This window comes from Acutalibacter sp. LFL-21 (assembly GCF_025630755.1).
GTDB lineage: Bacteria > Bacillota > Clostridia > Oscillospirales > Acutalibacteraceae > Acutalibacter > Acutalibacter stercoravium.
The window spans coordinates 1-111,797 of record NZ_JAOTNT010000007.1 but is presented as its reverse complement, the minus strand read 5'-3'; the positions used below and the strand labels follow the sequence as shown (position 1 = coordinate 111,797).

Below are 111,797 nucleotides of genomic sequence, written 5' to 3'. Positions count from 1 at the left end.
CTGTTCCTGCGTTTTCCGCTGGTTTCTGCGGGAAAGGAGGGAGAAGCCCCGTCAATGCAGGGGCCGCCAGCTGAAGAGGAGCCCCCTCCTTCGGGGTCCGGCCTGGGCCGCAAGCTGCGGGCTATGCTGCGGCGTCAGGGCTTGCGTGGGTTTCTGAGGTCCCTGCAAGAGCTGGCTCTGGCTGCGGAACATACAGCCAAGAGCCTGCTGCGGAAAATCCGCTTAAAGCGGTTTGACCTGTACATCTGCCTGGGGGGAGAGGAGGACGCTGCGGCTGCGGCCGTCCTTTATGGGCAGGTGTGCGGGGCGGCCTATTCAGCCTGCGGCATATTGTGGGAGTTGTTCCCCTGCCGCAGGCGTTCCGTGAGTGTGGATCTGGATTACCGCAGCCGGGACCACCGGGTGGAATTTTTTGCTGAAGCAACTATCCCTTTGTTGTTTTTATTGAGGGAAGGGCTTATACTATTGTATAAGGCGCTTCCTTTTTTCAAAAAGCTGCAAATCTCCGAAAACCAAGCAGAAAGGATTTCGCAGACGCGAAAGCAGGGTGACACAAAATGAGTGAAAATCAAGTGAACAATTTGCTGGGCGTTACCATGGATAAGATCAAGCAGATGGTGGACGTGAATACTGTCATTGGAAGCCCCGTCACTACGCCCGACGGCACCACGGTGATCCCCGTTTCCAGGGTCAGCTACGGTTTTGCCTCCGGAGGCTCGGACCTTCCCTCGAAAACCCAGCCTGCCGCGGGGCTGTTTGCGGGGGGCAGCGGTGCCGGCATCACCATCAGCCCCATCGCCTTTTTGACCATTCACGAAGGGCACGTCCGTGTGCTTCAGATCGAGCCCTATCTCAGTTCAGTGGACCGCGCCTTGGAAAAAGTGCCGGATGTGGTGGATAAGCTGTCTGCCCTGTTCCAGAAAGAAGAGAAAGAGAAAGCGCCCGAGAATGCCGGCCAGCCGGGGAAGGCTTCTCCGGATACCCCGTGAAAGCATAGCTTTTTGCCCGCCCGCATATTTTTTTGCGAGGCGGGTGATTTGTGTTGAAGCAGAAGCGTAAGAAAAAGAACGCAGGGGCTTTTGCGGGCGTCCTCCTGCTGTTGGGAATCTTTTTCAGCCCAATGGCTGCGGCCTCCGGCCCGGAGGTCTCTGCTCAAAGCGCGGTGATGCTCACAGCGGATACGGGAGCTGTTTTGTTTGAAAAAGACGCTCACACACAACAGCCCATGGCAAGCACCACTAAAATGATGACGGCCCTGTTAACCCTGGAAGACTCTCAGGCCCTGGGGGACCCGGTGGTGGAGATCACTCAGGAAATGGTGGCGGTAGAGGGCTCCTCCATGGGCCTGCAAGAGGGGAACCGCATCTCTTTGAAGAATTTGGCGGCCGGGATGCTGCTTGCTTCTGGAAACGACGCGGCCAACGCGGCGGCCCTGTATTTGGAGGGCTCCATAGAAGCGTTCGCGGACCGCATGAATTCCCGGGCAGCGGAGCTGGGGATGGAAAACACCCATTTTGTCACCCCCTCTGGCTTAGATGGGGTGGATGCCCACGGCGAAGGGCATTTTTCCACTGCCTATGATATGGCCCTGCTGGCTCGAGAGGCACTGAAGAACGAAACCTTTCGGGAGCTTTGTTCCAGTGCCAGCTACCCGGTGGAGTTTGCAGAGCCTGTAAAACAGGTGACCTATACAAACCACAACAAGCTGCTGGGTTGGTATGAGGGCTGTGTGGGGGTGAAGACCGGATTTACCGAGCAGGCAGGCCGCTGCCTTGTTTCCGCGGCAGAGCGCAACGGGGTCCTGTTGATCGCAGCGACCTTGAATGCCCCAGATGATTGGGAGGATCACATGGCTCTGCTGGATTATGGGTTTTCCCAGGTAGAGCCCTACCTGCTGCCGGGCGGGGATGTGAAGCTGGCAGTGCCTGTGGTGGGTTCTGAGTGCCAGAGCCTGTTTGTGCAGGGGGTCAACGGTGGGACCGTGTCCCTGCCCTCGGAGGATATTTCTCGGGTGGAGCGGAGAGTGTATGCCCCTGCGTTTTTATATGCCCCCGTGCGGGCCGGGGATACAGTGGGGGAGATCCGGTGGTATCTAGAGGGAGATCTTTTGGGAAGCGCGCCCCTTACCGCTGGGGAAAGCGCCCCATTGCAGGAAGAAGAACCAGGGCTTTGGGCCCGCTTTTTTGGAACATAAAGCAAAGGAAGTGAAGTTGTGGCTGAGAAAACCAGGCTGCAGAAAATATTGGCGGAATGTGGCATAGCCTCCCGCAGGAAGGCGGAGGAGCTCATTGCCGCTGGTAGGGTAACTGTCAATGGATATGTGGCCCATTTGGGAGACAGCGCCCTGCCAGGAAAGGATCGGATCGCTGTGGATGGCCAGACTATAGAGGGCGGCGGGAAAAAGGTCTATCTGGCGCTGCACAAGCCACGCGGTTTTGTTACCACCCTTCACGATGAACGGGGCCGGAAGTGCGTGGCCCAGCTGGTGGAGGATGTGGGTGTCCGCGTCTACCCGGTAGGGCGCTTGGACAAGGATTCCGAAGGCCTTCTCCTTCTCACCAACGATGGAGATTTCGCCAACCAGGTGGCCCATCCCAAGCGCCATGTGGCCAAGACCTACCGGGTCACTGTGCGGCCCGCTGTCACTGAGGAGCAGCTCAATCAAATGAGCACCGGCATCGTCATTGAAGGCCGCCGTACAGCCCCTGCCAAGGTGCGTGTGCTGCAGCAAGAGCTGGGCCGGGTGGTACTGGAGATCGTCCTGTACGAAGGCCGCAACCGGGAGATCCGCAAGATGTGCGAGGCCCTTGGCTTGGAGGTTGCCCGTCTCAAGCGCATTGCCGTGGGACCGGTGCGGCTTGGAATGCTCCCGCAGGGAAAATACCGGGAGCTGACAAAAGAAGAACTGCGGGCACTGGCCGCGGAAGCGAAGAAAGGAAGCGCAAACCATGATCCAAGTGAAGCCAATGGAGGACAGACAAGAAGAGAAAAAGCGGCTAAGGGACGCCGGGCTCCCCGCCGGTGAGAACAGAGTGTTGTTGATGAAGGACCGGGGTGAACCTGTGGGCTGTGCCATAGTGGGATTAGAGGGGGAAACCCTTCACCTACGAAAGCTGTCTGTAAAGGGGTATAACTTTCAGGAGAAGCCCCAAGGGGACACCGCGTTCTATTTGGACACATTGATGCGTTCCGCCGCCTCTTGGGGAGAGGACCACGGGGCCGTCCAAATTGTCACGGACTTCCCGGATTTTTACGGTTTCCTGAAGGCCCGGGGCTTTGAGACGGATGAAGCGCGGGCATTTACGCCGATGAGCACCATTGTCCGCTATGAATGGGGCGGCCAGCCCTTGAAATAGGCCGGAAGTGGCGGCGGTTTCTTACGGATTTGTGAAATCGGGCGAAACTGGTTGCAAAGGGTCCTGGGGAATGGTAGAATAATAGGATGGAATTAGGTCGCTGCTTTTAAGGCTTTTGATAGAACAGGAGGACTGAAATGCTCCGTAGCATGACAGGCTTTGGCCGGGGAGAAGACACCATTGGCGGACGCCATATCGTGTTTGAAATCAAATCGGTCAATCACAAATACTTTGAGTTTAACTCCCGGATTCCCCGGGGCTATCTGTTTTTAGAGGACAAGCTGAAGGCTTACATCCAGGGGAAGATTTCCCGGGGAAAGGTGGATGTGTTCCTGCAGATTGAAACGCTGGAGGAGACGGATGTGCAGGTTTTGGTAAACCACTCCCTGGCCTCTGCTTATGTAACTGCCCTGCAGGAATTGAAAGAGCGCTATCAGCTGCCCGATGAACCCAGCTTAGCGCTCCTTTCCAAGTACTCTGATATCTTTTCCGTCCACAAGGCTCCCGAGGACGAGGACGCGGTGTGGGAGGCCGTCCGCCAGGTGGCTGATCAGGCCATTGCCTCCTTCCTGAAAATGCGTGAGGCTGAAGGAGCCCGCCTTAAGGCGGATATTTTGGAGAAGGCCGGAGAGATTGTGGCCCTGGTGGATCAGGTGGAGCGCCACACCCCTGAAACAGTGGAGCACTATCGGGAGCGCCTGAAGGCCAAGATCGAGGAACTTCTGCAGGATAACCGGTTTGACGAACAGCGCGTGCTCACCGAGGTGGCTATCTTCGCCGACAAGGTGGCCGTGGACGAGGAGACCGTGCGCCTGCGCTCCCACTTCCAGCAGCTGCAAAGGCTGGTGGATTCGGACGGCCCCGTGGGAAGAAAGATCGACTTCCTGGTGCAGGAGATGAACCGGGAAGCCAACACCATTGGCTCTAAATCCGTCAACTCCCAGATCGCCTATTTGGTGGTGGATATCAAAGCCCTCATTGAGAAGATCCGGGAGCAGGTGCAGAATGTGGAATAAAGGAGGCCTGGTATGAAGCTGGTAAATATTGGGTTTGGCAACCTGGTCTCTGCGGACAAGGTGGTGGCCGTGGTCAGCCCTGAGTCCGCCCCCATCAAGCGGATGGTCCAGGAGGCCAAGGAACGGGGAGTGCTCATCGACGCTACCTTTGGCCGCCGCACTAAGGCTGTCATTATCATGGACAGCGACAACGTGGTGCTCTCGGCCATTCTGCCGGAAACGGTTGCAGGGCGTTTTAATGGCAAGGAGGAGCCCGTGCCGGAAGAGGAGGAAAAACATGAATAAGGGATTGTTACTGGTGATTTCCGCCCCCTCGGGAGGGGGAAAAGGCACGATTTTGAAAGAACTGTTCGCCCAAGATGAAAACCTGCGGCTTTCTGTCTCCGCTACTACCCGAAGCCCACGGCCCGGGGAGGAACATGGCAAGCAGTATTATTTCCTCAGCCGGGAGGAGTTCGAGGGCCTCATCCAAGAGGGGAAAATGCTGGAGCACGCCGAATATGTGGGAAACTACTACGGAACCCCCCGCCAGCCCGTGGAGGACTGGATGGAACAGGGCCACGATGTGGTGCTGGAGATCGAGGTCAAGGGGGGCGCCCAGGTGAAGCAGCTGATGCCCGAGTGCGTCTCTATCTTTATTCTGCCCCCCTCTATGAAGGTGCTGGAAAAGCGTTTGCGGGGCCGGGGCACGGAGGAGGAAGAGACCATTCAAAAGCGGCTGGCAAAGGCCCGTGAGGAAATCCCCCACGCCAAGGACTATGACTATATTGTGTACAACGATGCCCTAGAGGATGCTGTCAGCGACCTGCGGGCCATCATCCAAGCGGAGAAGCTCAGGTTCTGCCGCAATACAAATTCTATTGAAAGGGTGCTGGAAGATGCTGAAACCGTCTGCTAACATTATCACTGTTCCCCACAAAAGCACATATTCTCTGGTGATCGCCGTGGCCAAGCGGGCCCGGCAGATCGCTCAAAAGGCGGAGGAAGAGGGGACTATTCTCATGGACAAGCCTGTTGACATGGCAGTGCAGGATTTCGTGGAGGGCAAATATTTGATTATTGAGCCCGACGAGGAATCGGAAGAGGCTGCCGTAGAAGAGGATGAATGAGGCCGCTTTTGCCCAGGTTGCCGTGGAAAACACGGTGTATCATTTTGACAAGCTTTTCACCTATCGCGTGCCCCTGTCCCTGCGGGAGCAACTGAAGCCCGGTGTTCGGGTCAGCGTGCCCTTCGGCTCAGGAAACCGCAAGCGGGTGGGGCTGGTGTTTTCTCTTTCCTCCCAAGGGGAGGGTGAGAAGACCAAGGATGTAGAGGCTGTCTTGGACCGGGAGCCGGCCCTTTCTCCCAGCATGCTGGATCTGGTCCGCTGGATGAAGGAGCGGTATTACTGCACTTTTTTTGAGGCGGCAAAGCAAATGATCCCCACTGGATACCATTTGCGCCTGCAAAACAGCTATGTGCTCCGCGAAGGATTCAAGAACTTTGACCGGGAGGACTATACCGACGGGCAATGGCTGCTGCTGCAAACGCTTCAGGCCGCGGGAAAGGCCGTGCCGGGGGAGAAGCTCTCTCAGGAGACGGGCTTGGAGGAAAACAGCCCGGCCCTGCTCTCCCTGCTGGAGCAGGGGGCTGTTTGCAAAGTGAACACAGCCTTGAGCCGGATCGGGGACGCCACCGCGAAAATGGTGCGGCCCATCCTGGGATTTGCCGGCAAGCTGACGCCCCGGCAGCAGGATGTGTACCAAACCCTGTTGGATGCGGGAGAAGCTTCAGAAAAGGAGCTCTGCTATTTTACAGGAGCGTCCCCTTCTGTGGTGCGTGCTTTGTTGGACAAGGGGGCGGCGGAGGCCTTTTCCTATGAGGTATACCGCCGCCCGGCTCTTTATTCAGAGGAGGGCGTGGAGGAGGCCATTTCCCTTTCCCCAGCGCAGCAAGAGGTGCTAAAGGGCCTTCTGCGCCAGTACCGTGACCCAGAGGGAAAGCGGTCGGCCCTGCTGTACGGTGTCACCGGAAGCGGCAAGACCTCTGTGTTCTTAAAGCTTATCCAGCAGGTGCGGGATGAGGGGAAAGGCGTCATTGTCATGGTGCCGGAGATCTCCCTTACCAGCCAAACCATCCGTCAGTTCCGCCGCTGGTTCGGGGATGAAGTGGCGCTGTTCCACAGCGGTCTATCTTTGGGAGAACGGCTGGATGAGTGGAAGCGGGTTCGCCGGGGAGAGGCATCCATCGTAGTGGGGACCCGTTCGGCGGTGTTCGCGCCGGTGAAAGATCTGGGGCTTATTGTCATCGACGAGGAGCAGGAGCACACCTACCGTTCCGAATCCAGCCCCCGATACGACGCCCGGGAGGTGGCCCGCTGGCGCTGCTGGAAGGAAGGGGCCTTCTGCCTGCTGTCCTCAGCCACCCCCTCGGTGGAAAGCTGCCGCATGGCCCAGGAGAAGAAATTTGGTTTCTACAAGCTCTCTGACCGGTTTGGGGAGGCGGCGCTCCCCCAGGTGGAGCTGGTGGACATGAATGAGGACGCCCCGCCGGGGGAGGCGGCCATCGGCGGCACTTTGGCCCGGGCTCTGAAGGAAACCCTCCAACAGGGGCGGCAGTCTATTTTGCTGTTAAACCGCCGGGGCTATCACACCTTCGCCTCCTGCAAAACCTGTCACGAGGTGGTCAGCTGCCCCCACTGCAGCATTTCCCTGACCTATCACAGCGCCAACCGGCGGCTGATGTGCCACTACTGCGGATATTCCGTGCCCTACTCCCACCATTGCCCCTCCTGTGGGAATGACACAGTGGTGTTTCGGGGAACCGGCACCCAAAAGGCTGAGGAGCAGCTGCGGGAGCTGCTGCCCGAAGCGCAAGTGCTGCGCGTTGATACGGACTCTGTGGCAGCCAAGTACTCCTTGGAGAAAAAGCTGGACCAGTTTTCCAGGGGCGAGTATGACATCATGGTGGGCACCCAGATGGTGGCAAAAGGTTTGAACTTTGAGAATGTCACGCTGGTGGGAGTGCTCTCTGCGGATCAATCCCTGTTCAGCGATGATTTTCGCAGCAACGAGCGCACCTTTGACCTTCTAACCCAGGTGGTAGGCCGGGCCGGCCGGGGGAAATATCCTGGGAGGGCTATCATTCAGACCTACGCTCCGGAAAACCCAGTGCTGCATCTGGCGGCCCATCAGGACTATTTTGGCTTTTACCGCCAGGAGATCCGTTTCCGCCAGGCCCTGCTGTATCCCCCTTTTGTAGACATCCTGGTCATCGGTTTTGTGGGGGAGAAGGAGGCACTGGTGCGGCAGGGCGCCGAGACTTTTCTGCGGATGGCCAGCCAGCTGGCCCGGGAGGAATACAGCGGCCTGCCTCTGCGGATGCTGCGCCCCTCTCCGGCGGCGGTGGCCAGAGTGAGCAACAAATACCGCTACAAGCTGCTCATTAAGTGCCGGAACTCTCCCCAGCTGCGAGAGATGGTTTCCCGGCTGTTAATTCAATTTGCATCTCTGCGGGAGTTTCAGCAGGTTACCGCTTATGCGGACCCGGACCCCTACCGCATCTTATAGAAAGGACATGAAAGCTATGGCAATCAGAAGGATCGTAAAATTTGGCGACAGCGTCTTGGAGAAGGAATGCCGCAAGGTGGAGAAATTTGACAAGAAGCTCCATCAGCTGTTGGATGATATGAAGGAGACCTTGGCTGACGCCAACGGCGCCGGACTGGCCGCTCCCCAGGTAGGCATTCTCCGCTCGGTGTGCGTGGTGGACGTGGGCGAGGGCCCCATTGAGCTGGTCAATCCGGAAATTATTGCCACGGAGGGAGAGCAGAACGGAGCGGAAGGGTGTTTGTCCTATCCTGGAGAGTACGGCCTGGTCAAGCGCCCCATGAAGGTGACAGTCCGCGCCCAGGACCGGGATGGAAACTGGTTTGAAAAGACCGGCGAGGCCCTGTGCGCCCGGGCCTTTTGCCATGAAATTGACCACCTTCACGGCGTTCTGTTCACCTCTCACGTCAGCCGGATGCTCACCCCTGAGGAGCTGGAAAACGGCGTCATCGAAGATGAGGAATAAGACATGCGCGTAGTTTTTATGGGAACGCCGGACTTTGCTGTGCCCTCTCTGGAGCTGCTCATTCGCCACGGTTATGAGGTTTGTGCCGTGTACACCCAGCCGGACAAGCCCAAGGGCCGGGGCCACAAGCTGCAGGCCCCGCCCGTTAAGGAGCTGGCCCTGCGGCACAATATCCCTGTGTTCCAGCCGGTGAACCTCCGGGGGGAGGACACCCAGCGGGAAATCCAAGCCTGGAACGCCGATGTGATTGTGGTGGTGGCCTATGGGAAGCTGCTGCCCAAGGCTGTGCTGGACGCCCCTAAACTGGGCTGTGTCAACGTCCACGGCTCCCTGCTGCCTAAGTACCGGGGCGCGGCGCCCATCCAGTGGACAGTGCTCAACGGCGATAAGACGGCAGGCGTCACCACCATGTTCATGGCAGAGGGCATGGACACCGGCGACATGCTTCTGAAAGCCGAAACGCCTGTGGGGGAGGAGGAGACCTCCGGCCAGCTGTTCGACCGTTTGAAGGACCTGGGCGCCCAGCTTCTAATTGAAACTTTGGAGAAGCTGGAGCAGGGCGCCCTCACGCCCATCCCCCAGGAGGAGGCCCAGGCCACCCACGCCCCCATGCTCTCCAAGGAGCTGTCCCTGGTGGACTGGACCAAGCCAGCCCACCAGGTCCACGACCTGATCCGGGGCCTGAACCCCTGGCCTTCCGCCGCCTCCTATCTGGACGGGAAAAAGCTGAAGCTCCACGCCTCCCGGGTGCGGGAGGGCAGCGGCCAGCCCGGTAAGGCTTTTGTGCAGGAAGGCGCTTTGTTGGTCTACTGCGGCCAAGGCGCCCTGGAGCTGACAGAGCTCCAAACGGAAAATGGCAAGCGCATGGACGGCAAGAGCTACCTTTTAGGCCATCCCCTGGAAAAGGATTCCCACTTTGGAGGGCCGGAAGATGCTTGAGATAAAGTCAGGGCGCTTTCTGCTGAAAAGCCGGGAAATCCTCCATGGCCGGGAGCTGGATGTGGTGGTGGATCGCCAAACCGGCGTCAATTACGTGACCTATCTTGCCTCGGCCAGCGCCCCGCTGAACCCCCTGCTGGATAAGGATGGTAAGCCTCTGGTGGACGAACTGCCCTTAGAAAATGTTTAAGCCAGAAAAAGGAGGCTGACCATGTTTCAAAAGAAAGAGAAAGAGGAGCGCTTTGCCGTGAAAAGCAAAGAGGCCTTCCAGGGCGGGGATTTGGCGGTGCTGGTGGATAAGCAGACCGGCGTCAATTACCTTTCTTTTGTGGGCCTGAGCGGTTCCCAACCTCATCCCACTGCTGGATAGAGACGGCAAGCCGTTGACAGACACACTCCCCATCGACACCCCGTAACTCAAGGACAAGGAGCGCTATGAAACACACCCCACGCCACACGGCCACCCAAGCCCTGCTGCAAATGGAAGAGAACGAGGGCTATTCCAATATCGTCATCGATAAGGCGCTGCGTGCCGCCGGACTGGATGCCCGGGACGCGGGGCTGGCCTCCACCATCTTTTACGGGGTGCTGGAGCGCCGCCTGCCCCTGGAGCACTTCTTGCGGGGCTGCCTTGCCAATCCCCGGAAAAAGCTGGATCCCCAGGTGTGGGCGCTGCTGCTGTGCGCCGCCTACCAGATTCTCTATTTGGACCGCGTGCCCGATTCCGCCGCCGTCAACGAGGCGGTGGAGGAGGCCAAGGGGATCAAGGGAGGCGCCTTCGCGGGGCTGGTTAACGGGGTGCTGCGCAGCCTGGTGCGGAAAAAAGAAAGCCTCTCCCTGCCACAAGGGGACGGCCTCCAAGCCCTGAGTTTGCGCTATTCCATCCCTCAGGACCTCATCGCCCTGTGGCAGCACTCCTACGGGAAGGAGCTCACCGCCCAGCTGCTGGAGGCCTTCCAGCGGCGGGCTCCGCTGTACTTGCGGGTCAACCCCCTGCGGGCTACAGTAGAGGGCCTGGCCGCCTCTTTGGGACGGCAGGGCTTTTCCCTGAAGCCGGTGGAAGCCCTGCCCTGGGCAGCGGTGGCAGAGGGAGAGGGCTCCCCTGCCAGTTTGGAGGAGTTCCAGGAGGGCCTGTTCCATGTGCAGGACCTCTCCGCCCAGCTGGCCTGCTCGCTGCTGGAGGCCCAGCCCGGGCAGGCTGTCTGTGACTGCTGCGCCGCCCCCGGCGGGAAGAGCTTCACCTTGGCCGAGGACATGGAGAACACGGGCAGCCTGTATGCCTTCGATTTATACAAGGGCCGGGTGGGGCTGATCCAGCAGGGGGCGGAGCGTCTGCGGCTCTCCTGTATCCAGGCGGGCCGCAGGGATGCCTCCAAGCCCTACGAAGGCCTGGGGCAAATGGACCGCGTCCTTTGCGATGTGCCCTGCTCGGGCTACGGCGTCATCCGCCGGAAGCCGGAAATCCGCTACAAACCCCTTTCCTCTGTGAAGGAGCTTCCCTCGCTGCAGTATGCCATCTTGGAGAACGGGGCGGCCTTGGTAAAGCCCGGCGGCCTGCTGGTTTACGCCACCTGCACCCTGAACCCAAAAGAAAACGGCCAGGTAGCCTTGCGCTTTCTAGAAGAGCACCCGGAGTTTGAGCCGTCGCCCTTCTCTCTGCCAGGGGTGGAACACCTGGTGGACGAGCCTGCCCACACTGTGACCCTGTTACCCATAAACGGAGGTTCTGACGGCTTTTTCGCCGCCCGCTTCCGCAGAAAAGGAGAGTTATGAAACAGGATTATTTTCAGCCCAGAGACTTAAAATCCAAGACCCTTGCGGAGATCCAAAGTGAATTTAAGGAGCTGGGGCTGCCGAAGTTCCGGGCTCTGCAGGTATACCGTTGGCTCCACCGCGGCGTGGAGGACTTCTCCCAGATGTCCGATCTGTCCAAGGCTTTGCGGGAAGAGCTTTCTCAAAAATATGAGATTGCCTGGGCAGAAGTGGAGCAAAAACGGGTTTCTAAGGATGGCACGGTGAAATATCTTTTCCGTTTGCCAGACGGGGAGCATGTGGAATCTGTGCTGATGCACTATCATCACGGAACTTCTATTTGCATTTCCACCCAGGTTGGGTGTAAAATGAACTGTAGCTTTTGCGCTACAGGCCAAAGCGGTTTTGCCCGCAACCTTTCTCCCTCGGAGATTCTCTCTCAAGTACAGTCGGCTTCCTTGGACAGTGGGGAGCGGATCTCGCACATTGTGCTGATGGGCATGGGGGAGCCCCTTGACAACTACGAAAGCGTCTTGCGCTTTTTGGAGCTGGTCACCTCCCCCGAGGGGCTGAACGTAAGCATGCGGCACATCTCCTTGTCCACCTGCGGGCTGGTGGACAAGATCTATGATCTGGCAGACCGGAGGCTGCAGCTGACCCTTTCTGTATCCCTTCACGCCCCCAATGACGAAATCCGGTCTAGAACGATGCCCGTAAACAAGAAATGGAATATGGAAGCGCTTTTGCGGGCCTGCAAGTACTACAGTGACCGAACAGGCCGGCGCATCTCCTTTGAATACGCCATGATTCGCGGTGTAAACGATATGGACTGGTGCGCCAAAGAGCTGGCGGGCAGGCTGCGCGGCATTTTAGCCCATGTAAACTTGATCCCTGTCAATGATGTGACGGGGACCGGATATCAGAAAAGCGGCCTGGACCGGCAAAAACGCTTCGTTTCCCTGTTAGAGGCCCAAGGCGTTACCGCCACGGTCCGGCGGACACTGGGTTCAGATATTGAGGCATCCTGCGGGCAGCTGAGACGAAAGGCAGAAGGAGGGACCGGATATGAGAGTTGACTTTGACACCGATGTGGGCGCTGTGCGCAGCTCCAACCAGGATAGCTGTGACTGCGGCCTGTTTTCCCCAGGAAGCGCATGGGCGATTGTCTGTGACGGCATGGGCGGAGCCAATGGGGGCAATGTGGCCAGTGCAATTGCGGTGGAAACCATCCGGGAACAAATCCTTGCCGGGTTCAACGAAAACCTGAGCAAGCCCAATATCAAAAATCTAATGGTCAATGCCATCAGCCGGGCTAACGAGGCGGTGCACAAGGCCTCTTTAGAGCAGCCGGAGCTGCGGGGCATGGGCACCACGGTGGTATTGCTGATCGCCACCAAGGGCACCCTTCATACAGCCCATGTGGGGGACAGCCGGGCCTATCTCCGCCACCAGGGAGAGCTGAGCCAGATCACCATGGACCACTCCTATGTGCAGGACCTGGTGAACTTTGGACAAATTACCCCCGCGGAGGCCCGAATTCATCCCAAGCGGAACATCATCACCCGGGTGCTGGGCGTTCACGAACAGGTCCGCTGCGACTACAATGCCTGGGATTTCTCCCCTGGAGACGTGGCCTTGGCTTGCTCGGATGGCCTGAGCAACTATATGGAAGATGAGCTTTTAGAAGAGTATTTGGATAAATATGGAGAGACAGGGAATATCCTGGCAAAAGAGCTGATCCAATACGCCATCGAGTGCGGCGGCGCGGACAACATTACGGCGGCTGTCATATATAACGGCTGAGAAATTCTACCGATAAGAAAGGTTTGGTAACGGTTATGGATAGATTTATCGGCAAACGCCTTGACGGCAGGTATGAAATCCACGAGTTGATCGGCGTGGGGGGCATGGCCTATGTGTATAAGGCCTATGACCGCATGGAGGACCGCTGGGTTGCCATTAAGATCCTCAAGGAAGAGTTCTCCAACAACAGCGATTTCCTCCGCCGCTTCCGCAATGAATCCAAGGCGATTGCGGTGCTCAATCACCCCAATATTGTGAAGGTTTATGATGTCAGCTTCGGCGACCAGATTCAGTATATCGTCATGGAGTTCATTGATGGCATCACCCTGAAGCAGTATATCGAGCAGGAAGGCGCCATCCGTTGGCAAGAGGCGGTGCATTTTACCAGCCAGATCCTGATGGCACTGGAGTGCGCCCATGAAAAGGGGATCATCCACAGGGACATTAAGCCGCAGAACATCATGCTTTTACAGGACGGAACCATTAAGGTGGCTGATTTTGGCATTGCCCGTTTCCTGCAGAGCGAGACCCAGACCATGACGGATAAAGCGATTGGCTCTGTGCATTATATTGCGCCGGAGCAGGCCCGCGGCGATTATATTACAGATAAGGCGGATATCTACTCGGTAGGCGTCATGCTCTATGAGATGCTCACCGGCAAGCTGCCCTTTGTAGCGGATAATGCGGTGTCTGTTGCGCTGATGCAGCTGCAGGCTAAGCCCGTAATGCCCCGGGAAGTCAACCCCTCCATTCCCAGGGGGTTGGAACAGATCACCATGAAGGCCATGGAGAAAAACCCAGTGGACCGGTTTCAATCGGCGGGAGAAATGCTGGATGACCTGGACGAGTTCCGGCGGGACCCAAACCTGGTGTTCCGATATGACCTGCAGACCAACAACGCCCGCTATGACGCTTCCCGCTCGATGGAGGCTTACGACACCGGCCGCCAGGCGCCCTCTTACAACGATGATTATGAGTATGAGGAAGAGCTGGTCCGCTCCCGGCGCAGCGCCAAGGGCGCTATGGTGGTCAAGGGGATCTTGGTGGCGGCCATCATTGTGGGCATTGCTGTGGCGGCCATTTACTTCCTGAATTATTGGAACAACCGTCCCGACGAGGGCAGCGATTTGATTGAAATGCCGAACTTGGTGGGACAGCTCTATGAAGACGTTGCCGCAAATGAACAGTATGCGGATTTTAACTTCATCGTAAACGAGGGCAACGACCCGGACAAACAGCCCGGTGAAATTATGAACCAGAACCCCGACCCAGGGATTATGGTGAAGCAGGATGCAGATGTAACCCTGTTGGTCAATGGCGGCGTAGAACAGGTAGCTGTGCCTGACGTGAAGGACTATACCATGGAAGAGGCGCAGCAAGCCATGGAGGATGCCGGGCTCCACAGCCAGGTGGAGAACGTGGCCGATGATGAAGTGGAGGAGGGCCATGTGATCTCCACCGACCCTGCCGGAGGCGAAATGGTGGACCAGGGCACCACCGTCACTTTGCGGGTGAGCACTGGCCCTGCGGAGGAAAAAGTCACGGTTCCCACCGGTTTGGAGGGCGACCTGCTCTACAATGTCACCGCTACGCTGGAGGACGCAGGTTTGGTTGTTGGAACGATCACACAGGATGACAGCAGCACTTTGGCCGAGAATATTGTCATCAGCGTCAATCCCGGCGAGGGGACAGAGGTCTCAAAAGGCACCACCGTGGATATCACTGTCAGCTCGGGCAAGGGAGCCACGAAGACTCTCTCATACAGCGTGCCGCTGCCCAGCGGGAATGAGGACGTAACCCTCACCGTGTACCGCAATGGCGTTCAGGTGGAACAGAGTGTGGTAAACCTGGGCTATACCAGCAGCTATCCCCTGTCCTTTACGGGAACCTCCGGGTCAGAGACGATTGTGGTATCTCTGAACGGGCAATCCTATATGGAGCTCTCGTTCGACTATGACAGCCAGAGCACGCAGGTAATACGAAGCTATGACTTTACCCCTTCTGGCGGCGGTGAAAGCGAAAGCTCTAGCTCTGACGGCAGTTCTGACGGGGAAGACAGCTCCTCTTCGGAAAACTCTGGGGAGGGCGCCCAGTGATGGCATCCAAACATTTGGAGGGGCTGGTGCGTAAGGGGATCGGCGGGTTTTATACCGTAGAGACCCCGGAGGGCTTCTTTACCTGTACGGCTCGGGGACGCTTTCGCAAAGAGCGCATTTCGCCTTACGCGGGCGATCGTGTGCGAATCTTGGGAGAGGAGGACGGCACAGGAGCGCTGGAGGAGATCCTCCCCCGCAGGAATTTTCTGGTGCGGCCTCCCCTTGCCAACTTGGACCAGTTGTTTATTGTCTCCTCCCTGCGGGACCCTTATCCGGAGCCGCTTATCATTGATAAAACCATCGCTGTGGCGGAGCTGGAGGGAATTCAGCCTGCGCTGGTGCTCACCAAAACGGATTTGGAGGATGCTTCTTCCTTGAAGGCGATCTATGACCTGGCAGGTGTGCCCTGCCTTGTCGTTTCTTCCGTAACCGGAGAGGGAGTGGACCAGGTGCGGAAACTGCTGGCCGGAAAGGTATCTGCCTTTACGGGAAATTCCGGTGTGGGAAAATCCACGCTGCTGAATGCGCTGTTCCCCCGGCTGGAGTTAAAGACGGGAGAGATCAGTCAGAAGCTGGGCCGTGGACGCCATACCACCCGGGAGGTGGAACTGTACAAGCTGGAGGACGGGGGCTATGTGGCAGACACGCCGGGTTTCTCCACTTTTGAAATCGAGCGCTACCGGCTGACGGAAAAGGAGCGCCTTGTCCATGGGTTCCGGGAATTTGAGCCCTATCTGGGCCAATGCCAATTTACCTCCTGTTCCCATACCTGTGAGAAAGGGTGCGCCATTCTGCAGGCCGTGGAGGAGGGAAAAATCGCCCGTTCCCGCCATGAAAGTTACTGTGCAATGTATCAAGAGATAAAGGATGTCAAACAATGGCAGCAAAAAAACAAGAATGCATGATTATTGGGGCGGCCCCCATTGAGGATGTGGCCGTGTTCCGGGAATTTCCTCCGGAAAATTATTATGTAATTTGTGCGGATGCGGGCTATGAGACCGCCGCAAGGCTTCACATTACGCCGGACCTGATTGTGGGGGACTTTGACTCCGCGAAGGCAGCGCCGCCGAAAAGCCGTAAGGTACTGTCCATCCCTGTGAAAAAGGATGTAACAGATACCATGTACGCAGTGATGATGGGCCGGGCAAAGGGCTTTCGCAGCTTTGTGCTGTTGGGCTGCTTGGGCGGGGCGCGGTTTGACCACTCGCTGGCCAATATCGAGGTGCTTCAGTACTTGCTGGCTCACAACTGCCGGGGGGTTATGGCGGATAGCCACACCAAGGTGTTTCTCATTTCAGACAGCCGCCTTCGCCTGACGCAAATGAAGGGCGCTACGGTATCTGTGTTCCCCTACAACGGCTCAAATTGCAATGTCTCTTATACGGGGCTGCTTTACCCGCTGGACCACGCCTCTCTCACGGCGGGGGGAATTTTGATGGGTGTCAGTAACAGTGTGACGGAGGATGTGGCGGAAATCCGTGTCCACATTGGCACCGCCTTGGTTGTGGTTTACCAAGAGTAACACAATTTCTCCCTTTGGATATACTGGTTAGTGAACGAGAAAACCGGAAAAGGGAAAGGTCGATGGGAGCTATGGCAAAATGCTGTTCCTGCTTTAAGGATTACCGGTGCAGGTGTTTGTGCGCGATCAGCTTCGGCTTGGGGATGTCCCTTTCCAGTTTCTGCCCCATTGGGCTCACCTTGTTTCTTTCCGCGGTGATTCTGGTGGCCCTGGGCTTTTCGTTACTACGCCATGGAAACGGGAGGCAGCCGCGATGAAGATTGTAGTGGTAGAAAAGCGCAAGGGCCTGCTTGGCATGTTCCTGCGCAGGCTTTACGGCATCCGCAAGGCCGAAGAGGCGTAACGCAGAACCAACATAGAAAAAGGCGCCAGCGGGGATTTCCTCCCTGCTGGCGCCTTTTTCGCATATTTGTCTGGGACGCGCCATACAAATGGGGTAAGAAAAGCAAAGGAGAGGATTATGCTATGCAGGCAAAGAGGAAAACCCAGCCCTATGATACCTTCGAGCCCCTATTCGATGGCTCCTGCGAGGTACCCATAGATATGGAATGTGACATGCCCGATTATTGCGCGGACATTCAAAAAATACTCAAGTGCCGGGTGGTGCCAGAGCTCTCCTCCTACGCGGTCAGCGAGGACGCCCTGCGCTGCGAAGGGGTGTGTGATGTTCGGGTGCTGTATCTGGACGCCCAGGGGGACAGCCTGAGGTGCTGTGACTTTACCAAGGAATTTTCCGCCACCATCCAGGTAAAGGCTGCTGAGGAAAAAGCGGTGGCCTGGGTGAGGGCCTCGGTGGAGCACATCACCTGCCGGGCGGTCAATGCCCGCCGCATTGACCTGCACGTAGCGGTTGGGCTGAAGGCTTTGGCTGTGGTCCAGCGCGAGGAGAGCATTACCTGCGGCTTGCAAGAGGCGGGTTTGGAAAGAAGGGTGGATCACCGGCAGGCCTCTCAGGCGGTAAACGCAGTTAGCCACCAGTTTACCCTGGAAGACCGCCTGCCTTTAAAAAACGGCAAACCGCCTATCGACGCCATTCTCCGCAAGGAGGTGGCATGCCGGTCCACCAGCTGTAAGCTGGCCCAAGAGCAGCTTTCAGTCAGCGGCCGGGCCGACCTTTCTTTCCTGTACCGCTCTTCCCTAGACGGCGCCCCAGAAAAAATGAGCGCTTCATTGGAATTTGACCAAGTGATCGAGTGCGGCGGCGCCAGCGAGGACTGCCTCTGCGATCTTCGGATCACCCCAGGGGAGTGTGTGATTCGCCCTAGAGAGGATGATGTGGGGGAATACACCAGTGTGGATGTGACGCTTAAGGTCTTTGTAACGGCGTTTTTGTACAAGGCCTGCGAGGTGGAATTTATTGATGACGCCTATTCTGTCCGCACCCCCCTGGAGCTGCGGTATGCTCAGGCATCTCTCGTTGCGGTGAGGGAGGTGTACACAGAATCTTTAAAAAAGAAATGCAGCCTTACGGTGACAGAGGATGAACTGCAAAAGGTTGTAGATCTGTGGTGTGAGCAGGAGAATGTCAAGTCCACTTGTGAGCAGGGAAAGCTTTGCTATCGGGTGCGCTACACGGTTTGCCTGTTGTACCAGGGAACCTCTGGCAGGCTGTTTTACACAGAGCGTGCTTTTGAGCACAGTTTTTCCACGGAAATGGAGGGGTTGCTGCCCACCCTAAAGAGCGATACCGTTTCCGTGACCGATCTGTGGGAATACCGCATCGCGGAGAAAAACGCGGTAGAGGTTTCTGTGGAGACGTGGGCTTCTACCTTGCTCTATACCAGGGAGCCGGTGAAGTATTTGGCCGGCGCTGAAGCTGCCGAAGGGGTACAGCCCTACCCCCACAAGCCACGGCTGCTGGTGTATTATGCCTCCGCTGGGGAAAAGATTTGGGATATTGCCAAAAGCCACCGGACCCTTCTCTCTGACCTAAGGGAACAGAATGAAGTGTATGAGGAGGCCCTGCCGGAGGCAAGACCTTTGATCCTGTGCAACCGTTGACCAAATATTGCTGCAGAGAGGTAAGGAACATGGAAGGATTCAACGTATACAAGGACATCCAGGACCGCACCAATGGAGAGATCTACATTGGGGTGGTGGGGCCTGTGCGCACAGGAAAGTCCACTTTCATCAAGAAGTTCATGGACACTGTGGTCATCCCCCACATCCCAGACGGTCTCCAGCGGGAACGTGCGATTGATGAGCTGCCCCAGTCCTCAGCTGGGCGCACCATCATGACCACCGAGCCCAAGTTTATTCCGGAGCAGGCGGTGGATGTACAAATTGATGAGGACGCCTCTTTTCGGGTGCGGATGATAGACTGTGTGGGGTATATCGTTCCAAGCGCCATTGGCTACATTGAGGAGGACCAGCCGCGCATGGTGCGCACCCCTTGGTTTGAAGAGCCCATTCCCTTTAATATGGCGGCGGAACTGGGCACGAAAAAGGTGATTACGGAACACTCCACCATCGGCTTGGTCATCACTACGGATGGCAGCATCAGCGACATTCCCCGGGAGGAATATGAAGAGGCTGAGGAGCGGGTGATTGACGAGCTGAACCAGACGGGAAGGCCCTTTGTGATGCTTTTGAATTGCGTGGAGCCGGAGAGCCAGGAATCGCAGGCGCTTGCGGCGCGCCTGGCGGAGAAATACGGAATTCCTGTGCTGGCCGTAAACTGCATAGACATCACAGAGCAGGACATTCGAGACATCATTGCGAGCCTTTTGTATCAGTTCCCTGTGCGGGAGGTTTCTTTCGAGCTTCCTGGGTGGATCACATCTCTGGAAACGGATCACTGGCTCTTGGCCGAAGTGCTCTCCACCTTGAAGGCATCCTGCGGAATCCACAAGATGTGCCAGGTCAAGGGGATGTTGGAGAGCATGAAGAGCTGTGTGTCCATCAAATCAGTGAATGTTCAGCGCATCGACCTGGGCAGTGGGCAGGGGCAGGCAGAATTGGTGTTCGACCAGTCGCTGTTTTACCGGATTCTCAGTGAAAGGACCGGGCTGGGGATTCAGGACGAGTCGGACCTGATGGCTCAACTGGTGGAAATGACCTCCATTAAAAGGCAGTATCAAAGGCTGCAACAGGCCTATGAAGATGTGCAGCAGACCGGATATGGCATTGTAATGCCCGATGTGGAAGAGCTGACTTTGGAAGAGCCGAAAATCCTCAAGCAAAATGGAAAGTATGGCATTCGGCTAAAGGCAACTGCGCCCTCCATCCATATGATGAAAACACAGATCCATACAGAGATCACTCCCATTGTGGGGTCGGAGCAACAGTCGGAAGAATTGGTGATGTATCTCCTCAAAGAATTTGAAGAGGACCCGGCGAAAATCTGGGAGTCCAATATTTTTGGAAAGTCCCTTCATTCCCTGGTTAACGAGGGGCTGCACAACAAGCTGTACCGCATGCCTGAGGATGCCCGGGAAAAGGTGCGGGAGACCATTGAACGCATTATCAACGATGGATGCAGCGGTCTGCTGTGTATCATTTTGTAGGCGATGCAGGATTTAGAAAAGCTGCGGGAGATCGAAGCATTGGGGCGGGAGGACGGAGAAGAGGCGCCCTCTCCCGAGGAAATCCCTTCCAAAGGTGGCTTTGCCCCCATTTTTCAGGCGGTGCTGTGCCTGGCCATTTTGGCGGGGCTCCTCTGTCTAAAGGCTATGGACTCCCCCTTTTATGAGGCGTTTAGCGAGTGGTACCATCAGGAAGCATCCCAGGAGATTCAGCTGCCCAGCTGGGAGACACCTGCCCCATCCGCCTCGCCTGCGCCGTCGCCCTCCCCGGCGGCCAGCCTGGCGCCTATAGGAGAGGATGCTTCTCTCCAACGGATATGACATCCTTTACCCTGGGGACCTGCCAGGTGCGCTTGGGTTTTTCTTGCTTTGCGCTGCTTGCGTTTTGCTGCCTGTTTTTGGGCGCCGGAAGCAGCGCATTTTTTCTGGCGGCTGCCCTCCTGCACGAGCTTGCCCATGTGGCGATACTGTTTGTACTGCGTGCGCCGCCCGCTTTGGTGCAGCTCACCGCCCTGGGATGCCGGATGGTTCCCAACCGGGAGCGGACCCTCTCCTATGGACAGGCGGCCCTGGTTTCTTGGGCCGGGCCTGGCGTGAATCTCCTCTGTGCGGGAGGAATGTTGGCCGCCGGGGAGACAGCGCATCCGTTTTTCTTCGCCAGCCTGGGGTTGGGGCTTCTTCACAGCCTGCCAATAGAGCCCCTAGACGGAGGCTTGGCCCTCCGTTCTCTGCTCTCGCTGCGTCTGGGGCCCCGGCGGGCGGGCAGGTTCGCCACCGGCGTGTCTTTGCTGTTCCTTTTTCCAATGGCAGTGTTGGGATTTCTCATCCTGCTGCGAACCCGTTACAATTTTACCCTTTTGGCGATGAGCCTCTATCTGATGCTTTATCTTCTGCTGGGAAAGGACTTGTCTCTGTAACAGGCCCGCCGCTTTGGCGGGCCTGTTCTCTGTTGGCAGGCGGCGGTTCCCGTGGTATAATAAACATTCACGGAATAAAAAAGGAGGGAAGGCGATGGATGTATTTGTCTGCCTGGACGACCGCAACGGGATGCTCTTTAACCACCGCCGTCAGAGCCGGGACCGAGAGGTTATCCAGGATATGCTGGACAGCTTGGATGGAAAGCCCTTGTACATCCGCCCCTATTCCCAGGTGCTGTTTCAAGGCCGGGAAGAGGCGGTGCGGGTGGTGAAAGAGTTCTGGGAGACCGCGCTGGTGGAAAAGGCTTGCTTTATTGAGGATCTGCCTCTTGCGCCCTTTGCGGGCGAAATCCGCACATTGACAGTCTACCGCTGGAACCGGCGATACCCAGCAGATGTGTTTTTGGATGTGGATTTGAGTGGTTGGCGCCGTGTGTCCTGCTGGGAATTTCCTGGACATTCCCATGAAACAATCACCAAGGAGGTCTACTGCCCATGAGACGTTGTTTTGCTTGCCTGCTTTCGGGTGTGCTCGTTCTGTCCTTGCTGCTTTCCGGATGTGAGCTGGGTCTGCCCCAGGAAAACCAGCAGGCCAGCGCAGTTTCCGTTTCCCTGGAGGAGGTGCCGGCTTACTCCGGTTCCCCCTATGTGGAATTGGACGGAAACCTGCCGGGCTTTTCCTTGGAAGAACGCACTACAGATTCTTTCGAGACGTACAGTACCTTGGATGCGTTGGGGCGCTGCGGCCCGGCCTATGCCTGTATTGGGCAAGATTTGATGCCCACAGAGGACCGGGAGAGTATCAGCAGCGTCCGTCCCACAGGATGGATGCAGGCGGAATACAGTTTTGTAGACGGGGGTTCCCTCTACAACCGCTGCCATTTGATCGGTTTCCAGTTGACAGGGGAGAACGCCAATGAGGAAAATCTCATCACCGGCACCCGCTATATGAACGTAGAGGGAATGCTCCCTTTTGAAAATATGGTCGCGGATTATATCAAAGAGACGGGAAACCACGTGCTCTACCGGGCGGCCCCCATCTTTGAAGGGGAAAATTTGGTGGCCAGCGGCGTGGTGATGGAGGCCCTTTCCGTGGAGGATGAAGGCGAGGGCGTTTGCTTCCACGTCTATGTGTACAACGTGCAGCCGGGTGTGGAGATCGACTACGCCACTGGGGAGAGCTGGGAAACCAGAGACTCCGCCTCCTCCGCCCTGGAGAGTCAGGCGGAAGAACAGGAGACAGACTACGTTCTCAACACCAGCTCCAAGAAGTTCCACCTGCCAGATTGCCCCTCTGTGGACAGCATGAGCGGCAAAAACCGGCAGGAGTACCATGGCACCCGGGAGGAACTCATAGCGCAGGGCTATGAGCCATGCGGCAGCTGCCATCCCTGAGGGAGTTGCCTTTGGCAGCGAAAGCTGCTATAATAAGGGAAAATCTAAATACGTGTAAAGATAAAAACACAGTCCCGGCTGGTAGTCCGGGCACAGCGCCGCTGTCAGTAGCCTTCCGCCTCGGTTGTCCCTTCTTTGCCGTTTCAGCGAGGTGTTTTTGTTATGCCGGAAAACGGTGCGAAGCTGACGGTGTTTTTTCAGGAGCCCTTTTGGGTGGGCCTGTACGAGCGCTGGACGGAGGGGCTTTTGCAGGTGTGTAAGATCACCTTTGGAGCGGAGCCCAAGGACTATCAGGTGTACGAATTTTTGCTGAATCATTGGGATGGGCTGCGGTTCAGCCCTCCTGTGGCGGAGGAAAAGGAAGAAGCTCCCCGGAAAAATCCCAAGCGGGTCCAGCGGGAAATCCAGCGTCAGCTGGCCGGCCTGCCCACCAGCACCAGGTCCCAGCAGGCCCTGAGTTTGCAGCGGGAAGCCGCCAAAGAGCAGCGACGCCAGCGCTCTCACCAGGGCCGGGAAACGCAGCGGCAGGAGCGTTTTGCCCTCCGGCAAAAGAAGCGAAAGGAAAAGCACAGAGGACGATAACGACAGAACGCCCCATTCAGAGCTCTCTGAAGGGGGCGTTCTTATGAAAGATCAGCTTTTACCAGCAGAAATGTCCGTCTCTTGTAAAGGCGCAGCGGGAGGGATTCCCTTCTGCTCGGAAAAGAAGTCCCTGCCCCAGGTCCGCGGCGACGGACCACAAGGTATCCCTTCCTGTGGAGGGGTCATACTGGCACAGGAACCCGTGTTCCCCGGCGAGAAGCCCTTGGGCTGCTGCTAAGTCCATCTCCCGCGCGGAACGGGATAAAAAGCGTTCCATAGTCTCATAGCGGCGCTGGGCTTGCCAAGTGTCAATAGCAGGGACATTTTTCTCCCGAAGACTGGGGGTGTGAAACAGGTTGGCGCCGCAGACAAAGGGGCGTTCCTCCGTGGGGAACCGCGCTTCTATCCCTCCGGCAAAGCACTCCAGCTGGGCAATCTCCCCCGTTCGGTCGGCAATGGTAAAAGTCTGCGCCGAAGCGATGGGCAGCCTTGCCGACCATTCCAGCGCCTCTTGGACGGTGGCGCACTTCTCCAGGAAAAAGCGAAGCAGCATCCCGGCGTTCATTCCCGGCTGGATGGAGGGGGGATAGATAGACGCCAGCCCCACAGCCAGCCCCGCTTCGTTGACGCCGTCCTCCATTTGGATGAAAGAGGTGGTGTCCCCCATAAAAGAATAGGAATTGCTCTCCCTGGGAAACCGGTACAGCATATTGGAGCAGTCCCCCTCCAAGCCGGTGAGAAAATCGCTGTTGCGTCCAAAGAGGATGTGTTCCTCATTGGACACCGCAAAGCAGGAACAGTGGCAGGCAGGGGGCAGGGCGTACATGCTGAATAAAGCTGCCTGCAGGGATAAAGCAGAGCAACCCTGTCCTAAAGCAATCCCTTGGATTTCCTCTAAAATTTGCGGGAAATACGCCTGGTAGGCCGGGAGACAGTGCTCCGCAAAGGCTGCGCGCTCTTCTGTAAGAGGGAAGGGGATGCGTTCTAAAATAAATATTCCGCGCTTCGCCAGCAGGGACCCCCAGTGAAAACCTATTTCAAAGTGTGTCCCCTCAAAAGTGATGTGTTGCATGGTTTTGCTCTCCTTTGTATTCTGTTGGAGAACCGCCGGCGACTCTTTTTTTAGGGTAACAGAATAAAAATTTTATGTCAATCCCCCTTCTTTCTATTCCCGTTCAGCGCGCGCTTCTGCTATAATAAAGGCACAAACTGCAGAGAGGAAATTTGCCATGAAACATCGCTTTTTTGCTTTTTTACTATCAGGGCTCTTGCTTGTGAGCCTTACGGCCTGCGCCGGCGAGGGGAGCTCTTCATCTAAAAACACCCCTTTGCCTTCTGAAAGCTCACAGCTTTCCTCTGAGCTTCTCAAGGAAGAGGACCCCACACCACAACCCAGCCCCGCGCCGGCTTCTGCTGGGCCCACTGCCGCGCCTGAAAGCGTTTTTTCCGCGCCAGGGGCAGAGGAAGGGTTGCTGCAAATCACTATAAATGGGCAGGTGTTTTTCGCGGAGCTGGAGGACAATGCATCTGCCTCCGCTTTTGCGGAGATGCTTCCCATCTCTTTGATGATGAAAGAGACAGGGGAGAATATCATGGGCTTTGAGCTTCCTGCATCCCTGCCAGAGGACCCTGTGGAAAATTCCTCTGCGCTGCGGGAAGGGCAGCTCATTTTAGAAGGGGCCAGTGGTTTACGCCTGGTATACGGGGCTGCTTCTGCAGGCAGTTATACTCCCCTTGCCTTGATCGAGGACCCGAAAGGAATGGAGCAGGCTCTGTCAGACGGTGAGGCAGAGGTGAGCTTTCAAATGGGAGGACAGTAAAAAAACGGCGGTTCTCTCTTGACTTACAGTGAACTCTAAGAAATATAATGGTTCTATACTGTGAAAGAAAGGGAGCGTTGCAAAATGATTTACCGCGATTTTCAGGATTTGAAGCTCTCCGCCTTGGGAATGGGTGCCATGCGCCTGCCTGTTGTAGACGGGGATGATGCCCGCATCGACGAGGCGGCTGCCTTTGAAATGGTGGACCTCGCTATGAAAAGCGGCGTCAATTACTATGACACCGCCTGGGGCTATCACAACGGAAATTCCGAACTGGTGATGGGAAAAGCCTTGGCCCGTTACCCTCGGGAGAGCTTTTACCTGGCTACCAAGTTTCCTGGCTACGACCTCTCCAACATGCCTAAGGTGCAGGAGATTTTTGAGAAACAGCTGGAGAAATGCCAGGTGGAATATTTTGACTTCTACCTGTTCCACAATGTTTGCGAAATGAACATTGACGCCTATCTGGACCCGCAATATGGCATTTACGAGTACCTGCTGGAGCAGAAGAAAAACGGGCGTATCCGCCATCTGGGATTTTCTGCCCATGGGGATTATCAAGTGATTCAGCGCTTTTTGGATGCCTATGGCAAGGATATGGAATTCTGCCAGCTCCAGCTCAATTATCTGGACTGGGAGTTTCAAAACGCCAAGCAGAAAGTGGAGCTGCTGGATCAGTGGAATATCCCTGTGTGGGTGATGGAGCCCCTGCGAGGCGGCAAGCTGGCTTCCCTGGCTCCAGAAGATGAGGAGAAACTGAAGGCGCTTCGCCCTGAGGAAGGAATCCCCGCTTGGGCGTTCCGTTACCTGCAGAGCCTTCCCAGTGTAAAGGTCATCCTTTCCGGCATGTCCAACCGGCGGCAGATGGAGGAAAATATTCAGACCTTCGCCGAGGACAAGCCCCTCAATGCGAAAGAGCTGGAGACGATTCATTCCATCGCAGACAGTATGGTGAAAAAGATCGTGTTGCCCTGTACAGCCTGCCACTACTGCACAAGCCATTGCCCCCAGGGTTTGGATATTCCCGGCCTGCTGGCGCTGTACAACGAACACTGCTTTACACAGGGAGGTTTTATTGCCCCGATGGCCCTGTCTGCGATTCCTGCGGAGAAGCAGCCCAGCGCCTGTATTGGCTGCCGCAGCTGTGAGGCCGTATGTCCCCAGGGAATTAAGATCTCCGAGGCTATGGCCGACTTTACGGCCAAGCTGGGCGGCTGATGGGAGGCATCTTCATGGAATACCGCAAGCTTCCCCATGGGGGAGAGCAGATCAGCGTCATCGGCCTGGGGAACAGCTCTCTTTCCGCCGAAGTGGGGGAGAAGGAAATCCAGGCCACCGTGGAGATGGCCTTGGAAAACGGTGTAAACTACTTTGACATGGCCGCCGGGGACTCTGCCCCCTTTATGGCCTATGGCAGGGCCCTCTCCGGCTGCCGGGATAAGGCCTACCTTCAGGTGCATTTCGGTGCGGACTACCACACCGGCAAATACGGCTGGACCCAGGATCTCGAAGAGATCAAGCGTTCTATCGACTGGCAGCTGAAATCCCTTCGGACGGATTACATCGACTTTGGCTTCATCCACTGTGTGGACGAGCTGGCCGATTTGGAAACAGCGGTTACAGGCGGCGCATTGGAGTACATCCAGGCCCTTAAGGCACAGGGAGTGGTACGCCACATCGGCCTCTCCTCCCACACCCCCGCTGTGGTGGAGAAGGCTCTGGACCTAGGGCTGGTTGACATGGTGATGTTCAGCATCAACCCGGCCTATGATTACCGCCACGGGGAATATGCCTATGGCCAGGTGGATGAGCGCCAGGCCCTGTACCGCCGGTGCGAAGCCGAGGGTGTAGGGATTTCTGTGATGAAAGCCTTCAGCGGCGGGCAGCTTTTAAAGAAGGAAACTTCTCCCTTTCACCAAGCGTTGACAGAGTACCAGTGCATCCAATACGCGTTGGATAAACCCGGCGTTTTGACGGTGCTGCCCGGTGTGCGGGACCGCAAGGATTTAAAGCGTATCTTGGGCTTCCTGCAGGCCACTGCTGAGGAGCGGGACTACTCCATCTTGGGAAGCTTTGCCCCCCAAGACGCCAGCGGGGTGTGCGTGTACTGCAACCACTGCCAGCCCTGCCCTATGGGCTTGGACGTGGGGCTCATCAACAAGTATTACGACCTTTCCCGGGCGGGGGATACGCTAGCTCGGGATCATTACAACAACTTGGAAAAGACCGCCGGCGACTGTGTCTCCTGCGGCCACTGCGATTCCCGCTGTCCCTTCCGTGTGGCTCAAAGCCAGCGCATGGAGGAGATCAAAGCCTATTTCGGAAAGTAAAAAGCTATAAAAATATGGGGTAAATTTGATCGGGCAGCCCGTGCGGCTGTCCGATCTTTTGTTTTGCAAAATAGGGGATAGGGGTATCCTAAAACAGGAAGAAATGCAGAGCGTTTGGGGTGATTACCGGCCTTGCAGAACTTTTTCCAAAAGAGGGATTGACAAATACCCCTGCCCGGTATTATACTCGTACTTAAGAAATACCCTGTATGGGTATTTTAGAACGGAGGCGAGACCGCATGTCAAAACAAAACCTTTCCCAGGAACAGATCTCCGCAGCGGGAGAATGCTGCCATCATCATAAGTCCACGCCTCGCAGCGAAAAGGAACTGCGGCTGCTGCAAAACCGCCTGAAGCGCATGGTCGGCCAATTAAATGGGATCGGCAAAATGCTGGATGACAACCGTTACTGTGGGGATATCCTCATCCAGGTAGCTGCGGTGGAAAGCGCCCTGCAGTCCTTTGGCTATCTGGTTCTTCAGGACCATTTAGAGACCTGCGTGGTGGAAGAGATCCAAAAGGGGAATATTCAGATTGTGGATGAAGCGGTGGAACTTATCAAGAAGCTGAAGTAAGGAGGGAAGCTGATTGATGAAAACGGAAAAATATAATGTCACCGGCATGACCTGCGCTGCTTGCCAAGCCAATGTGACCCGGTGCGTTTCCAAGCTGGAGGGCGTAGCAGATGTAAACGTCAGCCTGCTGGCCAACCAGATGACCGTCTCCTACGACGAGAGCAAGGTGGGCGAGGAGGACATCGTCCAGGCTGTGGAAAAAATCGGCTACGGCGCCTCCTCTCTGGAGCGGCAAACCGCCTCTCCAAGCAAGGGCGGTTTCCGCAGCGAGTGGCAGGCCCGGCAGGACCAGGCCTTGAACGGCCAAAAGCAGATGAAGCGCCGGCTTATTTCGTCCATTGTGTTGCTGGTGCCCTTGATGTACATTGCCATGGGCGGCATGATAGGGCTGCCGGTGCCCTGGTTCTTTGTGGGCATGGAAAACTCTTTGGTAAACGCCCTGGCCCAGCTACTTTTGACAATCCCCGTGCTGTTTATCAACCGCCACTTTTTCCAGACGGGTTTTAAGGCGCTGTGGCACCGGGCGCCCAACATGGATTCCCTGGTGGCCATTGGCTCGGGGGCGTCGCTGGTGTACGGGCTGTTCGCCATGTTCCGGCTGGCTTATGGGTTCGGCCACGGGGACATGGAGGTGATCCATGAGTATGCCCACGCCCTGTACTTTGAGTCCTCTGCCATGATCCTCACCCTGGTGACGGTGGGCAAGTATTTGGAGGCGAGATCTAAGTCTAAAACGGGAGACGCTTTGGGCAAGCTGGTGGATTTGGCACCCAAAACCGCCGTGGTGCTCCGGGGCGGGGTGGAGCAGACTATCCCCGCGGAGCAGGTGGCGGCCGGGGATATTGTGGTCATCCGCCCCGGCGAGGGGATCCCGGTGGACGGCGTTGTCACTGAGGGCCACGGCTATGTGGACCAGGCTGCCATCACCGGCGAGAGCATCCCTGTGGAGAAGGGTCCCGGCGACTCGGTGATTTCCGCCACGATAAACAAAAATGGCACTTTTCAATTTCGGGCTTCCAAGGTGGGAGAGGACACTACGCTCTCCCAGATTATCCGTTTGGTAGATGAAGCCAGCAACTCCAAGGCGCCCATCGCCCGGCTGGCAGACAAGGTCAGCGGCGTATTTGTGCCGGTGGTCATCGCCATCGCCATAGTGACGGCCGTTGTGTGGCTCATCGCCGGTATGGGCTTTGAGTTTGCCCTGTCCAACGCTATTTCCGTGCTGGTTATCTCCTGCCCCTGCGCTTTGGGCCTGGCCACGCCGGTGGCCATTATGGTGGGCACAGGCAAGGCTGCGGAAATGGGAATCTTGATTAAGTCCGCTGAAAGCCTGGAAAACCTCCACAACGTGGACACCATCGTCCTGGACAAGACCGGCACCATCACCTCGGGCCATCCTGCCGTGACGGATATCCTCCCGATGGACCGCTCTTTGACGGCGGAGCAATTCCTGGGGGAGGCTGCCGCTGCCGAGCTGGGCAGCGAACATCCCTTGGCGCAGGCTGTGGTGGAGCGTGCCCGGCAGCTGGGGCTGTCTCTTCCAAAAGCAGAGGCTTTTGAGGCGGTGGCGGGCCGTGGGATTCATGCCCGGGTGCAAGGCAGAGAGTATCTGGCCGGGAACTTGGCGTTTTTGGAGGAGAATCACCTTCCCACAGCAGCGGAGGAGCGCAGTGCCGCAAGAGCCGCGGCTGATCGGTTGGCCCAGGAGGGAAAAACGCCTTTGCTGTTCCTTCGGGATGGAAAGCTGCTGGGCGTTATCGCGGTGGCGGACACCATTCGGGAGACCAGCCGGGCGGCCATCCGGCGGTTCAGTGAGATGGGACTTCGTGTGGTGATGCTCACCGGCGACAACAAAGTCACCGCCGAGGCCATCCGCAAGGAGCTGGGCATCGAACAGGCTATCTCTGACGTGCTGCCCACCCAGAAGGAAGCCCACATCCGCGCCCTCCAGGAGGAGGGCCACAAGGTGGCTATGGTGGGAGATGGCATCAACGATGCCCCCGCTTTGACCAGGGCTGACATCGGCATAGCCATTGGGGCGGGCACGGATATTGCCATTGAGTCCGCCGACGTGGTGCTGATGAAAGATTCTCTGGATGACGTGGCCGCCGCCATCGATTTGAGCCGTGCCGTGGTGCGGAACATCCACATGAACTTGTTCTGGGCCTTCTTCTACAATGTACTGGGCATTCCTCTGGCGGCCGGGGTGTTGTACCCTGCTTTCCAGCTGCGGCTCAGCCCCATGATCGGTTCTGCCGCCATGAGCTTAAGCTCCGTGTGCGTGGTGACCAATGCCCTGCGCCTGCGTTTTTTCAAGCGCAAAGGCGCGCTTGTTGCGGAGAAAAGCGCTCCGGTTTTGGAGGCTTCTCATATAGACATAGCCAACCCTGCGGCCCCTGCGGAGGAAGTTTCTCAGGAGCTGGAAAACGAGAAAGGAAGTAGTGAAATGAAAAAAGTGCTGATCGTAGACGGTATGATGTGCGCCCACTGCCAGGCCCATGTGCAGAAAGCCCTGGCTGGTGTGGAGGGTGTCACCGAGGCTGTGGTGGACCTGGAGAGCAAAAAGGCCACTGTCACCTTGGCTCAGGATGTGGCGGACCAGGCGTTGATGGATGCTGTCACGGAGGCGGGTTACACCCCCGTCAGCTGCGAAACAGTGGCCTGATGGGATAAGCCTTGACGCGCCCCAGGAAACACGGTATAATACTCCGTGAAAGAACGATGCGGTGCCCTTCCCGGCGCCGCATTTTTGTGGAACGATGAAGCCGAAGGAGTAGATACATGTATCATCTTATCAAGCAGGAGGGCGCCGCCCGCCGGGGAGAATTTGAGACAGTCCACGGTACGGTACAGACCCCTGCCTTTATGAATGTGGCCACCGCTGGGGCCATTAAGGGCGCCGTATCCGCCTACGACTTGAAAGACCTGCACTGCCAGGTGCAGCTGTGCAACACCTATCACCTGCACCTGCGTCCCGGGGATGAAACGGTGAAAAAGCTGGGAGGAATTCGAAAGTTCACCGGCTGGGACGGCCCCGTCCTGACGGACAGCGGCGGGTTCCAGGTGTTTTCGCTGGCCAAGCTGCGGAACATCAAGGAGGAGGGCGTCACCTTCGCCTCCCATGTGGACGGCCACAAGATTTTCATGGGGCCCGAGGAGAGCATGCGTATCCAGTCCAACTTGGGCTCCACCATCGCTATGGCCTTTGACGAATGTGTGGAGAACCCCGCCGCTTACGAATACGCCAAGGCCTCTTGCGAGCGCACTGCCCGCTGGTTGGAGCGCTGCAAAAAGGAAATGGCCCGCCTGAACAGCTTGGAGGATACCATCAATCCCCACCAGCTGTTGTTTGGCATCAACCAGGGCTGCACCTTTGAGGACTTGCGGGTGGAGCACATGAAACGCATCGCAGAGCTGGATCTGGACGGCTATGCCATCGGCGGCCTGGCTGTAGGGGAGCCCACCGAGGAGATGTACCGCATCATCGAGGCGGTGGAGCCCCACATGCCCAAAGACAAGATCCGCTATTTGATGGGCGTGGGAACTCCTGCCAATATCCTGGAAGCGGTCCGCCGGGGTGTGGATTTGTTCGATTGCGTCATGCCCAGCCGCAACGCCCGTCATGGCCACGCCTTCACTTGGGAGGGCTGCCGCAACCTGCTCAACGCCAAGTATGAGCTGGATGAGGCCCCCTTGGACGAAAATTGCCAGTGCCCTGTCTGCCAGAAGTTCAGCCGGGCGTACATCCACCATCTGTTCAAGGCGGGGGAGATGCTGGCCATGCGCCTGACCGTGATGCATAACCTCTATTTTTACAACCATCTGATGGAATGCATTCGGGAGGCCCTGGATGCTGGGCGCTACGAGCATTTCTATCAGGAACACATTGAGGCTTTGGGAAAGCGCATCTAAATGGAAGAATTTCCACGTTTTACTTGCAAGTTTCGCTGGTTCTTGTTATAATCTAAACATTAACTCGGAGGTGCAATAGACAATGAATCATTTGATGGCTCTTGACTCAACGGCTTCTGCTCAAGGCAGCGGCCTCAGCATGATTGCCATGCTGCTGGTGTACGCAGTCTTTATTGTGGCCCTGTATTTTATCTTCTTCCGTCCCCAGAGCAAAAAGAAGAAGAAAGAGGCCGAAATGCGGAAGAACGCCCAGGTAGGGGATGAGATCACCACGATTGGCGGTATCTGCGGCCGGATTGTGGCGGTGAAGGACGAAACAGATTCTATCGTGATCGAGACCGGCAGTGATAAAGCAAAGCTTCGCGTTAAGCGCTGGGCGATTGGCAGCGTGGACACAGTTCACGAGGATGACCAGAATTAAAAAAGCGGTTCGCTCTGGCGGACTTTTGAGGAGGCGTGTGCAGCGCTTCCTCTTTTTTTGTCCTAAAGCCGCCTTTGAACTCATATTGATATACCAAAAGTATGAGGGGAGAGTGTGTAATGAAGAAACTGAAAGGGATTCTTTTGTCGGTTGTGGTGGCCACAGCGGCAGGGGCTGTGATTCTGGCAATTTCCTCTCTGGTAGTTGCTAGGGTGGGGGAGCTTCCCCGCGGGCCCTTCCTTTCTGTGGTAGCCACGGCGATTGTGTGTTCGGCCGTGTTTTTGGGCGGCCTGTCTGCATCTTTGCTGGTGGGGGAGAAGGGGGCTTTGCTGGGAGCTGCCTGTGGATTGTTTTTCGCTTGTTGTGTCACTGGTGTCTCTTTGATGCTGCAGGGGGCTTTTTTCACACCGGCTGGGGCTGCCAGGTTGGCTGCGATCTTTTTGGGAGGATGTATTGGCGGGATCTTGGGGGTGAACCGCAGGAAAAAGGTGAAATTCTAACCGTGATTTTGAAAAAACACACGTGGGTTTCCGCGTGTGTTTTTTTATACACACAAAATGTTGTGGAATAAACATAACGCCTGCCGCACAATATACATTAGTTTACATAATCTAAAATACATAAAATTTTTCGGTTGAAATAAAATTGAGAAAATATTCGCCTTTTCCCTTGAAAAAATCCGCAGAATGGTTTATAGTATATATTCACAGGGAGAAACTGCAGTATATCCCGGTAAAAGCAAGCTGCAAGGTCCTTGAAAAAGGGGCCGGATCACCGGAAAGCGGCATGGATTCTGGAAAAACTGAGAAATCCTTAAACCGCAATATATGCGGTTTGCTTCATGAAAGAAACAGTATATATTGCGATTTCCGAAAATTATCTTCCTTTTTCTCCCTCTTATTTGCGAAGAATATGGTACAAATTTTCGTAAATTTTTTCGTTACGGCTCTTGTGGTAAAAGCCAAAAACAGGAAGTGAAGTTTCCTGTAATCTTTTTGAAGCATTCATTTTTCACAGCAGTGAATATCCTGTCCTTGCTGCCCGTATGATATATGGAACAAGATTCCCGGCTTCAAGGATGTGGTGCTGTGAAAATGGATAAGGAACGCTTATCGTCTGTCCAGAGGGTTTCCCGAGAAAAGGAGGGCCCATTCTGGAGTCGCTTTTTTTCAGACCGGAAGGCTTTTCTGCTGCTGCTTGGCGCTTTGGTTTTGGGCACAGCGGCGGGAACGGCTTTTGGGGTGTTTCTTCCCCTGTTTCAGGACCGTGGAGTGCTGCCTTTGCGTTTTTCGGGCATCTCCTTCATGGAATCCGGTTTTCTCTCCTGCTTTTCCACTCTTTTGCTCAATGCGCTGCTTGGGTTGCTCCCCTTGTTTCTGTTAGGGCTTACCGCATTTGGCATTTTTGCGGTGCCGGCATTTCTCTTTTTTAGAGGTGTGACAGTGGGGCTTGGCGTTTCCTTCTTTTTATGGAAGGACGAGCTCTGGGGGCTTTTCCATTCCGCGTTGATATATACACCGGCTGCTGCGGCTTCGGGAGTTCTGCTTTTGCTGTTCGCAGTGCGTTCGCTGGTTTTTTCTCGCTATCTGGCCAAGGCCGGTTTCTCTGCCCATGGGGCCAGCTTGGACTTCAAGCTGTATATGCATGACCTATTGGTCTTCTTATCCTGTGCGGTAGGGGTTTCTCTGGCTGGCAGTATCCCAGCGGCAGTGTATGGGGCATTTCGTTAAAAAGAGGGTGGCAACAAAGCATGAGCGGTATCAGCGATTATTATTCCATGTTCAGTGATTATCTGACAAATCAAAAGGCCAATTCGGTCAATACCAGGGAATCGTATTTACGGGACACCTTATATTTTCTGGAGTATTTGTCCGATACCGGCACCGACCCCCTTCAAGCGGATGAGCAAACGGTGCAGGGGTATGTTGATCATCTCCATGAGCTGAAGCGGTCGCCCACGACAATTTCCCGAAACCTTGCCTCAGTGCGGTGCTTTTATAAGTTTTTGATCTTCCGGGGCCTGGTTGAGAACAATCCTGCAAAGGGGATTAAATTGGAAAAGACGGTGAAGAAGCTGCCCCAGGTGCTTTCGGGAGAGGAGATTGAGCTGTTGCTGGCTCAACCGGATATCACGGAGCCCAAGGGCTGCCGGGACAAAGCGATGCTGGAGCTGCTGTATGCCACGGGCATCCGCGCTTCTGAGCTGATCAATTTGAATATCAAGGACTTAAACCTTCGCTCTGGCGTGCTCTATTGCCGGGGTTCCAAAGGGGTTCGGTCTATTCCTGTTTATCCTTCTGCAGTGGTGGCTGTTTCTGATTATATCTACCGTATGCGCGGGCTCATTACTGGGCCGGAGAGCGGGAATGCTCTCTTTGTCAATTTAAACGGCGGCCGGCTGACCCGGCAGGGCTTTTGGAAGATTGTAAAGGGCTATGCCACAGAGGCGGGCATCACCAAGGAGATCACCCCGCACACCCTGCGCCATTCCTTTGCCCTTCACCTGCTGGAAAACGGGGCTTCTGTAAAGGATATTCAAACCATGATGGGCCATGCAGATATTTCTTCTACACAAGTCTATGTACAATTGCTGGACAGCCATGTAAAACAGGTGTATAATAATTGTCATCCCAAGGCGAAGTTGGGGTAAAAAGAACGATTTGTGAAATGGAGTTGGTCTTTTGGCTTTTCTCGGTATTTTTGGAAATTACGACAAGCCGGGTCCCGGCGTAAACAAGGACGATCCCCCAAAAGCTGCGCCGGTTCGTTTTTTTGAGATTCTTCTCAGAAAATTCGGCAAGCTGGTGCAGCTCAACTTGATCTTCCTTATCCCAACGATCGTGGCCCTGGTGTTGATGGCGGTTATTTTCCTGTTTCCCACCCACTATGTGCTGCAGCTTCCTTCGGGGGACGGGGTGGTGCAAATCGACGCCTGGGTGTTGTATGCGGTGCCGCTGCCCTTAATTCTGCTTTCTCCCTTTACGGCGGGCCTTACATTTGTAACTCGAAATTTTGCCCGTGAGGAGCATGCCTTTGTCTGGTCAGATTTCTGGGATGCCGTGAAGGGGAACTGGAAGTATTTCCTGCTGAATGGCGCGATTGTTTACCTGGTTTATCTGGTGCTTAGCTTTTCTATGATCTACTATCTTAACAGCACCTCGCAAGGCTGGCTGTATTACATCCCCTTCTGGTTGTGCATTGTGCTGGCAGTTCTGTTCCTGTTCGCTCAGTATTACCTGCCGGTCATGTTCATCACCTTTGACCTGAAGTTTAGCCAGGCTTACCGCAACGCTTTCATTTTTGCCGTGGCTGGCTTGGGGCGCAACCTGCTGATCACCGTTATTTTGGGAGCGCTGCTTTTCCTGGTCTTTTCCATTCCTCTGGCGCCCCTTACGGTATTGATCTTCCTGATAGTGGCCGTGTGCCTGCTGTTCTCTTTGGTGAGTTATTTCATCAATTTCACCGTATATCCCATTGTGGACCGCTACCTGATTAAGCCTTACCAGCAGAAGCTGGAAGAGCAGCGGACCGGTGTCACTGCAGCGGAGAAAAAGGAAGAAGAGGAGCGTGACCGCTTCTTTGCGGAACCGGAGGATGAGGACGAAGATGACGATGAGGACAAGTTTGTCTATGTCAATGGCCGTCTAATCCGAAAGTCAGAGCTGAAGAAACAGGGCTCTTCGGAAGAGAAAGAGTAAAGTAAAAGCAAAGAAAAAAGCACAGCGCAGCTTTTGCTGCACTGTGCTTTTTTATGAATTCTCTTCTTCAGAGGATTTCGTTGGGGGAGAGAGAGGCTTTTTAGAGGGGGCTTCGTGAGCCAAAGGGTTGGCGTTCATCGCCTCTTCGATCTGCGTGCTGGAAGTATGGGTGTAAATCTCTGTTGTACCCAGATTCGCATGCCCTAAAATGTCCTGTAGGACGCGAACATCCACATGGCCATAGCGATACATTAATGTGGCGGCAGTGTGCCGCAATTTGTGGACAGAATAGCCAGGGCCGCTCAGGCCAATTTTGTCCAGGTATTTTTTGACCAGCGCCTGAACTGTCTTTGGGCTGATCCGGGTCCCGCGGTTACTGAGGAACAGGGCATTCCGGTCTTTGACGCCATCTTTGGGACGCACTGCCAAATATTGGGTGATCGCATCCAAGCACGCTTGGTTCAGATAGACGATCCTTTCTTTATTGCCTTTGCCCCAGATGCGCAGGGTGGAATTGTTGTGAATCACATCTGCTAAGTTGATGGAAACCAGTTCGGAAAGGCGCATGCCGCAGTTTAGGAAAAGGGTAAGAATGCAGCGGTCCCGCTCTGCGTCGGGCCCATCTACTGCATTCAAAAGTTCGATACTTTGTTCGAGTGACAAAAAATGGGGGAGAGTCTTTGCCTTTTTGGGGGGAGTCAGGTTTTCCGTTGGATTCTCCTCCAAAAGCTTTTCGTGAACTGTAAGGTACTGAAAAAAAGATTTTAGCGAAGTGGATTTCCGCTGCCGTGTAGAGCTCATGTTGTTCCGCTCGTCTGCCACGAAATTCATAAATTCAAAGACGTCGACGGTTTTGATTGAACGGATATAAGGAAGGTCGATCTCCTTAATGGAAATTTGATCAAACGGAACGCTGGCTTGCTGGCGGCTTTTTAGAAAACGGAAAAATGTACGCAGGTCCATACAATATTCCTCCACGGTTTTAGGCGATAAACCGCGGATATTCCTTAAATACAGGGCATATTGCTGCACAAGCTCCGGCATTTCATCTCGAATTGAAAAACTCATAAAATCTGTTTTGCCCTCCCCTGAATTATACAAAATATCTATTTTGTATAATTGTCTCAATTTTTTCATCCCGCTCTACTTCTCCCTGAAGCAGCGGCAGAATCCCACCTACATCCAATAAGGGGCCCTTTTTCAACTCAGTCACGGAAATCCCGCAGTCCAGAATAAAGGCCCGGATGAGTTCTCCGTCCGGATGGCTGGAGAGCTGTCCTGCAAATGCCATCTTGTCCGGCGCCAGCTTTCCGCTGCAGCCGCCTATAAAGCCTGTGTCATAGCCAGGCAATTCTATGAACCCTGGACGGATCAACAGCACCTCAAATCCCTCAGCTTTTAATGCGCGCTCTAAACCGCGGTCCGCAGTAATAGCGTGGTTTGCATCAACTAAGGCCACTGAACAGGCGCAGTAACCTTGGCCTACGGGCAAAAACTGTAAACCCTGCTTTTGAGCGGCTTCCTGGATGGCAGGGTCCACACCGCGCGGGTTTCCGATCAGATAGGAGTTCCATACAAGGCCGCCGCACAGCACATCCTTCGGATAGGTTTGTTCTGGCCACCTTTCCGTTTCGCTTACCGAAAAGCCTTGCCGGGCCAATTGGTTATTCAGAGGGCTCCTCCTTAAAACGAACATTTGTTTATCGTAAAGAGGGCTCACCTGCAAATCAGGGTGAAAGCGCACAGGCTTTGGAAGGCGGTGCTCCTCCTCTGTCTGAATGGACGTAATGCCCAACGTGTCCAAGGCGTCTTTTAGCCAAGGGAATTCTCCCGAGACTAAGGCAGCACGCACGGGGCTGTCTGGCAGCCGGGGATGCTGAAGAAAGCGGCTCATGTGGCTGCCTCAAAGGCTTCCCGGAGGTTTCGGGCGCCAATGAGCTCTATCTCCTTTCCCAAGGGAGAATTCAGGCTCTTTATACCGTGTTTGGGAAGCACACATCGGGTAAATCCCAACCGCGCCGCCTCCGCGATGCGCAAGTCCCCATGACTGACGCTGCGCAGTTCCCCTGCTAGACCAATTTCGCCAAATACCACAGTGTCCTCTCGGATGGGCTTGTCCTTTAAGCTGGAGATCAGCGACATGGCCACTGCCAAATCTACAGCGGGCTCATCCAGGCGCAGCCCCCCTACCACGTTGACGTAGGCGTCCAGGTTGGAAAAGTAATAGCCTGCCCTCTTTTCCAGCACCGCTAAGATCAGTGCCATGCGGTTGTAGTCGAAACCTGTGGCCATCCTTCGTGGGGTGCCATACCCTGAGGTGGTGGCAAGTCCCTGGATTTCCGCCAGAATGGGACGGGTGCCCTCCATCACGGCGGTGACACAGGTGCCAGAAACATCTTTAGGCCTGCCGGACAGCATGGCCTGGGAGGGATTTTCTACTTGCCGGAGGCCGCCCTCCCCCATATCGAACACACCGATCTCGTTGGTGGAACCATAGCGGTTCTTTACTGCCCGCAGGATGCGGTAAGTCATCTGCCGGTCCCCCTCAAAATAGAGCACGGCATCCACAATGTGTTCCAGCACCTTGGGCCCGGCAATGGCCCCGTCTTTGTTTACATGGCCCACCACGATAATGGGGATATCCAAGGACTTCGCACAGCGCATCATGGCATTTGTGCATTCCCGCACTTGTGTAACGCTGCCAGGAGAGGAGTTTAGATCGGTGTGGTTCATGGTTTGAATGGAGTCAATCATTACCAGATCAGGCTTTTCAGAGCGGATTGTTTCCACAACATACTGCACGTCCGTCTCTGTAAGAACCATTAGATTAGGGCTGTGCACCCCCAGGCGGGAAGCGCGCAATTTAATCTGCCGGGCCGATTCCTCCCCAGACACATAGAGAATGCGCAGGCTTTCCCCTAGATGCTCGCAGATTTGCAGCAACATCGTGGATTTTCCAATCCCCGGATCTCCGCTGATGAGGATAAGGGAGCCTTTGACGATGCCTCCCCCCAGCACCCGGTCCAGCTCTGAAAGGCCGGTGTGATAGCGGGACTCCTCTTGCATGCTGATCTCATTGATGGGGGTGGGACGGGAGACCCTGGTCCCCGCTGAAGGGGCTTTCTGCGGAGCAGAGGCTTCCTTGACAACCTCTTCAAAGGTATTCCACTCCCCGCAGCTGGGGCATTTCCCCATCCATTTGGCGGACTCAAATCCGCATTCCCTGCATTGGTAGATCCACTTGCTTTTTGAAGCCATAGTCATTCTCTCCGTTTTCGTATTGGGCAGTTGCGATATAAAAATATTATACCACATTATACCACAAATCTCCCGGAAGAAGAAGCCCCCTGCTCTGCGCTTTCTCTCTGTTCCAGAAAAGAGATCAACCCGTTGTAAATGGCGGCAGCCATGTCCTGCTGATAACATTCCTTTTCCAACAGCGCCGCTTCCTCGGGATTGGACAGAAAACCGCATTCCACTAGGACCGCTGGAACCTGTACCTGGGAGAGCAAATAAATCTCCTCCCCTGCCTCTTTGTTCTGGCGGGTGTTCTCCGGCTGTAAAGACTCCACCACACTTTGCCGGATACATTCAGCCAATACGGCACTCTCTGGATTATTGGGGGAATAGAACATCTGCGCCCCCCTGTACTGGCTTTGTTCAAACTTGTTTTGGTGAATGCTGACCAGGATGCAGTCACCTATTTCCTCCACAAGCCGTACCCGGTTTTTGGTGTCAGAGGTCTTCCTCTCCGAAATAGTGGAAAGGCTTTGGTCCCCTACGGAATAGTCCCCGTCCCTTACCAAAACCACGGTGAAATTGGCGGCTCGCAGCTTCTCGGCCAGCGCCGAGGCGATAGCTAGGTTTACATCCTTTTCCACCAGGCCGTTGACTCCTACCGCGCCGCCGTCCTCTCCCCCGTGCCCCGCGTCGATGACGACAGTTGCCTTTTTCTCGAAGAACGCAGCATGAAATGCCACCACGCCGAAGGCCTCTGCGGTTTGTAAGCAAAACAGAGCCAGTGATGCGCAGAACAGCAGCCAAAACAGCAGCTTTCGATTCAATTTCATAAAGCTTCCCCCCACTTGGGACAGCATATGCGGCAAGTTTTTTCACTATTCCCTTTCCAATTTTCCCGGCGCATGGTAAAATAAATAAATATACTTTACTATGGAACGAGAAAGGACGTGAGCCTCTAGTATGAAGATAAAAAATCTGTTCGGGCAGAAGAAAGTGACCATCTCCTGTGAAATATTCCCTCCTAAAAAGGACACTGCGTTCAGCGGTATCTTTGAAACGGTGGACGCCATCCAGTCTTTGGGGGTGGACTTTATCAGCGTCACCTATGGCGCGGGCGGAAGCACCTCCAAAAAAACGGTGGAGGTGGCTTCTTACATTCAGGAACGCCATCATCTGCCGGCTTTGGCCCACCTCACCTGCTGTGACTCCACTAAGGAGGATATCCGCCAGCGCTTGGCGGAAATGAAGGAGCGGGGAATCGAAAACATTTTGGCCCTGCGCGGGGACAAGCCCAAGGAGTATGTGCCTGGCCCCTATACTTATGCGATCGACTTGATTCGAGACATAAAAAGCCAAGGCGATTTCTGCATTGGCGGCGCTTGCTATCCCGACGGCCATGTGGAATGTGAGCACAAAGAGGATGACATTGCTTTTCTGAAGGAAAAGGTAGAGGCCGGATGTGATTTCCTTACAACGCAAATGTTTTTTGACAACAATGTCTACTACAATTTTCTCTACCGGGTGCTGGCCGTTGGCATTCAGGTGCCGGTGATTCCTGGCATTATGCCTGTTATCAATGCCAGACAGGTCAAGCGCAGCGCAGAACTCTCCGGTACCTCTCTTCCTCCCCGCTTTAAGGCGATTGCCGACAAGTTTTCTGATGACCCCCTGGCGATGGAGCAGGCGGGCATTGCCTATGCCACAGAACAAATTATTGACCTTGTGGCCAATGGCGTTAAGTATATCCATCTGTACACCATGAACCGGCCCCAGACTGCGGCGAAAATTATGGAGAATCTCAGCCACATTCTGCGCTGAGGAGGAGCTGCCCGTTATGAATCAAAAGGAGATCCTTCGATACTTGGGGGCTTCCTGCCGCGAACCGCAGCTGGAAGGGATGATCGGCCAGGCGTGGGAAAAGGTGGTGCGGGCCGCCAGCCCCCGGTATGTTTCCGGGCGTTTTTCTCTGGTTGTAGAGCAGGGGGGCGTCACGCTGGGTGGAACGTATTTGTCCAGCTTCACACTGGCGGACCACCTGCGGGGCTGCAAGGAGGCTTTCCTCACTGCTTTTACCCTGGGGCCCGGGGTCGATGCCCTAATTAAACGCTGCGAGCTGACAGACATGCCTTTGGTGCCAGTGCTGCAGGCCTGCGCCGCCGTTTATACGGAGGAGCAGGCCGATGCGGCCCAAGAGGACATCCGGACCTACGCAAGGGACCGGAGCCTATACTTACGGCCCCGGTACAGCCCTGGCTACGGCGATTTTCCCCTTTCCTGTCAACGGTTTTTATTCGAGGCCCTGCAGGTCTCCAAAAAAATAGGAATCACCTTGACAGAAAGCTGTTTGATGCTTCCCATGAAGTCCATTACAGGTGTGGTAGGGCTTTCCCCGGATCCCTCTCTGTGCCATGTGGGAAGGTGTATGGCCTGTGCTTCGGAGAATTGCCCATTTCGCAGAACGGACGAGTGAGAACCCTAATCGTGTAGAGAAAGGATGGAGGCACATGAACAAGGTATTCAGTCAATTGGGGGAAAAGATACGTTTTTTTGATGGCGCAATGGGGACGGTTCTACAGGAAAAGGGGCTTTTACCGGGAGAACTGCCGGAGCTCTGGAACCTCTCCCACCGGGAGGAACTGATAGAGATTCACCGCTCTTATCTGCGGGCTGGAGCGGATTTTCTGAAAACCAACACCTTTGGAGCCAATCGCTTTAAACTGGAGGGCAGCGGACACACAGTAGAAGAGGTGGTGTCTGCTGGCGTAAAGAATGCCCTACAGGCTGTTGAGGACTGCGGCAAGGGGACGGTATTCTTGGATATTGGCCCAACTGGCAAGTTGCTTCGGCCTTTGGGAGAGCTGGACTTTGAAGATGCTGTCTCCGCTTTCGCAGAGATGGTTCGCGCAGGAGCGGCTGCAGGGGCAGAGGCGGTTCTCATTGAGACCATGAGCGACATTTATGAGGCAAAAGCGGCTTTGCTGGCTGCGAAGGAGAATTCTGATCTGCCGGTGTTCGTCACCATGACCTTTGATGAGGATGGCAAGCTCCTCACGGGAGGGGAGCTTGGCGTGGCTGCCGCCGTGCTGGAGGGCCTGGGCGCGGATGCGATTGGCTTTAATTGCGGCCTGGGTCCCCAGCAGATGGCCGGCCTGCTGCCAAAGCTGCGGGAGCTGACGGGCCTTCCCATTGTGGTTAACCCCAATGCCGGCCTTCCTGTAGAGCGGGATGGCAAAACCTGTTACGATGTAGGACCGGAGGAGTTTGCCAGCTGGATGGGCGAAATTGCCCGGGGAGGCGCTTGGGTGGTGGGAGGATGCTGCGGCACCACTCCAGAGCACATCCGGCGGACGGTTGCTGCTTGCGCCGGTCTGGGGTGCCAGCCTCTTCCCCTCCCCTCCCGTACGGTGGTCACCTCTGGCCTCCATTGGGTGGAGATCGGAAAGGCCCCGGTCATCATTGGCGAACGCATCAATCCCACGGGTAAAAAGAAATTCAAACAGGCCCTGCGGGATCAGGACATTCCCTATATTCTCCGGGAAGGCATTGCCCAGCAAGATGCTGGGGCCCATATATTGGATGTCAATGTCGGACTGCCGGAAATTGACGAGCCCGCCTTAATGTGCCAAGTGATCCAAGAACTGCAGGCGGTATCTTCCCTTCCCTTACAAATTGACACTTCTGACCCGGTGACCATGGAACGTGCCATGCGGTGTTACAACGGGAAACCCCTAGTCAACTCAGTGACAGCGAAGAGCGCTTCCATGAAGGCGATTTTTCCCTTGGTGAAAAAGTACGGCGGGGTGGTCATCGGCCTGACCATTACGGAAGAGGGGATTCCGGAAACTGCGGAGGGGCGGTTTCTGGCGGCCCGGCGCATTGTGCAGACAGCCCTGTCCTATGGCATCCCCCGCAGCGATATTGTAATTGACCCCTTAACGATGGCGGTCAGCGCTGGCCAGGATGCCGCTCTTGTCACATTGGAGGCCCTGGAACGCATTAAACGGGAGCTGGGGGTAAAAACTTCCTTGGGAGTGTCCAATGTGTCATTTGGGCTGCCTCAGCGGGAAAATATCACAGCCGCCTTTTTCCTGATGGCCCTGCAGCGGGGATTAGATGCGGCCATTATGAATCCCTTGTCTGAACAAATGATGCGCACCTATCGTTCCTATTGTGTGCTGTCTGGCTGGGATGAAAGCTGCATGGACTATATCGCCGCCTATGGACAGGAACAGGCGCCTGTTCCCAAAGCATCAGCCGCAAATGCTTCCTATACCCTGCGAGAGGCAATTGAGAGGGGGCTGAAAGACGCGGCCAATCAGGCTGCAGAAGCTGCTCTGCAAACCCGGGAAGGCTTAGAGCTTATCAATGAGGAGATCGTTCCCGCTTTGGACGCGGTGGGCGATCGGTTTGAAAAGAAGACGCTGTTCCTGCCCCAGTTGCTGATGAGCGCTGAAGCAGCTAAAGCGGCGTTCGAAGTCATTAAAGGCCAACTGCAGGGCCAGGAAGATACCGGAAGGAGCCGGCTGGCCATTGTTATTGCAACGGTGAAGGGAGATGTCCATGACATCGGAAAGAACATTGTTAAGGTTCTTTTGGAGAATTACGGATTCCGTGTGTTTGACCTGGGAAAGGACGTTCCTCCGGAGCTGGTCTTAGAGGCAGTGCAACGAGAGCATGCCCAGCTGGTGGGCCTTAGCGCCCTGATGACGACTACTGTGGTGAATATGAAGGAGACCATCGAGCTGCTCCGAAGGGAAGTGCCGCAGGTAAAAATCATGGTGGGCGGCGCAGTGCTTACGCAGGAGTACGCCGACAGCATTGGGGCGGACTTCTACGGCAAGGACGCTATGGCCTCTGTGCGGTATGCCACAGAGCTGGCGGAGTCTCTGTTATAATCAAATCAGAAGCAGGAAGGGGATCTCAGTTGCGGGATCCCCTTTCTGCTTCTTCTATCTCATCTGTAAAAATGCAAAGAAAAAAGCACCTCGAACAGAGGTGCTTTTTGGAGGTGACACCCGGATTTGAACCGGGGAATCAGGGTTTTGCAGACCCATGCCTTACCACTTGGCTATGTCACCATCGGAAAGAAAAGACGCTTACTTGCTGAAAATAAGCGTCTTTTCACATCGTGGAGCGGAAGACGAGGCTCGAACTCGCTACCTCCACCTTGGCAAGGTGGCGCTCTACCAGATGAGCTACTCCCGCAATGGTGCCTCCGATCGGAATCGAACCAATGACACGGGGATTTTCAGTCCCCTGCTCTACCAACTGAGCTACAGAGGCAAATATGGCGACCCGGAACGGGCTCGAACCGTCGACCTCTAGCGTGACAGGCTAGCGTTCTAACCAGCTGAACTACCGGGCCATATGCAAGGGGGATAAAAACTTATCCAACCCTACAAACAGTGTGTATGGTGGGGACAACAGGACTCGAACCTGTGACCCCCTGCTTGTAAGGCAGGTGCTCTAACCAGCTGAGCTATGCCCCCGTAAGCCCTTCACACATTTTGTTTCGCTTCATCAGCGACGTTTAATATCTTACACGATTTGTTCTCATTTGTCAAGCGGTTTTCCAAAAAATTTCAAGAATTATTTTTCTCCGCTTGCGCTGCCTGGCGGGCCAGATCGGCGATCTCCGCCTTGGTGAAAACATATTTCTTGTTGCAGTAGTGGCAGACCGTTTCCACCTCTTCCCTCTCATCCCCGTGCAGGCTTAAAAGTTCCCGGCTTCCCAGGGTGAGCAATCCACGGGCGAAGCGCTCCTTGCTGCAGTTGCACACATAATGTACAGGTGCCTGGTCCAAAATCTCTACCTCAAAGCCCTCAAGGGCAGCGCGGCACATTTCTTCCGGCGTTAAGCCTTTGGCCAGCATGGTGGTGACGGAGTCCAGCTTAGCGATATTCTGCTCCAAGCGGTCCAGTGCAGCGTTGTCCGCACCCGGCAGGGCCTGGATCAGCAAGCCGCCGGAAAGCATGGCCTCGCCTTTCTCTTTATCCACTAACACACCCAGGGCACACACGGTGGGGACCTGCTCACTGCTGGCATAGTAATTGGTCAAGTCCTCAGCAATCTCCCCGCTGATAAGCGCTACCTGGCCGATATAAGGCTCTTTTTCTCCCAGATCCCGGATGACGGCTAGGCGGCCCTGGTTTCCCACACCGCCGCCCACGTCAATTTTGCCGTTGGGTTTCAAAGGCAATTCAACCTCCGGGTGGTCCACATAGCCACGGACATTGCCATGAGCATCGGAGATAGCCACCAGGTTGCCCAGGGGGCCCCCTCCGTTAACCTTCAGGGTCAGCGAGGCCCCCTCTGTCTTCAGAAGGTTCCCCATTAGAGAAGCGCCGGTTAAAAGCCGCCCCAAAGCGGCACAGGCTGTTTTGGAAAGCCCGTGAATTCTTTGCGCAGTATAGACAATCTGGCTGGAATCTATAGCAGAGGCCATCAGGCTTCCATCCGAAGTGATCGTTCGTAAAATCTTATCCATTATACAGATTCGTTCCTTCCTTGCTTTTTGGCAGCGAAAACCAGGCGCTGGCTGTCCTTGCGCGGGGGATTGAAAGTCAGCTCGTCAAAGACCTGCACCTCTTCAAACCCGGCATTTCTGAGCATCGCCAGCACCTCTTCCACGGGGTAGGCTCGTTCGGTAAAACGCTCGGTGCTGCGGTTATAGAGAGACCCCTGGGGCTGGAAAAAGTCCAGTTGGATGTCCACCCTGCCATCTGTGTGGCAGCGGTTTTGCCACACACAATAAACATCCTCCACCTCATAGACATAGGTTTCGTTTCCAAGCAGGACTTGGTGCTTATACAGGGTGTTCATGTCAAAGAGAAAATATCCCCCCGGGTCCATGAAAAAAGATACCTTGGAGAGCACTTGCTGAAGCTCTTCCCTGTTTTTCAAGTGATTCAAGCTGTCCAAGGTACAAACTGCCGTCTTTACCGTGCCGTATAGGTCCAGGGACTGCATCTTTTGACACAAAAACAGGATGTCCGCCCCAGCCTCTGCGCATTTCATGCGGGCTTCTGAGAGCATCTCCACCGAGCCATCCACACCGTAGATATCCACGCCTCTGCGGTACAGCTCCAACGTGAGAGATCCCGTGCCGCAGGCCAGATCCAATGTCAAACCCGGCTGATGCCCCAAACGGCGCATCAGCTCCAAGAGGTATTCCGCACGGCGGGAATACTCCACATTCTCCGTGAGCTCGTCATAATACTGGGCGAAAACGGAGTAGCTTTTCACGCTTGCTTCTCCTCTTTATCCAGGCGCTGGAATACCAGTTCATACCCATCGCTCCCATAGTTCAGCGAACGGTTCACACGGCTGATGGTAGCGGTAGAAGCTCCTGTTTCTGTCACAATATCGCTATAAACCCGCTTATGGCTGAGCATATGGGCCACAGCCAGCCGCTGAGACATGGCCTTCAGTTCTGGCACCGTGCAAAGGTCGTCAAAAAAACGATAGCACTCCTCGGGCGTCTCCAGGGCTAAGATGGCCTGAAAAAGAAAATCTACATTCTTGTCCTGAATCTTTCCATTCATACTTCCGCACTTCCTTTCCCTAGCGCTTTATGCTTTAGAATTGTAGCATAGAAAAGCAGAAAAGTAAACAGGAAAACTACACATCATTGCGAACCAGGTCTTCATAGGTCTCTCCTTTGACCACAATGCGGGACTTCCCGTGGGAGACCATCACAACGGCAGGTTTTAAATTCCTGTTGTAATTGGAGGCCATGGAATAGTTATAGGCCCCTGTGGAAAGCACGGCGAGGATATCCCCTTCCTCCGGCTTCTGAATCAGGGTATGCTCTTGGATCAGGTCGCCGCTTTCACAGCATTTGCCGGCAATGGTGGCAGTGTAATCCGCCGGCTCCCCTGCCTTATTGGCAAGGATGCATGTATAGGCGGACTGGTACAAAGCGTAACGGGGGTTGTCGAACATGCCGCCGTCAATGGCCACATAGTCCCGCACACCGGGGATGTGCTTGATGTTCCCCACAGTGTACAGAGTGATGCCCGCTTCGCCCACGATGGAACGGCCTGGCTCAATGAAAATATAGGGCAAATCTAGCCCCAGTTCCCGGCACTTGGCGTGAACCATGGCAGAGACATCCTCCATGTATTCCTCATAGGGGATGGCATCGTCCCGCTCTGTGTAATGGATGCCAAATCCACCGCCCAGGTTCAGGTGTTCAAAGGTCATGCCCAGCTCCTCACGGACTTGGGCAAAAAACTGGAGCATAACCTCCGCTGCATGGACAAAGGGGGCTTTTTCCAGGATTTGGGAGCCGATGTGGCAATGAAGGCCCTTTACCACCACATGCTCCAACTCACTGGCTCGGCGCAGTGCGTCCATGGCCTCTCCGCTGGCCAAATCCAATCCGAATTTGGAATCCACCTGACCGGTGCGGATGAACTCATGGGTGTGGGCGTCGATACCCGGCTTGATGCGGAAGGAAATGGGCGCGGTGACGCCCCGTTCCGCTGCCAGGCTTTCCAGCCGTTCCAGCTCGGAGAGGTTGTCCACCACGATATCCCCCACGCCGTTTTCCAGGGCCATGGTCAGCTCGCCGATGGACTTGTTATTTCCCTGGAAATGGATTTGCCGTCCCGGCACGCCTGCCTGCAGAGCCGTATAAAGCTCGCCTCCAGACACCACTTCCACATCCAGCCCCTCGCTGAGAACGATCCGGTAGATCTCCTTACAGCTGAATGCTTTACTGGCATAAATCGGCTTGCCGCGGCCGCCATAATTTCTTTCAAAGGAGGCCACATACCGGCGGCAAGTTTCTCGAATCTCATCCTCGCTCATCACATACAGCGGCGTGCCGTACTGTTCCGCTAAACACAGGGTATCGCAGCCGCTGATCTCCAAATGGCCGGCGTTGTTCACGCCAAGGCAATGCGAAATCACATCCAGTCCCTCATTTCGTTTCGATATTCTGAGCGCTGCCTACAGCGTTCTCTATAGCTTGCTTAACATCCTCTAAGCCAACACCCTTTACTGCCGAAAAGGGAAGCCAAGAAATGCCCTGGCTTCGGAACAGCTCATCGAACAAGCCTGTCTGCTGCTGGTTCTCCGTCCGGTTAAGCTTATCGCTTTTGGTGCAGACTACTATAAAAGGGCGGCCAGTCTGCAGCAAGAAATCCACCATCTGCAAATCGTCTGCTGTAGGCTTGTGGCGCATATCCACCAGCTGAATTACCAGGGCGATGTTTCTATCCTGGGCAAAATACCCTTCCACCAGAGAAGCCCAACGGTCCCGCTCGCTTTTGGATACTCTGGCATAGCCATAGCCAGGAAGATCCACTAAACGGCACTCTGGAAGCTTATAAAAGTTGATGGTGGCCGTCTTTCCAGGAGTGGCGCTGACCCGGGCCAGCGCTTTCCGGTTTACCAATTTATTAATGAGGGAGGATTTCCCCACATTGGATTTCCCGGAGAACACGATTTCTGGCAGTTCCCCCCTGGGAAGCTGGTCTTTTCGCCCGGCCGCCAGTTCAAATTCCACCTTTTGAAAATTCACGGTATTCTCCTTACACAAAGGTTATTGATATAACTCCGGAGCCTTTTGATGCTTCGCCGCTATCTCAGAGGGAAGCCCCACAGGCTCTTGGGTCACAGGGCGCGGCATATGGGTTAAGGCTGTCTCCAGCACGGTGTCCACCCGTTTGACGGGAATAAACTGTATATGCTCTTTTACAACAGGGTCCACCTCGGTCAGATCCGGCACATTTTCCGCAGGGATAATTACCGTATGGATGCCATTTTTGTAAGCGGCCATGGATTTTTCTTTCAAACCGCCAATGGGAAGCACCCTTCCCTGTAAAGTGATTTCCCCTGTCATAGCCACATCATGCCGTACAGGAATGCCGCACAATGCCGAGGTGATCGCTGTTGCCATGGCAATGCCTGCAGAAGGGCCATCCTTGGGCACCGCCCCTTCCGGCGCGTGGATGTGAATATCGCATTTCTCATAGAACTTGGGGGAGATCCCCAGCGCTCCCGCCCGGGTACGGATGCAAGTGATTGCCGCACCCGCAGATTCTTTCATCACATCGCCCAGGGAGCCCGTGAGCTGGATTTTCCCAGTGCCCTCCATAACGGCGACCTCAATGGGTAGCAGCTCGCCGCCCACACTGGTCCAGGCCAAGCCATTTACCAACCCTATCGTGTCCTCGCCAGCAAGCTGATCTTTTGTAAACTTCCGCGGCCCCAATAGGCTCTCTAGGTTTTCTGGTTTCACAGTGAAGGAGGTGAATTCTGGGTCGGATACAATCATCTTGGCCACTTTACGGCAGACCGACGCAATCAAACGCTCTAACGTCCGAACGCCGGCCTCTCGGGTATAGCCTTCCACCAGTTCCTTCAGCCCTGCCTTGGAAAACTTCAGCTGAGAGGCTTTGATGCCATGCTTTTTCAGCTGCTTTTTGATCAGGTGGCGTGAAGCGATGTTTAACTTTTCCTCCAAAGTATAGCTGCCCAGCTCGATAATATCCATCCGGTCGTACAGCGGGCCAGGGATGCGGCTGGCGTCATTGGCGGTGGTGATGAAGAGCACGTTGCTCAAGTCAAAGGGCAGATCAATGTAATGGTCTGTGAACTCGGCGTTTTGCTCTGGATCCAGAACCTCCAAGAGAGCGGAGGCAGGATCCCCTTTGAAATTCTGTCCCAGCTTGTCAATCTCGTCCAGCAGCAGCAAGGGGTTGTTTACCCCGGCCTGTTTCACCGCACTGATGATGCGGCCGGGCATGGAGCCGACATAGGTGCGCCGGTGGCCCATGATTTCCGCCTCATCGCTGACGCCTCCCAGGGAAACCCGCACATATTTTCTGCCGGTAGCCTGTGCGATGGAACGGGCAATGGAAGTTTTGCCCACACCGGGCGGTCCCACCAAACAGATGATCTGCCCTGTCTGCTGGGGGGCCAGGCTCTTCACGGCCAAAATCTCCAAGAAACGCTCCTTGACCTTTTCCAGGCCATAGTGGTCCCGATCGAGAATGCGCTGGGCCCGAACTAGATCCAACTTCTCTTTTGATGATTTTTTCCAGGGAAGCTCCAGGCAGGTGTCCAAATACATGCGGATCACACTGGCCTCGTGAGAGCCATAGGGCATGCGGTAGAGCTTGTCGCATTCCTTCAGCAGCTTCTCCTCGCAGACCTGGGAAAGCCCCAGGGCCAGCACACGCTCCCGCAGTTCATCAGCTTCCTGCTGGGGATTATCGTCCTCCCCCAGCTCGCTGGTAATGGCCCGCAGCTGCTCTTTTAAAAAGTACTCCCGCTGGTTTTCGTCCATCTGCGCCTGGGCCTTTTGGTTGATCTCGTTTTCCACGGACAAAATCTTGATTTCCTCCGTTAGTACGTCAATCAGCTTTTGCAGGCGCTTTAAAGGCCGCAGCTCATCTAAGATATACTGCTTGCGCTCGAAGTCAATGGATATATTGGAAGCGATGTAGTCTGCCAGGCGTCCGCAGTCTTTTTCCTGCAGCACCCCCAGCAGAATATCCGGAGGCACATGCTTGAACAGCCGCAGATACTCGTCAAATTTTTCATGGACAATGCGCAGCAAAGCCTCAGAACGGTAAGAGGGCTTATAGGTTAGCACAGGGCATTTAGTAATCTGCCCCAGCAGGAAAGGTTCCTCTTGCAAAAGTGTGCTGATCTCTCCGCGGCAGGCACCCTCTACATGGAGTTTTACGCCCTCCTCAGAGTGATGCATCACCTGCTTGATGCGGGCAATGACGCCGGTCTTGTACAGATCATCACCGGTGGGTTCCTTATCAGAAAGGTCTGTTTGGGAGACCAGGAAGATCAGCCTGTCCTTTGAGAGGGCATCAGAGATGGCCAGCACAGACTTTTTCCGCGCCACATCAAATTGCAGCATCATGCCGGGGAAAAAAACAAGGCCCCGCACTGCCAGAACTGGGAGAACCAGCTCGTTTTCAATTTTTGGATTGTCCTCTGTAAACATTTGCATGTATGTACTCCTATATACCAGCAAAAGGCTGGGGCCGGTTGGGCCGGCAGCAGCCTTTCTCTGTGTGTTTATGAGACGGAATCCCGCTGGGTTCGCCGTTTAGGCTGAGTAATTTTAATCTTCACGGGCTTCCTGTCTTTATTGTAAGTGATCTGAGGGGGGGCTCCGTGCTCTACAGTTTCCCGGGTTACAACCACCTTTTCCACTGTATAGTCACTGGGAACCTGATACATCAGAGGCATCAGCAGATCCTCCATAATGGAGCGAAGGCCCCGGGCTCCTGTTTTGCGCTCCAGCGTCTTTTTCGCTATCGCGACCAAAGCGTCTTCCGTAAACTCCAAATCCACCTTGTCCAAGTCAAACAGCTTTTTATACTGGTTGACCAACGAGTTCTTGGGCTCCCGCAGAATGCGCACCAGAGATTCCTCATCCAGGGCGTTGAGCGCGGTGATAACGGGAATACGGCCCACCAGCTCAGGAATAAGTCCATATTTTACCAGATCGTGAGGAGTGACATCCTTCATCCAGTCGATGCGGTCCAGTTCCTTTTTGCCGTGAACCTCTCCCCCGAATCCCAGGGAACTGGAGGCGGCACGCTTTTGGACAATCTTTTCCAGCCCATCAAAAGCGCCTCCACAGATAAACAGGATATTGGAGGTGTTGATGTTGATAGCCTCCTGCTGGGGATGCTTCCTTCCTCCCTTGGGGGGGACGCTGGCAACCGTGCCCTCCAAAATCTTCAAAAGGGCTTGCTGTACGCCTTCGCCAGAGACGTCCCGCGTGATGGACTGGTTCTCGGATTTACGGGAGATCTTGTCGATCTCATCAATATAGATGATGCCTCGCTCGGCCTTGAAAATATCGTAATCCGCCGCCTGGATGAGCCTGAGAAGGATATTCTCCACGTCCTCGCCCACATAGCCCGCTTCCGTTAACGTGGTGGCATCGGCAATGGCAAAGGGCACATCCAGCAGTTTCGCCAAAGTTTGGGCCAGGTAAGTCTTGCCCACACCGGTGGGGCCCAGCAAAAGCACATTGCTTTTCGTGATCTCCACGTCATCGCCAGAAAAATAGATACGCTTATAGTGGTTATAAACTGCCACGGAAAGAGCAATTTTGGCATTATCTTGCCCAACTACATACTCATCCAGCTTTTTTTTGATTTCCTGGGGCTTCGGAAGAAGGATGCCCACTTCTTTTTCATCACTTCTGCCCTTCTTAAGGCGGTCCTCGTCCTCGATGATGGAACTGCACAGCCGGACGCAGGCGTCACAGATGTATACGCCAGATCCGGCAATAAGCCGGTCTACCATAGACTGGGGTTTGCCGCAGAAGGAGCAACAGATCTCATGGTCGCTGCTGTTTGGCATCCGTCCACTCCCTTTCTCTTTTTAGCGGTGTTCGATGACCTTATCAATCAGGCCGTACTCCAGGGCTTCCTGGGCAGTCATAAAGTTGTCGCGCTCGGTGTCGCGCTTTACCACGTCCAACGGCTGGCCCGTGCGCTCAGAGAGGATTTGATTCAACTTATCCTTCACGCGCAGGATGTGGTTGGCGTGAATGCTGATATCCGTAGCCTGCCCCTGGGCGCCGCCGCTGGGCTGGTGGATCATAATTTCGCTGTTGGGCAGGGCAAAGCGCTTGCCTTTCGTGCCCGCGGCCAGCAGAAAGGCGCCCATGCTGGCGGCCATCCCCAGGCAAATGGTGGAAACATCACACTTGATATACTGCATGGTATCATAAATAGCCATGCCGTCGGTAATCACGCCGCCCGGGCTGTTAATATACAGAGAGATGTCCTTCTCCGGATCCTGTCCTTCCAGGTAGAGCAGCTGTGCCACAACTACTCCAGCGGAAGCGCTGTTTACTTCTTCATTGAGAAGGATAATGCGGTCATTCAAAAGCCGGGAGAAAATGTCGTAGGACCGTTCCCCGCGGCTTGTTTGTTCGACTACATAGGGAACCAAGCTCATTTGCACTGGGACTCCTTTCGTAAACGTTGATTAGTATGAAAACAAACAGTAAGATTTATTCCGGGCAGTTAGGCTTTAGCCCTCGTTTTTTTCCTCGGTGCTCTCGGCCTTCTTGCTGGAGCGGCGCTTGGGCTTCTCAGCGGCCTCTTCCCCTTCGGCAGCCTCTGCCTTCTTCTTGGTGGAAGCGCGCTTCTTCGCGGGCTTTTTCTCCCCGGCCTGCTCTTCCTCAGCCTTCTTCTCCACAACCACGGCGTTGGCCTTAACCAGGTCAATGGCCTTCTGGTTCTGAATGTCGCCGTTGATGCCCTCCACGGTGACCAGGTTCTTCACACTTTCCAGGGGCATGCCATAGGAGTCCGCCAGCTTCTGATACTCGGCCTCAGTCTCCTCCTCAGTGGGCTTCAGGCCCTCCAGCTCAGCGATCTTTTCCAGACCCAGGCGCACCTTTACCTGGCGCTCGGCCTGAGGCTTATACTGCACCCGCAGGTCATCGGTGGTCTGGCCAGTGTACTTGAGATAGGTCTCCAGCTTCAGCCCCTGGGACTGCAGGCGGTAGGCAAAGGAGTTGATGATCTCATCCACCTCGTTCTCCACCATCTCATCGGGGATCTCGGCCTGAACCTTCTCGATGATAGCCTCCACCAGCTGGTTTTCCACGTCGCTGTCGGCAGCCTTCTCGCGCTGCTCCTGCAGGCGCTTCTCGATATCCTTCTTGTACTCATCCAGGGTGTCGAACTCGCTGACATCCTTGACGAACTCATCATCCACTGTGGGAAGCTCTTTCACCTTGATCTCATGGAGCTTAATCTTAAACACGGCGGGCTTGCCCTTGAGCTCCTCGGCGTGGTAGTCCTCGGGGAACGTGACATTCACGTCGAACTCGTCGCCGATGCTGTGGCCCACAACTTGATCCTCAAAGCCGGGAATAAACTGGCCGGCGCCCAGGGTCAGCTCGTAATTGTCGGCTTTGCCGCCGTCAAACTGCTTGCCGTCCACATAGCCGTCGAAATCAATGGTGACGATGTCGCCGTTCTCAGCAGCGCGGCCCTCCACTGTGATGATACGGGAGTTGCGCTCGCGCACGCGGTCAATCTCCCGGTCGATATCCTCGCCGGTGACTTCCACGGCGGGGTGGGTGACCTCGATGCCCTTGTAGCCCTCGATGGTGGCCTCGGGCTTGGTGACCACATTCAGCTTGCACAGGATGCCTTTGTCTTTGCCGATCTCGTCAATCTTGAATTCGCCGATGCTGATGACCTGCAGGCCGGACTTCTCCACAGCCTCCATCACCATGGGGCGGTACAGATGGTCGATAGCGGCCTCGTAAAAGACCTCTTCGCCATAATATTTTTCGATAAACGCCCGGGGGGCATGACCCTTGCGGAATCCGGGAATGTTCATCTTCTTGCTTTCCCGCTTATAAACGGTGTTAATGGCTTCGTTAAACTCTTCTGGGCTGACTTCCAGCTCCAGCTCATAGCGGTTGGTTTCCACTTTGTTGGTCGCTTTTACATTCATGTCTCTGATTTCCTCTCAAAATAAACTTACCGAAGTAACTGAGTAATTATAGCACACGCGGTGCGAAGAATCTACAGCTTTCCCGCAAAAACTTCGGGAAAAAGCGAAAATTTTAACGCTCTATTCCACCAGGACCGGACAGAATTGAACATAGTCTGCGGAAATAAGGCGCATTTGCACCCCTTTATACTCCCCAACCAAGGCTTTTTGGGCGGCATATTGGCCGTGGATGTGCCCAAAGTAACAGCGGGTTATCTGGTTTTCCGCCAGCAAATCCAGAATTTCCTGGCACTCCATGCTGTCGTACACGGGCGGGTAGTGAAGGAACGCCACCAGCTCCCCGCCCAGCTTCTTGGCCTCGGCCATGGACATGGACAGGCGGCCGGCCTCCCGGGCTACAATCTTCTTGTCCTCCGCTGTAGCGGAATTGTACAGCCAGCCCCGGGTGCCGAACAACGCCTTGCCCTCCACCAGATAGGCGCAGTTGTGCAGGACCTTCATGTCAAAAAAACCCTGCTCCGCCAGGAACTGGTCGATCTTGCTGCGGGTGGACCACCAGTAGTCGTGGTTCCCCTTGAGCAAGATTTTTTCACCTGGAAGGCTGTGCAAAAACTGAAAATCCAGCAGAGCGTCCTCCAGCTTCATGGCCCAGGAGATGTCCCCGGCGATCACCACCGTGTCCCCCTCCTGGACAACACGCCGCCAGTTCTTCTCCAGGCGTTCCACGTAGTTGTGCCAGCCCTTGAATACATCCATGGGTTTTTCTCCGTTGAGGGAGAGGTGCAGGTCTGCAATGGCAAACAGGCTCATGTGGGGATCCCCAGGGCTTCCAAGACGTAGGCGGCCGCATTCTCCCGGGAGATCACCTGGGTAAAGCGCTCGGGCTTCTCCTGCAGTGCCCGCAGCTGGGCAGGAGAAGCTATCCCTGTGAGAGTCTCTAGAGCGGCCAGATTCTGGAAATCGTCGGAAGAGAGCTGCTCCGCACCCAGGGCCCGCAGCACACTGGCGGAGAACTTGTAGGGATTTGCCGTAGAGGCGATCACCGCAGGGACCATTTTCTCCTGGGACTGCGCCAAATACTGGCGGTACACATCTACTGCCACAGCGGTATGGGTATCGCAAAGGTAGCCCTCCTGCTCCCACAGCTGCCGGATGGTGGCGAAGGTGGCGCCGTCTTCGCAGAAGCCGCCGTAGAACAGCCCCTGCACCTTTTCCCGTACCGTGCCGCCTACAGAGTACACCCCGGTTTCGGCCAGGTCTTTCATCCATCCAGCCAGGGTCTCGCTGTCCTCGCCGCACAGGTCGTACAGAAGGCGCTCCAGGTTGCTGGAGATCAAAATATCCATAGATGGGGATGCCGTAGCGTGAAACTCCCGGCGGCGGTCATAGGTGCCGGTGCGGATAAAATCGGTCAGCACCTTGTTGGCGTTGGAGGCGCACACCAGCTTTCGGATGGGCAGGCCCATCTTCCGGGCGTAATAGGCGGCCAAAATATTGCCAAAGTTGCCAGTGGGAACCACCACGTCCATGGGCTCGCCCAAGACACGCTTCCCTTGCCGGACAAGCTCCAGATAGGCGTAGACGTAGTAGACAATCTGGGGCAGCAGCCTTCCCCAGTTGATGGAGTTGGCGCTGGAAAACAGCATGCCGTGCTCCGACAATTGCTGTTTGAGCTCTGAGTCTGTGAAAATCCGTTTCACACTGGACTGTGCGTCATCAAAGTTGCCTTCAATGGCGCAGACAGACACATTGGCGCCCTCTTGGGTGACCATTTGCCGTTTCTGCATGGGGCTGACCCCATCCCGGGGATAGAACACCAGAATACGGGTGCCGGGCACATCCTGAAATCCTGCCAGCGCCGCTTTGCCCGTATCCCCGGAGGTGGCTGTCAAGATCACAGCCTCCTTCCCCCGCCCAACCTTCTTCAGGGCAGTGGTGAGAAAATGAGGCAGAATTTGCAGCGCCATGTCCTTAAAGGCGCAGGTGGGGCCGTGCCAGAGCTCCAGCAAGCATTTGTCTTCCCCCATTCTTGGCAGCGCATGCAGCTTTACAGGACAGGGACCGCCAAATTTTTCGGGAGTGTAGGCCTGGTCCACACAGGTGCTGATCTCCTCCTCAGTAAAATCCGTCAGAAATTTGGAAAAGACCGTTTTCGCCAAGGTGGGATAATCCAGCTTGGCCAGATCGGGCAGCTCGCTGGAAAGGTCCGGAAAGCACTCCGGCACGAAAAGCCCTCCCTCTTCGGAGATCCCTTGGGCGATTACCTGAGAAGCCTCCAACCGCAGCTGGGAATTGCGGGTACTTTTATAGCGCATCTGCATCACCTGATTCCGTTGTAATTTCGTTTGAGTATAACTATACCGTACTTTTTCCGTTCTGTCAAAGCAATTCCTGCTCCCGAAAGAGCCGGGCGGCGTTTCCGTAGAACAATTTCTCCACCAACGCTTCCGGGTAATGCCGCAGAAACAGCTCATACAGGGCTGGGATGGCGGAAAGCCCCGGCATGTCCGCGGGCAGGTCGGCGCCGTCCCAATCGCCGCCCATTGCCAGGGTGTCCTCCCCGCCCAGGGAAAGAAAATAGTCTGCGTGGCGCAGGACATCCTCCATACAGGCTTTTTCCGGCAGGTCGTTTAAAAATGCTTTGTAGAAATTGAGCCCCACCAGCCCGCCAGAATTGCGGATGGCCTCGAACTGGCTTTTTTCCAGGTTCCGCGGATGGGCGCAGACCCCTTTTGCGTTGGAGTGGGAAGCCACCAGCGGCTTGTGGGCCATTTCCGCCACATCCCAAAAGAGTTCTGGGCTGGCATGGGACAGGTCGATGAGGATGCCCGCCTCTTCCAACAGCGGGACAGCCTGGCGGCCCAGGTCGGTAAGGCCTGTGTTGCCAGGGGCCAGCACCCCCCGTCCCAACTCTGTTTCCCCGTTCCAGGTGAGGGTGCACATGCGCACGCCCAGGCGCCGAAGGTCCTGGATACGCTCCAGCCTGCCGCCTAAAACGGCGCTGCTCTCCACCGTCAGGATGGCTCCGTGCCGCCCGCTTTCCTCCAAACTGTCCAAGTCGCCTGGGGCACGCAGCTGCCGGAGGCATCCCGCATTTTTCTCCACCTCTTGCGAAAAGCGCTCTGCCACCTGTAGGAACCGCTGCCAGGCGGGTTCTCCTCTCAGCTCATCAGGGAGCCACACCGCATAGCACTGGACATAGCGTTCCCAGCCCTGAACGGTGTCTAGATCCACATGGAGAAAATTTCTGCGCAGGGGGATATTCTTTAAAGCGCACTCTGTCATGGTATCGCAATGTAAATCAAAATAGCGCATAGGCACTCCCTTCCAGGTCAAGTCAAGGAAAACGCATTTTCCAAGTACTTCTCCCCCACGATCTGCCCCCGGCGCAGATACACCGCTGCTGCGTCAAAACGGGGCTGCAGTTCCACGGGGTTCCGGCTTAAATAGTCTTTGGCGGTGGCCAGAAGTTTCTTCTGCTTTTGCGGTGTAATGGCTTCAAAGGGCTGCACCAAGCTGCCTTCCTCTCGGGTTTTTACCTCCACAAACGCCAGGTACGATCCCTTCTGGGCAATAATGTCAATCTCTCCATAGCGGGAGTGGTAATTCCGGGCTACGATGATGTACCCCTGCCCCTTCAGCCACTGGCAGATATGGTCCTCTCCCGTCTTGCCGGAAGCCGTTTTCATGAGCGCTTTTCCTCCCAGCCCTTTAAAAAGCTGCGCCGGTGGATGGGCAGCAGACCGTACTGGGAAATCGCCTCATAATGGGCCTTTGTCCCATATCCTTTGTGCTTTCCAAAGCCATATGCGGGATATTGCTTATCCCATTCCCGCAACAGCCTGTCACGGCTGACCTTGGCTAAAACCGAGGCCGCCGCAATGCTGGCACACTGGGCATCCCCCTTTACCACCGCCTCCCCGGGAATTTTCAGAGAGGGCATGCGGTTTCCGTCCACCAAGACCCATTGGGGCTGCACCTGCAGGGCCTCCACAGCGCGTTTCATGGCCAAAAACGTGGCCTGCAAAATGTTGACTTGGTCAATCTCCTCCGCACTGGCCCAGCCAATGCCCCATGCCAGGGCCTTTTCCTGAATAATGGGAAACAGGGCCTCGCGCTTTTTCTCCGTCAGCTTTTTGGAGTCATTGAGGCCCTCGATGGCGCAGTCCAACGGAAGGATGATCGCTGCCGCGCACACCGGTCCGGCCAAGGGCCCGCGGCCCGCCTCGTCAATGCCGCACACAAGGGGATAACCGGCCTGTTGTGCCCGGCGCTCCCAAGCGTACCAATCAAAATCCTGCGGCAGGGCATTTTTGCTAGTTCGCGGCATAAGCCTATTCCTCCCTTCCCGAACTGTCAGGGGCGCTCTAAGGTGATGCGTCCCAGCTTACCGCTGCGGTATTCATCCAGAACCGTGATAGCAGCCCGCTCAGTATTTACCTCTCCCCCGGAAATAAGCATTCCCCGCTTGCGGCCCACCTGTTCCAAAAGCACATGCCCGGGCAGGCGCTCTTCCTGGGAAAAGCTTGTCTTATAGCGGGCGTTGACAGCGTTGGGATACAGCTCTAGCAGCAGTTCTAACAGCCGGGCCGCCAAGCCTTCCATATCTAAGATTTCATCCCGCACCGCGCCGGTAAAGGCCAGGTGCTCTCCCACTACAGGGTCCTCAAATTTGGGCCAGAGAACACCGGGGGTGTCCAGCAGCTCAAAGCCCCTGCCCACCGTGAACCACCGGTTTTGGCGGGTGACGCCGGGCCGGTCCTGAACCTCGGCCTTGCCGGCTCCTCCGCCCCGGATCATCTGGTTGATAAACGAGGATTTCCCCACGTTGGGAATGCCCACCACCATCACCCGGATGGGACGGCCTACCATGCCCTTGCTCTCCCATGACAGGATTTGCTCCTTGAGCACTTCCCGCACAGTGGGATAAAACGCGTTCAGCCCCTTCCCGGTTTTGCTTTCCAGCGGGATGGCCCGCTCTCCCAGGCTGGCGTAATAGTTCACCCAGCGGCTGGTTTGGGCTGGGTCTGCCATGTCACTCTTATTTAAGAGCACCACCTTGGGCTTGCGCTGGATAATATCCCGCAGCACGGGGTTCGAGCTGCTCTGGGGAATGCGGGCGTCAAGGATTTCTGCCACCACATCCACCAGCTTCAGGTCTTCCCGGATCTTCCGCCGGGTTTTTGCCATATGGCCGGGAAACCACTGGATCGACTGCGCCTCTGCCATGGATACCGCCTCCTTAAAATTTCATAAGGGCGGCCCGCCACAGCTGCCGGCCCGCCCCAGTTTCGCGTATCATATAGAAGATTTAGATAGCGGTCTTTTCCCTATCAAGAGACAAACCCCGCCTGTGAAAAGGGGTAGAGCTGGAAAACAGCCTTGCCCAAAATATTCCGAAGGTCCACCATGCCCACGGAGACGAACCGGCTGTCAGTGGAGTTGCCGCGGTTGTCCCCTAAAACAAACACACAGCCCTCTGGCACGGTTTGCGGAAACTCCAGAACTTGGCCGGGAAGGTCCGGAAGAAATGTAATGCCGTCCTCAATGCCGAAGGTAGAGCCGGGGAGCACTTCCCCGTCCACCACCACCTCGCCTTGCTGGGGGTCAAAGTCCACAGTCTGTCCCTCTGTGGCGATGACGCGCTTGATGATGGGCTCTTCCAACGCATTGACCACAATAACCACATCGCCTTGCTGCGGCGCACCGGCCAGCTTTGTCACCAGAACCCGGTCTCCGTTGTGATAGGTGGGCTCCATGGAGCGGCCGTCTACGGTGATGATTCGGGCGAGGAAGGTAAACACCACCGCCACCAGCACCACCGCCATGACGATGGTTTCCGCCCATTCCAAGGCGGAGCGAACGAAAGAGGTGCCGGCCCTTTGCGGCTGCTGTTCCTGGTTCAACGGAACCTGCGTTGTGCTGCTCATTTCCCTTCTCCTCCCTTCAACAGCAAATGCAAACTAGAAAAATGCGGCGGTATCACTTCACTGGCCCCAGACTCTTTAGGGGGAGCAGATGAAAAACTGCCTTGCCCAGAATATTCCGGGTGTCGATCATTCCTACGTCCAGATAGCGGCTGTCCTCCGAGACAGCCCGGTTGTCCCCTAAGACAAACACGCAGCCTTCCGGCACGGTCTGAGGAAATTCCAACAGCTCAAAGGAGCTGTACGGCTCTTCTGTGATGCCGTTTTCCAGGCCAAACTGCGTCTCATCCACAGGCTGTCCATCCACTAGGACGGCGCCGGCCTCATAATCAAAATCCACAGTCTGCCCTTCGGTGGCAATAACGCGCTTGATGATGGGCTCATCCAGCACATTGACCGCAACAACCACGTCCCCTTGCTCCACGCCATTCCAGTCATGGACCACCAGCACCCGGTCGCCATCCTGAAAACTGGGGACCATAGAGGTACCTGTCACCGTGACGATCCGGCAGACAAAGGTGCATATTACAGCAATTGTCACGGCTGCAATCAGCAGCTCCTCTATCCACTCTAAAATCGTGCGCGCCGCCTTGCCTGCGCGGGGCTGCCGTACCTGCTGTTCCATTCCTTCGCCTCCTTGACAGGTGGAAAATGATAGCAAAAAAGGGACAGTGATTGTCCCTTTCCCACCTTAACTATGCTGCTTTCTTACTTGAGCTGCTCTTTAACCTTGGCAGCCTTACCCACGCGGTTGCGCAGATAATAGAGCTTCGCACGGCGCACACGGCCCTGACGAACCACCTGCACGGCCTTCACGTTGGGGGAGTGCATGGGGAACACACGCTCCACGCCTACGCCATAGGAAACACGCCGCACAGTAAAGGTCTCGCTGATGCCGCTGCCCTTGCGGGCGATGACAGTGCCTTCAAACTGCTGGATACGCTCCCGGTCGCCTTCACGGATGTTCACGTCCACACGGACAGTGTCACCAATGGAGAACTGGGGCAGCTCTGCCTTCATAGAGTCCTGAGAGATCATCTTGATTGCGTCCATTTGAGATTCCTCCATAGTTAATAATGGTCAGGCATTCATGCCGGTACCCCGGCAGCGGACTGCCCGCTTCTTTTCCACAGAAACAGCGCGCCTCTGCGGTTCGACCCCCACGGGCAAGCCTTTGAGGAAAACCCGCGGCATTCAAATGCTCAAATATTTTAGCACAGGGCCGAAGAAAAAGCAAGAATTATTTACCGGAATTCGGAAAAATCTTTCGTAAGAAGGCGCTTGCGGGTGATTTGGAAAAACGGCTCTATCCCCTCATACTGTTTCAGGGCCTCCAACAGAAGAGAAGGATTGGTGCTTCCCGCAACGCTGCAGGGCAGGCAAAGGTGAAGGAGCAAGCCGTCCTTTTGGGGAACAATCCGGGTGTTGGCAAAATCCGGTTTGATGTCAAAGTCCTTGTCGCCTTTTTTTGTGTGCTTGCGCACGAGCACCGTCTCCCGCTCCAACAGGCTGCGGACCTTTTCCTCTAGAACAGCAGGGGCTTCTCCCTCCAGAGCCATCTCGTACTCGCCGTATTGGATTTCCTCGAACTTACCCGCTGGTTCCCCCGCTTCCAAGGCCCGAAGGCCCCTTGGCAGACAGGTGTTCAAACGAACCGTGAGCTCTGAATAAGGAACCTCTTCTGTCAGGCGGATGTCCATGCATTCCCGTTCCCCACAGACCCCCAGAGACAGGGGCATGGCATAGGTCATGTAGATGCGGGGGTTAAAGCCCTCTGTATACCACACTGGAAGGCCGGAGAGCTTGAGCCCACGGGCCATGTTTCGGGTCAGATCCAGATGGGAGATATACCGCACCGCCCCTTTTTTCTCAAACCACACTCTCACGTTTTTCAACGCAAATCCCTCCTTTATAACAGGCAGCCCCGCAGTGAGAACACTGCTCCCGGCAGTTTGGGGTGGTCTGGGCGGCATAGGCTCGTTTGCATTCCTCCACAAAAAACTCTTTCTTCACGCCGTAGTCCAGGTGATCCCAAGGGAACACCTCATCAAATTCCCGGTGCCGGTTGGCGTAAAAGGCCGGGTCCAGGCCGCAGGCAGCGAAAGCTTCCATCCACTTGTCAAAGTCAAAGCAGTCCTCCCAGCCGTCAAAGCGCAGGCCAAACTCCCGGGCTTTTTCCATAACGGCGCACAGGCGCCGGTCTCCCCGGGCGAAGACCGCCTCTAAAAAGCTGGTTTTGGCCCCATGGTAGCTGACGGACAGCTTGCGGGAGTGGGCGTTTCCTTTGAGGGCGCGCTGTTTCTCTTGGAGCATCTCCATGGTGTCCTGGCCAAACCACTGGAAGGGCGTAAAGGGCTTGGGCACAAAGGCCGCCGCGCTGAGGGACACCTCCACACCTTTGCCCCGGGGTTTTTCTTTGTTCTGGTAGAAGGCGTCCACCACCTTCTGGCCCAGCTCGTCAATGGCGATGACATCCTCGATGGTCTCGGTGGGCAGGCCAATCATAAAGTAAAGCTTGATGCGGGTCCAGCCCTCGGTGAAGGCCACGTTTACCGTGTGGAGCAGCTGCTCTTCGGTGACGTTTTTGTTGATGACGTCCCGCATCCGCTGGGAACCTGCTTCCGGGGCAAAGGTCAGGCCGCTTTTCCGCACGGAGTTGATGCGCTCCATCAGCTCGGGGGAGAAGTTATCCACCCGCAGGCTGGGCAGGGAAAGGCTGACCTTCTCCCCTTCCGTCCACTGGTGCAGGGTGTCAATCAGTTCATTGAGGTTCCCGTAATCGCTGGTGGAAAGGGACGAGAGGGAGATCTCGTCATAGCCGGTAGAGGCGCACAGGTCCCGGCACTGGCGGTCGATGGTTTCGATGCTTTTCTCCCGGTAGGGGCGGTACAAAAAGCCCGCCTGGCAGAACCGGCATCCGCGGATGCAGCCCCGCAGCACTTCCTCGGAGATGCGGTTGTGCACCACGTCGATGAGGGGCACCACGAAGTCCTTAGGGTAATAGGACTTGTCCATGTCCATCATGTTGCGCTTTTTCACCGTGGCGGGGGCGCCGTGGGTGGGGGTGTAGGCTTTCACCGTGCCGTCCTCGTTGTAGGTGACGTCGTAGAAGGCTGGGACATACACCCCTTGAATCTGGGCGGCCTGCTCCAAAAACGCCAGCTTGGACTTGCCCTCTTTCTTGCACTGGCGGTAGAGTTCCATCACCTCGATATCCACCTCTTCCCCATCCCCCAAAAAGAAAATGTCGAAGAAGTCCGCCAGGGGCTCGGGGTTGCAGGCGCAGGGGCCGCCCCCCACCACGATGTTGTGCAGCTCCGTCCGGTCTTTGCTGCGCAGGGGGATGCCCGCCAGCTCCAGCATATTCAGCACGTTAGTGTAGCTCAGCTCATATTGCAGCGTAAAGCCGATGAAGTCGAAATCGCGGACCGGGTCGCCGCTTTCCAGGGCATAGAGGGGGATGTCCTCCCTGCGCATTTCCTCCTCCATGTCCACCCAGGGGGCAAACACCCGCTCACACCAAAAATAAGGGATCCCATTCATGGCGCCGTACAGGATCTTGATGCCCAGATGGGACATGCCGATCTCGTAGGTGTCCGGGAAGCAGAAGGCAAAGCGCACCTCCACCTGGGAGGGGTCCTTCACCACAGAGTTGAGCTCGCCGCCCACATACCGGCCGGGTTTCTGGACCTTTTGCAGCGCGTGTTCCAGTTTCTTATTGTATCTCATAGTTACCTCTCAAATCTCAAACGATTGAATGCTCAGTGGATGAACATGGCGTCGCCAAAGCTGAAGAATCGGTATTTCTCCTGCACGGCTACATTGTAGGCGTGCAGGATGTTCTCCCGGCCCGCCAGAGCGGAGACCAGCATGATGAGGGTGCTCTCCGGCAGGTGGAAATTGGTGATAAGGGCGTCCACCCCTTGGAACTCACAGCCGGGATAGAGGAAGATATCCGTCCAGCCGGCGCTCTCCTGAAAGCAGCCCTCCCGCTGGGCCACGGACTCGATGGTGCGGCAGCTGGTGGTGCCCACGGCGATGACCCGCCCGCCCCGCTCTTTCGTTTTGTTGATCAGGTCCGCGGTAGCCTGGGGCATGTAATAGTGTTCCGAGTGCATTTTGTGGTCCTGGATATTCTCCACGCTCACTGGCCGGAAGGTGCCCAGCCCCACATGAAGGGTGACAAAGCCCAGCTCCACCCCCTTTTGCCTGATCTTCTCCAGCAGCTCCGGGGTAAAGTGCAGCCCTGCCGTGGGAGCGGCAGCGGAGCCTTCTTCCCGGGAGTAGACGGTCTGATAGCGTTCTTTGTCCTCCAGCCGCGCCTTGATGTAGGGCGGCAGGGGCATCTGGCCGATCTGATCCAAGATGTGGAAGAACACCCCTTCATACTCAAAATGGATGAGCCGGTTCCCATCGGGGAGAACGTCTATCACTTCGCAGTGGAGCAGGCCGTCCCCGAAGGAAAAGCGGCTGCCCTTCTTGGCCCGCTTTCCGGGGCCGGCCAGGGCCTCCCACACGTCGCCGCCCTTGTTTTGCAGCAGGAGGAATTCCACATGGGCGCCGGTCTCCTCCTTCACCCCGTAGATGCGGGCGGGCAGCACCCGGGAATCATTGAGGATGAGACAGTCCTGGGGGGTGAGATACTCCAGGATATCGTAAAAACGCCGGTGCTCAATCTCGCCGGTGCGCTTATCCAGCACCATCAGACGCGAGTGGTCACGGGGCTCGATGGGGGTTTGGGCGATGAGCTCCTCCGGCAGGTCAAAGCTAAAATCACTGGTTTTCATGGCGGGCTCCTTCCTAGAAACGGGGGCCAAGCACGGTCCCCGTAAAAATTCATACAATATTAAGGCCGAAGAAATTGACAAGGGGGAAAAACTAAGGTATGATTAAAACCAAATAGAGGCGCGGCTTTCAAAAGTAGTGAGATGGAGGTTGCCAAAACTGACGAAATCTCGTGAAAGGGTGGGCTGCCGAAGGGGAATATTGGGCGAATATTGTCCTGGCTGCAACGGCAAACAGCCTTGCGGCTGTCATCACTTGTGGTGGAGTGCTATTTTCAATCGTTTTGGGCAACCAAAGCAGCATTTCTATTATAGGAGATGGACAGCCGGTTTTCAACCGGTTTTTTCTTTGTTCCCCCTTTTTGGGCCCAAAACGCCACTTTATCGCAGAAAGGAACTGGATAATATGAAGCAGTATCGCGTGGGCATCATCGGATGCACTGGCATGGTGGGCCAGCGTTTTGCCACCATTTTGGAGAACCACCCTTGGTTTACTGTGACAGCGTTAGCTGCCAGCGCCCGGTCCGCGGGCAAAACCTACGAAGAGGCTGTGGGAAGCCGCTGGGCGATGAAAACTCCCCTGCCATCCGCCTTGGCTAAGATGCCCGTGTACGACGCGGAAAAAGACATTGAGAAGATCGTCTCTTTGGTGGACTTCGTTTTCTGCGCTGTAAACATGAAAAAGGAGGAAATCCGTGCCCTGGAGGAAACATACGCCCGCCACGAGTGCCCGGTGGTTTCCAACAACAGCGCGCACCGCTCCACACCCGATGTGCCCATGATCATTCCGGAAATCAACGCGGACCATGCGGCTGTCATTGACGCCCAGCGCAAGCGCTTGGGCACCAAGCGGGGCTTCATCGCCGTGAAGTGCAACTGCTCCCTGCAGAGCTATGTGCCGGCAATCCACCCCCTGCTGGATTTAGGTGTGACCAAGGTGCTGGCCTGCACCTATCAGGCCATTTCCGGCGCGGGCAAGACCTTTGAGACAATGCCGGAGATTCTGGACAATGTGATCCCCTTCATTGGCGGCGAGGAGGAAAAGTCCGAGCAGGAGCCGCTGAAGATCTGGGGCCATGTGGAGAACGGCGTCATTGTCAACACCACCACCCCCTCCATCACTTCCCAGTGCCTGCGGGTGCCCGTGTCCGACGGCCACATGGCGGCGGTCTTCTTCTCCCTGGAGAACAAGATCTCCAAGGAGGAGATCATTGAACGCTGGGAGAAGTTCCGCGGCCCCGCCCAGGAGCTGGAGCTTCCCAGCGCCCCCAAGCAGTTTCTGCACTATTTCACCGAGGATAACCGGCCCCAGCCTAAACTGGACCGGGATCTGGAAGGCGGCATGGCTGTTTCTATCGGCCGCCTGCGTCCAGACACCCAGTACGACTATAAGTTTGTATGCCTTTCTCACAACACCCTGCGGGGTGCTGCGGGCGGCGCTCTGCTGATGGCGGAGCTTTTGGCCGCCAAGGGCTACTTTGACTGAGCTTTTGGAGGTAGGAAATTATGAAGCAAGTGATTTTTACCGGCGCTGCCACCGCCCTGGTGACCCCTTTTGACAAAAATGGAGACATCTCCTGGGGGGAGATTGAGCGCCTGGTGGAGTTCCAGATCGAAGGCGGCATCGACGCCATCGTAGCCTGCGGCACTACCGGCGAGGCCGCTACCATGACTACAGAGGACCACATCAAGGTCATCCAGTTCATTATTGACCGGGCAAAGGGCCGGGTGCCGGTCATCGCCGGCACGGGCAGCAACGACACCCAGTTCTGTGTAGAACTGTCCCTGGAGGCCAAGGAGGCCGGGGCTGACGGCCTGCTGCTGGTCACCCCTTATTACAACAAGACCTCCCAAAAGGGTTTGATTGAAAGCTTCAACTATGTGGCCGGCAGCGTGAAGATGCCCTGCATCCTCTACAATGTGCCCAGCCGCACCGGCTGCAACATTCAGCCAGCCACCTACAAGGAACTCTCTAAAAACCCTTACATTGTGGCAGTGAAGGAGGCCAACGGCGACATTGCCGCCACAGCCCGGACTGCCGCTTTGTGCGGTGATGAACTGACCATTTATTCCGGCGAGGATAACCAGACCCTTCCCGTCATGGCGCTGGGCGGCAAGGGCGTGATTTCCGTATTCTCTAACGCTCTGCCCAGCGTGATGCACCAGTTGGCCGCCGCCATGCTGAAGGGCGATTTGGAAAGTGCCCGTAAGCTCAACGCAGAGTATCTTGATTTGATGGATGGTTTCTTTATGGACGTGAACCCCATCCCCATCAAAGAGGCTATGTGCCAAATGGGCTTGATCCAGTCTAACTACTGCCGTATGCCCCTGACCACCATGGCGGAGGAAGGAAAGGCCAAGCTGACCGCCCTGCTGCAAAAGCACGGCCTGGTGTAAGCCCACGCGTGTGAAAAAGAAAGGAAGTCCCAGTATGACCAATATCATCCTCTGCGGCTGCAATGGAAAAATGGGTGCCGCGGTACAGAATTTTGTCAATCAGCGGGCGGACTGCTCCATTGCGGCGGGCGTGGATGTGTCCGGAGGCGGGAATGGCTCCTTCCCTGTTTACACGTCCCTTGCGGATGTGGAAGAAGAGGCCCAGGTGGTGGTGGACTTCTCCCACCCCTCTGCCCTCTCCTCCATTTTGGAGTACTGCCGCAGCCACTCTGGCACAGCGGCGGTGTTGTGCACCACCGGCTACAGCGCAGAGCAGACCCAGGAGATTCAAGAGGCAGCCAAGGAACTCCCACTTTTCTATTCCCGCAATATGTCTTTGGGGGTAAACCTGCTTATTGAGCTGGCCAAAAAGGCCGAGGCCGTTTTAGGCGACAGCTTTGACGTGGAGGTGGTGGAGATGCACCACAACCAGAAGATTGACGCCCCCAGCGGCACCGCCCTGATGATTGCCGACGCCATTAACCAGGTGCGGGACCATTCTATGCAGTATGTGTATGACCGCCATTCTCAGCGGAAAAAGCGTGAGAAAAAGGAGATTGGCCTCCACTCTGTGCGGGGCGGCACCATCGTGGGAGAACACCAAGTGATTTTTGCCGGGCAGAGCGAGGTGCTCACCCTGTCCCACTCCGCGCAGTCGAAGGAACTGTTTGCCACTGGAGCGGTGAATGCCGCTGTTTTTATAGAAGGGAAGGGCCCGGGCCTGTACGATATGTCCCATTTGATTTGAGGAGGAATTGCAATGAGCGCTTCCACTGTTATCAGTACAGTTGACAATATCACGCTGGTCACTTTGCAGGATTTTCCCGCCAATGTGGCCTCCATCTCCAAAGTGTTTGAAGCTATTTCTCAATGCGGCATCAACATCGACATGATTTCCATGGCGCCCACCCATGGGGCCACAACCGGGCTTTCCTTCACGATTTCCGACGAGGATCTGATCGGCATTCTGGGCTTTACATCTAAGCTGAAGCAAGAAACCGACATGGATGTGATTGTGAGCTCGGTGAACCACAAAATTTCTGTCTACGACCCCGTTATGAAGAATACCCCGGGCATTGCCGCCCAGGTGTTCCGCGCTATTTCGGGAACAGACGCGGACATCCGCCTGATTACCACTTCTGAAGTGGAGATTTCCCTTCTGGTCACTGAGGCGGATTTTGACACAGTGCTGAACGCCCTGCAGGAGGCACTGCTGTAAGGCCGCTTTAAACGCTTGATTGGCGGCTATCCCTAGCTTTTCGTTAGGAGGGTTTTTGTGAAAAACTATGCGCAGGTCTATGTGAAAAACAGCTTAGAGGCTGCCCAAATATACTGCGAAGCTTTCGGGGCGGAGATTACCGTTTCGATGCAAAATCCGGAAGGCACTGCCTATGAACACTGTGAGCTCTCTGTGGATGGAGAGTGTATTCTGGCCTTGTCGGAAGCGGAAAACCCTTGCGACGTTGCCTTCGTCCACCGGATGAAGTGGGAAACCATGACGTTTAATGCCTTTGATTTGGGCAGTGAGGAAGCTGTCTACCGGGCCTTCCGCGTCCTAAGCAACGGCGGCGTGGTGGTTCATCCCATCCAGGAGGTGCCCTGGAATCCGTGCTGCGCTACAGTGATTGATCGCTTTGGGGTCTGCTGGTGGATTGCTATGTAATTTTTAATAAAGAGAAACAAGACAGAAAATGGGTACGGCTTATGGAGCGAATAAGCCGTACCCATTTTATCATTTTATTGCGTGTATTTCCCCGGATTAAAGGACCGCCTTATGGAAGACTTTCTTTCCCTTTTTGATGACAAGTCCCTGTTCAAAATCGGCTTTGACAAAGGCGGCATTGGGGTCGGTGACCTTTTCATCTTTGATGGTAAGGCCGCCCTGCTGAATGAGGCGGCGGCCTTCGCCCTTGGAGGCGGCCAAGCCAGTCTTTACCAGCAGGTCCAACACAGCGATCTGGCCATCGGTGAAGTCCCCGTCTGTCAGCTGGGTGGTGGGCATGTTGGCTGTGTTGACCCCAGCGCCGAACAGGGCGCGGGCGCCCTCCTGAGCCTTCTTAGCCTCCTCTTCCCCATGGACCATCTTGGTCAGTTCAAAAGCTAGGATTTCTTTGGCCTGGTTCAGCTGGCTGCCCTCCCAAGAGCTCATCTCGTCGATTTGCTCCAGGGGCAGGAAGGTGAGCATGCGGATGCACTTAAGCACGTCGGCGTCGCCCACGTTGCGCCAGTACTGGTAGAAGTCGAAGGGGCTGGTCTTGTTGGGGTCCAGCCACACGGCGTTGCCGGCAGTCTTGCCCATCTTGTTGCCGTTGGAATCCGTCAGCAGGGTGATGGTCATAGCGTGGGCGTCCTTGCCCAGCTTGCGGCGGATCAGTTCCGTACCGCCCAGCATGTTGCTCCACTGGTCGTCGCCGCCAAACTCCATGTTGCAGCCATAATGCTGGAACAGGTAGTAGAAATCGTAGCTCTGCATGATCATGTAGTTGAACTCCAGGAAGGACAACCCCTTCTCTATGCGCTGCTTGTAGCACTCTGCCCGGAGCATGTTGTTGACGCTGAAGCAGGCGCCCACCTCCCGCAGCAGGTCCACATAGTTCAGCTTCAGCAACCAGTCGGCGTTGTTGAGCATTCTGGCCTTGCCCTCGCCGAACTCGATGAAGCGCTCCATCTGGCGCTTGAAGCACTCGGCGTTGTGGTCAATATCCTCTTTGGTCAGCATCTTGCGCATGTCCGTCCGGCCGGAGGGGTCGCCAATGAGGGTGGTGCCCCCGCCGATCAGGGCGATGGGCTTGTTCCCTGCCATCTGCAGCCGCTTCATCAGGGTCAGGGCCATGAAGTGGCCGGCGGTCAGGCTGTCGGCGGTGCAGTCAAAGCCGATGTAGAAGGTGGCCTTGCCGTTGTTCACCACCTCACGGATTTCCTCCTCGTTGGTGACCTGGGCGATCAGGCCACGGGCCTTCAGTTCTTCGTACACTCCCATGTGTGTCAGTCCTTTCCAAAAATGTGATTTTTTGAAAATGCGCTGGGAGGCCGGTTCTGGCAAAAAAGAAAAGCCCCCTGCATTTTCACGCAGAGGGCGATAAATCAAATTACCGCGGTACCACCTCAATTTATCACGGCCTTGCGGTCCGTGACCTTACCGGGCACTTTCATGCCCTGGCGGAATAACGCCCGCCACACGGCCACCCCTACTTTGGGTTCAGAGTGACAGCTCGGGAAGGTAATTTCAGCCTCCGCCACGCTCCCCCTTTCACCAGCCGGGGGTTCTCTTTGCCGTGGGACCGGCGCCTACTTGGTTCCGTCATCGCTGTTGTGAGTTATTATACGGTCCAAAGGGAAAAATGTCAACCCTTTTTCAGCATTTCCTCTGCCATTTCCAGCTGCAGGTCCGTTACCTGGTCCCCGCCGATGATGCGGGCCACCTCCCGTTTGCGGCCTTCAAAGTCCAGCTCCTGCACCTGGGTAAAGGTGCGTTCCCCTTCCACATGTTTTTCAATGAGAAGGTGATGATCTGCCAGAGCGGCAATTTGGGCCAGATGCGTGATGCACAGCACTTGCCGGTTTTGGGAAACCTGCTTCAGCTTCTTCCCTACCTTGTTGGCGGCGGCCCCGCTGATGCCTGTATCCACCTCATCGAAAATCAAAGTTTGCACCTTATCTTTGCCGGAGAGCACTGTTTTAATGGCCAGCATGATCCGGGAGAGCTCCCCGCCCGAGGCGATCTTAGACATAGGCTTGGGAGGCTCCCCCTTGTTGGCGGAAACAAGAAACTGGAGCTTGTCGCACCCCATGGCGTACAGAGGCACCCTCTGGATCTCCGTCTCAAATTGGATGCCCGGCATGTTTAGAAATGCCAATTCTTCCCTTACCTGGCGGATGAATTGGGCCGATGCTGCCTGGCGCCTGCGGGAGAGTTCCTTGGCAAGGGAAATAGCTTTATGTTTTTCCTCCTCGTATTGGGCCTCCAAGCGCTCCCGCTCCTCGTCGGAAAACTCGATCTGATGAAGGCGGGAGCGGCAGTCCTCCAAAAATTCCAAGATTTTTTCCTCGCTACTGCCGTATTTCAGCCCCAGCTTATACAGCAGGTCCAGCCGCTCCTCGATAGCCTCTTGAAGGGCGGGGTCGAAGTCCACGCCCACGCCTCGGAGCATGGCGTCCACATCCTCCAGCAAATACCCGGCTTCCCGCAGCTTTTGAGCCGCTTCCTCCAGCTCTGGCAGATAGGACGCCACTCGCTCTGCCTCCACAGAGGCCTGCTCCACCCCCGTGAGAAGCCCTTCGCTGTCCTCATCCCCGGAAAGCAGGCCGCGGAGAAGCTCCAGGGTACCCGCAATTTTTTCGCTGTTGCGGATCACCTCTCGCTGCGCTTCCAGTTCTTCCCGCTCTCCCACACGCACATTGGCGGACTGGATCTCGTCAATTTGGTAATGGAGCAGGTCGGAGAGCCGTGCCTTCTCCCCTTCGTCCGTCTGCAGGGCCTCCAACTTCCGCTGGGTTTCCCGCAGGGTATGGTAAGCAGCCTGGTATTCTGCCAGAAGGCTTTCCAGCCCGGCAAAGCTGTCCAGGTAGACCATGTGGACCTCTGGCGAGAGCAGCTCATAGCTTTCATGCTGGCCGTGGATGGTTACCAGCCGGGGCCCCACCTGCTTGAGCATGGAAACCGTGGCAGGCGCTCCGTTGAGCTTGCAAGAGGACCGGCCCCCCTGCCGGATATCCCGTTGAACCAGAAGGGAGCCGTCCTCCTCCCGAGGGATGGAGAGCTGGTCCAACAGGCGCAATATATCCTCATCCAAGCCTGTAAACAGCGCAGATACAGAAGCGGATTGGGTGCCGGTGCGCACCAGCTCCTTGGAGGTGCGCTCTCCCAGTACGGCGTGGATTGCGTCGATGATGATGGACTTGCCCGCACCCGTCTCACCGGTGAGTACGGTAAAGCCCTTCTCCAAATCAATGGAAGCGCGTTCAATAACGGCAATGTTGTTGATGAATAATTGAGCCAGCATAAAGCCTCACCTGTTTATGAGTTTCCGAAATTCCTCTTGGGTTTCCAGGGCATCCCCCTCGGTGCGGCAGACGATAAAAATGGTGTCATCCCCGGCCAACGTGCCCACAAAGCCCGGCCAATGCATCGAATCCAGAGAGGCGCACACCGCCTGGGCCATGCCGGTCATGCAGCGGACCACCAGCATATTCTGTGCGGCCTCTACTGAGAGCACGGAATCGGAGAAGAGAGAGTAGAATTTAGAGGACATATCGCTGATAGTATCACTGCCGGTGGAATAGCGGTACTTTCCAGAACGGGAAAGGGTCTTTACCAAGCGAAGCTCCTTGATATCCCGGGATACAGTGGCCTGGGTCACATCAAAGCCGTTCTCTCGCAGATAGCGGAGAAGCTCGTCCTGTGTGTCGATATCATACTCCTTGATCAGCTCTAGAATTTTTGCGTGACGTCGGGTTTTCATAAGATCGGGACCTATCCTTTCTGGCGGGAAGCGCCGGTATACTCTTGGACTATGGAAGCAGAACGAGGCTTACTGCCGCGTTTCGATAATTTTCTGGTTGAGAATGTCGTAAAAATTCCTGCCGCCCAGCCGGATAAAGCGGGCAAAACGGTCTGCCTGCCGGAAGCGAAGAAGATCTCCTGTGAAAATCTCCAATGGAGTCTCCCCGTCTACGGAGAGATACAGGCGGCCCGTATTTTCTGGAATCTGAATCACCAGCTGAGACTGAGGGCTGAACAAAATGCTGCGGTCAAACAGGGAGTGAGGGCAGATGGGTGTGTAGACAAGGCAGTCCATGCTGGGCTCGATTACAGGGCCGCCCGCGGAAAGAGAATAGGCGGTAGATCCTGTGGGCGTAGCCACAATAAAGCCATCCGCGCGGTAGCGGTAGGAACGGCTTCCCAGCACCATCTGATAGTCGATGATTTTAGCGGGTTCTCCGGAAAGCACCGCGTCGTTAAGGGCATAGAAACTTTGAGAGGCACCCTTCTGAGATTCCAGCTCTACTGAGAGCATCCTGCGCCGCTCTTCCCGGTATTCCCCTTGAACCAGGCGGGGCAGCAGTCCTAGCTCATGGCGCTCCAAGCCGGCAGTAAAACCCAGGGTCCCCGCGTTGATTCCCAGGATAGGCTTCCCCAGGGAGGCTGCCAACTTGGCAGTGTGGATGATGGTGCCGTCGCCGCCGATGGCAATAAACAAATCGCAGGAAAGGAGGGAATCCTCCACACGCTCCTGATAAACCCCTTGGGAGGTAAACAGATCGGTTTTCAGCACCGTTTCACAACCACATCCGGCGAGGACGCGCAGCGCCTCATCCGTACAGGCCTGGGCAGATTCCTTTGTTAAGTTCGGAACTACGGCAATCTTCAACAGTACTCCTCCTTCAAGACGCGCCAGAGATGAAAAAGGTCAGCGGTCCAGTGCGCGATGGGACTCCTCTACCACCTGCTGCGCTGAGGGGACCTGCTCTCCCTGGGAGGGGGCTTCCGAGCGTTCCAGGTAAATCAAATACTCAATGTTCCCCTCCGGTCCCTTTACCGGGGAGAAAGTGAGGCCCAGCACGGAAAAGCCGTTTTCCAAAGCAAAGCTGCGGATTTTTTCTATGACCTCTTCGTGGACGGCCTTGTCCCGGACCACGCCCTTTTTCCCCACCTTTTCCCTCCCTGCCTCAAACTGCGGCTTAATCAGGCACACCGCCTGGCCGTGCTCCGCTAACAGAGGGCGCACGGCGGGCAGGATAAGGGTCAAGGAGATAAAGGACACGTCCACAGAGAAGAAATCGATCTCCTCCGGCACTTGTTCCCGGGTGAGGTAGCGGGCGTTAGTGCGCTCCAGATTCACCACCCGGGGATCGGTACGCAGGCTCCAAGCGAGCTGGCCGTAGCCCACATCCACCGAGTAGACCCTCTGCGCGCCGTTTTGCAGCATGCAGTCCGTAAATCCTCCAGTGGAGGCGCCGATATCCATGCAGGTGCGCCCTTGAAGCTGAAGGCCAAATTCCCGCATCGCTTTTTCCAGCTTTAACCCGCCCCGGCTCACATAGGGAAGGCCCTTGCCCCGCACCTCGACAGCGGCGTCTTCTGAAAACGTGTCGCCTGGCTTATCGGCCTTCTGCCCGTCCACATAAACCTGGCCCGCCATAATGAGCGTTTTGGCCTTCTCGCGGCTTTCCGCCAGGCCGCGCTCTGTCACCAGGATGTCCAATCGTTTTTTCATGCGGAAGCACCTCCTTTCCCGTGGCCCAAGGTTTCCCGGACAAACTGCTCGATCCCCTGGGCGTTCAGGCCCAGCATTTCCAACGAGCGAAACATGGGCGCGTGCTTGATGAAGGGGTCTTGAATGGCCCGCAGGTGGAAACCGCCAGAAAAGCCGCGCTGCTCAAGCAGATAAGAGAAATGTTCTCCAATGCCTCCACGCTGCACCCCTTCTTCCAAGAAGAACACGTCGCGGCAGGAAAATGCCTCCTGCACCGCCTGGCCATCCAGCGGGATAATGCGGTTCAGCTTGAGAAGTTTGACCGGAAGCCCCCCCTGTTCCAAATGCTCCTTACATTCGGCGGCAAAGGAGAAGACACGGCCATAGGTCACAAGGCACACAGCGGCGTCCTCACTTCCGTAAACGCTGTAGGGCGCTGTGGTGCTTTTAAAATAGGCAGGTTTGTAAAGCTCCCTTCCCCGGGGGTACCGGATGGCGCACAACCCCCTACCCTGTTCTACCAGATAGGCCAGCTGCAGGCGCAGCTCCTTAAAGTAGGCGGGAGAGTACACGGTGACATTGGGGATGGTTTGGAGGTAAGCGGCGTCGAATACCCCCTGATGGGTCTTGCCGTCCTCCCCCACCACGCCCGCCCGGTCGATGGCCAGGATGACCTTTGTGTTCTGCATGGACACATCATGGATAAGCTCGTCATAGGCCCGCTGCAGAAAAGTGGAATACACGGCGAACACCGGCAGCATGCCTCCGGCCGCCAATCCCCCGGCAAAGGTAACAGCGTGTTCCTCGGAAATGCCCACATCAAAAAAACGGCTGCGGAATTCCTCTCGGAAGGCGGTGAGTCCGGTGCCGTTCTGCATGGCGGCAGTGATGGCGCAAAGCTTTGGGTTTTCCCGGGCCAGGCTGCAAAGAGCCTGCCCAAACTCATCGGAAAAGCTCTGAGACTTGGCGCCGGTGTCGCCGGTGGTCACGTCAAAACCGGAAAGGCCGTGGTAAATGGTGGGGTCCTGCTCGGCGTACTGATAGCCCTTGCCCTTGTAGGTACGGATATGCAGCAGCACCGGCTTGTGGATCAGCTTTGCGGTTTCCAAGGTCTCTGCCAGCTCCTTGATGTTGTGGCCGTCAAAGGGGCCGTAATAGGCAAAACCCATGTCCTCAAAGATGGTGGAGTTGTAGAAGATCCGCTTGACGCTCCGTTTCAGGCTTCGCAAGCCTGAGGCCACCGCCGGGCCCACTCCGGGTATCTTCCGAAGGGTCCGTTCCAGGCGGTTTTTGGTCTTGATATACCCTGGCTTTGTGCGGATATAGCTGAGGTAGCGTGCCATGGAACCCACGTTTTTGGAGATCGACATGGTGTTGTCGTTCAAAATTACGATCAGGTTCCGGTGCAGGCGGCCCGCGTTGTTCAAGCCTTCATAGGCCAAGCCACCCGTGAGGGCGCCATCCCCGATGACAGCTACCACATAGCCCTCTTTCCCTTGGAGGAAATTCGCCTCGGAAACACCTAGCGCCGCAGAGATGGAGGCGCTGCTGTGGCCGCTGGTGAACTTGTCGTACTCGCTCTCCTCCCGGCAGGGGAAGCCCGCCAGCCCCCCTTCCAGCCGGATGGTGGAAAACTGAGGATACCGGCCTGTCAGAAGCTTATAGGGGTAGCTTTGATGTCCCACATCCCAAACGATGGTGTCCCGCGGGGGGGAAAAGGCCAGGGCCAGGGCCACGGTCAGCTCCACCACACCCAGGTTGGAGGCCAAATGCCCCCCATTTGCGGAGACCGTCTCGATGATGACACGGCGCATCTCTTCGCAAAGGGCGTCCAGCTCTTCCCCGCCGAAGCCCTTGATATCCTCTGGGGAATGGATTTTTTCCAGCAAACTTGCCATAAAGAGACAACTCCCGTCTGGTCAGAGCAGCTGGTTCTGCAGCTTGGCAGCTGTGACCGTGTTTTTCAGCAGCATAGCAATGGTCATAGGGCCCACGCCTCCCGGCACCGGGGTGATGAAAGAAGCAAGTGGTTCCACCGTGTCAAAATCCACGTCCCCGCAAAGCTTTCCATTTTCATCCCGGTTCATGCCCACATCGATAACCACCGCCCCCGGTTTGACCATATTCGCTGTGACGAAATGGCTCTTACCCACCGCGGAGACCAGGATGTCCGCTTGGCGGGTGACTTCCGGCAAATCTTTGGTGCGGCTGTGGCAAATGGTGACAGTGCCATTCTGATGGAGCAAAAGCATGGCCATGGGCTTTCCCACGATGTTGCTGCGGCCGATAACAACACAGCGCTTGCCCTCCACAGAGATCTCATAAGCCTTCAACAGCTCCATAATCCCGGCAGGGGTGCAGGGTAAGAAGTGATAGTCGCCAATCATGATCTTCCCAACATTGTAGGCGTGGAAGGCGTCCACATCCTTTTGGGGGTCGATGGCCTCCACCACCGCTCCCTCGTCCAAGCCCTTGGGCAAGGGGGACTGAACCAGGATGCCATGGATATCCTTTTTGTGGTTAAGCTGGTCCACTAAGGCCAGCAGCTCCTCCTGTGTAGTGGAAGCGGGCAGGGCATACTCTTCCGAATGGATGCCAGTGGCCTGGCAGGCCTTCTTTTTGTTGTTCACATAGATGCGAGAGGCGGGGTCATCTCCCACAATGACCACTGCCAGGCCGGGGGTTACCCCCCGTTCCTTCAAGGCGGCCACCTCTTGGGCCACCGCTGCCCGCACCTTTGCAGAAACCGCCTTTCCGTCTATGCGCTGCGCCATGTTCATCTGCTCCTTTCCAATTACATGATCCTGCAAAATTACTCCGTCTCTTCCTCTTCCTTTTCCGCTTCTGCGCCGGCTGGGCCGTCTGCCGCGGGCTCTGGATCATTAACCTCTTCTTCCTCGGCCTTTTTGGCCGCTTGCTCTCCCTTTTCCCAGGCGGGGTGCCCGTGGAAGATCTCCTGGATCTCCTCCGGAGGAAGGTCCCCGAAGATTGTGCTGGGGGTCTCATCCTCGGGCAAAGCGGTGGATTCCACCAGGCCGACCGCTTCCATAACGCGGCGGTCACCGCAGCCGGTCAAGCTGGTCCTGTGCCGGAACAAAACCAGCAGGATGATGCCGGCCACCACGCATGCCGCTGCGATCACCTGGGAGACCCGCAGGCCTGTACCAGGGATGATAAGGCTGTCCGTGCGCAAGCCCTCGATGAAGAACCGGCAGGCGCCGTACCAGACGATATACAGCAGGAAGGTTTGGCCGTCATAGCGGCGGAACCTGCGGGTGAAGAAGTGCAGAAGCACAAAGCCCAGCAAACACAGCAGGGATTCATACAGAAAGCAGGGGTGCACATTGCCATCCACTACAGCGGCGGTATTTTCGCTGTGCATGCCCCAGGGCAGTTCCGTGGCGGAGCCGAAGGCCTCTTGGTTGATAAAGTTGCCCCAGCGGCCCACACACTGGCCAATGAGGAAACCCAGGGCAGCAATATCCAGAACAGCGGTAACCTTCAGCTTGCGGAGCTTGGCCATCAGGCTGCCGAACACCACAGCGCCGATAATGCCGCCGTAGATGGCCAGGCCTCCGTCGTGAATCTGGAAGATCTCCAAGGGATTTTTCCAGTATTTATCACCGGGATAGAAGACCACATAAAACAGCCGCGCGAAAATTACCCCGGCGATGAGGCCAACAATAACCACATCGAACAGCCGGTTGATGTCAATGTTCATTTTCTTGCAGCTAAAGCTGGCATAGATCAATGCCAGCAGGAACCCTGCCGCAATGATGATGCCATACCAATACACATGGAAGCTCCCGATGGAAAAAGCCACCGGGTTGATGTTGAACTCCAGCCCCAGATGGGGAAACGTGACATTATAGGTCATAGCTTTATGTCCTCCTTTGGCAGGTTTATGGTTCCAGCGGTAAAATCACGGAGAGCACGCTTTGCCCTTCCTGGAAAATCTGTTGGAGCTTCTCCTCAGCATCCTCTGGGCGAAGCTGGGCAAGGGCGTCGATATAGGTGAACAGCTCCCGCCCGCGCAGCTCCATGTTGGACAGGCCGTTTGCGATGTTCCCCGTGCTGTTCAGGGCCGAAACAATCTCCCCGTAGAGGCAACGCTTGGAGCGCTCGAAAGCCTCTGGAGGGATGCCCTCTTTTTGAAAGCGCCGCACCTCCTGCAAGATCGACTTTGCAACCGCCCGGGGGTCTCTGGACTCGCCGGAGAACATGGGGGTAGCGTAGCCATTCCCCTCGAAATATTCATAAGAGAAGCTGGCCTCATTGACAAGGCCGCGGTCCAGCAGGTCCCGGAACAGAGGCGACGCATCGGAGGCCAATGTTTCCATAAGGACCTCTACAGCGGCCACATCCTTTTCCGTGCGGATCTGATTGGCCCGGGGCTCTTTAAAGCCGAACTGAAACAATGGAGAGGCCACGGGCAGCTGCTGTTGAATACAGGACGTCACCACGGAATCCGGCTCAAAGGGAAAGATTCGCTTGACCGGTAAGGGCTCCGCAGGCTTCAGCATCCTATCACAAACCTCCAACGCCTTGTCCACTTGGAAATTTCCAGCCAAAGCCAAGACCATATTTCCCAGGTTATAAAAAGTGTTATAGCACCGGTACAGCAGCTCCGGCGTGATCTTGGCGATACTCTCCACCGTGCCGGCCACATCCTGGCGCACTGGGTGGGCATGGTACATGGCCTCCAAATAGTTGAACATGACCCGCCACTGGGGGTCGTCGTCGTACATTTTGATCTCCTGGCCGATAATGCCCTGCTCTTTGCGGACGGTTTCCTCTGTAAAGTAAGGAGACTGTACAAAATCCAGCAAAATTTCCAGGGACTCGTAAATCTGGCCCGTGGAGGAGAACAAGTAGTTGGTGGAGTCAAAGGAAGTAAAGGCGTTGGCGCTGGCGCCAGTCTTGGAAAAACGGTCGAACGCGTCGCCCTCCTCGCTTTCAAAGAGCTTGTGCTCCAAATAGTGGGCAATTCCCTCGGGTACCAGTTCCGGCTGGGATTCATCTCCGCGCTGGAAACAGTTGTCAATGGAACCGTAGCGAGTGCCAAACATAGCGTACGCTGTGCTGCAGCGCTCTTTGGGGTATAAAAGGATCGTGAGCCCCGTAGGGTGCTGAATGCGGTAATAGCTGTCGCCCACCTGGCTGCTGGTGATAGTCTCAACCCTCGGCTTCATGGACGCTGCCTCCTTTCAAGGTGTACACCACCGCTGGACGGAGCCTGCGGGCGGCCTCCACCACCTGTTCTTTCGTGTAAGACATGAGCTGCTGGATGGATTCCTCCGGAGAGAGCACGTGCCCGCCGAAAAGCTGGCCTAGGGAGAGGCCCTCGATAGCAGGCAGGGAATCCGTGGCAGAGCGCAGGGAATTCTGCAGGGCCAGCTGGGCGGAGAGCAGCTCTTCCTCCGTCAAATCCCCCCTTTGCAGGGCATGGAGCTGGCTGTAAATAGCTTCTTCCGCACGCTCCAGATTTTCGGTCTCCACGCCGCTTTCAATGAACATGGCCCGGCTGTTGGGCGCCATCCCAGCGGAACAGTAGTAGCAAAGGCTCATTTTTTCCCGGACGTTCTGGAATAGTTTAGAGCTGGGCACACCGCCCAGCACCGCAGCCATCAATTGAAAAAGCCGTTTTTCTTCCGGTGCGTAGTCCGCCCGGAAGGCCATGGACAGCTTCGATTGAGAGAGGGGCTGCTCCTCCACCAGCCGGCGGACCTCCCCCGGCTCCTCGTAGGCAAGCAGTCCGATGGGCTGCGGGCTTCCCAAGCCGGAAAAACGGGCGCGGAACAGCTCTGGGTCCGGGCTGCAGCCGCCCAGGGCAAAGATTTCAATTCGGGCGCTTTCCAAAAGCTCCTGCCAGCCGGCAGTAACCTGGCGCCGGTCTAAGGCCTCCACATCTTCTCGCGTGCCACAGCGGCCCACCTCTGCCCTCTGCCCCTGGAACAGCAGCTCTTCGCAGCGCCGGTGGGCATAGGTCATTTTGTCGTTGAACTCGGCGTCCAGCATCTCCAGCATTTGGCGCTGTTCCTGTTGGAAGCCTTCCAACGGAAATAAGCCCCCGCTATCCTTTAGAGGGTCGAACAGCACGTCAAAGAGGAGCTCTGTCAGCTGGGCGAACATGTCCTCTCCCCCAAAGGCATAGCGGTTAGAAAGCCCTGCTGCGGACAGGGTGAGCACCTGATATTCCCCCACCTTCTGCACGCTGTTGCTCAGGGAAGCTCCATACAGCTGGGCCAAGCGGCAGTTTAGGGCGGTGTAGTCGGGATATTCCCGGGTGGCGCGGCTGACAAGAGCTGGCAAAATGGCATTGCGGGCGGCAGTGGCCTTTCGCAGGGGAACCAGCATGTTCACCGAGACCTTCATCGTTTTAAAGCGGGAGTCGGAAAAGGTATGCAGCGCCACCGAATCACTGAGGCGCTGGGTTTTCATTTCACTCATGGCATTCCTGTGCCCTTTCTGGATGAAAAGTAAAAGAAATACAGATGAATTGCATAAATATGCTCTATCGACTCCCTAGTATACCACATTTTCCAGGCATTTGAAAGGGTTCTAAAAAATTTCACATCCCCATCACAGAAAAAGCGCGCCGCTTCCAGACTGCGGCGCGCCCAATTCCTGCCTATTTCATTTTGTCACAGTGTGCCGAAAATCCGGTCTCCAGCGTCTCCCAAGCCAGGAAGAATGTATCCATTCTCGTTGAGGCAGCGATCCACCGCGGCGCAGTAGATCTGCACGTCAGGATGGGCCTCGGTCAGGGCCTTCAGGCCCTCGGGGGCAGCAATAACGCACAGGAACTTAATGCTCTTGGGATGGCTCCGCTTGACGATAGTGATGGCGTCTATCGCGGAACCGCCGGTGGCCAGCATGGGGTCCAGCACAATTACATCCCGCTCTTCAATATCCTGGGGAAGTTTGTTGTAGTACTCAACAGGCTTCAAGGTATCGTGGTCCCGGTACAGGCCGATATGGCCCACCTTGGCGGAGGGCACCATACTCAGCATGCCATCCACCATCCCCAGGCCTGCCCGCAGGATGGGCACAAAAGCCAGTTTCCGGCCGGCAATTACCTGTGTAGTGGTTTTCTCCATGGGGGTTACTGTTTCCACGTTCATCAAAGGCAGGTCGCGGGTCGCCTCATAGCACATCAGCATGGCAATCTCACTGACCAGTTCACGGAAATTTTTCGTGCCAGTGGAAACGTCCCGCAAAAAAGTCAGCTTGTGCTGGATTAAAGGATGATCCATGACAAAAACATTGGGATACTCTTCCATTTTCATACGTATTTCCTCCCGAAAAAACATTGTAAAGTATTATAGCTTTCCGTCCTCGATTTGAGCGATTTGTTCAATCCGGCGTTGATGCCGGCCTCCTTCAAACTCGGTGTGCAGAAAGATATCCAACAGCTTTATGGCTGTCTGCTGATCCACCACTTTGCCGCCCATGCAGAGAATGTTGGCATTGTTGTGGCGCCGGGTCATCTCAGCGCAGTATTCATTCGTGCAAAGGGCCGCCCGAACGCCCTTGACTTTGTTGGCGGCCATAGAAATGCCAATCCCTGTGGAACAGATCAGCACCCCGAAATCCGCCTGGCCAGAGGCTACATAACGCGCCGCTTTGGCAGCAATGGGGGCATAGTCCACCGACTCTGTGCTGTACGCGCCAAAATCCTCATAGGGAATCTGCCGCTCTTCACAGTAGCTGCGAACCGCCTCTTTTAATTCAAAACCGCCGTGGTCACATCCAAGAGCTAATTTCATAGAGAAATCTCCTTTCCAAAGCATGATCGTATTTTGAGAACCGTTCTGCACACTAGGCTTTCTGCCTTAAACGCTTTTTCATCTCCCGCTCCGCCTGGGGAAGCCGCAGATACACCGGGGCTAAAACGGCTGCCGGAACTGCTTGCCCTTCGCGAACAGAGCGTTCTCCCAACAGCGCCACCGAAGCCGCGTGCTGAAACCGCATATTTTCTGGAGCAAGCCGGGCCCCCCACTTGGAAAACGTCTTGTGGCACAAGGCGGCTCCATCCCCCAATAGAAGGAGGCGCTCCCCATAGCTGCGGCACTGAGTTTCCAGCTCCGCAATGGAAAGGGCGCGGTCTTCCGTAAGGCGACGGAGGACACCGTGCTCCACCTGGAACAAGGCGTTATACACCTGGCTGCAGCGGGCGTCCATTGCGGCGCAAAGCACGCTTCCCTCCGCAGCCAAGCCTCCATAGGCAATGGCTTCCAGCGTCGAGATCCCCACACAGGGAATATCGTTAGAAAAGGAAATTCCCTTTACACAGGAAATGCCGATCCGCACCCCCGTGAAGGAACCGGGTCCGTGAGACACGGCTAAGGCGTCCAAGTCCCCGCAAGAGCGCCCCGCAGAAGCCAGAAGCTGCTGTACCATGGGAAGCAGGGTCTGGCTGTGGGTCTGTTTTGTGTGAATATAAAACTCACCCAACAGGCAGCCATCCTCCACCAAAGCGGCAGAAGCGGGACCTGCTGAGGAGTCGATGCCTAGAATCAGCATGGCTTCCCCTCCTTTTTCCAGCCGCTGATGGTGATGATGCGGTCATTTTCCCTTTCTCCCGGCTGGATATCAATGGTGATCGCGTCCTCAGGCAAGGCACCGGCGATATTCTCGCTCCACTCAATCACCAGGATGCAATCCGAGCCAAGATAGTCGAAAAAACCAGTGGAATACAGGTCGTCCCAGCTCTCCACCCGGTACATGTCGAAGTGTTCCACTGTCAAACGGCCCTGATACTCATTGACCAGGGCGAAAGTAGGGCTGGAGACCACGTCTCCCGCTCCCAGGCCCATGACAAGCCCGCGGGTAAAGGCGGTCTTCCCCGCCCCCATGCCGCCGGTAAAGGCCACAACCTCCCCGCCCTTGAGATCCTGGGCAAGGCGCTGGGCCAAGGCTGCCGTCTCCTCTGGGGAATGGGTGATCATCTGCTCTGCCATATCAGAACAGGCCGTGGATGACCGCCTTGTCATCCACGTCGATCTTCTCGGCAGCGGGGACTTTGGGCAGGCCGGGCATGGTCATAATATCACCAGCATAGGCCACCACAAAGCCCGCGCCGTTGGAAAGCCGCAGGTCCCGGATAGTGATGGTGAAATCCGTAGGACGGCCCAGCAGCTTGGCGTTATCGGACAGGGAGTACTGGGTCTTGGCGATGCACACAGGCATGCTGTCCCCACCCAGGGCTTTGATATCCTTTAAAGATTTTTGGGCAGCAGCCGTAAAGGTTATATCCTTGGCACCGTAGATTTTCTGGGCAATGGCGGTGATTTTTTCCTCCACGGTGGCTTCGATGGGATAGATGGGGGCAAAATGGGTCTTGCCCTCGTTCTCTTCGATAACGCGGCAGATGGTCTGGGCCAGCTCCACGCCGCCCTCGCCGCCCTTGGCGAACACCTCGGACAGGGCGTAGGAAACGCCCAGCTCCTGGCAGCAGCGGTCGATAACGGCCAGTTCCGCGCCGGTATCGGTGCCGAAGCGGTTGATGGCCACCACCACCGGCACGCCGAACTTCTGCATGTTCTCCACATGGGCCTTCAAATTGACAACGCCCTTCTCGAGCGCGGGGACATTTTCTGCGGAGAGCTCCGCCTTGGGTACGCCGCCGTTGTATTTCAGCGCCCGCACGGTAGCCACCACCACCACACAGGAGGGGGCCAAGCCAGCCATGCGGCACTTGATGTCCATGAATTTTTCCGCGCCCAGGTCGGAACCGAACCCGGCTTCCGTGATGCAGTAGTCCGCCAGCTTCAAGGCCAGGCGGGTGGCCCGCACCGAGTTGCACCCGTGGGCGATGTTGGCAAAGGGGCCGCCGTGCATAATGGCAGGGGTGCCCTCGATGGTCTGCACCAAATTGGGATTCACGGCATCCCGCAGCAGGGCGGCCATGGCGCCCTCGGCCTTGATGTCCCGGGCGTAGACGGGCTCTCCGGCGTAGGTGTAGGCGATGAGGATATTCCCCAGGCGCTCCTTCAGGTCGTTCATGTCCTTGGCAAGGCACAGGATGGCCATGACCTCGGAGGCCACGGTGATGATGAAGCCGTCCTCCCGGGGCACGCCGTTAATTTTGCCTCCCAGGCCGATGACGATATTCCGCAGGGCCCGGTCGTTCATATCCAGGCAACGCTTGATCTGGATGCGGCGGGGGTCGATCCCCAAGGTGTTGCCCTGCTGCAGATGGTTGTCCAGCATGGCGCAGCACAGGTTGTTGGCAGAGGTGATGGCGTGCATGTCCCCCGTGAAGTGGAGGTTGATGTCCTCCATGGGCAGAACCTGGGCATAGCCGCCGCCGGCCGCCCCGCCCTTGATGCCGAACACAGGCCCCAAAGAGGGCTCCCGCAGGGCAATGATGGCGTTTTTGCCGATCTTCTTCATGGCCTGTCCCAAACCTGCGGTAGTGGTGGTTTTCCCCTCACCGGCTGGGGTGGGATTGATTGCTGTCACCAGCACCAGCTTGCCGTTGGGCTTATCTGCCAGACGGACAAAGGCCCGTTCGTTGATCTTGGCTTTATATTTCCCGTAGAGCTCCAGCTCGTCCTCCTGGATACCCAGCTCTGCCGCGATCTCCGCAATGGGTCTGAGCGTTGTGCTTTGGGCGATCTCAATGTCAGAAAGCATGCTTCCCCACACCTTTCCGGCCGCTGTACGGCCAAAAATAGATTTTTTCGATCCTTTACATTATAAAGTATCTCTCAGGAATAGTAAAGCCCGAAAGCATCCCTTTTTACTTCTTACATCAAATTGCGCGGCGGAGGCTGCAAAACGCCATCTTTCATCACCCGAGGGCTGGAAGAGGAAAAAACGGGGCTATTACAAAGAAACAGCTTGAAGCCCTTCTGTGGATATGGTATAATGATTTGACATAATTCGAGAGACTTTGCATAGGGTGGGCAGCGTAGAATGGCAGCCCCCGTGAAAGAATAGGATTGCTATGATAAAGAGTTGTTTTAAGGGCATTTGGAATTATATCAAAAGAGCGGATATCCTGCTGTGGCTGTTGCTGGCGGCAATTTCCGCCTACAGCCTGTTGCTGCTACGCAGCGTGGACAGCGCCAGAGGGAGCAGCTATTTCCGTACCCAAGCCATGGCTGTGGCCTTGGGGATTATTGGGGCCATTGTCATCTCCCTGATGGACTATGGGGAGCTGGCGAATTTTTGGTACCTGTTTGCCGGGGCATCGGTTTTTCTGATGATTTACACTGCTTTGTTCGGAGACAGGGCGCTGGGCAGCGGCGGCGTAGACGCCCGGGCCTGGATCAATATTGGCGGCTTCAGCTTTCAGACTTCAGAGGCAGTGAAGATCGCCTTCATCCTGACCTTTGCCAAGCACCTGGATTCCCTGCGAAAGCGGGGTTGGATTGACCGGCCGCTGCATGTAGTGCTTCTGGCTGTTCACGCTCTGGTCCCCATGGGCCTTTGTGAGATTCAGGGGGATACCGGCGCTGCCATCGTTTTCTTTGCCATGTTTGTGGTGATGAGCTTGGCCGCAGGGGTAAAATTGCGGTATTTCGCCATTCTGGGAGGCCTTGTCCTGCTGGCATTGCCCCTGCTGTGGCAGTTTGTCATGGAGGATTATCAGAAGCTGCGCTTCATTGCCCTGTTCAATCTGGATGACCCCAATGTGCAGATGTATGATGGGTACCAGCAGTACCAAGGGCGCATTTCCATTGGAAGCGGAAAGCTCACTGGTCAGGGGCTGTTCCACGGCAGCCGGGTGGCGGACGGGATTGTTCCCTTCCAACAAAGCGACTATATCTTCTCTGTGGCGGGAGAGGAATTGGGGTTTGTAGGCTGTTCGCTGATTTTGCTGCTGCTTTTTCTGTTTATGCTGAAAGCGCTCCACGTGGCCCACTCCTCGCGGGATGACCTGGGCAAATATGTCTGCTTTGGCTATTTTGGCATCATTGCGCTGCAGTCCATTTCCAACATTGGCATGTGCCTGGCCGTGCTGCCCGCTATGGGCGTAACTCTCCCCTTCTTCAGCGCGGGGGGCTCTTCTGCTGTCTGTATGTATTTGGGCTTTGGCCTGGTACAAAGCGTTTACATGCGCCGCAAGGAAAGTGACGGCCTGCGTCTGAAGCGGAGGCCGCTTCAACGGGTTTTCCCCGCCGGCAGGTAAGCGGGGGCCTCTGCAAAACAAAATAAATTTTCAAGAAGCCCGGCCTCTCCTTTCTTGGAGAAGCCGGGCTTCTTTCACGAAGGGAAAACCCAAGCAAGAGAAAAGGCCGGCAAATGCCGGCCTTTTGAGGGAGTGCCATTCGGTCCTTTTTATAAATAGCAGAAATATGTGGTGGTTCCCAAAATGGAATCGTAATAGGAAGTGTAGACCCCGCTGCCCGTGATGATGGAGTTTTGTCCCACTACATTGGCAGGGCAGATGCTCCCGTTTTCCAGCAAATAGCGGGCATTTTCAATGGTTCGGGCGTCCGGCGTTTTGTAGATGGAGCCATCCCAGGTGGGGGCGTACTGGCCGGGCTGGTAGATCACCTCTCGGATGGTGTCGGGGTAGTAAGAGCTCTCCACACGGTTGAGCACTACGCTGCCCACCATCCGCTGCACCCAGTCAGGGATCCAGGTGCATCCCGCCTCCGCATAGATAATGCGGGAAAGAAGGTCCAGATCCTCCTCGGTATAGGAAGGCTTCTGCGCTTCCTCCATGGCCCGCAGAATTTCTTCTGCTGTGGTGTAATCCTGAAAGTAGGTGGTTTCTTCTAAGTCCAGGCCTTGATCCCGGATTTTCAAGTTGCGCTGTTGTTCATAAATGGCCCCCACCTGCATAGCATAAGCGCTTCCATCCTGCAAGGCCCGCTGGATGGCGGCGGTGTAGTCCATGCCCGGGTCGTAGCTGGTCACCTGAATGTGTTCGGAAAGCCCGGCAGCGGAAGCGCTCCCCATTGTGGCAGCGCCGGCGGACAAGATAAGGGCAGTCAGAAAGAGGGAAAGAATCCGTTTCATACGTCATTTCTCCTTAGCTGATATGGATTTTACGGTTTTATATCTATGGGACGTGCGTGTGTTTTATACCTGCCTGTCCCACAGGCGCTCCATCATAGCATCAACCAAAGGAAATGTCAAATCAACAGCAAAAAACGGCATGCCGCGGGAAAAAACCTTCAGCGGCATGCCCAGAGAAACAAAAGCTGTCCTGGATTTTTTTGAGGATATCTCGCAAATATGATTTTATATAAAATCACGAATTTTTATATAATGCCGTTATAACAGCGAAATCCAGCTTTATATCCTGCGGTTTTTCGTCATTTCACACATTGCCAGTCATCCCCAGTCCGCCGGAAACTACCCCTGCAATTGGAAACACCATGCGCAGGAACAGTCCCTTTCCGTGACATCGGGATAGCAGCTGACACACTGGCAGGAAATCCGGTCATCTATGGTTTGGGCAAACCCGGCGTACTCAGCAAGTCCGGCAGGCTTGCAGGGATGCAGGCCCATACCCTTTCGGGTGCGCGCTTGCTGAACAGGGCATTCCAGCACACGGTACAGCAGTCTGCCGTTTTGGAGGGAGAGCTCATAGCGGCTGAGGTTGGCATAAAACCGGTATTGCAGCGCTTGGGCCAGGCCCTCCAGGCCAGGGTGCTCCGGCAGGCCCAGAAACTTTTTGATGCGCCGGGCCTCTGTGACAGTGAAGCGCCTCCAGGCCTCCACATCGTGGTACATGGCCTCCTCCATGCCGTATTTCCGTTCCACGGACTGAAACCATACCCCATCCATAGCCAGCCAGTTTTTGGAATAAATTGCAATCAGCTCCAACAGTTGGTCCCGGGACAGGGACTCTAGTGCTTCTCCCGGCCTCATACGCGCTTCACCATGATATAGTCGTCCATGACGTAGCCGCAGCCAATATCGGCGGCAGCCTCCTCTACGGTCTCGTAGCCGTAGTGCTCATAGACCTGGGCGGCATGGGTGTTATGGCGGTTCACAGTCAGTCGGATCTTGGAGAGCCCCTCGTTTCTGGCTTCCTGCTCCACCAGGCCGAACATGGCCTTGACCACGCCTTGATGGCGGCCCTCTGGAAGCAGATACACCTTGCTCAGATACATCTCCTCCTGCCCCTGATAGCGGGGCGCAAAGCCCACAAATCCGGCGTACTCTCCATTCAGCTTAGCCAGATAATAGCGGTAGTTCTGATGGGCCATCTGGTCTTTCACCGCATGGTCCGACTGAAATTTGTCGATCATATAGTCCACCTGCCCATCGGGCAGAATGGGGTCAAAGGTCTCGTGCCAAACCCTTTGCGCGATGGAGCAAAGGGTATCAATCTGGTTTTGGTTTTCCACTCGTTCCAACACGATATCTTTCATGCAGATCTTCCTTTCATAAGGCCGGTCAAGGCCATGGCGGTAGCGGTTAAAGCTCGATGTAATTTCCCAAAAACGAGAACCGGGGCAGTTCGTCGTGAAGGGCGCAGATTAAATCCAGTGTCTGCGGCTGGTGGATATTCCCGGTGAAGTCCAGGTAGAAATCGTACTCGAAATTTTTCCCGGGCAGCGGCCGGGACTCGATCTTCGTCAAATTCAGCCCTGCCATGGAAAAACGCTCCAGAACGCTGGAAAGAGACCCCGTCACATGGGGAAGGGAAAAGCAAAGGCTGATCTTGCCTGCTTCCTCTGGCAGGACGGCCTCCTTGGCGATGATGATGAACCGGGTGGTGTTCTCCGCCTCGTTCTGAATGCCCTCTTTCAGGACCGTCAGGCCATACTCCTCCGCTGCCTCCCGGGAGCAGATAGCTGCCAGGCCGGGCGGGCAGTCCTCTGCCACATGGCGGGCAGCGGCAGCTGTATTGGACCACTCTACTGCACGCAGGCCATGGGCTTCCAGGTAATCGCTGCACTGGGACAGGGCCTGCGGATGGGACACCGCACCTGCGACAGCGCCTGTTCCCTTTCCCACAGCAAGGCAATGCTCCACTTTTACATCCACTGCCCCTACAATATAAAAACGGTAGCGGAGAATGAGATCGTACACGCCCGTGACCGAGCCGGCGGCGGAATTCTCCACCGGGAGCACTCCGAAATCCGCCCTCCCCGTCCGCACGTCTTCAAAGACCTGCTTCCAGGTAGGCTCAAATTCCGGGTCAAGCTGCCCAAAGAAGCGCAATGCCGCTTTATGGGAGAAGGCCCCTGGCACGCCTTGGCAGACTACCTTGGCCCCTTTGGTGGAAAGGGCGCGGGCAGCGGCCCTCTCCAATTCCCGGATGGGGCCCCCTCCTTGGAGCATTTGATGCTGCCTTGCCCGGCTGATGGCCATGATGGAAGCGTACAGCGCGGCGGCGGCCCCTCCTTCTTCCCCGGCCTCTGTCCGCACTTTTTCCAGGATGGCCTGCTCTCGCTGCGGGGCAAACACGGGCATGCCCGCTTCTCCCTTCAGCTGGGCCACCCGCTGGGAACAGGCCATGCGGCGCAGGAACAAAGGAAGCAACTGGCTGTCAATTTGGTCGATCTCATCCCGGAGCTCTCCTAGCCGGGCTTGGTAATCCGATGGTTCCACAGAAAATCCTCCTTGCACGATGATGGAAAAGGACGGGCGTTATATGTGGGCGGCGCCCTCTGTCCTCACAACAGGCCGCTCTCCGCCAGAAGCTCCAGAACTGCCACGCTGGCTGCAGCTTCCACCGCTACGGCGGCTCGCGGCACAATGCAGGGGTCGTGGCGCCCCTTGATAACCAGCTTGACAGTTTCGCCAGTGGTCAGATCCACAGTATCCTGTTCCTGGGCGATGGAGGCAGTGGGTTTAAAAGCGGAACGGAACACAAGGGGCATTCCGTTCGTAATGCCCCCTTGGATGCCGCCGGAATGGTTGGTGCGGGTCTTTACACGCCCGTTTTCATCGTAATAGAATGGGTCGTTGTTCTCGCTGCCGCGGCGGCGGGAGCCGGCAAAGCCGGATCCAAATTCAATCCCCTTCAGCGCAGGGATGCCGAAGCAAAGGGAGGCGATTTTGTTTTCCACCCCGTCAAACATGGGGTTTCCCGCCCCCACAGGCAGGCCTGTGACCACACACTCTACGGTGCCGCCTACGCTGTCACAATCCATGCGGGCGGCCTCGATCACCTCCCGCATTTTTTCCTTGGCGTCCTTTTGGATGACGGGGAAATACGCTTTGCTCAGGCGTTCCATAAGCTCTGCTGGAACGTTCACCGGGTCGAAAGGTGTGTCCTCCACCTCTCCGATGGAGGCCACATGAGAGGCGACCTGTATTCCCCGGCGGGACAAAATCTGGCGGGCAACGGCCCCAGCGAACACCAGCGGCGCTGTCAGCCGGCCGGAGAAGTGTCCCCCTCCCCGAACATCATGGTGGTTGCCGTATTTCACATAGGCGGTGTAGTCGGCGTGGCTGGGCCGCGGCCGCACCCGCAACCCCTCGTAATCTTTAGAGCGCTGGTTTTGATTCACAATGATGGCGCAAAGGGGCGCGCCGGTGGTAACGCCGTCCAAAAGCCCGCAGAGCACCTGGGGCTGGTCGGGTTCTTTGCGGCGGGTGGCAGTGGGGTCCTGCCCAGGGGCCCGGCGGGCCATCTGTGCCAGGACCTGCTCCCAGTCAATGGCCTCCCCCGCGGGCAGCCCGTCCATATTCACGCCGATGGCTTCTGTATGGCTGCCGCCAAAGATTGATATTCTGATATGCTCACCCCAGGTCGAGGACATGAGCGAACCCTCCTAACTTGATAAAATCCCTGAAAAAGCCGGGATAGGATTTCCGGATACTCTGGGCGTCCGTAACAGACAGCCCTTTCTCACAGCGCAGCCCCGCTGCCGCCAAAGCCATCACCACCCGGTGGTCGTTTTTCCCTTGGGCAATGCCGCCTGCCAGCTGAGGCACTCCCTGGATCAACAGGCCGTCGGCTGTTGCCCGAACCTGTCCCCCCAAACCGGTAAGCGCCTCTGCCATAGCAGCCAAACGGTCGCTCTCCTTCAGGCGAAGCCGCTGCGCATTGTAGATACGGGTCTCTCCCCGGCTCAATGCGGCGCACACACTCAACGCGGGCACCATGTCTGGAATCTGAGAGGCGTCGATAGGAAAGCCACGAAGCCCTCCATAGGGCTCCCCTGCCCGGGGGTTCCAGGCCAGCAAAGAGTCCCTCCGCCCAGAGATTTCCAGGCCAAAGTTCCGGAACAGGTCCACACAAGCCTTGTCCCCCTGGAGGGAATCCCTCCTAAGGCCTTGCAGTTCCACCTGCGCTCCCTGCGGGGAGAGAGCTGCCATGCACAGGAAAAACGCCGCCTGGGACCAATCCCCTTCCACCCGGGTATTCCGGGCGGTGTAACGCTGCCCACCCGAAACCTTCCAGCCTTGGGCTGTCTCTTGGGCCGCAACCCCAAACTCCCGCAGCACCGAAAGGGTCAGATCCACATAGCCCTTGGACTCCAGCGGGGAGGTCAGGACAATTTCACTGTCCCCTTCTAAAAGGGGAAGAGCGAACAGCAGGCCCGTGATAAACTGAGAGCTCACGTCCCCTGGCAGACGGTACACCCCGCTTTTCAGCCTGCCGGAAATTTCCAGCGGCAGCCCGCCCTGAGAGGAAAACGCCACCCCATGGGCGGGGAGCAGTTCTTTATACACTCCCAAGGGCCGGTAAGGGAGCCTGCCCCGGCCCTCAAACCGGGCGGAGACCCCCAGGGCCGCGGCAATGGGGATCAAAAACCGCAGGGTAGAGCCGGATTCCCCACAGTCGATGACAGCGTTCTGCCCGCCCAGTCCAGAGGCGTCCAGCGTGAGAAGGGAGGAGGCGTCATCATAGCGGGCCTGCACGCCCAGGGCCGTTACAGCCGCCACCGTGGCTTTGATATCCTCATTCATATCCACGTTGGAGACGGAGCACCTCCCCCGCGAGAGGGCGGCGCAGAGCACCTGGCGGTGGGCGGCGCTTTTGCTGGGAGGCACCTGGATGCTTCCCCCGCTAAAGGTGTTTCCATAGATCACTTGTGCCACAAGAATCCCTCCTTTACAGCAGCCCCAGCAGTTCTTCCCGGTCTATGGGATGGATGCGGCTTTCCCCGATCTTAGAGAGGAGGATGAGCCGTAGAGTGCTGCCATCACTTTTCTTGTCTAGCGCGGTGGCCTCCACAACCTGCCCCCAGGTAAACCGGTCCTGGGTGGGCAGGCCGTAACGCTTCAGTACTTCCCGCACCCGGTTCGCCGTGCCTGCCGGGGTGACGCCCAGCTTCTCCCCCACCTGGCAGGCCATCACCATTCCGATGCCCACCGCCTCCCCGTGGGATAGCTCTTGAAAGTTGTGGAGCTTTTCCAGGGCGTGGCCAAAGGTGTGGCCAAAATTCAAAATCATGCGGCGGCCGGTGTCTCGGGTGTCCTCCTCCACAAAGCGGATTTTACTCCGCACGCACCGGGCAAGCACATCTTCCAGGTCCTGCAGAGCCGTCCCGGCCTCCAGGGCCTTGAACAAGGGGGCGTCGTCGATACAGCCGTATTTGATGACCTCCCCCATGCCGTCCCGGAAAAAGTGTTCCGGCAGGCTCTTCAGGGCCTGGGGGTCCGCGGCCACAGCGAAGGGCTGATGAAAGGCCCCCACCAAATTCTTGCCAAAGGGCAGGTCCACGCCGGTCTTTCCGCCTACGCTGGCGTCCACCTGGGCCAACAGAGTGGTGGGCACCTGTAGGAAGGCCATGCCCCGCAGGAAAGTGGCCGCCGCGAAGCCGCCCATATCCCCGGCCACGCCGCCCCCCAGGGTGACGATGAAATCCGTGCGGGTAAAGCCCGCCTCGGAAAGGGCCCGGTACATGCCGCACACGGTGCTGATCTGCTTCTGGGGCTCCCCGGCGGGGAACACAAAGGTGCTTACCGGGAATCCTGCCCGCTCCAGAGAGGCCTTGACCCGCTCCCCGTATAGAGGAAACACGTTGGAGTCGCTGATGACCATGGCTTTGGCGCCAGGCTTGCGGCTCTCCCGGGCGATCTCCCCCACCCGGTCCAGCACGCCGTTCTCAATAGAGACGCTGTAGGGCTGCGCCGTGCGTACATCCAGCTTCATAACTACCATCCTTTCTGTGGGGATGGGCCTCAGCCCACCTCCTGTTTGATCTGCGCCGCCGCTTTCAGCAGCTTCCGCAGCCCGGCCTCGTCTCCTCCAGCGACTGCCTCCCGAAATTTTTCCAGGTTACCAAGCAGCTCGTCCAGCTCTTCCAAAAGGCATTCCCGGTTGTCCAGAAACAGGCGGCTCCACAGCGCATCGTTGATGTTGGCCACCCGGGAGACATCCCGGTAACTGCCGGCGGAAAAGCCTTGATGGCTCCTGCAGCGGGGGCTGAGCACATAGGCGCAGGCCAGCACATGGGGCACTTGGGAGGTAAAGGCAATGTTCTGGTCGTGCTCTTTGGGCGTGACCCGCACCACCCGGCCGAACCCCATCTGCCGGGCCAGGGAAGCTACCCTTTCCACCGCTTCCGGCGCGGCGCTGCCCGGCACCAGGATATAGGATGCCCCGGCGAAGATGCTGGGGTCGCTGGCGGAAAAGCCGCTCTGTTCCTTCCCTGCCATGGGGTGGCCCGCCACAAAAGTGTAGGGGGCGTTTTGGGAGAGTTCCTCCATGGCGGCGCAAATCTCCTGCTTAATGCCGCAGGTATCCGTCAGGATACAGCCGGGCTTCAACCTGCCCCCATACTGGCGGACAAATTCCAGGATGTCCTCAGGATAGATGGCTAGGTACACCAGGTCCGCCTGTTCCAGATCCGAAAGAGAGGCCTTTCCGTCGATGGCCCCGCAGGAGCAGGCGTCCAGCAGCACATCCTCATTGGTATCCATAGCCAGCACCTGATGAGGGGTGTTCTGCTTCAATGCCTTTGCGATAGAGCCGCCAATCAGGCCCAGGCCTACAATAACAATCTTCATTGGCTCCTCCCCTTACAGGCTGTGCACCAGGCTGGAAACTTGCGAGACCTTTTTGGAGAGCGCGTCGAACTGGGCAGGGGTGATGGACTGGGCGCCGTCGCACAGAGCGTGGCTGGGGTCGTTGTGGACCTCGATGATGAGGCCGTCCGCGCCGATGGCAGCTGCCGCCATGGCCAGGGGCTCGATGAGCCAGTTGATGCCGGAGGCGTGGCTGGGGTCCACAATGACCGGAAGGTGAGACAGCTTCTTCAGCACCGGCACCGCGGAGATGTCCAAAGTGTTGCGGGTGAAGGTCTCATAGGTGCGGATGCCCCGCTCGCAGAGGATGACCTGTTCGTTGCCCTCTGCCATGATGTACTCAGCGCTCATCAGCAGCTCCTCGATGGTATTGGCCAGACCCCGCTTGAGCAGGATGGGCTTGTGAAGCCTGCCCAGCTGTTTTAAAAGCTCGAAGTTCTGCATGTTCCGGGCGCCCACCTGGATGATATCCACGTCCTCGAACAGGGGCAGGTGCTCGATGCTCATGATCTCTGTGACGATGGGCAGGCCGGTCTTTTTCTTGGCCTCGGAGAGCAGCTCCAGGCCCTCGGCCTTCATGCCTTGGAAGGCGTAGGGAGAGGTGCGGGGCTTGAAGGCGCCGCCCCGGAGGAACTGGGCCCCGGACTCTTTCACTTTTTCAGCCACATAGCAAATCTGCTCCTCGCTTTCCACAGAGCAGGGCCCAGCAATCAAGGCCAGATGCCCGTCGCCGATTTTTTGCCCTCCCGGCAGAGTGATGACGGTGTTGTCCGGATGGAATTTCCGGTTGGCTTTTTTATAGGGCTCCTGTACCCGCTTGACGCTCTCCACAAAATCCTGGGCTTCGATATACTCCGCGTCGATGGCGGTGGTGTCGCCAATCAATCCCAGCACCGTGCTTTGGGTACCCACCCAGGTATTCACCTGCACATCATAGTGGCTGGTGAGTTTTTGGATGAAGTTGTCCACGACCTCTTGCTTTTGATGGGGTTTGAGTACGATGATCATTGTGTTTCCTTCCTTTCACAAAAATGAAACAAAAAAAGCGGAGCCCAACGGCCCCGCCTACCCAGCATGTTTTTTAACCTTGAAAGACCTTTCCAAACAAGAGAAGCGCCGGGCCTGGCAGAAACCCCTGCCAGCCGCTCTTCCCCTGCCGGCGCTCACGCGCCGCCTTGGACTGGGCCTTTCCCATGCTTTTGATGAGCAACGCAGCCGATATGATCCCACGCAGAAAAAGCCTGGGCCGTAAATCGCAGGCTCAAGCTAAAATAATAGCTAAATCGCTGTGTGCAATGGGAAATCATACGTTCTGTGTTCCTCCCAATTTTTGAAAACTGCAATTATCTTATCACGACGGACAGGATTTGTCAAGAATTTTGCTTCATCCCCAAAAAGCAGTAAAGCAACAGAGCTTACTGAAAGAGCTGCGCCACCCGTTTGGCCACCACTATAGCGGGAGCGCCTCCGTCGACCACGATATCCGCGGCGGCCCGGTACAGGGGAGCCCGTTTTTCATGGAGCTCCGCGATAACCCGGCGCCGGTCTGGAACCTGGAGCAGGGGCCGGCGTTTGTCGTTTTTCAGCCGTTCCTGTAGGGCGGCCACAGGCACATCCAGGAAGAGGATCTTCGCCCCATGCCTGTGGAAGGCTTCCACGTTCTGCGGCGAGAGGACTGTGCCGCCCCCGCTTGCAATGACCATTCCCTGCATGGAAGCCACTTCTTCCGCCGCTTGGGTCTCTCGGGCGCGGAAGCCAGCCTCGCCCTCTTGGGCAAAGATCTCCGAGACGGTCATGCCCGCTATTCGCTCGATATAGCTGTCCAAGTCGCAGAACTGGCGCCCCAGCAGCTTTGCGGCCCGCTTTCCCACACTGGTCTTGCCGCAGCCCATAAAGCCGCAGAGGACAATGTTCCCGGAAAGGGGCGCCTGACCCTCCTTCTGTGCGACAGCGGCAGGCGCCGCCTTTTTTATGGGGGGCCGCCGGCGCCTTCTGCGGGACCGCTTTTTCTCTGGTTCGCTCACTGCGCATCCCTCCCCTTCTCCGTTTCTTTTCCCGGGAAAACCCGGGAGAGTTCCTCTTGGGCGTCTTGGCAAAGGAGGGCGATGTCCTCCTGGCGGAAGCGGGAGCCATACCAGATCTCGTGGGCGGCCACCGCCTGATAGACCAACATCTCCATGCCGCCAATGGTTTTTGCCCCCGCCTGTCCTGCCAGCCTTAGAAGCTCCGTTTGGGCGGGGTTGTACACTGCGTCGAACACAGCGGCGCAGCGGGACAGCACAGCGCCCGATACGGGACTTTCCCCGGTGTTTGGGTACATGCCCACGCTTGTGGCGTTGAGCAGCAGGTCGAAACCAAGCGCGGAATGGCCGGGAAGGCTCTCCTCCTCCAGCTCTTCATAGGTTTTTACGCAGAGGCGGAAAGCCCTGTCGCCCCGCTCCCGCAGGAAGGCGGCCACCTCTTGTGCCAGCGCCACCGCTTTAGGCTGGGAGCTTTCCCGGCAGGCAACGGTCAAATCCAAATCTCGCTGGCGGACGGCAGCCTCGAAAGCCATGGCCCGGGCAGCGCCGCCATTGCCCAGCAGCAGCACCCGGCCGGAACAATCCACGCCGTGGTTCTCCAGGGCTTTGTAGCAGCCGGCCCCATCGGTTGTGTAGCCCTTCATGCGCCCTGCTTCCACCTTCACCGTGTTTACCGAACCGAACCGGCGCGCGTTTTCCTCCAGCTCATCCAGAAAGGGGATGATGGCGCCTTTGTGGGGGATGGTGACGTTGAAACAGTCCAAAGACCGCAGGGCGGGAAGGGAAGCGGACAGGTCCGGCACATCCAGCACCTGATACGAGACAGAGCGCCCCTCTAAGGCAAAGAGGCGCTTATGAATAAACGGCGACATGGTGTGTCCAATGGGGTGGCCGATGACCGCGGCGTGCTGAAGTTTCATAGATTCCCGTCCCTTCCCAGAAAATCATAAAAATTTGAATTCATAGTTGACAAAGCAGAATGGAGTCAATAAAATGATAGTGACAGATACATCCTGCGGCGAAACCGCCAGCCGAATGGATTGTATCACAAAATGACGGGGTTTGTCCATATCTGGATACCCGCTGCCCCTAAGCATTCTCACGAAACAATTTTTTAGGAGGAACGAGAAATGGTGTTAGAAAAAGTCAAGGCGATTCTGAGCGAGCAGTTCGATGTGGAGGAGGATTCCATCACTGCGGAGACCACGCTTGCAGACGACCTGGGCGCGGATTCCCTGGACGTTGTGGACCTGCTGATGTCCATTGAGGATGAATTTGAGGTGGAAATCCCCGACGAGGAAGTGGAAAACATCAAGACGGTTGGCGCTTTGGTGGAGTACATCGAGGGCCACTCTAAGGTGTAAAAAATTTCTCAATTTCACAAGAAAAAACGCAGAATTATGTGCCCGGGCTTAGGCCCGGGCGCTTTTTTTCTTGCAAAACCGCCCCTGTCCATATATAATGGACGGAGAAACGAAATCTGCCCGAAAGGACTTGTTTTATCATGGCACAGCAAAAGAAAAAGTTGGTGGAAGATATCACCTCTATGGAGGAGGATTTCTCCCAGTGGTACACCGATGTGGTGAAGAAGGCCGAGCTGATGGATTACTCCAGCGTGAAGGGCTGCATGGTCATCGAGCCGTATGGCTATGCCCTGTGGGAAAATATGCAGCACGATCTGGACGCCCGTTTTAAAAAAGTGGGGGTGCAGAATGTGTATATGCCCATGTTTATCCCCGAGAGCCTTCTGCAAAAGGAAAAGGACCATGTAGAGGGCTTTGCCCCCGAGTGCGCCATCGTCACCGAGGGCGGCGGCGAGAAGCTGGCAGAGCGGCTGTATGTGCGCCCTACCAGCGAGACCCTGTTTTGTGAGCACTACCAAAAGATCATCCATTCCTATCGGGATCTGCCCAAGCTGTACAACCAGTGGTGCAGCGTGGTGCGCTGGGAAAAGACCACCCGCCCCTTCCTGCGCTCTTCCGAGTTTTTGTGGCAGGAAGGCCACACCATGCACGAGACCGCCGAGGAAGCCCAGGAGTTCACCCTGACCATGCTGAAGGTTTATGAGGACTTCTACCGGGACACCCTGGCCATTCCTGCTGTGGTGGGAAAGAAGACGGAAAAGGAGAAGTTTGCCGGGGCTGAGGCCACCTATACCATTGAGCCCATGATGCACAACGGCGTTGCCCTGCAGGGCGGCACCAGCCACTACTTTGGAGACGGCTTTACCAAGGCTTTCGATATCACCTTCACGGACCGGGAAAATAAGCTGTGCCATCCCCACCAGACTTCCTGGGGTGTCTCCACCCGGATGATCGGTGCTGTCATCATGGTTCATGGGGATGACAACGGCCTGGTGCTGCCCCCCAAGATCGCCCCCATCCAAGTGGTGATTGTGCCGGTGGCCCAGCACAAGCCCGGCGTGCTGGAGAAAGCCCGGGAGCTGCAGGCCCAGCTTTCTGAGACATTCCGGGTAAAGCTGGATGACAGCGACAACTCCCCCGGCTGGAAATTTGCCCAGTATGAGATGCAGGGCGTGCCCCTGCGGCTGGAGATCGGACCCAAGGATATTGAGAACGGCCAGTGTGTGCTGGTGCGCCGGGATAACCGGGAAAAGCAGTTCGTCTCTTTGGAAAACCTGGAGGGGGCCATTGAAAGCGCGCTCTCTGCCCTGCATGACGCCATGTACCAGCGCGCGTTGGAAAATTTGAAACAAAAGACCTTTACTGCCACAACATATGAGGAATTCCTGGACACCGCGGAGAACCGCCCCGGTTTTATCAAGGCCATGTGGTGCGGCGACAGCGCCTGCGAGGAGAAAATTAAAGAGGAGACCGGCGGTGTGAAGAGCCGGTGCATCCCCTTTGAAGAGGAGCACCTGTCGGACGTGTGCGTCTGCTGCGGAAAACCTGCCAAGCATATGGTCTACTGGGGCAAACAATATTAAGGCTTTTGCGGCCTTTTGCACCGTGGAAGGGAAAATCCCCAAAATTGTTGAGAAAAAATTTCTGATGGCTTCTTTCGATCCAAGCAGGAAATCCCTTTACTTTTATCGGAAATTATTATAAAATATGAGCCGTAATAACATGCGCTTCCGGCGCATGAGATATTAGGAGGAGATCCCAATGGCAAAATTGAAGATCGGCTTTATTGGTTGCGGCGGCATCGCCAACGGCAAGCACTTCCCTGGCATGGCCCAGCAGAAGGAATATGTGGACATGGTGGCTTTCTGCGACCTGATCCCCGAGCGCGCTGAGAAGGCCGCCAAGGAGTATGGCACTCCGGACGCCAAGGTTTACACGGATTATCACGACCTGCTGGCTGATCCCACCATTGACGCTGTGCATGTGCTGACCCCCAACGTGGCTCACTGCGAGATCACTGTGGCCGCTCTGGAAGCCGGCAAGCATGTGCTGTGCGAGAAGCCCATGGCTGCCACCCCCGCCGACGCCCAGAAGATGCTGGACGCCCGGGACCGCACCGGCAAGATGCTGACCATCGGCTATCAGTACCGTCACTTCCCTGTGAACCAGGTTGCCAAGAAGGTTGTGGACGACGGCTGGCTGGGCGATATCTACTACGCTGAGGCCACCTATCTGCGCCGCCGCGGCGTTCCCACCTGGGGCGTGTTTACCGACAAGTCCAAGCAGGGCGGCGGTCCTCTGATTGACATTGGCACCCATGCGCTGGACCTGACCCTGTTTATGATGAACAACTACGATGTGGACTATGTGGTCGGCACCTCTTTTGAGAAGCTGGGCACTCTGCTGGATCCTGAGCATCAGGGCCAGATCAATTCCCGCGGTGAGCAGGACAGCTGGAACAACAAGACCTACGACGTGGAAGACTCCGCGATTGGCCACATCAAGATGAAGAACGGCGCTGTGATCAACCTGCGCGCTTCTTGGGCCATGAATATGCTGCCTGAGTCCGGCTGCAACGACAAGGCTCATGTGATGCTGGCTGGTACCAAGGGCGGCTTGGACACCCTGTCCGACCAGGTCCGCTTGAACCACATCGTGGCTGGCCAGCCCGCTGTGACCATGGTGGGCAACAAGATTGCCTCTTACATCCCCGGCTTCAGCCAGGGCCCCGCTCCCGTTTCCAAGGAGCATGAGATCTGGGTGAAAGCCCTGCGCGGCGAAGGCGAGCTGTTCGTCACTGCCGACCAGGCTTTCGTGGTCACCAAGATTCTGGACGCCATCTATCAGTCCTCCAAGACCGGCAAGCCCGTCTACTTCTAAGAGACGGCTGTTCGGGACCTTGCTAGGCTAGAAAGGTGCGCCTGAGGTGAACAATATCAATTTGCAGCTGTATTCCTTTGGCTTTGAAAACGAGCTCTCCCTGCTGGACAAGATCCAGTGCGCGGGAGAGATGGGGTATTCCGGCGTGGAGTTTGCCCGCGGCTATGAGGAGCTCCCTGTGGAGGACGTGCAGAAGGCTTTGGAGGAGGCCGGCGTAAAGGCCGTTTCCGCCCATGTCGCCTTCGAGTTCATGGAACAGGACCTCCCCTACCTTGCCAAACTGGGCGTGAAGTTCGTGGCCTGCCCCATGACCGCCTTCAACACGGCGGAAGAGGCCAAGGAAGTGGCTGAGGAGCTGAACAAATTCGGTCAGCTGGCCAAGCAGTACGGCATCACCATTGGGTACCACAACCACACGGGCGAGTTCTATGTGGATGAGGGTAAATATCTGATGGACTGGGTCATTGAAAACACGGACCCGGAGACCGTTGCCTTCGAGATCGACTGCGGCTGGGCTTCCGCCGCGGGTATCGACCCTGTGGAGTACATTCAGAAGCATGCCGGACGCATTGCCGCTATCCATATCAAGGAGAACGGCGGGATCATCGGCGCGGACAAGCCGGAGTCCCGGCACGCCCCTGCGGAGCATCCCAAGTTCGAGCTGGATGAGAACGGCAAGCCCATCTCCCCGCCGGAGGTCTTGAAGATGTTCGAGGAGCGGGACAAGCTGAATGTGGCCCAGGGCACCGGCATTGTGGACTGGAAAGCCGTAAAGGCCGCCGCAGACGCCCAGCGGGACGACGTCCTGTATGTGGTGGAGCGGGAGGCCAACTACGGCGGGAAAGACCGCATTACCTGCCTGAAGGAAGACATTGCCTGGTTGAAAGAGAATCTGTAATGCAAGAGGCCCTCCGCGGATGAAGCGGGGGGCCTTTTTGTATCCCCTCTCCCCCATGCCCGCGTGGGCGGAGAGACTTTTTCCTGAAGAGACAGTTTTTGCAATTTTGCGTAACGTTTTGCGCCGCCATCCGACTAATAGGTGAACGAGAAAGGAGGGAGACCGAAATGACGGACCTTATCAAACGGTCGAAGAAAGGAGACAAAGAGGCCTTCGCCCTGCTGATGGACATGCACCGGCAGATGCTGTACAACACGGCCTTGCTGGTGCTCCACCAGGAGGACGACGCCCTGGACGCCATTCAAGACGCCATTCTGGCCTGCTGGGAAAACCTGCCCACCCTGCGGAAGGACCAGTACTTCAAGACATGGCTGGTGAAGATCCTGCTGAACAAGTGCAGGGACATCCAGCGGAGCCAGAGCCACTACGCCTTTGTGGAGGAGCTTCCCGAGTCCGGGGACGAGCCGGACTGGGACACCCACATGGACGTGGGTCGGGCCATGGGCCGCCTGGGCGACCAGGACCAGTTGATTTTGTCCCTTTTCTACTACGACGACCTGAATATACGGCAGATTGCCGTGGCACTGTCCATTTCGGAGGGCGCGGTGCGCACCCGGCTCACACGGAGCCGGGAACGCTTTAAGAAGATCTACTTGCAGGAGAAAGGAGAATGTTTATGAAAGACGCGGCTTTTTTGGAGCAGCTGCAGCAGGAGCTCCCCCGCCGGAACCTGACTCCCAAGGCCATGCAGCGCTTTGAGGACACCTACCGCATGCTGGGGGTGCAGAAAGAGGCCCCCGCCCGCAGGCGCCGCCACAAGGGGTTGTGGGTCACCGCCACCGCCGCCTGCCTGTGCTGCGGCATGCTCTTCGGGGTGAACGCCGCTTTCCCGGCCTTTGCGGAGAGCCTGCCGGGGGTGGGACAATTTTTTGAAGCCCTCAATGGGAATTTTACCTCTGCCAGGGGGAACAAAACCACCCATGGCGCCAACCTGGACACCTATGACCCCCAGGAGGTGGACGTGTCCGCCGTGGCTCAGGATGGCTCGGCCCAACTGGAAATCTCCCAGGCATACAGCGACGGAAAGATGCTCTCCTTCACGCTGGACGTGACTCTCCCTGTGGAGCAGTCTGACAACTTTGCCTATATTTGTACCAGGGAGTATGCCACAGTGACAGTGAACGGAGAGACCCTCCCCCCTGTAACAGTCACAGGCCTTTCTTCCACAGGAGACGGCCATTTCTCTGGGATGATTTCCTGTGCTTTGAATACTCCTTTGGAAGACGGGGAGACCGCCCAAGTGGAGTTCTCCCTGCCCGATTTAAGCGGTTATCCCCGCACCAACGACTATGAAACAAAAGGGGATTTGGTGGACTTGCCCGGCACCAGTTTCCAATCCAGCTTCTCTGTGACGGCGGACACCAGCCACAATATCTCCGGCGCCATTGACGGAGAAGCTGTGGATGGGGCCCAAGTGGTATCCATTGACGCCACGCCCACCCAGACACTTATCACTATGAACCTTCCCGAGTATTATGTTCACCCCAAGCTATATACCATGGACGGCTTGGAGGTCAAATTCAACCTGGCTGAATCTGGCGAAAAAGGGGAATTTTGGCCCACATCTGACCTGCGTTCTTCCACCAGCACCCTGTATTTTGACGGCGTACCCGCCGGGAATGACCAAATCGTCCTGCGGCTGTACCCTGATGACTTGGAGGAATCTGTGCAGGCGGAATTCACCATCGACCTGACCACTCAGACCGCCACTCCCTCCACCACCTATGACGATGGGGGTCTACTGGATTTGGATGGTCCCTTCCATTACTACTCCATTTGGTGGGCCGGCGAAGATGAGCCCTTTACCACCCAGAACACGCAAATGGAGCTGGGCAGCCTGACCTTTACCCGCTCGGAAAACTGGTTCCGGATCTACGTCGCCACCCCAGACGAATACCGGGAAGTGGAAGCGTCTATTTACACGGCGGACGGCACGCTGCTGGGAACCACCATCTCCACCAAGGATGTTCCCGACGGCATGGGCAACGGCTTCTTTGACGAGGACGTATATTTCTGGAGCGCCAGAGAGAACCCCGTGCGCTCCTACGACCTGTATATTCCCTCGGAAACGTATCTGCCCGCCTGGAATGAGGCGTTCACCGTGGTGGTTACTGACACCGCCACAGGGGAAGAGCTCATCCACCAAACCGTGCAGCTGACAGAACGCTATATCCAGTGAACCTTAGCCCATACAAAAAAGAGAGAGGTCTCCCCTCTCTCTTTTCTGTTGCCCATTTTATTTCAGCTTCAGGGCCATAGCCACCCAGCCCTTCTCCTCCAGGGGAGGAAGGGGCCCGTTTATTTCAGCTTCAACGCCATAGCTACCCAGCCCTTTTCCTCCCGGCGCTCGATGACCTGGAAGGTGTCCTGGATGGCGGCCAAGACGTCCTGTTCCCGGGTGTCGATGATGCCGCTGACGATGTAGGTGCTGTCGGGGGTGAGGAAGCGGGGGGCGTCTTTGCTCAAGAGGATGACGATATCCGCCACGATGTTGGCGGCCACCACCTGGAACTTGCCGGTGACTTTCTCCGCCAGGTTGCCGCAGATGCCGGTGAAGCGTTCCGCCACGCCGTTGGTTTCGGCGTTCTCCACGGCGGTTTTCACGGCTAAGGGGTCGATATCCACCCCCACGGCGGACTTGGCCCCCAGCAGCAGGGCCGCCACCGACAGGATGCCGCTGCCGCAGCCCATGTCCAAAAAGTCGATGCCAGGGGTGACGTACTTCTCCAAGAGCTCCAAGCACAGACGGGTGGTCTCGTGGGTGCCGGTGCCAAAGGCCAGGCCGGGCTCCAGGTGGAGCACCGTGCGGCCCTGGGGGTCGTAGTCATCCTCCCACAGGGGGCGGATGAGGAGCTTCTCCCCCACGGGGATGGGGTGGAAGTACTTCTTCCAGTTGTTGATCCAGTCCTCCTCCACGCAGGAGTCCCGGTCGATCTCATAGGGGATATTTTCCGCCTGGAAGCGCTCCTCCAGGAAGGAGACAGCCTCGGCGGGGTTGGCCTCAGGGCTGATGTAGATGTGGATAATGGCGTGCTCCCGGTCCTTTTGGAGGAGCTCCTCATCGATGAGGTCGATGTGGGCGATCTCCAGGGCCTCCTCTTCTAAATGGGAATAGTCCTCCATATAGATGCCATAGGGCACCACCATGTTGGCGATGGCCCCGGCAATCTCCGCCTGGGGGGCCGGCACCTTGATCTTCAGTTCGGTCCAGTTCTCATTCATGGGTCTTCCCTCATTTCACGGTTTCTTTCCCGTATTATACCTGATTCCCCATCCCCTTGCAACCGGAGGCGCTATGACGAAGCGAAAATTTCTCATCCAGGGGGCCGCGCTCACGGCGGTCTCCCTGCTGCTGCGCGTGACGAACATGGGCTACCGCTCCTTCCTCTCTCAGGAGATGGGGGCGGCGGGGATGGGGCTGTACCAGCTGATTTTCTCCATCTTTATGCTGACGGTGACCCTGTCCACCTCGGGCATCAGCCTGGCGGTGACGCGGATGGTCACCGCGGCCATAGCCACCGGGAAGCGGCAGGTGATACGCTCCACCGTGGCCCGGTGCTTTGGGTTCTGCCTTTCCATCAGCCTGGGGATTGCCCTGGCACTGTTCTGCCTGGCCAGGCCCGCCGCCCGCCTGTTTTTAGGGGACACTGCCGCCGCGCCCTGCCTGCGGATTTTAGGGGTGGGGCTGCCCTTTATGTCCCTGTGCACCTGCATGAAGGGGTACTTTCTGGCGGTGGATGAATCCTTGTCCACGGCCTTCTCCGACGTGATGGAGCAGGCGCTGACCATTGGGGCCACGGTGCTGCTGTTTTGGCGCCTGGCTCCCCAAAGCCTGGAGGCCGCCTGCTTTGCCGCCATGCTGTCCTCCACCCTGGGGGAGGCGGTATCCTTTTTGTGCAGCTGGGCCGCCTACCGCCGCAGCCTGCGCCGGAACACCCCCAAGGAGCGGGAAAGGGCCCAAGGGGTGCTGCGGGGGCTCAGCCACATCGCCCTGCCCTGCACCTTGAGCTCCGCCGCCCGCAGCGCTTTGAACACCGGGGAGAACCTGCTCATCCCCAGGGAGCTGCAAAAATTCGGCCTGGGATACAGCGCCGCCCTCTCCCAATACGGGCTGCTCCAAGGGATGGCCATGCCCATGCTGTACTTCCCCTCTTCCCTGCTCTCCTCCTTTGCCTCTCTGCTCATTCCCAAGATTGCCAAGGAACGGGAACTGGACCACCGCCGGGCCGTGGCTCACATCACAGGAAAGGCGGTGCGGCTGGCACTGGCTTTTGGCACGTTCTTTGCCGGAGTGTTTTTCTGTTTTGGAGATGCCTGGGGCCAGGCTTTCTATCATAGCAGCGCCGCGGGAGCCTACCTGCGGGTGCTGGCCCCATTGGTTCCGCTGATCTATTTGGATGTGGTGGTAGACAGCCTGCTGAAGGGTATGGACGAACAGTTTAACTCCATGAAGTACAACTTCGCGGATTCCTTCCTGCGGGTGGCGCTGGTGCTGTGCCTGCTGCGCTTTTTCGGCATGGAGAGCTATGTGTGCATCCTGTTTTTTAGCACCATTTTCAACGCAGCCCTCAGCCTTCACCGGCTGCTAAAGGTGACCCGTGTGCGGCTCTCCCTGCTGCGGCATGTGGCCCTCCCCCTGCTGTGTGCAGCGGTCTCTGTGATGGGAGGGCAGCTTCTCCTGGAAAGTCTTTCCTTTTCTCAGGCCCTATACCAAGCCGCTGCCCAGACCTTGGTCTCCGGCGGGCTGTTTGCCATCCTATATGCCGGAACCTGCCGTGTTTTCGCCCCGCAGGAAGAGCGCCGGGAACGGGAAAGCGAAAAAAAGCCGGCTCGTAAAGGGCCGGCCCAAGAAACCAATTAAGATTTATAAACTTTCGCCAAGGCTTTGGCCCGCTCGCGAAATTGTTCGGCAGCCTTTTTGGGAGACACCAGCCGCAGTTCCGGCCCCAGGGTGAACAACAGGCTCATCAGCCAACCGTCCAAAGGGGCCTGGACAGCCGCCCGAATTTTGTTCTTTCCCATGGTTTCCAATTTAAGTTCTCCTTCAAAGGCCGCAGCCACCTGGCCCAGCAGACGGCTGGGGAACTCCAGAACCAGGCGCTCCGGCCCGGGAAGGGCCTGTTCCCCTTCCCGGGGAAGGGAAAGAAGCTCTAGCTGAGAGAGCTCCGCTACAGGAAACCAACGGCACTCCTTCGCCTGAGAATCATACGCCAGAAGATGCAGTGCACCCCCTTGCCTGCTCAGCTGCCAAGGACTGACCGCCACTGTCTTTTGCGCCTGCTTTAAAGTGCCGCGGGAGGTGACGGACCATTCTTTCGTTTGGAAAACCACCTGCACATCCCGCTCCATGGCGCGGCGCAGCAGCGCCTCTCCAGAAGGAGAGGGACTTTTTTCTGGCTGGGGAGGCTGAAGCTCTTGGGAAAGCCGCGGCATTTGGGCGTCTCCAGCGGCAGAAAGCAGGGCATCCGCCTGATGCTTTCCCCCCAGGGCAGCTACCTTCTTAACAAGCTGGGCTGCCCTTCGGCGGGAGAGAAACCCAGCGCTGCAAACCGCATCAATCAGCAAGGCGAGCTCTTCCTGGGAAAAAGGCCGCTCTGAAAGAAAATATTCAAAATTTCGGGTCTTTCGTGTTGCAATGGGCAGCCCAAACTGCCGGAGGGTCTCCAGGTCATCGTAGAGGCTTTTCCGCTCCGCCTGAATTCCACGGGCCTCCAACCCCTCCAGCATTTGCGGAAGGGTAAGGGCGTGCTGGCTGTCCGTACCCTCCCAGAGCATTTGCAGCAGATATAAGAGCTTTAATTTTCGGTCTGACACATTGGGCACAGGCGCTCTCCCCTTCTCTTTTATTCCGCTGCCGCTGGGCCAGAACTGACCACAACCGTCACTGTGGCCCCATATTCCAGAGAATCTCCGGCCTCATAGTCCTGGTAGCGCAGCACATATCCGGCCTCCACATCCTCGCTGGCCTCATCCACCCGCTGGGGAACGAAGCCGTTCTCCGTGAGGACCTGCTGGAGATTTTCATAGCTGACCCCGGCAAATTCCGGAAGGGCCCGCTGAGAACTGCCCCGGCTCACTGTAACAGTGATGGTGCCGTCCTCAGGCAGCGGTTCCCCCGCAAAGGGATTTTGGCTGCTGATGCAGCCTTCGGCCACCGTGTCGTTGAATTCCTGGGCTGTCACCTCCAGCTGAAAGCTGTATTCGCCGCTCTCTACCTTCTGCTGGACCTCCTCATAGTTGGCATTGACCAGATTGGGAACGGTCTCTGCCGCCTGGGAAGAACTGCTCTGCTGGAACAGCTGGGTTAAGTCCTGAAACGACATGCCCCGGTCTCCCAGCCAAATAGAAGCAATGATTACCAACGCCACAAGGGTAACCACCGCTGAGCCAATAAGCCATACAAAGGGGGGCATCCCACGTCCCTGGGGGATGCTGATATCCAAGGGAGGCAGGCGGCGAATCGCCTCTGTCTGGTCCACTTCTTCTACCAGCGCGGGGGCCGCGGACAGCTCTGCTTTAAACCGCTCGAAACTGGCTGTACGCTGGGCAGGCCGAACCTGCAGCGCGTTGGCGATCGCCGTTACAGCAAACGGCGGGAGGGAATGCAGCACCTCTTTGGAGATCATCAAGCGCGGGTCCTTCATCCGGCGGGGGGCTTCCTGAGGGACCTTACCCGTCAACGCAAAGAAAAGTGTAGCGGCAAATCCGTACACATCGCTGATTTCCCCACAGGGGGCCTTTGTGCTGTACTGCTCCACGGCAGCACAGCCAGGGGCCAGTTCGGCTTCGAGGGATGTTCCTTCCCGCCGGGCCGCCTGGATCGAAAAGGACGTGATCAGCAAGCTGTTGTCCTGCGTGACACGCAGAGTATCCGGTGAAATGCCTAAATGGGAAATGCCCAGAGAGTTCATCAAGCCCAAGGCGGAAAGGACGGGCTGGAACATGCGGTTGGCCGTGTTCCAGGGGAGGGTTCCCCCGTGGTCCCCGGCCCAACGGCGAAGGGAGACGGAAGGCACATCTTCATAGACGGCATAGGCTGTATAATTCTCCTCAAATAAATCCAAAACCGAATGAACCACCGTCACTTCACGCAAACGGCTGACGTTTTTTGCCAAGGCGATAAACTCGTCCAGATAGCGGTCAAAGTCTGCCTCTTGGCCGGACGCAGGGGCAACGGAGCCATCCTCGTTCCGAACAGCCAGAGAACGTGGGAAGTATTCCCGCAGCTCCACCAGCTTTTTTGTAGTTAAATCCAGAGCAGTGTAGGTAATCCCCTCACCGTTGCTCTCTTTGACCCGGCCCACTTGGTACCGGGAGGCAACCACTGTATGGAAGCTGAGGGCCTCCGGCGGCTGCGGCTGGTTATTGTCCCAGCCGCAGACAGGGCAGGTGCCGCCGCCTGCCGGAAGGCCGGCAAAACAGTTTGTACACAGCTTGCTCTCCATCTTTTCCTCCATGCTTTGCCCAACAACGGGGCTTTTTCCCGTCTTTTGCCAGCCCCAAGGGCTGGTAAGCACAAAATAACAGATATAGTATAGCACAAAGGGTGGAAAAACACAAGAAATTTAGGCAAAACAGAAAGGGACAGTACGAAAAAACGTACCGTCCCATCTCTTTTTCGCCGTTTTCAGCAGTTTTTAGGCCTTGCCGACAGAGCCAAACAGCTCCATCTTCTCCTTGACAGTAGCCTTGATGGCTTCTGTACCGGGAGCCAGCAGCTTGCGGGGGTCGAAGCCCTTGCCCTGCTGGTCCTTGCCCTCTTCGATGTACTTCCGGGTGGCGGCAGCAAAGGCCAGCTGGCACTCGGTATTCACGTTCACCTTAGAGACGCCCAGGGTAATGGCCTTCTTCACCATTTCGGCAGGAATGCCCGTGCCGCCGTGGAGCACCAGGGGCATGGTGCCGGTCTTCTCCTGGATTTTCTCCAGAACCTCAAAATTCAGGCCCTGCCAGTTCTCGGGATACACGCCGTGGATGTTGCCGATACCAGCAGCCAGCATGGTCACGCCCAGATCGGCAATGCGCTTGCACTCATCGGGATCGGCCACTTCGCCGCCGCCAACAACGCCGTCTTCCTCGCCGCCAATGGCGCCGACCTCAGCCTCGACAGAGATGCCCTTTTCCGTGGCAATCCGGATGATTTCCTTGGTCTTCTCCACATTTTCCTCAATGGGGTAATGAGAGCCGTCAAACATGACGGAGGAGAAGCCGTCCTCCATGGCCTTCAGGGCGCCCTCGTAGGAGCCGTGGTCCAGATGCAGAGCCACAGGAACCGTGATGTTCAGGGTCTCGATCATGCCCTTGACCATGCCGGTGACGGTGTTGTAGCCGCACATATACTTGCCGGCACCCTCGGACACGCCGAGAATGACAGGAGAGTTGAGCTCCTGCGCGGTGAGCAGGATTGCTTTAGTCCACTCCAAGTTGTTGATGTTGAACTGGCCCACAGCGTATTTACCGGCCTTGGCCTTCTGAAGCATTTCTTTTGCGGAAACTAACATAAAGCGTGCCTCCCAAAATGGAAAGATTTTTGATTGATTTAATTATACCGGACATGCGTAGAAAAATCAACTCCCTCTGGGGGGAAACTTGTCCTTCCTTGGACAACACGCCGCCAAGGCACATCCTTTTCAGGGAAAACGCCTGTGTCTTGACAGCGGTTTTTCGCCGTGATAGAGTAAGGAAAATAATCTGCGGGAGGCGAGTATCATGGAGGACACTTTTCCCAAGCGCGTTTATGAGCTGGTTCGCTGTATCCCTGAGGGGCGCGTTGCAACCTACGGGCAGCTTGCCCTGCTGGCGGGAAGCCCTCGGGCGTCCCGCATTGTGGGAGCGGTGATGGCCAGGGCTCCGGCAGGGCTTCCCTGCCATCGCGTGCTTTACCGGGACGGCTCCCTCTGCTGTGAGAGGGCCTTTGGCGGGAAGGCGGTGCAGCGGCAGCTTTTAGAGCGGGAGGGCGTTCCCTTCCTTCCGGACGGCCGGGTGGATTTGCGCCTTTGCCTGTGGCAGCCTGCTGCTCCAGGCTGTGAGTTTAGAGGGGAATAAACGCTTGCTTTTTTTCTTCGTTGCCGCTATACTGAAAGCAGAGGAGAGGAGGAGTTACGATGAACGACATGTCCTTGGGCCTTCGGGTATTTGGATGGGCTGTGCTTGCCTTTGGCGTACTGTGGGGGATTTTTTTGGCCTTTTCCGGCGGCGGGGCCATTGCGCTGCTTTGGTGCGCTTTTCTAGCAGGCATCGCTTGCGGCGTACTGCTGGGGCTTTCTGAAATCATCAAGCTGCTGGCCCAGCAGGTGGATTCCTCCCACCGCATGGAAGAAAAGCTAAACCAGCTTTCCCCTTCCGAAGATACAGCACCAAAGGCGCCGCAGTTCTGCCACCGCTGCGGAACCCAGCTTCCCCCTGGCGGAAAGACCTGCCCCACTTGCCATCATGTAAATGAATAAGCCCGACAGGGGAGCGCCTGGCCGCTCCCCTTCTTTTCACGATGGGGGCCCTTTACAGAAACGCCCTTTTGTGGGCACGTTCCCGTGCTGGGATGCCGTATCCCTGCCAGGTTAAAAAAATTCAAAAATTTCGAAAAAAGGGCTTGCATTTTTCAAAATCATCCTGTATAATAGACCACGTTGTCCGGGTGTGGCGCAGTTGGTAGCGCGCTTGACTGGGGGTCAAGAGGCCGTGAGTTCAAGTCTCGCCACTCGGACCAAGGGTGAGTCCTTATGGGACTCGCCCTTTTTGTTTAGCTTAAAGGTTGAAATAAAAAAGACAGCTACGCATGTAGCTGTCTCAGCCTGTCGAAAAAGGTCACCTTTTGGTGGCCTTTTTTCTCGTATTGAGAGAGAAAATGCGGTATAATGGTGTAGGGTGATAAAAATGCTGGTAAAGAACGCAGAAAATCGAGAGCA

114 protein-coding genes, 6 tRNA genes, 1 riboswitch and 1 other annotated feature (1 of these 122 running past the window's edge) are annotated in these 111,797 nt (G+C 56.4%); of the genes, 59 read left to right on the top strand and 61 right to left on the bottom strand.

The window, feature by feature from the left end; all coding sequences use genetic code 11:
- The 28 genes from ODJ80_RS10070 to ODJ80_RS09935 all read left to right on the top strand — a co-directional run.
- Positions 1–561: the 3' portion of a hypothetical protein gene (locus ODJ80_RS10070; RefSeq protein ID WP_263041970.1), read on the top strand. 114 nt of this gene lie to the left of the window's left edge; 561 of the gene's 675 nt are visible here — the last part of the coding sequence; its start codon lies off the left edge, out of view; it ends in the stop codon at positions 559–561.
- Positions 558–989 carry a GerW family sporulation protein gene (gene ytfJ, locus ODJ80_RS10065; protein ID WP_263041969.1) on the top strand — a complete coding sequence of 144 codons (432 nt, stop codon included), beginning with the start codon at positions 558–560 and terminating at the stop codon, positions 987–989. The genes ODJ80_RS10070 and ytfJ overlap by 4 nt, the downstream gene beginning before the upstream one ends.
- Positions 990–1,039: 50 nt before the next feature.
- On the top strand, positions 1,040–2,194 hold the full coding sequence (locus ODJ80_RS10060; RefSeq protein ID WP_263041968.1) for a D-alanyl-D-alanine carboxypeptidase family protein: 1,155 nt from the start codon (positions 1,040–1,042) through the stop codon (positions 2,192–2,194).
- Positions 2,195–2,212: 18 nt separating this feature from the next.
- A complete protein-coding gene (locus ODJ80_RS10055; RefSeq protein ID WP_263041967.1) occupies positions 2,213–3,025 on the top strand; it encodes a pseudouridine synthase in 813 nt (270 codons plus the stop codon).
- A 16-nt stretch (positions 3,026–3,041) separates the two neighbouring features.
- On the top strand, positions 3,042–3,356 hold the full coding sequence (locus ODJ80_RS10050; protein WP_263041966.1) for a hypothetical protein: 315 nt from the start codon (positions 3,042–3,044) through the stop codon (positions 3,354–3,356).
- A 137-nt stretch (positions 3,357–3,493) separates the two neighbouring features.
- A complete protein-coding gene (locus ODJ80_RS10045; RefSeq protein ID WP_178864189.1) occupies positions 3,494–4,372 on the top strand; it encodes a YicC/YloC family endoribonuclease in 879 nt (292 codons plus the stop codon).
- A gap of 12 nt (positions 4,373–4,384) precedes the next feature.
- Positions 4,385–4,657 carry a DUF370 domain-containing protein gene (locus tag ODJ80_RS10040; protein ID WP_178864190.1) on the top strand — a complete coding sequence of 91 codons (273 nt, stop codon included), beginning with the start codon at positions 4,385–4,387 and terminating at the stop codon, positions 4,655–4,657.
- Entirely contained in the window at positions 4,650–5,270 is a 621-nt protein-coding gene (gene gmk, locus ODJ80_RS10035) for a guanylate kinase (protein WP_178864191.1), read from the top strand. Before ODJ80_RS10040 ends, gmk begins: the two co-directional genes overlap by 8 nt.
- A complete protein-coding gene (locus ODJ80_RS10030) occupies positions 5,251–5,481 on the top strand; it encodes a DNA-directed RNA polymerase subunit omega (protein WP_178864192.1) in 231 nt (76 codons plus the stop codon). The genes gmk and ODJ80_RS10030 overlap by 20 nt, the downstream gene beginning before the upstream one ends.
- A complete protein-coding gene (gene priA / locus ODJ80_RS10025) occupies positions 5,474–7,921 on the top strand; it encodes a replication restart helicase PriA (protein ID WP_263041965.1) in 2,448 nt (815 codons plus the stop codon). The genes ODJ80_RS10030 and priA overlap by 8 nt, the downstream gene beginning before the upstream one ends.
- Positions 7,922–7,937: 16 nt before the next feature.
- Entirely contained in the window at positions 7,938–8,426 is a 489-nt protein-coding gene (def, locus tag ODJ80_RS10020) for a peptide deformylase (RefSeq protein ID WP_263041964.1), read from the top strand.
- 3 nt (positions 8,427–8,429) lie between these two features.
- On the top strand, positions 8,430–9,365 hold the full coding sequence (fmt, locus tag ODJ80_RS10015) for a methionyl-tRNA formyltransferase (RefSeq protein WP_263041963.1): 936 nt from the start codon (positions 8,430–8,432) through the stop codon (positions 9,363–9,365).
- Positions 9,358–9,555 carry a DUF6440 family protein gene (locus tag ODJ80_RS10010; protein WP_263041962.1) on the top strand — a complete coding sequence of 66 codons (198 nt, stop codon included), beginning with the start codon at positions 9,358–9,360 and terminating at the stop codon, positions 9,553–9,555. Before fmt ends, ODJ80_RS10010 begins: the two co-directional genes overlap by 8 nt.
- Positions 9,556–9,576: 21 nt before the next feature.
- A complete protein-coding gene (locus ODJ80_RS10005) occupies positions 9,577–9,735 on the top strand; it encodes a DUF6440 family protein (protein ID WP_263041961.1) in 159 nt (52 codons plus the stop codon).
- 65 nt (positions 9,736–9,800) lie between these two features.
- Positions 9,801–11,138 carry a 16S rRNA (cytosine(967)-C(5))-methyltransferase RsmB gene (gene rsmB / locus ODJ80_RS10000; protein WP_263041960.1) on the top strand — a complete coding sequence of 446 codons (1,338 nt, stop codon included), beginning with the start codon at positions 9,801–9,803 and terminating at the stop codon, positions 11,136–11,138.
- Positions 11,135–12,193, top strand: coding sequence for a 23S rRNA (adenine(2503)-C(2))-methyltransferase RlmN (gene rlmN / locus ODJ80_RS09995; protein ID WP_178864197.1), 1,059 nt, complete (start codon positions 11,135–11,137; stop codon positions 12,191–12,193). Before rsmB ends, rlmN begins: the two co-directional genes overlap by 4 nt.
- The gene (locus tag ODJ80_RS09990) at positions 12,183–12,920 is read left to right on the top strand and encodes a Stp1/IreP family PP2C-type Ser/Thr phosphatase (RefSeq protein ID WP_178864198.1); all 738 of its coding nucleotides are present in this window, start codon (positions 12,183–12,185) and stop codon (positions 12,918–12,920) included. The genes rlmN and ODJ80_RS09990 overlap by 11 nt, the downstream gene beginning before the upstream one ends.
- 35 nt (positions 12,921–12,955) lie before the next feature.
- Positions 12,956–15,016 carry a Stk1 family PASTA domain-containing Ser/Thr kinase gene (pknB, locus tag ODJ80_RS09985; RefSeq protein WP_263041959.1) on the top strand — a complete coding sequence of 687 codons (2,061 nt, stop codon included), beginning with the start codon at positions 12,956–12,958 and terminating at the stop codon, positions 15,014–15,016.
- A complete protein-coding gene (rsgA, locus tag ODJ80_RS09980) occupies positions 15,016–15,921 on the top strand; it encodes a ribosome small subunit-dependent GTPase A (protein ID WP_263041958.1) in 906 nt (301 codons plus the stop codon). Before pknB ends, rsgA begins: the two co-directional genes overlap by 1 nt.
- On the top strand, positions 15,894–16,538 hold the full coding sequence (locus ODJ80_RS09975; RefSeq protein WP_178864201.1) for a thiamine diphosphokinase: 645 nt from the start codon (positions 15,894–15,896) through the stop codon (positions 16,536–16,538). Before rsgA ends, ODJ80_RS09975 begins: the two co-directional genes overlap by 28 nt.
- Before the next feature lie 71 nt (positions 16,539–16,609).
- Positions 16,610–16,795: a hypothetical protein gene (locus tag ODJ80_RS09970; RefSeq protein WP_263041957.1), complete on the top strand. Its 186-nt coding sequence runs from the start codon at positions 16,610–16,612 to the stop codon at positions 16,793–16,795.
- Between the two features lie 208 nt (positions 16,796–17,003).
- A complete protein-coding gene (locus ODJ80_RS09965) occupies positions 17,004–18,539 on the top strand; it encodes a DUF3794 domain-containing protein (RefSeq protein WP_263041956.1) in 1,536 nt (511 codons plus the stop codon).
- Positions 18,540–18,568: 29 nt separating this feature from the next.
- Positions 18,569–20,044: a stage IV sporulation protein A gene (spoIVA, locus tag ODJ80_RS09960; RefSeq protein ID WP_263041955.1), complete on the top strand. Its 1,476-nt coding sequence runs from the start codon at positions 18,569–18,571 to the stop codon at positions 20,042–20,044.
- Between the two features lie 3 nt (positions 20,045–20,047).
- Complete coding sequence (locus tag ODJ80_RS09955) at positions 20,048–20,383, top strand: hypothetical protein (protein WP_263041954.1); 336 nt, start codon at positions 20,048–20,050, stop codon at positions 20,381–20,383.
- 137 nt (positions 20,384–20,520) lie between these two features.
- The gene (locus ODJ80_RS09950) at positions 20,521–20,979 is read left to right on the top strand and encodes a hypothetical protein (RefSeq protein WP_263041953.1); all 459 of its coding nucleotides are present in this window, start codon (positions 20,521–20,523) and stop codon (positions 20,977–20,979) included.
- Between the two features lie 94 nt (positions 20,980–21,073).
- Positions 21,074–21,478, top strand: a complete 405-nt coding sequence (locus ODJ80_RS09945; protein ID WP_263041952.1) for a hypothetical protein — start codon at positions 21,074–21,076, stop codon at positions 21,476–21,478.
- On the top strand, positions 21,475–22,374 hold the full coding sequence (locus ODJ80_RS09940; RefSeq protein WP_263041951.1) for a DNA/RNA non-specific endonuclease: 900 nt from the start codon (positions 21,475–21,477) through the stop codon (positions 22,372–22,374). The genes ODJ80_RS09945 and ODJ80_RS09940 overlap by 4 nt, the downstream gene beginning before the upstream one ends.
- Positions 22,375–22,536: 162 nt before the next feature.
- Positions 22,537–22,956, top strand: coding sequence for a YjdF family protein (locus ODJ80_RS09935; RefSeq protein ID WP_263041950.1), 420 nt, complete (start codon positions 22,537–22,539; stop codon positions 22,954–22,956).
- Positions 22,957–23,014: 58 nt separating this feature from the next.
- On the opposite strand, the gene ODJ80_RS09930 is transcribed toward ODJ80_RS09935, so the two are convergent.
- Positions 23,015–24,028, bottom strand: coding sequence for a C45 family autoproteolytic acyltransferase/hydolase (locus tag ODJ80_RS09930; protein ID WP_263041949.1), 1,014 nt, complete (start codon positions 24,026–24,028; stop codon positions 23,015–23,017).
- A 397-nt stretch (positions 24,029–24,425) separates the two neighbouring features.
- Between ODJ80_RS09930 and ODJ80_RS09925 the strand changes: the two genes are divergently transcribed.
- The 11 genes from ODJ80_RS09925 (at position 24,426) to ODJ80_RS09875 (ending at position 35,712) form a co-directional block, all read left to right on the top strand.
- Positions 24,426–24,776, top strand: coding sequence for a cyclophilin-like fold protein (locus ODJ80_RS09925; RefSeq protein ID WP_263041948.1), 351 nt, complete (start codon positions 24,426–24,428; stop codon positions 24,774–24,776).
- A gap of 84 nt (positions 24,777–24,860) precedes the next feature.
- Positions 24,861–25,994 (top strand): aldo/keto reductase, encoded by a 1,134-nt coding sequence (locus ODJ80_RS09920; protein WP_263041947.1) that lies wholly within the window; start codon positions 24,861–24,863, stop codon positions 25,992–25,994.
- A 14-nt stretch (positions 25,995–26,008) separates the two neighbouring features.
- Complete coding sequence (locus ODJ80_RS09915) at positions 26,009–27,106, top strand: aldo/keto reductase (RefSeq protein WP_263041946.1); 1,098 nt, start codon at positions 26,009–26,011, stop codon at positions 27,104–27,106.
- Between the two features lie 239 nt (positions 27,107–27,345).
- Complete coding sequence (locus tag ODJ80_RS09910; RefSeq protein ID WP_263041945.1) at positions 27,346–27,681, top strand: metal-sensing transcriptional repressor; 336 nt, start codon at positions 27,346–27,348, stop codon at positions 27,679–27,681.
- Between the two features lie 16 nt (positions 27,682–27,697).
- The gene (locus tag ODJ80_RS09905) at positions 27,698–30,346 is read left to right on the top strand and encodes a heavy metal translocating P-type ATPase (RefSeq protein WP_263041944.1); all 2,649 of its coding nucleotides are present in this window, start codon (positions 27,698–27,700) and stop codon (positions 30,344–30,346) included.
- Between the two features lie 116 nt (positions 30,347–30,462).
- A complete protein-coding gene (gene tgt, locus ODJ80_RS09900) occupies positions 30,463–31,593 on the top strand; it encodes a tRNA guanosine(34) transglycosylase Tgt (RefSeq protein WP_263041943.1) in 1,131 nt (376 codons plus the stop codon).
- A gap of 82 nt (positions 31,594–31,675) precedes the next feature.
- Positions 31,676–32,014 carry a preprotein translocase subunit YajC gene (yajC, locus tag ODJ80_RS09895; protein WP_178864216.1) on the top strand — a complete coding sequence of 113 codons (339 nt, stop codon included), beginning with the start codon at positions 31,676–31,678 and terminating at the stop codon, positions 32,012–32,014.
- A gap of 119 nt (positions 32,015–32,133) precedes the next feature.
- A complete protein-coding gene (locus ODJ80_RS09890) occupies positions 32,134–32,514 on the top strand; it encodes a TIGR04086 family membrane protein (RefSeq protein ID WP_263041942.1) in 381 nt (126 codons plus the stop codon).
- A gap of 588 nt (positions 32,515–33,102) precedes the next feature.
- Complete coding sequence (locus ODJ80_RS09885; protein ID WP_263041941.1) at positions 33,103–33,744, top strand: hypothetical protein; 642 nt, start codon at positions 33,103–33,105, stop codon at positions 33,742–33,744.
- Positions 33,745–33,764: 20 nt separating this feature from the next.
- On the top strand, positions 33,765–34,664 hold the full coding sequence (locus ODJ80_RS09880; protein ID WP_178864219.1) for a tyrosine recombinase: 900 nt from the start codon (positions 33,765–33,767) through the stop codon (positions 34,662–34,664).
- 31 nt (positions 34,665–34,695) lie between these two features.
- On the top strand, positions 34,696–35,712 hold the full coding sequence (locus ODJ80_RS09875) for a DUF624 domain-containing protein (RefSeq protein ID WP_263041940.1): 1,017 nt from the start codon (positions 34,696–34,698) through the stop codon (positions 35,710–35,712).
- Between the two features lie 51 nt (positions 35,713–35,763).
- On the opposite strand, the gene ODJ80_RS09870 is transcribed toward ODJ80_RS09875, so the two are convergent.
- Genes ODJ80_RS09870 through ODJ80_RS09855 form a run of 4 tightly spaced genes read right to left on the bottom strand, consistent with a single transcriptional unit; the run spans position 35,764 to position 39,782 of the window.
- Entirely contained in the window at positions 35,764–36,780 is a 1,017-nt protein-coding gene (locus tag ODJ80_RS09870) for a tyrosine recombinase XerC (RefSeq protein WP_263042025.1), read from the bottom strand.
- 25 nt (positions 36,781–36,805) lie between these two features.
- Positions 36,806–37,606 carry a DUF6873 family GME fold protein gene (locus ODJ80_RS09865; RefSeq protein WP_263041939.1) on the bottom strand — a complete coding sequence of 267 codons (801 nt, stop codon included), beginning with the start codon at positions 37,604–37,606 and terminating at the stop codon, positions 36,806–36,808.
- Complete coding sequence (gene radA / locus ODJ80_RS09860) at positions 37,603–38,970, bottom strand: DNA repair protein RadA (protein ID WP_178864223.1); 1,368 nt, start codon at positions 38,968–38,970, stop codon at positions 37,603–37,605. Before radA ends, ODJ80_RS09865 begins: the two co-directional genes overlap by 4 nt.
- A gap of 56 nt (positions 38,971–39,026) precedes the next feature.
- Positions 39,027–39,782: an N-acetylmuramoyl-L-alanine amidase gene (locus tag ODJ80_RS09855; protein WP_263041938.1), complete on the bottom strand. Its 756-nt coding sequence runs from the start codon at positions 39,780–39,782 to the stop codon at positions 39,027–39,029.
- 130 nt (positions 39,783–39,912) lie between these two features.
- Here ODJ80_RS09855 and metF point away from each other — a divergent pair, with 130 nt between their 5' ends.
- From metF to ODJ80_RS09840, 3 genes are read left to right on the top strand one after another with little or no spacing between them, the layout of a single operon-like run.
- Entirely contained in the window at positions 39,913–40,770 is an 858-nt protein-coding gene (gene metF, locus ODJ80_RS09850) for a methylenetetrahydrofolate reductase [NAD(P)H] (RefSeq protein WP_263041937.1), read from the top strand.
- A gap of 16 nt (positions 40,771–40,786) precedes the next feature.
- Positions 40,787–41,422: a vitamin B12 dependent-methionine synthase activation domain-containing protein gene (locus ODJ80_RS09845; protein ID WP_263041936.1), complete on the top strand. Its 636-nt coding sequence runs from the start codon at positions 40,787–40,789 to the stop codon at positions 41,420–41,422.
- A 34-nt stretch (positions 41,423–41,456) separates the two neighbouring features.
- On the top strand, positions 41,457–43,847 hold the full coding sequence (locus ODJ80_RS09840) for a homocysteine S-methyltransferase family protein (protein WP_263041935.1): 2,391 nt from the start codon (positions 41,457–41,459) through the stop codon (positions 43,845–43,847).
- A 108-nt stretch (positions 43,848–43,955) separates the two neighbouring features.
- Here ODJ80_RS09840 and ODJ80_RS09835 read toward each other — a convergent pair.
- The 26 genes from ODJ80_RS09835 to queA form a co-directional block, all read right to left on the bottom strand.
- Positions 43,956–44,030 (bottom strand) — tRNA-Cys (locus tag ODJ80_RS09835).
- 51 nt (positions 44,031–44,081) lie between these two features.
- Positions 44,082–44,157 (bottom strand) — tRNA-Gly (locus ODJ80_RS09830).
- Positions 44,158–44,159: 2 nt separating this feature from the next.
- Positions 44,160–44,235: transfer RNA gene (locus ODJ80_RS09825), tRNA-Phe, on the bottom strand.
- Positions 44,236–44,240: 5 nt separating this feature from the next.
- A tRNA-Asp gene (locus ODJ80_RS09820) sits at positions 44,241–44,317 on the bottom strand.
- Between the two features lie 47 nt (positions 44,318–44,364).
- Positions 44,365–44,441 (bottom strand) — tRNA-Val (locus ODJ80_RS09815).
- 93 nt (positions 44,442–44,534) lie between these two features.
- A complete protein-coding gene (hslO, locus tag ODJ80_RS09810; protein WP_263041934.1) occupies positions 44,535–45,440 on the bottom strand; it encodes an Hsp33 family molecular chaperone HslO in 906 nt (301 codons plus the stop codon).
- Entirely contained in the window at positions 45,440–46,198 is a 759-nt protein-coding gene (locus ODJ80_RS09805; protein ID WP_263041933.1) for a class I SAM-dependent DNA methyltransferase, read from the bottom strand. Before ODJ80_RS09805 ends, hslO begins: the two co-directional genes overlap by 1 nt.
- A complete protein-coding gene (locus tag ODJ80_RS09800; RefSeq protein WP_178864357.1) occupies positions 46,195–46,497 on the bottom strand; it encodes a YerC/YecD family TrpR-related protein in 303 nt (100 codons plus the stop codon). The genes ODJ80_RS09805 and ODJ80_RS09800 overlap by 4 nt, the downstream gene beginning before the upstream one ends.
- Positions 46,498–46,573: 76 nt before the next feature.
- On the bottom strand, positions 46,574–47,869 hold the full coding sequence (lysA, locus tag ODJ80_RS09795; RefSeq protein ID WP_263041932.1) for a diaminopimelate decarboxylase: 1,296 nt from the start codon (positions 47,867–47,869) through the stop codon (positions 46,574–46,576).
- A gap of 10 nt (positions 47,870–47,879) precedes the next feature.
- The gene (gene yihA, locus ODJ80_RS09790; RefSeq protein WP_263041931.1) at positions 47,880–48,482 is read right to left on the bottom strand and encodes a ribosome biogenesis GTP-binding protein YihA/YsxC; all 603 of its coding nucleotides are present in this window, start codon (positions 48,480–48,482) and stop codon (positions 47,880–47,882) included.
- A gap of 21 nt (positions 48,483–48,503) precedes the next feature.
- Positions 48,504–50,927, bottom strand: coding sequence for an endopeptidase La (lon, locus tag ODJ80_RS09785; protein ID WP_442863912.1), 2,424 nt, complete (start codon positions 50,925–50,927; stop codon positions 48,504–48,506).
- 74 nt (positions 50,928–51,001) lie between these two features.
- On the bottom strand, positions 51,002–52,303 hold the full coding sequence (gene clpX, locus ODJ80_RS09780) for an ATP-dependent Clp protease ATP-binding subunit ClpX (protein ID WP_178864360.1): 1,302 nt from the start codon (positions 52,301–52,303) through the stop codon (positions 51,002–51,004).
- 21 nt (positions 52,304–52,324) lie between these two features.
- Entirely contained in the window at positions 52,325–52,906 is a 582-nt protein-coding gene (gene clpP / locus ODJ80_RS09775; RefSeq protein ID WP_178864361.1) for an ATP-dependent Clp endopeptidase proteolytic subunit ClpP, read from the bottom strand.
- A 75-nt stretch (positions 52,907–52,981) separates the two neighbouring features.
- The gene (gene tig, locus ODJ80_RS09770) at positions 52,982–54,424 is read right to left on the bottom strand and encodes a trigger factor (RefSeq protein ID WP_263041929.1); all 1,443 of its coding nucleotides are present in this window, start codon (positions 54,422–54,424) and stop codon (positions 52,982–52,984) included.
- 120 nt (positions 54,425–54,544) lie between these two features.
- A complete protein-coding gene (locus ODJ80_RS09765) occupies positions 54,545–55,234 on the bottom strand; it encodes a metallophosphoesterase (RefSeq protein ID WP_263041928.1) in 690 nt (229 codons plus the stop codon).
- Positions 55,231–56,745 (bottom strand): threonine synthase, encoded by a 1,515-nt coding sequence (gene thrC / locus ODJ80_RS09760; protein WP_317619885.1) that lies wholly within the window; start codon positions 56,743–56,745, stop codon positions 55,231–55,233. The genes ODJ80_RS09765 and thrC overlap by 4 nt, the downstream gene beginning before the upstream one ends.
- A gap of 58 nt (positions 56,746–56,803) precedes the next feature.
- A complete protein-coding gene (locus ODJ80_RS09755) occupies positions 56,804–57,739 on the bottom strand; it encodes a dipeptidase (protein WP_263041927.1) in 936 nt (311 codons plus the stop codon).
- A gap of 17 nt (positions 57,740–57,756) precedes the next feature.
- Entirely contained in the window at positions 57,757–58,113 is a 357-nt protein-coding gene (locus ODJ80_RS09750; protein WP_263041926.1) for a YraN family protein, read from the bottom strand.
- Complete coding sequence (locus ODJ80_RS09745) at positions 58,110–58,754, bottom strand: ribonuclease HII (protein ID WP_263041925.1); 645 nt, start codon at positions 58,752–58,754, stop codon at positions 58,110–58,112. The genes ODJ80_RS09750 and ODJ80_RS09745 overlap by 4 nt, the downstream gene beginning before the upstream one ends.
- Positions 58,755–58,780: 26 nt before the next feature.
- The gene (ylqF, locus tag ODJ80_RS09740; RefSeq protein ID WP_263041924.1) at positions 58,781–59,653 is read right to left on the bottom strand and encodes a ribosome biogenesis GTPase YlqF; all 873 of its coding nucleotides are present in this window, start codon (positions 59,651–59,653) and stop codon (positions 58,781–58,783) included.
- Positions 59,654–59,757: 104 nt separating this feature from the next.
- Positions 59,758–60,354: a signal peptidase I gene (gene lepB / locus ODJ80_RS09735; RefSeq protein WP_263041923.1), complete on the bottom strand. Its 597-nt coding sequence runs from the start codon at positions 60,352–60,354 to the stop codon at positions 59,758–59,760.
- Between the two features lie 52 nt (positions 60,355–60,406).
- Positions 60,407–60,976 carry a signal peptidase I gene (lepB, locus tag ODJ80_RS09730; RefSeq protein WP_263041922.1) on the bottom strand — a complete coding sequence of 190 codons (570 nt, stop codon included), beginning with the start codon at positions 60,974–60,976 and terminating at the stop codon, positions 60,407–60,409.
- An 83-nt stretch (positions 60,977–61,059) separates the two neighbouring features.
- Positions 61,060–61,404, bottom strand: coding sequence for a 50S ribosomal protein L19 (gene rplS, locus ODJ80_RS09725; protein WP_178864371.1), 345 nt, complete (start codon positions 61,402–61,404; stop codon positions 61,060–61,062).
- 191 nt (positions 61,405–61,595) lie between these two features.
- Positions 61,596–62,237, bottom strand: a complete 642-nt coding sequence (locus ODJ80_RS09720) for a TIGR03936 family radical SAM-associated protein (protein ID WP_263042023.1) — start codon at positions 62,235–62,237, stop codon at positions 61,596–61,598.
- Positions 62,221–64,080, bottom strand: a complete 1,860-nt coding sequence (locus tag ODJ80_RS09715; RefSeq protein WP_263041921.1) for a TIGR03960 family B12-binding radical SAM protein — start codon at positions 64,078–64,080, stop codon at positions 62,221–62,223. The genes ODJ80_RS09720 and ODJ80_RS09715 overlap by 17 nt, the downstream gene beginning before the upstream one ends.
- A gap of 32 nt (positions 64,081–64,112) precedes the next feature.
- A complete protein-coding gene (gene queA, locus ODJ80_RS09710; protein WP_263041920.1) occupies positions 64,113–65,138 on the bottom strand; it encodes a tRNA preQ1(34) S-adenosylmethionine ribosyltransferase-isomerase QueA in 1,026 nt (341 codons plus the stop codon).
- A 105-nt stretch (positions 65,139–65,243) separates the two neighbouring features.
- A riboswitch (Lysine riboswitch) is annotated at positions 65,244–65,415 on the top strand.
- A 126-nt stretch (positions 65,416–65,541) separates the two neighbouring features.
- On the opposite strand from queA, the gene asd reads away from it, so the two are divergent.
- Genes asd through ODJ80_RS09685 form a run of 5 tightly spaced genes read left to right on the top strand, consistent with a single transcriptional unit; the run spans position 65,542 to position 69,234 of the window.
- Entirely contained in the window at positions 65,542–66,621 is a 1,080-nt protein-coding gene (asd, locus tag ODJ80_RS09705; RefSeq protein WP_263041919.1) for an aspartate-semialdehyde dehydrogenase, read from the top strand.
- A 20-nt stretch (positions 66,622–66,641) separates the two neighbouring features.
- Positions 66,642–67,532 carry a 4-hydroxy-tetrahydrodipicolinate synthase gene (dapA, locus tag ODJ80_RS09700; protein ID WP_178864376.1) on the top strand — a complete coding sequence of 297 codons (891 nt, stop codon included), beginning with the start codon at positions 66,642–66,644 and terminating at the stop codon, positions 67,530–67,532.
- A gap of 34 nt (positions 67,533–67,566) precedes the next feature.
- On the top strand, positions 67,567–68,319 hold the full coding sequence (dapB, locus tag ODJ80_RS09695) for a 4-hydroxy-tetrahydrodipicolinate reductase (protein ID WP_178864377.1): 753 nt from the start codon (positions 67,567–67,569) through the stop codon (positions 68,317–68,319).
- Between the two features lie 12 nt (positions 68,320–68,331).
- Positions 68,332–68,790: an ACT domain-containing protein gene (locus tag ODJ80_RS09690; RefSeq protein WP_263041918.1), complete on the top strand. Its 459-nt coding sequence runs from the start codon at positions 68,332–68,334 to the stop codon at positions 68,788–68,790.
- A 57-nt stretch (positions 68,791–68,847) separates the two neighbouring features.
- The gene (locus tag ODJ80_RS09685) at positions 68,848–69,234 is read left to right on the top strand and encodes a VOC family protein (RefSeq protein WP_263041917.1); all 387 of its coding nucleotides are present in this window, start codon (positions 68,848–68,850) and stop codon (positions 69,232–69,234) included.
- A gap of 96 nt (positions 69,235–69,330) precedes the next feature.
- Here ODJ80_RS09685 and tyrS read toward each other — a convergent pair whose 3' ends face one another.
- The 15 genes from tyrS to ODJ80_RS09610 all read right to left on the bottom strand — a co-directional run bounded on the left by tyrS (position 69,331) and on the right by ODJ80_RS09610 (position 85,408).
- The gene (gene tyrS, locus ODJ80_RS09680) at positions 69,331–70,551 is read right to left on the bottom strand and encodes a tyrosine--tRNA ligase (protein ID WP_263041916.1); all 1,221 of its coding nucleotides are present in this window, start codon (positions 70,549–70,551) and stop codon (positions 69,331–69,333) included.
- An 89-nt stretch (positions 70,552–70,640) separates the two neighbouring features.
- Positions 70,641–70,885 (bottom strand) — a binding site (T-box leader).
- 30 nt (positions 70,886–70,915) lie between these two features.
- Positions 70,916–72,574 (bottom strand): DNA repair protein RecN, encoded by a 1,659-nt coding sequence (recN, locus tag ODJ80_RS09675; protein ID WP_263041915.1) that lies wholly within the window; start codon positions 72,572–72,574, stop codon positions 70,916–70,918.
- 6 nt (positions 72,575–72,580) lie between these two features.
- A complete protein-coding gene (locus ODJ80_RS09670; protein ID WP_178864382.1) occupies positions 72,581–73,033 on the bottom strand; it encodes an arginine repressor in 453 nt (150 codons plus the stop codon).
- Between the two features lie 69 nt (positions 73,034–73,102).
- On the bottom strand, positions 73,103–73,942 hold the full coding sequence (locus ODJ80_RS09665; RefSeq protein ID WP_263041914.1) for an NAD(+)/NADH kinase: 840 nt from the start codon (positions 73,940–73,942) through the stop codon (positions 73,103–73,105).
- 39 nt (positions 73,943–73,981) lie between these two features.
- Positions 73,982–74,788 (bottom strand): TlyA family RNA methyltransferase, encoded by an 807-nt coding sequence (locus ODJ80_RS09660; protein ID WP_178864384.1) that lies wholly within the window; start codon positions 74,786–74,788, stop codon positions 73,982–73,984.
- On the bottom strand, positions 74,785–76,665 hold the full coding sequence (gene dxs, locus ODJ80_RS09655) for a 1-deoxy-D-xylulose-5-phosphate synthase (protein ID WP_263041913.1): 1,881 nt from the start codon (positions 76,663–76,665) through the stop codon (positions 74,785–74,787). The genes ODJ80_RS09660 and dxs overlap by 4 nt, the downstream gene beginning before the upstream one ends.
- A 21-nt stretch (positions 76,666–76,686) precedes the next feature.
- Complete coding sequence (gene folD, locus ODJ80_RS09650; RefSeq protein WP_178864386.1) at positions 76,687–77,541, bottom strand: bifunctional methylenetetrahydrofolate dehydrogenase/methenyltetrahydrofolate cyclohydrolase FolD; 855 nt, start codon at positions 77,539–77,541, stop codon at positions 76,687–76,689.
- Positions 77,542–77,579: 38 nt separating this feature from the next.
- Complete coding sequence (gene lgt / locus ODJ80_RS09645) at positions 77,580–78,644, bottom strand: prolipoprotein diacylglyceryl transferase (protein WP_263041912.1); 1,065 nt, start codon at positions 78,642–78,644, stop codon at positions 77,580–77,582.
- A 25-nt stretch (positions 78,645–78,669) separates the two neighbouring features.
- The gene (gene yfmH / locus ODJ80_RS09640) at positions 78,670–79,959 is read right to left on the bottom strand and encodes an EF-P 5-aminopentanol modification-associated protein YfmH (protein WP_263041911.1); all 1,290 of its coding nucleotides are present in this window, start codon (positions 79,957–79,959) and stop codon (positions 78,670–78,672) included.
- Positions 79,943–81,217, bottom strand: a complete 1,275-nt coding sequence (yfmF, locus tag ODJ80_RS09635; RefSeq protein WP_263041910.1) for an EF-P 5-aminopentanol modification-associated protein YfmF — start codon at positions 81,215–81,217, stop codon at positions 79,943–79,945. Before yfmF ends, yfmH begins: the two co-directional genes overlap by 17 nt.
- 194 nt (positions 81,218–81,411) lie before the next feature.
- Positions 81,412–82,056, bottom strand: a complete 645-nt coding sequence (upp, locus tag ODJ80_RS09630; protein WP_442863910.1) for a uracil phosphoribosyltransferase — start codon at positions 82,054–82,056, stop codon at positions 81,412–81,414.
- Positions 82,057–82,089: 33 nt separating this feature from the next.
- Complete coding sequence (gene rpiB / locus ODJ80_RS09625) at positions 82,090–82,536, bottom strand: ribose 5-phosphate isomerase B (protein ID WP_263041909.1); 447 nt, start codon at positions 82,534–82,536, stop codon at positions 82,090–82,092.
- A 52-nt stretch (positions 82,537–82,588) separates the two neighbouring features.
- Positions 82,589–83,293 carry a tRNA (adenosine(37)-N6)-threonylcarbamoyltransferase complex dimerization subunit type 1 TsaB gene (gene tsaB, locus ODJ80_RS09620; RefSeq protein ID WP_263041908.1) on the bottom strand — a complete coding sequence of 235 codons (705 nt, stop codon included), beginning with the start codon at positions 83,291–83,293 and terminating at the stop codon, positions 82,589–82,591.
- The gene (tsaE, locus tag ODJ80_RS09615; RefSeq protein WP_263041907.1) at positions 83,287–83,730 is read right to left on the bottom strand and encodes a tRNA (adenosine(37)-N6)-threonylcarbamoyltransferase complex ATPase subunit type 1 TsaE; all 444 of its coding nucleotides are present in this window, start codon (positions 83,728–83,730) and stop codon (positions 83,287–83,289) included. Before tsaE ends, tsaB begins: the two co-directional genes overlap by 7 nt.
- A 1-nt stretch (position 83,731) precedes the next feature.
- Positions 83,732–85,408: a formate--tetrahydrofolate ligase gene (locus tag ODJ80_RS09610; protein WP_263041906.1), complete on the bottom strand. Its 1,677-nt coding sequence runs from the start codon at positions 85,406–85,408 to the stop codon at positions 83,732–83,734.
- Positions 85,409–85,721: 313 nt separating this feature from the next.
- Here ODJ80_RS09610 and ODJ80_RS09605 point away from each other — a divergent pair, with 313 nt between their 5' ends.
- Positions 85,722–86,909: an FtsW/RodA/SpoVE family cell cycle protein gene (locus ODJ80_RS09605; protein WP_263041905.1), complete on the top strand. Its 1,188-nt coding sequence runs from the start codon at positions 85,722–85,724 to the stop codon at positions 86,907–86,909.
- 149 nt (positions 86,910–87,058) lie between these two features.
- Here the strand turns inward: ODJ80_RS09605 and ODJ80_RS09600 are convergent, their stop codons facing one another.
- The 9 genes from ODJ80_RS09600 to aroF all read right to left on the bottom strand — a co-directional run bounded on the left by ODJ80_RS09600 (position 87,059) and on the right by aroF (position 95,677).
- On the bottom strand, positions 87,059–87,745 hold the full coding sequence (locus tag ODJ80_RS09600; protein WP_178864395.1) for a cell wall hydrolase: 687 nt from the start codon (positions 87,743–87,745) through the stop codon (positions 87,059–87,061).
- A 339-nt stretch (positions 87,746–88,084) separates the two neighbouring features.
- Positions 88,085–88,603 (bottom strand): DUF6125 family protein, encoded by a 519-nt coding sequence (locus ODJ80_RS09595; RefSeq protein ID WP_263041904.1) that lies wholly within the window; start codon positions 88,601–88,603, stop codon positions 88,085–88,087.
- Positions 88,600–89,109 (bottom strand): GNAT family N-acetyltransferase, encoded by a 510-nt coding sequence (locus tag ODJ80_RS09590; RefSeq protein ID WP_263041903.1) that lies wholly within the window; start codon positions 89,107–89,109, stop codon positions 88,600–88,602. The genes ODJ80_RS09595 and ODJ80_RS09590 overlap by 4 nt, the downstream gene beginning before the upstream one ends.
- 46 nt (positions 89,110–89,155) lie before the next feature.
- Positions 89,156–90,295, bottom strand: coding sequence for a bifunctional chorismate mutase/prephenate dehydratase (locus ODJ80_RS09585; RefSeq protein WP_263041902.1), 1,140 nt, complete (start codon positions 90,293–90,295; stop codon positions 89,156–89,158).
- A gap of 65 nt (positions 90,296–90,360) precedes the next feature.
- The gene (gene aroC / locus ODJ80_RS09580; protein ID WP_263041901.1) at positions 90,361–91,452 is read right to left on the bottom strand and encodes a chorismate synthase; all 1,092 of its coding nucleotides are present in this window, start codon (positions 91,450–91,452) and stop codon (positions 90,361–90,363) included.
- The gene (gene aroA / locus ODJ80_RS09575; protein WP_263041900.1) at positions 91,433–92,737 is read right to left on the bottom strand and encodes a 3-phosphoshikimate 1-carboxyvinyltransferase; all 1,305 of its coding nucleotides are present in this window, start codon (positions 92,735–92,737) and stop codon (positions 91,433–91,435) included. Before aroA ends, aroC begins: the two co-directional genes overlap by 20 nt.
- A 13-nt stretch (positions 92,738–92,750) precedes the next feature.
- On the bottom strand, positions 92,751–93,794 hold the full coding sequence (gene aroB, locus ODJ80_RS09570; RefSeq protein WP_263041899.1) for a 3-dehydroquinate synthase: 1,044 nt from the start codon (positions 93,792–93,794) through the stop codon (positions 92,751–92,753).
- Between the two features lie 29 nt (positions 93,795–93,823).
- Positions 93,824–94,651 carry a prephenate dehydrogenase gene (locus ODJ80_RS09565; protein ID WP_263041898.1) on the bottom strand — a complete coding sequence of 276 codons (828 nt, stop codon included), beginning with the start codon at positions 94,649–94,651 and terminating at the stop codon, positions 93,824–93,826.
- A gap of 12 nt (positions 94,652–94,663) precedes the next feature.
- Positions 94,664–95,677: a 3-deoxy-7-phosphoheptulonate synthase gene (gene aroF, locus ODJ80_RS09560; protein WP_178864401.1), complete on the bottom strand. Its 1,014-nt coding sequence runs from the start codon at positions 95,675–95,677 to the stop codon at positions 94,664–94,666.
- Here aroF and ODJ80_RS09555 point away from each other — a divergent pair.
- Entirely contained in the window at positions 95,670–95,921 is a 252-nt protein-coding gene (locus ODJ80_RS09555; protein WP_263041897.1) for a hypothetical protein, read from the top strand. The two genes, aroF and ODJ80_RS09555, sit on opposite strands and share 8 nt — an antisense overlap.
- A gap of 163 nt (positions 95,922–96,084) precedes the next feature.
- Here the strand turns inward: ODJ80_RS09555 and ODJ80_RS09550 are convergent, their stop codons facing one another.
- Together ODJ80_RS09550 and aroE are read right to left on the bottom strand one after the other, a co-directional pair.
- Positions 96,085–96,693, bottom strand: coding sequence for a shikimate kinase (locus tag ODJ80_RS09550; RefSeq protein WP_263041896.1), 609 nt, complete (start codon positions 96,691–96,693; stop codon positions 96,085–96,087).
- Positions 96,690–97,610 carry a shikimate dehydrogenase gene (gene aroE / locus ODJ80_RS09545; protein WP_263041895.1) on the bottom strand — a complete coding sequence of 307 codons (921 nt, stop codon included), beginning with the start codon at positions 97,608–97,610 and terminating at the stop codon, positions 96,690–96,692. The genes ODJ80_RS09550 and aroE overlap by 4 nt, the downstream gene beginning before the upstream one ends.
- A gap of 210 nt (positions 97,611–97,820) precedes the next feature.
- On the opposite strand from aroE, the gene acpP reads away from it, so the two are divergent.
- The 6 genes from acpP (at position 97,821) to ODJ80_RS09515 (ending at position 104,071) form a co-directional block, all read left to right on the top strand.
- Positions 97,821–98,054: an acyl carrier protein gene (gene acpP, locus ODJ80_RS09540; RefSeq protein ID WP_178864404.1), complete on the top strand. Its 234-nt coding sequence runs from the start codon at positions 97,821–97,823 to the stop codon at positions 98,052–98,054.
- 140 nt (positions 98,055–98,194) lie between these two features.
- The gene (proS, locus tag ODJ80_RS09535; RefSeq protein WP_263041894.1) at positions 98,195–99,637 is read left to right on the top strand and encodes a proline--tRNA ligase; all 1,443 of its coding nucleotides are present in this window, start codon (positions 98,195–98,197) and stop codon (positions 99,635–99,637) included.
- Positions 99,638–99,815: 178 nt separating this feature from the next.
- Positions 99,816–100,934 (top strand): Gfo/Idh/MocA family protein, encoded by a 1,119-nt coding sequence (locus ODJ80_RS09530; RefSeq protein ID WP_178864406.1) that lies wholly within the window; start codon positions 99,816–99,818, stop codon positions 100,932–100,934.
- Positions 100,935–100,980: 46 nt separating this feature from the next.
- On the top strand, positions 100,981–101,832 hold the full coding sequence (locus ODJ80_RS09525; RefSeq protein WP_263041893.1) for a sugar phosphate isomerase/epimerase family protein: 852 nt from the start codon (positions 100,981–100,983) through the stop codon (positions 101,830–101,832).
- Positions 101,833–101,999: 167 nt separating this feature from the next.
- Positions 102,000–102,512 carry an RNA polymerase sigma factor gene (locus tag ODJ80_RS09520; protein WP_263041892.1) on the top strand — a complete coding sequence of 171 codons (513 nt, stop codon included), beginning with the start codon at positions 102,000–102,002 and terminating at the stop codon, positions 102,510–102,512.
- Positions 102,509–104,071 carry a DUF4179 domain-containing protein gene (locus ODJ80_RS09515; RefSeq protein WP_263041891.1) on the top strand — a complete coding sequence of 521 codons (1,563 nt, stop codon included), beginning with the start codon at positions 102,509–102,511 and terminating at the stop codon, positions 104,069–104,071. The genes ODJ80_RS09520 and ODJ80_RS09515 overlap by 4 nt, the downstream gene beginning before the upstream one ends.
- A gap of 119 nt (positions 104,072–104,190) precedes the next feature.
- Here ODJ80_RS09515 and prmA read toward each other — a convergent pair whose 3' ends face one another.
- A complete protein-coding gene (gene prmA, locus ODJ80_RS09510) occupies positions 104,191–105,114 on the bottom strand; it encodes a 50S ribosomal protein L11 methyltransferase (RefSeq protein WP_263041890.1) in 924 nt (307 codons plus the stop codon).
- A 73-nt stretch (positions 105,115–105,187) separates the two neighbouring features.
- On the opposite strand from prmA, the gene ODJ80_RS09505 reads away from it, so the two are divergent.
- Positions 105,188–106,753 carry an oligosaccharide flippase family protein gene (locus ODJ80_RS09505; protein WP_263041889.1) on the top strand — a complete coding sequence of 522 codons (1,566 nt, stop codon included), beginning with the start codon at positions 105,188–105,190 and terminating at the stop codon, positions 106,751–106,753.
- Here the strand turns inward: ODJ80_RS09505 and ODJ80_RS09500 are convergent.
- The 3 genes from ODJ80_RS09500 to fba all read right to left on the bottom strand — a co-directional run bounded on the left by ODJ80_RS09500 (position 106,750) and on the right by fba (position 110,393).
- Entirely contained in the window at positions 106,750–107,715 is a 966-nt protein-coding gene (locus ODJ80_RS09500; RefSeq protein ID WP_263041888.1) for a helix-turn-helix transcriptional regulator, read from the bottom strand. The two genes, ODJ80_RS09505 and ODJ80_RS09500, sit on opposite strands and share 4 nt — an antisense overlap.
- A gap of 20 nt (positions 107,716–107,735) precedes the next feature.
- Positions 107,736–109,337: a PASTA domain-containing protein gene (locus ODJ80_RS09495; protein ID WP_263041887.1), complete on the bottom strand. Its 1,602-nt coding sequence runs from the start codon at positions 109,335–109,337 to the stop codon at positions 107,736–107,738.
- 192 nt (positions 109,338–109,529) lie between these two features.
- Complete coding sequence (fba, locus tag ODJ80_RS09490) at positions 109,530–110,393, bottom strand: class II fructose-1,6-bisphosphate aldolase (protein ID WP_263041886.1); 864 nt, start codon at positions 110,391–110,393, stop codon at positions 109,530–109,532.
- Positions 110,394–110,601: 208 nt separating this feature from the next.
- Between fba and ODJ80_RS09485 the strand changes: the two genes are divergently transcribed.
- From ODJ80_RS09485 to ODJ80_RS09475, 3 genes are all read left to right on the top strand, one after another.
- The gene (locus ODJ80_RS09485; protein ID WP_263041885.1) at positions 110,602–110,937 is read left to right on the top strand and encodes an MGMT family protein; all 336 of its coding nucleotides are present in this window, start codon (positions 110,602–110,604) and stop codon (positions 110,935–110,937) included.
- A 59-nt stretch (positions 110,938–110,996) separates the two neighbouring features.
- Positions 110,997–111,338 carry a hypothetical protein gene (locus ODJ80_RS09480; protein WP_263041884.1) on the top strand — a complete coding sequence of 114 codons (342 nt, stop codon included), beginning with the start codon at positions 110,997–110,999 and terminating at the stop codon, positions 111,336–111,338.
- Between the two features lie 184 nt (positions 111,339–111,522).
- A tRNA-Pro gene (locus ODJ80_RS09475) sits at positions 111,523–111,598 on the top strand.
- Positions 111,599–111,797 lie beyond the last annotated feature (199 nt).

Excerpts from the sequence above, each read along its gene's own strand:
- ODJ80_RS09670 (WP_178864382.1), bottom strand. The coding sequence starts at position 73,033 with ATGAAAACCCGACGTCACGCAAAAATTCTAGAGCTGATCAAGGAGTAT.
- ODJ80_RS09530 (WP_178864406.1), top strand. The coding sequence starts at position 99,816 with ATGGCAAAATTGAAGATCGGCTTTATTGGTTGCGGCGGCATCGCCAAC.
- rplS (WP_178864371.1), bottom strand. The coding sequence starts at position 61,404 with ATGGACGCAATCAAGATGATCTCTCAGGACTCTATGAAGGCAGAGCTG.
- ODJ80_RS09555 (WP_263041897.1), top strand. The coding sequence starts at position 95,670 with ATGATCATTGTGTTTCCTTCCTTTCACAAAAATGAAACAAAAAAAGCG.
- lepB (WP_263041923.1), bottom strand. The coding sequence starts at position 60,354 with ATGAGCAGCACAACGCAGGTTCCGTTGAACCAGGAACAGCAGCCGCAA.
- ODJ80_RS09890 (WP_263041942.1), top strand. The coding sequence starts at position 32,134 with ATGAAGAAACTGAAAGGGATTCTTTTGTCGGTTGTGGTGGCCACAGCG.
- yfmH (WP_263041911.1), bottom strand. The coding sequence starts at position 79,959 with ATGAAGCCGAGGGTTGAGACTATCACCAGCAGCCAGGTGGGCGACAGC.
- ODJ80_RS09755 (WP_263041927.1), bottom strand. The coding sequence starts at position 57,739 with ATGCGCTATTTTGATTTACATTGCGATACCATGACAGAGTGCGCTTTA.
- ODJ80_RS09605 (WP_263041905.1), top strand. The coding sequence starts at position 85,722 with ATGATAAAGAGTTGTTTTAAGGGCATTTGGAATTATATCAAAAGAGCG.
- ODJ80_RS09905 (WP_263041944.1), top strand. The coding sequence starts at position 27,698 with ATGAAAACGGAAAAATATAATGTCACCGGCATGACCTGCGCTGCTTGC.
- def (WP_263041964.1), top strand. The coding sequence starts at position 7,938 with ATGGCAATCAGAAGGATCGTAAAATTTGGCGACAGCGTCTTGGAGAAG.
- dapB (WP_178864377.1), top strand. The coding sequence starts at position 67,567 with ATGACCAATATCATCCTCTGCGGCTGCAATGGAAAAATGGGTGCCGCG.
- ODJ80_RS10045 (WP_178864189.1), top strand. The coding sequence starts at position 3,494 with ATGCTCCGTAGCATGACAGGCTTTGGCCGGGGAGAAGACACCATTGGC.
- aroF (WP_178864401.1), bottom strand. The coding sequence starts at position 95,677 with ATGATCATCGTACTCAAACCCCATCAAAAGCAAGAGGTCGTGGACAAC.
- fba (WP_263041886.1), bottom strand. The coding sequence starts at position 110,393 with ATGTTAGTTTCCGCAAAAGAAATGCTTCAGAAGGCCAAGGCCGGTAAA.
- ODJ80_RS09485 (WP_263041885.1), top strand. The coding sequence starts at position 110,602 with ATGGAGGACACTTTTCCCAAGCGCGTTTATGAGCTGGTTCGCTGTATC.
- rpiB (WP_263041909.1), bottom strand. The coding sequence starts at position 82,536 with ATGAAATTAGCTCTTGGATGTGACCACGGCGGTTTTGAATTAAAAGAG.
- thrC (WP_317619885.1), bottom strand. The coding sequence starts at position 56,745 with ATGCAGATGCGCTATAAAAGTACCCGCAATTCCCAGCTGCGGTTGGAG.
- dxs (WP_263041913.1), bottom strand. The coding sequence starts at position 76,665 with ATGGCAAGTTTGCTGGAAAAAATCCATTCCCCAGAGGATATCAAGGGC.
- hslO (WP_263041934.1), bottom strand. The coding sequence starts at position 45,440 with ATGGATAAGATTTTACGAACGATCACTTCGGATGGAAGCCTGATGGCC.
- ytfJ (WP_263041969.1), top strand. The coding sequence starts at position 558 with ATGAGTGAAAATCAAGTGAACAATTTGCTGGGCGTTACCATGGATAAG.
- ODJ80_RS09765 (WP_263041928.1), bottom strand. The coding sequence starts at position 55,234 with ATGAGCCTGTTTGCCATTGCAGACCTGCACCTCTCCCTCAACGGAGAA.
- queA (WP_263041920.1), bottom strand. The coding sequence starts at position 65,138 with ATGAAAACCAGTGATTTTAGCTTTGACCTGCCGGAGGAGCTCATCGCC.
- proS (WP_263041894.1), top strand. The coding sequence starts at position 98,195 with ATGGCACAGCAAAAGAAAAAGTTGGTGGAAGATATCACCTCTATGGAG.
- lon (WP_442863912.1), bottom strand. The coding sequence starts at position 50,927 with ATGTTTACAGAGGACAATCCAAAAATTGAAAACGAGCTGGTTCTCCCA.
- tsaB (WP_263041908.1), bottom strand. The coding sequence starts at position 83,293 with ATGCTGATTCTAGGCATCGACTCCTCAGCAGGTCCCGCTTCTGCCGCT.
- ODJ80_RS10005 (WP_263041961.1), top strand. The coding sequence starts at position 9,577 with ATGTTTCAAAAGAAAGAGAAAGAGGAGCGCTTTGCCGTGAAAAGCAAA.
- aroB (WP_263041899.1), bottom strand. The coding sequence starts at position 93,794 with ATGAAGCTGGATGTACGCACGGCGCAGCCCTACAGCGTCTCTATTGAG.
- ODJ80_RS09865 (WP_263041939.1), bottom strand. The coding sequence starts at position 37,606 with ATGAGCCGCTTTCTTCAGCATCCCCGGCTGCCAGACAGCCCCGTGCGT.
- ODJ80_RS09750 (WP_263041926.1), bottom strand. The coding sequence starts at position 58,113 with ATGAAAACGGCTTCCGGCAAGACGGGAGAGGACCATATCTGCCAGTGG.
- lepB (WP_263041922.1), bottom strand. The coding sequence starts at position 60,976 with ATGGAACAGCAGGTACGGCAGCCCCGCGCAGGCAAGGCGGCGCGCACG.
- ODJ80_RS09870 (WP_263042025.1), bottom strand. The coding sequence starts at position 36,780 with ATGAGTTTTTCAATTCGAGATGAAATGCCGGAGCTTGTGCAGCAATAT.
- spoIVA (WP_263041955.1), top strand. The coding sequence starts at position 18,569 with ATGGAAGGATTCAACGTATACAAGGACATCCAGGACCGCACCAATGGA.
- ODJ80_RS09910 (WP_263041945.1), top strand. The coding sequence starts at position 27,346 with ATGTCAAAACAAAACCTTTCCCAGGAACAGATCTCCGCAGCGGGAGAA.
- ODJ80_RS09935 (WP_263041950.1), top strand. The coding sequence starts at position 22,537 with ATGCCGGAAAACGGTGCGAAGCTGACGGTGTTTTTTCAGGAGCCCTTT.
- fmt (WP_263041963.1), top strand. The coding sequence starts at position 8,430 with ATGCGCGTAGTTTTTATGGGAACGCCGGACTTTGCTGTGCCCTCTCTG.
- upp (WP_442863910.1), bottom strand. The coding sequence starts at position 82,056 with ATGAAAATGGAAGAGTATCCCAATGTTTTTGTCATGGATCATCCTTTA.
- ODJ80_RS09840 (WP_263041935.1), top strand. The coding sequence starts at position 41,457 with ATGAACAAGGTATTCAGTCAATTGGGGGAAAAGATACGTTTTTTTGAT.
- ODJ80_RS09480 (WP_263041884.1), top strand. The coding sequence starts at position 110,997 with ATGAACGACATGTCCTTGGGCCTTCGGGTATTTGGATGGGCTGTGCTT.
- ODJ80_RS09565 (WP_263041898.1), bottom strand. The coding sequence starts at position 94,651 with ATGAAGATTGTTATTGTAGGCCTGGGCCTGATTGGCGGCTCTATCGCA.
- ODJ80_RS09595 (WP_263041904.1), bottom strand. The coding sequence starts at position 88,603 with ATGAGGCCGGGAGAAGCACTAGAGTCCCTGTCCCGGGACCAACTGTTG.
- ODJ80_RS09975 (WP_178864201.1), top strand. The coding sequence starts at position 15,894 with ATGGCAGCAAAAAAACAAGAATGCATGATTATTGGGGCGGCCCCCATT.
- prmA (WP_263041890.1), bottom strand. The coding sequence starts at position 105,114 with ATGAATGAGAACTGGACCGAACTGAAGATCAAGGTGCCGGCCCCCCAG.
- dapA (WP_178864376.1), top strand. The coding sequence starts at position 66,642 with ATGAAGCAAGTGATTTTTACCGGCGCTGCCACCGCCCTGGTGACCCCT.
- tyrS (WP_263041916.1), bottom strand. The coding sequence starts at position 70,551 with ATGGGAGTGTACGAAGAACTGAAGGCCCGTGGCCTGATCGCCCAGGTC.
- priA (WP_263041965.1), top strand. The coding sequence starts at position 5,474 with ATGAATGAGGCCGCTTTTGCCCAGGTTGCCGTGGAAAACACGGTGTAT.
- rsgA (WP_263041958.1), top strand. The coding sequence starts at position 15,016 with ATGGCATCCAAACATTTGGAGGGGCTGGTGCGTAAGGGGATCGGCGGG.
- ODJ80_RS09715 (WP_263041921.1), bottom strand. The coding sequence starts at position 64,080 with ATGAGATACAATAAGAAACTGGAACACGCGCTGCAAAAGGTCCAGAAA.
- ODJ80_RS09965 (WP_263041956.1), top strand. The coding sequence starts at position 17,004 with ATGCAGGCAAAGAGGAAAACCCAGCCCTATGATACCTTCGAGCCCCTA.
- acpP (WP_178864404.1), top strand. The coding sequence starts at position 97,821 with ATGGTGTTAGAAAAAGTCAAGGCGATTCTGAGCGAGCAGTTCGATGTG.
- ODJ80_RS09660 (WP_178864384.1), bottom strand. The coding sequence starts at position 74,788 with ATGAAAAAACGATTGGACATCCTGGTGACAGAGCGCGGCCTGGCGGAA.
- ODJ80_RS09880 (WP_178864219.1), top strand. The coding sequence starts at position 33,765 with ATGAGCGGTATCAGCGATTATTATTCCATGTTCAGTGATTATCTGACA.
- rlmN (WP_178864197.1), top strand. The coding sequence starts at position 11,135 with ATGAAACAGGATTATTTTCAGCCCAGAGACTTAAAATCCAAGACCCTT.
- ODJ80_RS09915 (WP_263041946.1), top strand. The coding sequence starts at position 26,009 with ATGGAATACCGCAAGCTTCCCCATGGGGGAGAGCAGATCAGCGTCATC.
- tig (WP_263041929.1), bottom strand. The coding sequence starts at position 54,424 with ATGAATGTAAAAGCGACCAACAAAGTGGAAACCAACCGCTATGAGCTG.
- ODJ80_RS09515 (WP_263041891.1), top strand. The coding sequence starts at position 102,509 with ATGAAAGACGCGGCTTTTTTGGAGCAGCTGCAGCAGGAGCTCCCCCGC.
- ODJ80_RS09940 (WP_263041951.1), top strand. The coding sequence starts at position 21,475 with ATGAGACGTTGTTTTGCTTGCCTGCTTTCGGGTGTGCTCGTTCTGTCC.
- folD (WP_178864386.1), bottom strand. The coding sequence starts at position 77,541 with ATGGCGCAGCGCATAGACGGAAAGGCGGTTTCTGCAAAGGTGCGGGCA.
- asd (WP_263041919.1), top strand. The coding sequence starts at position 65,542 with ATGAAGCAGTATCGCGTGGGCATCATCGGATGCACTGGCATGGTGGGC.
- ODJ80_RS09970 (WP_263041957.1), top strand. The coding sequence starts at position 16,610 with ATGGCAAAATGCTGTTCCTGCTTTAAGGATTACCGGTGCAGGTGTTTG.
- lgt (WP_263041912.1), bottom strand. The coding sequence starts at position 78,644 with ATGACCTATAATGTCACGTTTCCCCATCTGGGGCTGGAGTTCAACATC.
- ODJ80_RS09920 (WP_263041947.1), top strand. The coding sequence starts at position 24,861 with ATGATTTACCGCGATTTTCAGGATTTGAAGCTCTCCGCCTTGGGAATG.
- ODJ80_RS09505 (WP_263041889.1), top strand. The coding sequence starts at position 105,188 with ATGACGAAGCGAAAATTTCTCATCCAGGGGGCCGCGCTCACGGCGGTC.
- gmk (WP_178864191.1), top strand. The coding sequence starts at position 4,650 with ATGAATAAGGGATTGTTACTGGTGATTTCCGCCCCCTCGGGAGGGGGA.
- ODJ80_RS09600 (WP_178864395.1), bottom strand. The coding sequence starts at position 87,745 with ATGAAACGGATTCTTTCCCTCTTTCTGACTGCCCTTATCTTGTCCGCC.
- radA (WP_178864223.1), bottom strand. The coding sequence starts at position 38,970 with ATGGCTTCAAAAAGCAAGTGGATCTACCAATGCAGGGAATGCGGATTT.
- ODJ80_RS09745 (WP_263041925.1), bottom strand. The coding sequence starts at position 58,754 with ATGCCGCGAACTAGCAAAAATGCCCTGCCGCAGGATTTTGATTGGTAC.
- ODJ80_RS09520 (WP_263041892.1), top strand. The coding sequence starts at position 102,000 with ATGACGGACCTTATCAAACGGTCGAAGAAAGGAGACAAAGAGGCCTTC.
- rsmB (WP_263041960.1), top strand. The coding sequence starts at position 9,801 with ATGAAACACACCCCACGCCACACGGCCACCCAAGCCCTGCTGCAAATG.
- ODJ80_RS10010 (WP_263041962.1), top strand. The coding sequence starts at position 9,358 with ATGCTTGAGATAAAGTCAGGGCGCTTTCTGCTGAAAAGCCGGGAAATC.
- ODJ80_RS10030 (WP_178864192.1), top strand. The coding sequence starts at position 5,251 with ATGCTGAAACCGTCTGCTAACATTATCACTGTTCCCCACAAAAGCACA.
- ODJ80_RS09845 (WP_263041936.1), top strand. The coding sequence starts at position 40,787 with ATGAATCAAAAGGAGATCCTTCGATACTTGGGGGCTTCCTGCCGCGAA.
- recN (WP_263041915.1), bottom strand. The coding sequence starts at position 72,574 with ATGCTGGCTCAATTATTCATCAACAACATTGCCGTTATTGAACGCGCT.
- ODJ80_RS09990 (WP_178864198.1), top strand. The coding sequence starts at position 12,183 with ATGAGAGTTGACTTTGACACCGATGTGGGCGCTGTGCGCAGCTCCAAC.
- pknB (WP_263041959.1), top strand. The coding sequence starts at position 12,956 with ATGGATAGATTTATCGGCAAACGCCTTGACGGCAGGTATGAAATCCAC.
- yfmF (WP_263041910.1), bottom strand. The coding sequence starts at position 81,217 with ATGAGTGAAATGAAAACCCAGCGCCTCAGTGATTCGGTGGCGCTGCAT.
- ODJ80_RS09945 (WP_263041952.1), top strand. The coding sequence starts at position 21,074 with ATGGATGTATTTGTCTGCCTGGACGACCGCAACGGGATGCTCTTTAAC.
- ODJ80_RS09930 (WP_263041949.1), bottom strand. The coding sequence starts at position 24,028 with ATGCAACACATCACTTTTGAGGGGACACACTTTGAAATAGGTTTTCAC.
- ODJ80_RS09610 (WP_263041906.1), bottom strand. The coding sequence starts at position 85,408 with ATGCTTTCTGACATTGAGATCGCCCAAAGCACAACGCTCAGACCCATT.
- clpP (WP_178864361.1), bottom strand. The coding sequence starts at position 52,906 with ATGAGCTTGGTTCCCTATGTAGTCGAACAAACAAGCCGCGGGGAACGG.
- ODJ80_RS10050 (WP_263041966.1), top strand. The coding sequence starts at position 3,042 with ATGAAGGACCGGGGTGAACCTGTGGGCTGTGCCATAGTGGGATTAGAG.
- ODJ80_RS09855 (WP_263041938.1), bottom strand. The coding sequence starts at position 39,782 with ATGAAATTGAATCGAAAGCTGCTGTTTTGGCTGCTGTTCTGCGCATCA.
- ODJ80_RS09955 (WP_263041954.1), top strand. The coding sequence starts at position 20,048 with ATGCAGGATTTAGAAAAGCTGCGGGAGATCGAAGCATTGGGGCGGGAG.
- metF (WP_263041937.1), top strand. The coding sequence starts at position 39,913 with ATGAAGATAAAAAATCTGTTCGGGCAGAAGAAAGTGACCATCTCCTGT.
- tgt (WP_263041943.1), top strand. The coding sequence starts at position 30,463 with ATGTATCATCTTATCAAGCAGGAGGGCGCCGCCCGCCGGGGAGAATTT.
- clpX (WP_178864360.1), bottom strand. The coding sequence starts at position 52,303 with ATGCCAAACAGCAGCGACCATGAGATCTGTTGCTCCTTCTGCGGCAAA.
- ODJ80_RS09800 (WP_178864357.1), bottom strand. The coding sequence starts at position 46,497 with ATGAATGGAAAGATTCAGGACAAGAATGTAGATTTTCTTTTTCAGGCC.
- ODJ80_RS10040 (WP_178864190.1), top strand. The coding sequence starts at position 4,385 with ATGAAGCTGGTAAATATTGGGTTTGGCAACCTGGTCTCTGCGGACAAG.
- aroC (WP_263041901.1), bottom strand. The coding sequence starts at position 91,452 with ATGTCCTCGACCTGGGGTGAGCATATCAGAATATCAATCTTTGGCGGC.
- yajC (WP_178864216.1), top strand. The coding sequence starts at position 31,676 with ATGAATCATTTGATGGCTCTTGACTCAACGGCTTCTGCTCAAGGCAGC.
- ylqF (WP_263041924.1), bottom strand. The coding sequence starts at position 59,653 with ATGGCAGAGGCGCAGTCGATCCAGTGGTTTCCCGGCCATATGGCAAAA.
- tsaE (WP_263041907.1), bottom strand. The coding sequence starts at position 83,730 with ATGGCAGAGCAGATGATCACCCATTCCCCAGAGGAGACGGCAGCCTTG.
- ODJ80_RS09495 (WP_263041887.1), bottom strand. The coding sequence starts at position 109,337 with ATGGAGAGCAAGCTGTGTACAAACTGTTTTGCCGGCCTTCCGGCAGGC.
- ODJ80_RS09690 (WP_263041918.1), top strand. The coding sequence starts at position 68,332 with ATGAGCGCTTCCACTGTTATCAGTACAGTTGACAATATCACGCTGGTC.
- aroE (WP_263041895.1), bottom strand. The coding sequence starts at position 97,610 with ATGAAACTTCAGCACGCCGCGGTCATCGGCCACCCCATTGGACACACC.
- ODJ80_RS09590 (WP_263041903.1), bottom strand. The coding sequence starts at position 89,109 with ATGAAAGATATCGTGTTGGAACGAGTGGAAAACCAAAACCAGATTGAT.